Origin of the sequence: Streptomyces sp. NPDC051738, assembly GCF_044453205.1 — a bacterium.
Lineage (GTDB): Bacteria > Actinomycetota > Actinomycetes > Streptomycetales > Streptomycetaceae > Streptomyces.
The window spans coordinates 1-115,343 of the sequence record NZ_JBITCM010000022.1 but is presented as its reverse complement, the minus strand read 5'-3'; the positions used below and the strand labels follow the sequence as shown (position 1 = coordinate 115,343).

Below are 115,343 nucleotides of genomic sequence, written 5' to 3'. Positions count from 1 at the left end.
AGTCCGTCGAGGAACGGGTCCGTCTCCGGGGTGACCGGCCGGGGCAGGAAGTTGGGCTCCCAGGAGCCGGTGCGGCCGATCAGCTCGCGCTGCAGGGCGAGTGCGAGGTCGAGGGTGGTGCTGCGTTTCTGACGGAACTTCACATCGCTCCCCACAGTCCGCCCGTCTCGGTGAGCAGACCCGCTTTCCGCAACTCGGTCGTGATGCGCCGGCACCGCTCGTCGGTCAGTCCGGCGAACGCGGGCGCCTCCTTCGACAGTCGCAGCGAGTGCTCGGTGACGGTCTGCGCGCAGCGCCCGTCACTCAGGCCCCAGACCAGCGCCGCGTCGGGCTGCAGGCGGAAGTGCCGGCCGGCGGGCTGGACCAGCGTCACCATGTCGTCGTAGGCGCGCGGGAGGAACGCCGGGGACCTGCGCAGCGGACCGCTCCCCGCCGGCCAGGCGGGCCAGCGGGAGACGTCGACGCCCTGCCAGCCGAGGGTGGCCGTGGCGATCAGGCAGGTCTGGGCGAACGACGTCAGCGCGGTCAGGCCCGCAGAGGGGTCGACGGCCAGGGGGTCGTCCCGCAAGAGCCGTTGGAACTCCGGGAAGGGGAACCCGTCGGGGCCGCTGCGGGCGAGCTGCCGCCACACCCATTTCTCGCCGAAGTAGAGGTCCCCGCCTGCCGCAGCCAGCGCCTTCCCCGCGCACACGAGGGCGCGCCGACCGGCGAGCGCGGCCGCGTCCAGGTCGGACGGGTCGTCCGACTGGCGCAGTCCGAGGCAGTCCTCGGCCGCGAAGAACGCGGCGAGCATCCAGTGGTTCATGACCAGTCGGGAGAGCCGCAGAGGATGCTCGTCGAGTCGTTTGCGCAGCGCGGCCAGCGTGCCCGAGTCGGTCACGATGTCACCGGTGCGCAGCCGGACGGTCAGCGCGATCTCACGGTCCGACAGCGTCTGCCCCGCCGGGTCCGCGTGCGGTCCCGTGCCAAGGACTCGGTCGACGAGCGACTCCAGGGTGTCCGGGGAGAGATGCTGTACGTCGACACGGATGTCGTCGGCGAACATCTGCTGCCGTTTCTCTCCCGTCGGGGCGCCGACCAGATAGACGTCGATGTCGCTGGTGGCGCTGCCCAGCCCGACTGCCGAACTCCCGGCGAGGAACGCGGCGTCCGCGTGTGTCGACGCGGCCAGGCGGGATGCTATGCGCCTGCCCAGGCGCACCCTGTCCCGGGCCGATTCGACTGCTGTCATGCGCTCATCCCTCCTTGGCACGGGGCCACGACGGCTACCAGCCGGGGTTCTCCGGCAGCGCGAGCCCGAGGAACCTGCCGTCGTCCGACACCATCACGTCGGCGCGACAGCACTGTTCGAGAAAGGCCGTCACCTCGTCCTCGGAGACCGACACGTCCTGTGCCGCCAGCAGGCGGGCGATCGCCGCCGCTGAACGGGGCGCGTCTCCGCAGGCCTCGTAGGCCTCCGCCTTCCAGCCCGCGAGGACGGCCCGCTTGGGCTGGTCGGTCCTGCGGTCGATCAGCGTCAGCTTCCCGGGCAGCCGCTGGTAGACGAGACTGGGCTTCGACTCGGCGAAGCGGGTCCGCCATGTGGAGACGGCGGCGTTCAGCGCGGTGACCGTCTCGTGGGACACGGTGCCGGACGCCTCGTAGTCGAAGAAGTACGCGATCTTCTCGGGGTCCAACGAGGCCGGGTAGACATGGCCGTAGCTGGCCCGGGGCCGGACCTTGTCGATGGGGAAGGACGGGTCGGTGAAATAGGGGCTGAAGCGTTCCAGCCATATCCTTCCGCAGCCCCCGGGCGGCTGCAGATGGTGCAGAAGCGGGAGCAGGCGCAGCTGTTCGGCGTAGTCTTCCTCGGTCTCCCCCGGGAATCCCGCCAGGATGTTCCAGGCCACGTCGATCCCGTAGTAGCCGGCCCATTTCAGGAGCCGGATGTTGATCAGCTTGCTCGCGCCCTTGCGCATCAGTTGCAGCACATGAGTGCTGAGACTCTCGATGCCGGGCTGGATGCGGAGGATCCCGGCGCTTCTCAGGGTCGCAAGCTGCTCCCGGGTGAGATTGGCCTTCACCTCGAAGAAGAGGTTCACGTCCCAGTGCTCTTGGGCCAGCAGCGTGCAGAGCGACGAGAAGTACCTCATGTCCAGGATGTTGTCGACGGTGTCGACATGCACCACCGGGTAGTCGCGCAGCAGCGCGCTGAGCTCGGTGAACGCGCGCTCGCCGGACTTGGAGCGGTACGCCATGCCGAGCGCGTTGAGACCGCAGAAGGTGCAGTGGTGTTTCTGGCCCCACCAGCATCCCCGGGAGAACTCGACCGGCAGTCGTACCGGCGCCCGGCCGAGCAGCCGGGCGCGGTCGAAGCGCTCCAACCAGGCGAAGTAGTCCCGGTAGTCCGGGGTGGGAAGGTCGTCGAGGGCCTGCGGGCGCTGCGCGTCGGCGGCCTGCGGCGCGTGCGTGGTGGCATGCCGCAGGACGCCGGTGATCGGAGTGTCCGTGCCGTCGGCGATGTTCTTCAGCAGGGCGGGGAACACGATGTCGCCCTCGCCGGCCACCACGTAGTCGAGCCAGGGCAGCTTCCTCGCATACTCGGCGCCCATCTCCCCGTCGAAGTTGGCGCCTCCGTAGACCAGGGTCACACCGGGGTGGAATTCCTTGATCTTCCTCCCCAGTGCGAGGGACGCCGTGTTCTGCATGAACGTGGAGGTGAACCCGATGACGTCGTACTCCCCCACACCGGTTCGGCCGCGCATGCGGCGATCCAGTCCGGCAGCGTCTCGCGGCGCATCTCCACGAGGTCCTCGAGGCCTTTTCCGGTGAGCTCGTCCCAGATGGACTTCACTTCCGGATATTCGGCGAAGTAGTCGTCGTCCGGGGTCACTTCACCGAACGCGGCGTAGGAGAAGAGCCACTCCCCCATCAGGTGCAGCCGTTCCGAGGCGACGTTGGCGATGGTGTCGTAGGCCTTGCTGCCGAAGAAGGAGGCGAACTCGAGGTTGAGGTAGTGGCTGTCGCACTCGTGCCCGGCCTCGCGGGTGATCGACTGCAACAGTCCACACTGGATGGAGGGAGCATGGATGCGCGCCCAAGGCATGTTGACCAGGGCGACACGCAGAGCCTTGGCGGGCGGTGAAGCGGACGCCGCGTGGTCCGCCTCGGTCCGCACGGCCAGGGGCAGGCGGATGATGCTCATCGGTTTCCCCTCGGGTCTGGGCACATCAGTCACTCGAAGTCGTCGTGGCCGTGTCTGCTCGCGCGCCGGGCCTGGAGGAGGATCGACAGCGCGGCCAGGACGGTGAACCCGAGACCGGCGGCGACCTCCAGGCCCAGGTCGCCGAGCCACGGCCGGCCCTCCATCCCCGCGCGGACGGCGTCCAGGCCGTGCCGGGCCGGCAGCACCTGGCCGATCGCGTCCACCCATCCCACCCTGCCGGGCGGGACGATCGCGCCGCTGCACAGCATGACCAGGTAGGACAGGACGTTCGGGGCCACCACGTCGGCCCGTTTGCCGACCGTCATCGTCGCGCCGGCGAGCCCGAGCACGCTGAGCGTGAGCGCGATCAGCGCGTACACCCACGCCCAGGGCAGCAGTCGCAAGGCGAAGTCCGTCATTCCGAGCAGGGGCGCCGCGATCGCGCCCTGGACGACGAGGAGGACCCAGCCCATGACGGGGTAGGGCAGCACCCGGGCGATCTGGGTGACGGTGGGCGACAGCGCGCCGGTGCGGACCCGCGCGAAGGTGGCGTACTGCTTGTCCAGGACCGGCACGGCGACCACGCCGTTGACGTTGGTGCTGCTCAGCGCCAGCACCAGCGATCCCGCGAAGGCGTACTCGCGATGTCCGGGACCCGCGAGGACGCCCGCGAGCGTCGTGAAGAACAGGATCTGCAGGACCCCGCGCGGCAGGGTCGCGCCGAGCAGACCGGCGGGCGTCTGGAGCACCCGGTACTCCAGCCAGCCCATGCGGGCCGCCTCGGCCGACCGCCAGGCCAGGGAGGCGCGGGCCGGGGCTGCGGCGTGCGAGGGGGCGATGTCATGCAAGGTCAAGCGTCCCCTCCTTCCGGGACCTCTCGACGGACCGGCGGTAGGCGAAGCCCGCGGCGGAGAAGTAGGCGAGGGTCAACAGCATCGCGACGCCCAGTGGGGCGAGCGTGACGCCCCCGGTGCTCGCGTCGACCAGACAGTCCTTGATCCAGTGCAGGCTGAGCAGTTCGGGCGCCCAGCGCAGCCACTCGGGCAGCGCGTCCGTGGGGATGAGCAGTCCGCCCAGGGCGAAGACCGGGTACATCAGCGCGTGGGACCACACCAGCCCGTTGCGGGTCACCAGGAAGAGGCAGGACACCAGCGCTCCCAGAGCGGTGCCCGAGCACACCAGCACCACGAGCGACACGACGGCCCACGCCGGGTGTGACACGCTCAGCGGCAGTCCCAGCGCCGCCGCGGTGACGCCGGTGCTGAAGAGGATCGCGCCGACGCTGGTGACGGTGGCGCCCAGGCTCTTGCCCAGCAGCACCAGGTAGGGCGACCAGACTCCGGAGACGCAGCGGGCCAGGGTGCCGAAGGTGCGCTCGCGGCGCAGGACTCCTCCGCTCATCCACACCGTGGAGCCCCACAGCGCGGTCAGCATCACGGCCACGATGAGTTCGGCCGCGCCGTCGGAGCCGGGGCGGCCGGTCTCCACGGCGATGACCAGGAACACGGCGGGCAGCATCCCGGAGTTGACCAGCAGCAGGGGATTGCGTTGCATGGCCCGCTGCTCCATGCGGAACGCGGTCAGGAACATCCACGCGGCGCCCCTCACTTCACTCCACCGACCTGGCGGCCGTCGGCCAGGCGCGCGGCCACGTGCGAGTAGACGTCCTCCAGCCGCACCGGGTCGATGCGCACGTCCAGCACGCTGACGTGCGCCAGCGCCTGCTCCAGCAGGCCGAACGAGCCGACACTCCAGTCGCGGACGTGCAGCCGGAGGGTCCACGACTCGTCGGCCACCTCGACGCCGCCGACTGCGATGTCGGGGGACGACAGCGCGCCGCCGTCGGGTGGGCTGCCGGTGCCGCGCACGGTCACCGTGGCGGTGTAGCCGGCCTGCCGGGCGAACTCCTCGACCGGCAGGTCCGCCGCCAGAGTGCCGTCCGCGAGGATGATCACCCGGCTGGCGAGGCGTTCGATGTCGAGCAGATAGTGGCTCGTGAGCAGGACCGAGACTCCGGTGTCGCGCAGTCGGGCGACGGTGCCGCGCAGCCGTTCGGCCTCGACCGGGTCGAGGCCCACGGTCGGTTCGTCGAGCAGCAGGACGCGCGGCTCGGCGATCATGCCGATGGCGATGTGGAGGCGCTGGCGCATGCCCTTGGAGTACGTCTCCACCGCGCGGTCTGCCGCGCCGACCAGGCCGACCTCCTCCAGCGCGGCGTCCAGCTTCGCGCTCAGGCCGCGCCGGCCCACGCCGGCGAGCATGGCGAAGAACCGCAGGTTGTCGCGGCCGTTCAGCTTGGCGTAGAGGCCACGGTCGCCGCCCAGCACGACGCCGGTCATACGGCGTACCTCGCGCAGATCGCGGGTGACGTCGTGGCCGAAGATCCGGGCGGCACCGGCCGTGGGCAGCAGCAGGGTGGCGAGGATCTTGGTGAGGGTGGTCTTGCCCGCGCCGTTGCTGCCCAGCAGGCCCACGATCTCGCCGGCCCCCACCTGGAAACTGACGTCCCGCAAGGCCACGAGTTCGCGTCCGCGGTCGATGAAGGTACGGCCGAGCCGTTCCACGACGATCGCCGGCTCGCTCAACGCCCCGCCCCCGTCGGATGAACGTCCGCCGCTCCTTGTGCGACGGCGGCCCGCGCGGAGGCGAGTCTGGCCAGCGGGATCCGTGGCGGCGCGCACGAGACGTGGTCGAAGCCCGCCTCGGCGAAGAACCGCACGGCCGCCGCATCGGCCGCCTGCTCGCCGCAGACGCCGAGTGTGATGTCGGGGCGTACGGCCCGTGCCTCGGCGGCGACCTGGCGTGCCAGGGTCCCGACCGCCTCGACGTCCAGCCGGGCGAAGGGGGATTCGGCGAGGAGACCCATGTCCTGGTAGGCGGGCAGCAGGTGCTGTTCGGCGTCGTCGCGGGACAGGCCCCAGACAAGTGCGGTGAGGTCGTTGGTGCCCAGGGACAGGGAGTCCGCACGGCCGGCGATCGACCCGGCCAGCAGCGCGGCCCGCGGGGTCTCGATCATGGCGCCCAGCGAGATGCCCGCCTGGGCCCGGGAGGTTCCCAGGTGGGCGCAGACGTCGTCGAGCATGCCCCGGACGAAGTCCAGTTCCGCCGGCGCACTGACCATGGGGACCAGGAGTTCGGGCCGCGGGTCCCGGCCGGCGCGGCGCAACGCGAGGGTCGCTTCCACCAGCGCCTTGATCTGTACGGCCGTCAGCGCAGGGAGCAGGACTCCCAGCCGCACGCCGCGCACTCCCAGCATGGGGTTGTGCTCGTGCAGGCGGCGGGTGATGTCGAGGCGGTCCCGGTCGGCGGGTGCGCCCGTCGCCGCCGTGGTCAGGGAGAGTTCGGTCAGGTCGGGGAGGAACTCGTGGCGCGGGGGGTCGAGCAGACGGATCGTGACAGGCCGTCCGTCCATCGCGGCGAGTACGTCCGTGATCTCCGCCCGCAGGAGGGCGTGCACGGTGGCGAGGTCCTCCGTCATGTCAGGTCCGGGCCGGGCCATCAGGACCCGTTGGAGCATCTGATGGCGCTCGCCGAGGAACATGTGCTCGAGCCGGCACAGTCCCACCCCGTCGGCGCCCAGTGCCCGCCCGGCGGCGGCGTCCGCGCCGGTGTCGGCGTTCACCCGCACGGCGATGCCGGGCAGCCCGGACAGCGCCTCGTCCAGCCAGCCGGGCAGCTCCGGAGCGACCTGCGGTTCGGCGGTGGGCCCCGTGCGGCCGCCGAGGTGGATCACTCCGGCGTGGCCGTCCACCGTGACCAGGTCGCCGGCCCGGACGGTGTCGCCGTGCGTGGTGCGCAGGACCTTGGCGTCGGCGTCCAGGACACCGTCGACGAGGGCGGCGACGGCCGGCAGTCCCAGTCCGCGCGCCACGACCGCGGCGTGCGACGTCTGTCCGCCCCGCTCGGTGACGACGGCCGTCGCGGCCAGCAGGCCCGGAAGATCCTCCGGTCTCGACTCGGTGAGGACCAGCACCGGCTGCCCGCCGTTCGCCTGCGCGGCGACGGCGTCGGTCGCGCTGAAGACGACGGCGCCGGAGGCGATGCCGGGCGACACGCCCAGGCCGCGCGCCGCCACGGGCAGATCGAGGGATTGCGCCGCCCCGGAACGCGCCTGTTCGACGTCCAGCGGCTCCACCAGCGACACCGCCTGCGCGGGGGTCAGCCGGCCGCGTTCGTACCGGGTGGCCACAGCGTGCAGGAGAGCGGCACCGCGCAGGGAGGCTCGGGTGCTTGTGACGATGTGGGGCCTGCCCTCCTCGACCAGGAACTCCACCCTCGCCGGCCAGTCGAGTTCGGCCTCGGCGGCGTGGACCGCCTCCCTTACCTGCGGGCCCCAGGGCTGCGTGTCGATCAGTTCGGCGAGATCCGCGCCGCCCGCTGTCAGCAGCTGGGCTCCTGATCCTCCGGCAATGAAGGAGCCCGTCACGCCGGGCCGGCCGGTCGACGGATCGCAGGAGCAGGCGAGGCCGCTGCCTCCGTCGGGCCCGCACCACAGCGGTTGTCGCCCGAGCCCGAACTGGGCCGGACCGGTCTCGGCCCTCGTCAACACCCGTATCAGGGCGATCACTTGTTCGAGCGGGTCGTCCGGCAACGCGGCGCCGGGGTCCGCGACGGCCAGCGCGGAGGTCAGTTCCGCCCGGCGTGCCGCGGCGAAGCCTTCACCGGCGAGCCCTGCCAGCCACTGGTGGCCGGCAGGGCTCAGGCCTAGAAACGACAGACAGCTTCCCTTCAGGCAGGGAAGCCATGCTGTCAGGAAGACGGGGCGCTTCGCACTCCCGAGGCGACGGTCGGGATCGAGCGCGACGATCGCCTCATGAATGGTGTCGTCAGCGGCGTCGACCGGCAGCCACAGCACTGAATCAGCGGAAAAACCGACCGGTGGACGATCCATGACCACGCCCTGAATCCAATTTACCGGTTCACGAACTCCGGGCGGACACCGAGCAGGTACACACGGTCGTCCAGGTCAGCGGCATCCTCCGGGGTGATCGAAGAGAATTCCAGCTCGGCCAGGTCGGCGAGCTCCTCGACGTTCGAGTTGGTTTTGTCCATGTTCCGAAGCTAACAGCGGGCACTTCTGACCACAAGGTTAACTCCTGGTGTACGGAGGGAAGTTGACGAGATATCGACTCCCTGGAACGCACGGGACGTGTGGTTGTCGCTGCTCACCCGAGAACACCCCAGGATGCGCCGGCCGACATTTTCCGGCCAATTGCCGAAGGAATGCGCAGAGCCTCCGGACTATGCTCACGCGGGTGCGGATTACCAAGTACACCCATTCCTGTGTCCGGTTGGAGCACGACGGCGGTGGCACGCTGGTCATCGATCCCGGCGTCTGGAGCGAGCCCGAGGCACTCGCCGGCGCGGACGCGGTCCTGGTGACCCATGAGCACGACGATCACGTCGACGTGTTGCGGCTGAAGGGGCTGGGCGTGCCCGTCTACGCCCCCAAGTCGGCGCGGATCCCGGGCCTGGACTTCACCGGGGTCGTCCCCGGCGAGGAGTTCACCGCGGCAAGCTTCCGGGTGACCGCCCAGGGCGGGCGGCACGCGCGCATCTACGGCGGCCTCCCGGACTGCGCCAACCTCGGCTACCTCGTCGAGGACCGCGTCTACCACCCCGGGGACTCCCTGTACGGTCCCGACCGACCGGTGGAGACCCTGCTGGTCCCCCTGCAGGGGTCATGGATGAAGACGGACGAGGCCATCGACTTCGTCCGCGCCATCCAGCCGGAACGGGCCTACGGCATCCACGACGGGCAGATCAACGAGCGGGGCCTGGGCAGCCTCAACGGCTGGCTCGCCGACGAGTGCGGCGACTGCTACCGCTGGCTCCCGCCGGGCTCGTCCGCCCGATGACCGAGTCGTCCGCCCCCGTCCTGTTCACCGTCGCCGGTCCGCGGGGAGCGGGGCGTCTGAGCACCATGGTCCGGCCCCGCGGATACGGGCTCCTGGCCGCCGACATGGCGGCACTGCGCGGCGCCGGCGCCGACATCCTCGTCTGCGCCCTCCCCGACGCCGAGCGCGCCGAACTCGGGCTCACCGACGAGCCCCGCCTCGCCGAGGCAGCCGGGCTGCGGTTCGTTGCCCTGCCCATCCCCGACTTCACGGTCCCATCGATCCCCGTCGTGCTGCCGGCGCTGCGGGAGCTCGCCGCGGAGCTGCGGGCCGGCGCCCATGTCGTGGCGCACTGCCGCTGCGCCATCGGACGGTCCTCCCTGATCGCGGTCTCCCTGATGATCCTCCTGGACATCGCGCCGGAGGCCGCCTGGGCGGCCATGGAACGGGCCAGGGGGACGAGGGTGCCGGACACCGATGAGCAGCGCGCGTGGACGCTGGAGTTCTTCCGCCTCGTCGCCGCCGGTCGGCAGCACCCCGGTCGGCCCCGCGCGGCCGGGGTGCTGGAGCGTCCGTCCCCAGCGGACCCTCAGCATCCGTCGGCCCGGTGATCGCCGGTTCGGGCGCCGGTGCGGGCAGGTGGGCGTTCGTCCTGCCGGGCTGCGATGCGGGCCCACCGACGACTGTGCTGTGGAAGCCGCTGAGCGACTCCCCCAGCGCAGCCAACGGCCCACCCGCAGAAGGGCGTTCAGATGTATTCCGTCGCCGCGTCCAGCAGCCAGTCCGTCAGATAGCCGGCGAAGGACGAGCGGACCAGGACCCAGAAACCGGCCCTGGCCTCGTCCCGGGCGACCAGGACGACCTGGGCGCGGCCCAGGGTGGTCTGGGCGCAGCGTCCGGGGCCGAAGGCGCGTGGGTGCAGGTCCAGCGCGCAGCCGTGGGCCAGCAGGTCGCGGGCTCGGGGGCCGGCGACGAGGAGGGTGGTGCGCTGGGCGGAGACGTCGGTCACGGAGACGGGCTCGTCCCCGGCGGCGGTCCGGATCCGGGCCTCCAGCTCCCGCTCGCCGCCGGGCGGGCCCACCAGCAGCCATTCGTCCGGTCCGAGCCACAGCGCGGTCAACTCCCCCGCCCGGACTGCGGTGTTGGGTTCGAGGGGGAGTTGGAGGCCCAGGGCCAGCCCGACGGCGTCCGCCGCCGCGCCTTTGGCGTCGAGCCGTACGTTCACCTGGGTCAGGAAGGGGAGTTCGGCCAGCCGGACCGCGCCCCCGGAGCTGCGGGTGGCGGCGGCCAGGCGGCCGGCGGCGTCCGTCAGGGGGCTGCGGGGCGGGGCGGCAAGGGCGGTGTCAGCCATCGCGACGGGCTCCCTCGGGGTCGTAGAGGACGGGACCGGCGACGGTCACCGGGACCAGTCGCTCGCCCACGGGGGCGTACAGCCGCTCGCCGATGCGCTCCCGGCCGCCCTTGATCAGGGCGAGCGCGAACGTCCGGCCGAGGGCGGCGCTGCGGTAGCTGGAGGTGACATGGCCGAGCATCGGGACGGGCGGGGCCGGGAGCACGCTGTCGGCGACCAGCTGGGTGCCCTCGGGGAGGAGGTCGCCGCGGTCGTCGGGGAGCAGGCCCACCAGATGCTTGCGGTCGGCGCGGGCGGTGTCGGCACGGGCGAAGGAGCGCTTGCCGATGAAGTCGGGCTTCTTCTTCGACACCACCCAGCTCATGCCGAGGTCCTGCGGGGTGACGGTGCCGTCGGTGTCCTGGCCGATGATGGGGTAGCCCTTCTCGGCCCGCAGGACGTGCATGGTCTCGGTGCCGTACGGGGTGATGCCGTACGGGGCGCCGGCCTCGTACAGCGCCTCCCACAGGGTGAGGGCCTCCCACGGTGACACGTTGATCTCGTAGGCGAGTTCACCGGAGAAACTGATCCGGCAGACCCGGGCCTCGATGCCCGCGACGGTCGTCTCACGCCATGCCATGAATGGGAAGTCGTCGTTGGAGACGGCCAGTTGGGGCGCGAGTGAGCCGAGTACGTCGCGGGAGCGGGGGCCGACCAGGGCGACCGTGGCCCACTGCTCGGTCACGGACGTGCAGTGGACCTTCAGCTCGGGCCACTCCGTCTGCAGCCACTCCTCCATCCAGTCCAGTACGGCCGCCGCGTTGCCGGTCGTGGTGGTAACGAGGAAGCGGTCTTGGGCGAGGCGGATGACGGTGCCGTCGTCGAAGACCATGCCGTCCGGGCGGCACATCACGCCGTAGCGGATCATGCCGACCTTCAGGGTGCTCATCATGTTGGTGTAGAGGAGATCGAGGAAGGCGCCGGCGTCCGGGCCCTGGACGTCGATCTTGCCGAGGGTGGAGGCGTCCATGAAGGCGACGCCGTCGCGGGCGGCGGCGCACTCGCGCAGCACGGCGGTCTCCATGTCCTCGCCGCCTCGCGGGTAGTACCAAGGGCGCTTCCACTGGCCGACGTTCTCGAACAGGGCGCCGTGCCCGACGTGCCACTCGTGCAGGGCCGTCCTGCGGACCGGGTCGCTCAGCGCACCCCGGTCCCGGCCTGCGAGCGCGGCGAAGGAGACGGGGGTGTAGGGCGGGCGGAACGTGGTCGTGCCGAGCGCGGAGATGTCCACGCCGAGCAGTTCGGCCACGACGCCGCTGGCCAGGACCCCGGAGGTTTTGCCCTGGTCGTTGGCGGTGCCTGCGGTGGTGTAGCGCTTGGTGTGCTCCACCGAGCGCATGCCGGCGCCGGTCGCGCGGGCCAGGTCGTCGACGGTGACGTCGCGTTGGAGGTCGACGAAGCGGTGGGGGCCGACCGTGCCGGGGACGACGTAGACGTGCTGGGGCGGGGTGTGCGGCTGGGCGGCCACGGCGGGAAGGCGGGGCGCCTCGGAGGTGTAACCCTCGGCCTCGATCGCGCGGGCACCGGCCGCGGCGCCTTGTGCGAGCACTCCGGCCAGGTCGAATACGCCGCTCGCGGCGCCCGCGACCTCGACCGCCTGACGGCAGGTGTCGGGGACGAAGGAGCCCAGCGTCTCGTCGTGGCGCAGTGAGCCGCCCGCCTGGCTGAACAGGTGCGCCACCGGGTTCCAGCCGCCGGAGACCAGGAGCAGATCGGCGGCGAACTCCCGCTGCCCCGCCGACTCCCCGTACGGGGCGACGGTCACGGCGGTGACACGCGCGTCGCCTTCCGTGCCGGTGACGGCGTGCCCGGGCAGCACCTCGATGCCGGCCGCGCGAGCGCGGCGTGCCCACTCCCCCGGTTCGGGGCGGGTGTCGATGATCGCCGTGACGTCCACGCCCGCCGCGGCGAGGTCCAGTGCCGCGGCGTAGGCGCTGTCGTTGGTGGTGAAGACAACCGCGTGGCGGCCGGGCAGGACACCGTGGCGGTTGACGTAGGTGCGGGCGGCGGAGGCCAGCATCACGCCGGGGCGGTCGTTGTCCGCGAAGACCAGGGAGCGTTCGTGGGCGCCGGTGGCGAGGACGACTCGACGTGCGCGGATGCGCCAGACGCGCTCGCGGGAGACGTTGTCCGGGGCGTGTGCGCCGAGGTGGTTGGTGCGGCGTTCCACGGCGAGGAGGTGGTTGTCGTCGTAGTAGCCGAAGACGGTGGTGCGGCGCAGCACGCGTACGCCGGGGGCGGCTTCGAGGCGCGTACCGATCTCGTCCACCCAGTCGGGGAGTTCGCCGGTGCCGAGCAGGCTGCCGCCGGGTTCCGGCCGGTCGTCGGCGAGGATGACGCGGGCGCCGCTGTTGGCCGCCGCCGCTGCGGCCGCGAGGCCGGCCGGGCCGGCACCCACGACCAGGAGGTCGCAGTGGGCGTGTACGGCGTCGTAACGGGCGGGGTCGGGGGTGGTGGCGAGGCGGCCCTGGCCGGGGAGGCTGGTCGCGACCAGGCCGTCGTAGAGCTCGACGGTCGTCGCGGGGAGCATCGGCTCGGGGAAGGGGGCCTCGATCTGGACGACCGCGTTGGGCTCCTCGACGCCGGCGGAGAAGATGCCGCGGGGGCGGCCGAGTTTGATGCTGGTCGCTGCCGCGATGGTGCCGTTGGCGAGGAGGGCGGAGGCGAGGGTGTCGCCTCGGAGGCCCTGGTATTCGGTGCCGTCGAAGACGAAGGTGAGGGTCGTGTCTCGGTCCACTCGGCCTCGGGTGGGGTGGCGGAAGGGCTGGCCCGCGGCGGAGCCGCTGATGGATGCAGCGCCCCCGCCGCCCCTACCCGTCCCATCCTGAAGGGGCTCCGCCCCTTCTACCCCGCCAGGGGGCTCTGCCCCCTGGACCCCCGTCGGCCCCGAAAGGGCCTCGTCCTCAAACGCCGGACGGGCTGGATTCACCGGACGGGGCTCAACAGGTGGCGCCTGCTTCAGCTCCGTAAGAGCCGGGCGCGGCTCCCCCGCCCGGTACACCGCCAGGACCTCGTTCGTCGCCGTGTCCCGCACCGCGTTGAACCACCGGCGGCAACCCGCCGAGTGGTTCCAGCGCTCTGCGAACGGGCCCTTCGGGTTGTCGCGGAAGAACAGGTACCGGGCCCATTCCTCGTCGGTGAGGGCCGAAGGGGCCTCCGGGTACGGCACGTGGGCCTGGCCGCCGTAGTGGAACTCGGCCTCGTCGCGGGGCCCGCACCACGGGCAGGGGATGAGCAGCATGCATCGGCTCCCTAGTGGGCCACCGCGGCCGCGCCGTGCTCGTCGACGAGCGCGCCGGTGGTGAAACGGTCGAGCGAGAAGGGGGCGTTGAGGGGGTGGGGCGTGTCGTGGGCGATGGTGTGGGCGTAGACCCAGCCGACGCCCGGGGTGGCCTTGAACCCGCCGGTGCCCCAGCCGCAGTTGAGGTACAGGTTCTCGACCGGGGTGAGGCCGATGATCGGCGAGGCGTCGGGGCTGACGTCGACGATGCCGCCCCAGGTGCGCAGGACGTGGGCGCGGGCGAAGACGGGGAAGAGCTCCAGGGCCGCCGCCATCTGCTCCTCGATGATGTGGAAGGCACCGCGCTGGGTGTAGGAGTTGTACGCGTCGATGCCCGCGCCCATCACCAGCTCGCCCTTGTGCGCCTGGCTGACGTACACGTGGACCGCGTTGGACATGACCACCGTCGGGTGCACCGGCTCCAGCAGCTCCGACACCAGGGCCTGCAACGGGTGGCTCTGCAGCGGGAGTTCGATGCCGGCCATGGCGGCGAGGACCGAGGTGTGGCCGGCCGAGCAGAGGGCCACCTTGCCCGCCGCTATCGGGCCGAGCGTGGTCTGCACTCCGACCACCCTGCCGCCGACCACGTCCAGGCCCGTGACCTCGCAGTTCTGGATGATGTCGATCCCGGCGGCGTCGGCGGAGCGGGCCAGGCCCCAGGCGACGTGGTCGTGCTTGGCGATGCCCGCCCGGGGCTGGTAGGTGGCGCCCAGGACCGGATAGCGCACGTCCGGTGAGATGTTGACGATCGGGCAGACCTCCCGCACGCCCTCCGCGTCGAGCCATTCCGCGTCCACGCCGTTGAGGCGGTTCGCCTCCACGCGGCGCACGCTGTCGCGGACGTCCTGGAGGCTGTGGGCGAGGTTCAGCACGCCGCGCTGGGAGAAGAGGATCGGATAGTCGAGCTCCTCCGCGAGGCCCTCCCACAGCTTGAGCGCGTGCTCGTAGATGCCGGCGCTCTCGTCCCACAGGTAGTTGGAGCGGATGATCGTGGTGTTGCGGGCCATGTTGCCGCCCGCGAGCCAGCCCTTCTCCAGCACGGCCACGTTGGTGATGCCGTGGTTCTTCGCCAGATAGTGGGCGGTGGCCAGGCCGTGGCCGCCGCCACCGACGACGATCACGTCGTACGACCGCTTCGGCTCGGGCGTGCGCCACAGCCAGTCGGGGTGTTCGGGGAGTTCGGCGCCGGGGGTGCGGGGAGTCATCGGACGGCTCCGTCCTCGGGAAGGGGCAGGTTCATTCGGCGTTCGCGTTCCTCTCGGCGGCCTCGACGACGTTCGCGAGGAGCATCGCCCGTGTCATGGGTCCCACCCCTCCGGGCATCGGCGCGACCCACCCGGCGACCCGCTTCGCGTCCGGGTGCACATCGCCGACCAGCCCTTGGTCGGTGCGGGTGATGCCGACGTCCAGGACCGCCGCGCCGGGACGCAGCATGTCCTTGCCGATCAGACCGGGCGAGCCCGCCGCCGCGACGACGATGTCGGCCTCGCGGACATGCCAGGCCAGGCCCTTGGTCCCGGTGTGGCAGAGGGTGACGGTGGCGTTCTCGGACCTGCGGGTGAGCAGCAGTCCGATGGGCCGTCCGACCGTGATGCCCCGGCCGATCACACACACCCGCGCACCGGCGATCGGCACGTCGTACCGGCGCAGCAGTTCGACGATCCCGCGCGGGGTGCACGGCAGCGGCGCGTCGACACCGAGGACGAGCCGGCCGAGGTTGACGGGGTGCAGCCCGTCGGCGTCCTTGGCGGGGTCCATACGCGCCAGGACGGCGCCTGCGTCCAGGTGACGCGGGAGCGGCAGCTGCACGATGTAGCCGGTGCAGGCCGGATCGGCGTTCAGCTCGTCGACGACGTCCTCGACCTGCTGCTGAGTCGCGTCGGCGGGCAGCTCGCGCCGGAGGGAGGCGATACCCACCTGAGCACAGTCACGGTGCTTGCCGGCGACGTAGGCATGACTGCCGGGGTCGTCGCCGACGAGGACGGTGCCGAGCCCTGGCGGACGTCCATCTCCGGCGGTCAACTTGGCGACGCGCTCGGCGAGTTCACGGCGAATGTCACCGGCGGTCGTCTTGCCATCGAGGAGTTGTGCGGTCACCGACGGTACTCCTTCCTAGAGGCCCGAGCTGCAACACCGCTTTTAGGGGCGCGGGGAACTGCGCAACCAGCCCCCACACACCCGCAGCCGACCGACAACCCATCGCGGCACCCCCTACGAATCCCTCAGCCACGAAGACGCGACATCGTCGGATCGAACAACGGCTCCTCAGCCACCACAGCCGACACCCGCTGATCGAAGTAGCCGATCTCCAGCACCGTTCCAACGCTGGCGACCTCCGCCGGCAGCCACGCGTACGCGATCCCCTTACCGATCGTGTAGCCATACGCCGCACTGGTGACGTAGCCGACCGCCCGGTCACCGTCGTACACCGGCTCCTTGCCCATCACGACCGACCGCGGGTCATCGATCGTGAGGCAGCTCAGCCGACGCCGCACGTCACCCTTACGCCGCTCCAGCGCCGCCTTGCCGATGAAGTCCCCCTTGTCGAGCTTCACGGCGAAGCCCACGCCCGCCTCGTAGGGGTCGTGCTCGTAGGTCATGTCGGTGCCGAAGGAGCGGTACCCCTTCTCCAGGCGGAGGCTGTTGAAGGCGCCGCGGCCGGCGATGACGCCGCCGAGGGGCTTCGCCGCCTGCCACAGGGTGTCCCACAGCTTCTGACCGAGGTCGGCGGTGGTGTACAGCTCCCAGCCGAGTTCGCCGACGTACGACAGACGCATCGCCGTCACCGGGACGCTGCCGATGTGGGCGCGCTTGGCGCGGAAGTACTTCAGGCCGTCGTTGGAGAAGTCCTCGTCCGTCAGCGGCTGCAGGACCTTGCGGGCCAGCGGGCCCCACAGGCCGATGCAGCAGGTGCCGGGGGTGATGTCGCGGACCTGGACCGTGCCGTCGGCGGGGAGGTGGCGGGTGAACCAGTCGAGGTCGAGGTTGCCGTTGGCGCCGACCTGGAAGAGGTCGCGGGCCAACCGGGCCACCGTGATGTCGCTGCGGATGCCGCCGTCGTGGTCCAGCAGCAGGGTGTACGTCACCGAGCCGACGGACTTGGCGACCTTGCCGGTGACCAGCCGCTCCAGGAGGTCCGCGGCACCGGGGCCGGCCACCTCCAGGCGCTTGAGGGCCGTCATGTCGTACATGGCGACGGTCTCGCGGGTGGCCTGCGCCTCGGCGCCGACGATGGGCGACCAGTACTGGGCGGCCCAGTCGCCCGGCGTGGGGATGCTGCGGCCCTCGACCAGGCCCGCGTTGGCCTCGTACCACTGCGGGCGCTCCCAGCCGTTCGCCTCCAGGAAGAACGCGCCGTGCTCCTGTTGGCGGGTGTGGAAGGGGCTGGTGCGGATCGGGCGCGGCTTCCCGGACGGCTGGAGGGGGTGGAGGATGTCGTAGACCTCGACGAAGTTCTGGCAGTCGCGGGCGAGGACGTACTCCGGGGTCAGCTGATGCGGCTCGAAGCGGTTGACGTCGCACTCGTGCAGGTCGAAGGACGAGCAGTGGCCGTCGACCAGCCATTCGGCCATGGCCCGGCCGACGCCCGCGGAGTGGGTGACCCAGACGGCCTCGGCGACCCAGAAGCCCTTGACGTCCGCGGACTCGCCGAGCAGCGGGAAGTTGTCGGTGGTGAAGGAGAACAGGCCGTTGATGCCCTCCTCGACCTTGGCCTCCTGCGTCGCGGGGAGCAGGGACTGGGTCTCGGCCCAGGCGGGCTCGAAGTCCTCCTCGGTGAACTTCAGGACCGACGGCATCTCGGCGGCTTCGTCGAAGGAGCGGATCTCGTCGGCCGTGATGGGCATCGGGCGGTGGCCGTAGTAGCCGATGCCGATGCCGTCGAAGCGGTCGCGGTAGTAGAGGTCGGCGTCCTGGTGGCGCAGGATCGGGCGGACCGCCTCCTCGGTCTGGCCGGCGAGGGCCGGTATCGGGCCGGTCCAGGCGAGCTGGTGGGCCAGCGGGGTCAGCGGGAGGTTCATGCCGACCATGCGGGCGATCTTCGGGCCCCAGATGCCGGCGCAGCAGACGACGATGTCGGCGGGGATCTCGCCCTGGTCGGTGAGGACGCCGGTCACCTCGCCGTCGGCCCGCAGGACGTCGAGCACCTCGTGGCGGGCCAGGAAGCGCACGCCGCGCTCGGTGGCCCGGCGGATCTGCGCCTCGACGGCGAGGACGGCCTTGGCGAGGCCGTCGGTCGGGACGAGGAGGCCGCCGAGGACCCTGTCGCGGTCGACCAGCGGGTGCCGCTCGACGCACTCGTCGGGGGTCAGCAGCCGGGATTCGATGCCCCAGGCGGTGATCCAGCCGTGGCGGCGGTGCAGTTCCGTGAGGCGCTCGGGGGTGGTCGCGACTTCGAGGCCGCCGACCTGGAGGAAGCAGGGCTTGCCGTCGACGTCGAGGGAGCAGAACTTCTCGACGGTGTAGCGCGCCAGCTCGGTCATGGTCTTGGAGGAGTTCGTCTGGAAGACCAGGCCCGGGGCGTGCGACGACGAGCCCCCGGTGGCGGGGAGCGGGCCCTGGTCGACCACGGTCACTTCGGTCCAGCCGCGCGCGGAGATCTCGTCCGCGAGTGCCGCGCCAACGACCCCCGCTCCGATGATGACCACTCGGGGTCCCGCCATCGCCGTACCTCCGATTGAGAACGAGTCCAGCCGGTTCAGTTGCTGTCTACGCAACATGGTTCAGGTTGCGCAACTCAATGTGCCTGCCTCGGGGAGGGGGTGTCAAGGGGTCCGTGACGTCGGAAAACAGCCCCGGGAACACGCCCCCGCACGCCCCCGGACATGGCGACGCCCGGCGGGCGGTACGCACGGTGCGCACCGCCCGTCGGGCGTGTTCGATCCAGGAACCGGGGAGCTACTTGATCCAGGCGTCCACCTTGGCGCGGTTGGCCTCGACCCACTTCTTCGCCGCCGCCTCCGGCGTCATCTTGTCCACCGCGATGTACTTGGCCACGGTGTTCTGGTCCTCGTTCGTCCAGGTGAAGTTCTTGACCAGGTCATAGGCGGGGCTGCCCGACTTGGCGAACTTGGCACTGACGATCTTGTCGAGGTCGTAGACGGGGTAGTCGCAGGCGATCTTCTCCGGGTCGGCGTCACAGCCGGTCTTGTACTCCGGCAGCTTGACCTTGACCAGCGGCACCTCGGACATGAACCACTGCGGCTCGTAGAAGTAGCCGATCACCCATTCCTTGTTCTTCTCCGCCTTCCGGAAGGCCTGGATGAGCGCGGTCTCGCTGCCCGCGTACACCACCTTGTAGTCCAGCTTGAGGTTCTTCACCAGGGCCTCGTCGTTGGTGACGAACGACGGGTCACCGTCCAGGAGCTGGCCCTTGCCGCCCGACTCGGAGGTCTTGAACTCGGCCGCGTACTTGTCGAGGTTGTTCCAGTCGGTGATGTCCGGGTGCTCCTTGGCCAGCCACGGCGGGACGTACCAGCCGATGAGCCCCTTGTTGCCGGTCAGCCCGGCATCGACGGCGGTCTTCTGGTCGGTGATGTACTTCTTCTTCAGGTCGTCGTGGCCCCAGTTCTCGACGACCGCGTCGACCTCGCCCGTGCCGAAGCCCTGCCAGGCGATCTCCTCCTTGAGGTCCTTCTTGGTGACCTTGCAGCCGAGGTCCTGCTCCGCGACGTACGCGATGACCGCCGCGTTGGCCTCGTAGCCCACCCACGGATTGACGGCGATGTTGAAGGTGCCGCACTTGCCGGAGCTGCCCGAGCCGTCCGCGCCCGAGGAGTCGTCACCGACCTTCGCACCGCCGCAGGCGGTGAGGGTGAGAGCGAGAACGGCCAGGCCGGCCGCGCCGACTCTCCACTGTCGTACAGGTGTTGCCATGGTCAGTGCTCCTTCTAAGCGCTTGCGCGTCGCGCCGCTGCCTGAGTGATCCGGTCGAACATGACGCCGAGAAGGACGATGGCGAGCCCGGCCGCCAGTCCCTTCCCGTACAGCTGCCCCTGCGAGAACCCGGCCACGACGTCGTAGCCGAGGGCGCCTGCTCCCACCAGGCCGCCCACCACGACCATCGACAGCACATAGATGAGGCCCTGGTTGGTCGCGAGCGTCAACGCACTGCGTGACATGGGCAGTTGAACCTTGGTGATGATCTGCCAGGTGTTGCACCCGGCGGACGTGGCCGCCTCGACGGTGGTCGCGGGCACGGCCCGGACCCCATCCGCGATGATCTTGATGGCGACGGGCACCGCGTAGACGATCGCGGCGACGATGGCCGTGAAGCGGCTGGCGCCGAACAGCGCGAGGAACGGCACGAGATAGACGAACGGCGGCATGACCTGTGCCGCGTCCAGGGTGGGCCGCAGTACCCGGTCCACGAGCAGGCTGCGCCCCATCCACACGCCGAACGCGATGCCGAGCGCCATGACCAGCACCGTCGCCACGACGGTCGACGCCAGCGTCGTCATGGCGTCCGACCACACCCCCGTGCCGACCAGCAGGCCGACGCACAGGGCCGCCGTGGCTCCGGCGCGCAGACCGCCGAGCACCGCGCCGAGCGCGATCAGGACGGCGCCGACGAGCCACCACGGGGAGTCGGTGAGCAGCGCCTGGAACGGGTTGAGCAGGCCGTTGGTGACGGCGTCGCGGAACGCGTTGGTGAGGCCCGCGAGGTTGTCCTGCGCCCAGGTGGTCGTGGTGTCGGCCGCACTCGCGATGGAGCTGCCGATGTCGCCCTCGCCGGGGAACTCCGCCGCCCAGATGTAGGTGTGCGACAGGTAGACGAGGACCGCGGTGACGACGCCGCCCGCGGCAAGCAGCTGCTTACGCCAGGCGAGCAGGCGGCCACCGGAGCGCCGGGCCTCCTCCTCACGGGTGCTGGCGGCCGTGGTGACCCGGTCCAGCACGATCGCCAGGACGACGATGGCGAGGCCCGCGTTGAAGGCCGTGCCCACGTCGAGGGACTGCAGGGCCTGGACGACGGTCTTGCCGAGGCCGGGCGCGTCGATCAGGGCCGCGATGGTCACCATGGCCAGGGCTGCCATGATCGACTGGTTGACGCCCATCACCACGGTCCGCTTGGACATCGGCAGCAGGACCTTCGTCAGCGCCTGCCGCCTGGTCGCGCCCAGCGAGTCGGCCGCCTCGACGGTGGTCTTGGGTACGGAGCGGATGGCGTGCGCGGTGATGCGGATCGCGGGCGGTGCCGCGTAGATCACGGTGGCGATGGTGGCGGAGGCGCCGCCGATCAGGAAGAACAGGGTCAGCGGGGCGAGGTAGACGAAGGTCGGCATCGTCTGCATGAAGTCCAGGAAGGGCGTCACGATCCGGTTGAACCGGTCGGACAGCCCCGCCCACACGCCCAGCGGGATGGCGAACAGCAGCGCCACGAAGACCGCGCACAGGATGAGGGCCAGGGTGTCCATGCTCTCCTGCCACAGCCCCTGCAGCCCCATGAAGGTGAAGCCGGCCACGGCCAGCAGGGCGACCCGCCAGTTGCCGAACGCCCAGGAGACATAGCCGGCGATGCCGACCACGCCGAGCCAGCCGATCTGCGGGACGGGCCGGCCGGCCGAGGGCTGGGAGATCAGTTCCTGGACGAAGGTCACCAGGGTGTCGATGACCAGGCGGATCTCGTTGAAGAAGTACAGGAAGAGCGGGTTGGTGTTGCGGTTCGCGCCGATCGTGTCGTTGGCGTCGTTGAACCACCGGTGCAGGTCCGTGAGGTCCGCTGCCGCCAGCGCGAGGGTCTGCTTTCCACGCAGCAGGGCGAAGAGCACCAGCCAGCCGACCAGGATCGCGGCCACCACCATGCCGCGGCTCATCTTGCGTTCCCGGGTGGCGGTCGCGGGACTCTCGGGCGGGGCGTCCGCCTTCTGCGGTTGCTCGGGTTTCTCGACGGCGACGGTCATCACGCGCCGCCTTCCTGCCCGGCGACCACCGCGAGGATCTCCTCGTCGCCGACGATGCCGAGCAGTTCGCCGTTCTCGACGACCTTGACCGGCTTGTCGGCCGCCAGGACCGCGCGGGTGGCCTCCTTCACGACGACGTCCGGGCCCAGCTCGGGGCCGTCCAGGGCGTCGGCGGGCGTCGGCGGGCGCATGATCCAGCGCAGGGTGAGCACGTCGCCGCGCGGCACGTCCTTGACGAACTCGCGCACGTAGTCGTCAGCCGGGGCGCCGACGAGTTCGTCGCCGGTGCCGCACTGGACCATCTTGCCGTCGCGCATGATGAGGATGCGGTCGCCCAGCTTGAGCGCCTCGGAGAGGTCGTGGGTGATGAACACCATGGTCTTGCCGACCTCGTTGTGCAGCCGTATGACCTCGTTCTGCATGTCCCGGCGGATCAGCGGGTCGAGCGCCGAGAAGGGCTCGTCGAAGAAGAGCACGTCCGGGTCGCCGGCCAGCGCCCGGGCGAGGCCGACGCGCTGCTGCATACCGCCGGAGAGCTGGTCGGGGTAGGAGTTCTCGTAGCCGGCGAGACCGACCAGTTCGACGACCTCCATGGCCCGCTTGGTGCGTTCGGCCCGGCCCATGCCGCGGATCTCCAGGCCGAAGGAGACGTTGTCGACGACGCGGCGGTGCGGCAGCAGCCCGAAGTGCTGGAAGACCATGGAGAACTTGCTGCGCCTGAGGTCGCGCAGGCGCTTGGCGTCCGCCGCGCGGATGTCCTCGCCCTCGAAGACGAGTTCACCGGCGGTGGGTTCGATCAGCCGGGTCAGACATCGCACCAGCGTGGACTTGCCGGAGCCGGACAGGCCCATGACGACGAAGACCTCGCCCTTGCGGACGTCGAAGTCCACGTCGCGCACCGCGGCGGTACAGCCCGTGCGGTCCATGAGCTCGCGGCGGGTGAGGCCGCACAGCTCCTCGGACTCCGGAACCTGGTCGGCCTTCGGACCGAACACCTTCCACAGCCGGCGCACGGATATGACCGGAGTACCGTCCGAATCCTGGGGCGTGCCGCGCCGCTGCGGCACCTCGGTCTGTGTTGGGGTCACGTTCGACCTCTCTTCGGCGTTCAGCCGCGGAACCAGTGTTGCGGCCGGGGTTGGATGTTCTGCCAGATGTGCTTGGGCTCTCGGTATTCGTCCAGACCGGTCGGTCCCAGCTCCCTGCCCACGCCCGAGTGCCCGAAGCCACCCCATTCCGCTTGCGGCACATAGGGGTGGTAGTCGTTGATCCACACCGTGCCGTGGCGCAGCCGCCGGGCGACCCGCTGGGCCTTGCCCGCGTCCTGTGTCCAGACGGCTCCGGCGAGTCCGTACTCGGTGTCGTTGGCGATGCGTACGGCATCGTCCTCGTCGGTGAAGCGCTCTACCGTGAGCACGGGTCCGAAGGACTCCTCGTGCACGACGCGCATGTCCTGCCGACACTCGTCGAGGACGGTCGGCGGGTAGTAGTAGCCGTCGGCGAGGGCGGTGTCGGTGGGCCGTGCACCGCCGCAGCGCAGTACGGCGCCCTCGGCGAGGCCCGCGGCGACATACGCCTCGACCTTGTCCCGGTGCTGGGCGGAGATCAGCGCGCCGGTCTCGGCGTCGGGATCGAAGGGCCCGCCGAGCCGGATCTGCCGGGCCCGACGGACGACTTCGTCGACGAAGGCATCGTGCAGGGAGTCCTCGACGATCAGCCGTGCCCCGGCCGAGCAGACCTGCCCCGAATGCAGGAAGACGGCCGTGAGGGCGAAGTCCACGGCCGTCTCGAAGTCGGCGTCGGCGAAGACCACGTTGGGGTTCTTGCCGCCGAGCTCCAGCGCGACTTTCTTCACGGTCGCGGCGGCGGTGGCCATGATCCGTTTGCCGGTCTCCAGGCCTCCGGTGAAGGAGACCATGTCGACGGCCGGGTCCTCGGAGAGCGGTGCGCCGACCTCGGGTCCGGTGCCCAGGACGAGGTTGGCGGCGCCGGCCGGGAGCCCCGCCTCCTGAAGAGCCCTCATCAGCAGGATCGAGGTGGAGGGGGTGAGCTCACTGGGCTTCAGGACGATGGTGTTGCCGGCGAGGAGAGCCGGGGCGACCTTCCAACTGGCTTGCAGCAGCGGGTAGTTCCAGGGGGTGATCAGCCCGCACACACCGATCGGCTCGTAGACCACGCGGCTGACGGCGTCGTCCCGGCCGGTGTCGATGACCCGGCCGGCGTCGGTTCCGCCGAGCCCGCCGTAGTAGCGGAAACAGGAGACGACGTCGGCGATGTCGTACTCGCTCTCCACCAGCCGCTTGCCGCTGTCCAGCGACTCGGCGCGGGCGAACTCCTTGGCGTCGCGCTCGATGAGATCGGCGGTACGCAGCAGCAGGGCTCCGCGCTCCCGCTCGGGGGTGTGCGGCCAGGGGCCCTCGTCGAAGGCGCGGCGGGCCGCGGCGATCGCCGCCTCCGCGTCGCAGCGCGTCCCTTCGGAGACGGTCGCGGTGAGCGTGCCGTCAGCGGGACAGCGGATCTCGCGGCGGCCACCGGCCGCCGCGTCACGCCATTCCCCAGCCACATACAGGTCTGCCACGCGCCAAGCCCTTCAGCCGAAATGCGTTGCGCATCGTGCATTCAATTGCTTGTGGTGGAACACCCTTACGAATGCCATAGAGATACGTCAAGAGGTTGACGGATGACGATTTGACCCTACCGGCACTCACCCGTCCACCCTTGACCGCAAGCGGCACCGAGGCCGACCATGTTGCGTATCGCTCACCTTGTTGTGCAATACGCACCGACGGAGGCCGTCATGTCCCTTCGACCGCAACCTGGCCGTGAGTTCGTCCTCACCCTCTCGTGTCCCGACAGCGCCGGACTGGTCCACGCAGTGAGCGGCTTCCTCGTCAGGAACTCGGGCAACATCCTGGAGAGCCAGCAATTCGATGATCGACTCCAGGACCGATTCTTCATGAGGGTCCACTTCGACGTCTCGGATCCGGACGTGGATATGAAAACTCTGCGTTACCGATTCGGTCCGGTCGCCGAGGCGTACCGCATCGACTGGGCCCTGAACGAGGCGTCGACACCGACCCGGACCCTCATCATGGTGTCCAAGTTCGGCCACTGCCTGAACGATCTCCTCTTCCGCCGCCACACCGGCGCCCTCAACATCGAGATCCCCGCGATCGTCTCCAACCACCGCGACTTCGAGGGACTCGCCCAGACCTACGACATCCCCTTCCACCACATCCCGGTCACCAAGGACACCAAGGCGCAGGCCGAGGCGCGGCTGCTGGAGCTGGTGCGTGACCTGGACGTCGACCTGGTGGTGCTGGCCCGCTACATGCAGATCCTCTCCGACGACCTGTGCAAACAGCTCGAGGGCCGCGCCATCAACATCCACCACTCCTTCCTGCCCAGCTTCAAGGGCGCTCGTCCCTACGAGCAGGCCTACACCCGCGGCGTGAAGCTCGTCGGCGCGACGGCGCACTATGTGACGCCGGACCTGGACGAGGGCCAGATCATCGAGCAGGACGTGGTCAGGGTGGACCACTCCCTCGACCCGCGGGACCTGGTCACGGTGGGCCGGGACGTCGAGGCCCAGGTACTCGCCCACGCGGTGAAGTGGCACAGCGAGAGCCGGGTGATGGTGGACGGGAACCGTACGGTGGTCTTCCGCTGACGATATCCATGGCAATGGGCGGGCTGGATCTCCAGCCCGCCCATCGTCGTGTACGGCCTTCTCGTATGCCGCCTTCTCGTATACGACCTTCAGCCGTCCAGCCGGTCCAGCAGCGCGCGGCGCCACTGCTCCGTCTCGGCGATCTGGTTGAACGTGAACAGGTGCAGCCCCGCCACCCCCGCCGAGGGCGCCGTGAGCGTCTGCTCGACGCGGGTCAGCAGTCGCTCGGGCGAGTAGCCCCCGGGCGTCGCGAACCGCAGGAACCAGGAGGGGTGCTTCGTCAGGAAGCGCGTCGACTCCCCCACACCGATCTTCGTCGCCATGGCCAGCAGCTTGGCCCGCTGCACGGGCCCCGCGACACCCATGTACACGGGCAGCGTGACATCACGCCCCCGGATCCGCGCGACCCACTCCCCCAGCACCCGCGGATCGAAGCACAGATTGCTCACGAGGTACGTGGCGTGCTCGCGCTTGTCCCACATCGCCTGGACGGTGATGTCGTCGTGGATGAGGGGGTGGCTCTCGGGATAGCCGGTGATGCCGACGTGGCTGAAGGGCCCACCCAGCTCGCTCAGCCGGCGCAGCACCGGCAGCGCACCGTCGTAGACCCCGGCCGGCGGGTCGGAGTCGCCCGCCGGGACGAAGACGTCGTCCACGCCCCTCTCGCGGAGCCGGTCGACGACCTCCTTCAGATGCGCGTCGTCCCGCAGCAGCCGCGCGGGCACATGCGGGACGACGCGATAGCCGTGCCCCGCGAGCCGGCCGGCGAGGTCGAGGGTCGGCTCCAGGCCCTTGACCGGCGACGCCGTCACGGTGACGGTGACCTCGCGCGGAAGATGGGCGAGGACCTTGTCCTCCGTCGCCTTCGCCGGCAGCACCTCATAGCGGACGCGCTCCAGCAGCGCCCTCAGCCCCGTAGCGCCCAAGGCCTACCCGGCCTGCTTCTCGGCGTCACGGAGGCGGTAGTACGCGGCCTTCGACGGCGCCAGCGGCTCCTTGCCGAGGATCAGGTCGGCGGCCTTCTCGGCGATCATCATCACCGGGGCGTAGATGTTGCCGTTGGTGACGTACGGCATGACGGAGGCGTCGACCACCCGCAGACCCTCCACGCCGTGCACCCGCATGCTGGTGGGGTCGACGACGGACATCTCGTCGGTGCCCATCTTGCAGGTGCAGGACGGGTGCAGGGCGGTCTCGCCGTCCTTGGCGACCCAGGCGAGGATCTCCTCGTCGGTCGCGACGGACGGTCCGGGCGAGACCTCCCCGTCGTTGTAGGGGGCGAGCGCGGGCTGGTTGAGGAGCCCCCGGGCCACCCGGATCGCCTCGACCCACTCTCGGCGGTCCTGCTCGGTGGAGAGGTAGTTGAAGCGCAGGGCCGGGTGCTCGCGCGGGTCCTTGCTCTTGATCTTCACGGAGCCGATGGCGTCGGAGTACATGGGACCCACGTGGACCTGATAGCCGTGTCCGCCCGCGGGCACGGAGCCGTCGTAGCGGACCGCGATCGGCAGGAAGTGGAACATCAGGTTGGGGTAGTCCACGTCCTCGTTGCTGCGGGCGAAGCCGCCGGCCTCGAAGTGGTTCGTCGCGGCCGGGCCCTTCCTGAACAGCCACTGCAGGCCGATGAAGGGGGCGCGCCACTTCGCCAGGTACGGCTGCATGGAGACGGGCTGCTTGCAGGCGTACTGGATGTAGACCTCAAGGTGGTCCTGCATGTTCTCGCCGACGCCCGGCAGGTCGTGCACGACGTCGATGCCAAGGGCGCGCAGCTCCTCAGCGTTGCCGACGCCGGAGAGCTGCAGCAGCTGCGGGGAGTTGATCGCGCCGCCGCAGAGGATGACCTCCTTGGCGCGGACCTGCTGCGGGGCACCCTTGCCGCGCTGGTACTCGACGCCGACGGCCTTCTTGCCCTCGAACAGGACACGGGTGACCAGGGCGCGCGTCTTGACGGTGAGGTTGGGGCGCTTGCGGACGGGCTTGAGGTACGCCTTGGAGGCCGACAGCCGGCGTCCGCGGTGGACGTTGCGGTCGAACTTGGCGAATCCTTCCTGCCGGTAGCCGTTGACATCGTCGGTGGGCGCGTAGCCCGCCTCCTCGGTGGCCTTGAGGAAGGCACCGAAGAGGGGGTTGGTCGCCGGGCCGCGTTCGAGGACGAGGGGGCCGTCGTGGCCGCGGAACTCGTCGTCCGGGTCGGCCGCGAGACAGTTCTCCATGCGCCGGAAGTACGGCAGACAGTGCGCGTAGTCCCAGGTCTCCATGCCGGGGTCGGCCGCCCAGCGCTCGTAGTCCATGGGGTTGCCGCGCTGGAAGATCATGCCGTTGATGCTGCTGGAACCGCCCAGCACCTTGCCGCGCGCGTGGTAGACGCGCCGGCCGCCCATGTGGGGCTCGGGCTCGGACTCGTACTTCCAGTCGTAGAACCGGCTGCCGATGGGATAGGTCAGCGCCGCCGGCATGTGGATGAAGACGTCCCATGGGTAGTCGGGCCGGCCGGCCTCCAACACCAGCACGCGGCTGGCCGGGTCTGCGGAGAGTCTGTTCGCCAGCGCACTGCCGGCCGATCCGCCGCCGACGATGACGAAGTCGTACTGCACAGGTGCCATGGTGCCTCGTCTCGCTCGCGCCGTAGATACGCGACGCATGCTAGCGCCGGTAGCGTCATACGCACCAGGTTGCGAACAACGCAACTTCTAACGGCTTAATTACAGGCTCGTTACTTGCGGTGGTGTTGTTTACTACGCGTATAGTTTCACTGTGAGCAACTACAGCACGGACACAGAAACGTCGAGTTCACAGGCTGGCGGAGTGCAGTCGGTGGACCGCGCCATCAGCGTCCTGGAGATCCTCGCCCAGCGTGGTGAAGCGGGCGTCAGTGAGGTAGCGGCCGAAATCGACGTCCACAAGTCCACCGCCTTCCGCCTGCTGGGCGCCCTTGAGGCGCGCGGCCTGGTGGAACAGGCCGGTGAGCGCGGCAAGTACCGGCTCGGCTTCGGCATCGTCCGCCTGGCCGGCGCGGTGACCGGTCGTATCGACATCACCCAACAGGGCCGCCCGGTCTGCGAACGGCTCGCCGAGGAGCTCGGCGAGACCGTCAACATCGCTGTCATGCAGGAGCACTTCGCGATCAACCTGTACCAGGTGCGTGGTCCGGGTGCCATCACCGCGCACAACTGGGTCGGCCAACTGACTCCCCTGCACGCCACGTCGAGCGGCAAGATCCTGCTGTCCTATCTGCCGACCAAGGACCGCGCCACGCTGCTGGCCGAGGCCGGGATGAAGAAGGTCACGCAGAACACCATCACGGCGAAGAGCAAGCTCGAAAAGAACCTAGCCGAGACCCGGGAGCGCGGCTACTCGATCACCCTGGAGGAGCTGGAGATCGGCCTGCACGCCATGGCCGCGCCGGTCCGCGACCGGGACGGCACGGTGATCGCGGCGTTGAGCGCCTCCGGGCCCGCGTATCGCCTGACCGAGGACCGCATGCACGAGGTCTCCCCGATCCTGCTCAAGGGCGCCGAGGAGATCAGCCACCGCATGGGCTACCTGGGTGGCGCGGTCCTCTCTTAGACCGCCGGTGCCCCCAGGCGCTCGTTGACCCAGTCGTGGAAGGCACCGATGTGGTGCTCACTGGGTACCAGCACACCGCCCTTGGCGTACATCCGTGAGCTCATTCCGGGCTGGGTGCGCTCGCAGGCGTCGAAGTCCTGCTGGTTCACGCGGTGGAACAGCTCCACCGACCGACTGACGTCCTTGCCGCTCTCGACGACATGCGGCAGATAGAGCCAGTCGCACTCGACGATCGTCCGGTCGACCGCCATCGGATACATCCGGTGGAAGATCACGTGGTCGGGGACGAGGTTGATGAACACCTGCGGCCTGACCGTGATCGCGTAGTAGCGCCGGTCCTGATCCTCGGCGACCCCCGGAATGCGGTCCAGTCCCGCGGAGCCGTCGACGGTGAATCCTTGGACCTCCTCACCGAACTCCGCGCCGTGCCCCACGTAGTACTGGGCGGCGTAGCCGTCGGCGAACTCGGGCAGCACCTCCGTCAGTTCGGGGTGGATGGTGGCGCAGTGGTAGCACTCCATGAAGTTCTCGATGATCAGCTTCCAGTTCGCCTTGACGTCGTAGACGATCCGTTTGCCGACCGAGAGGTCGTCGATGCCGTAGCGCTCGATCGATTCGACGTCGCCCAGGCGGTCGACGATCTCGCCCATGACCGTCTCCTCGAAGGAGGGCGGGTTCTCCGCGAGGCAGACCCAGACATAGCCGAGCCATTCGCGCACGGCCACGCCGGCCAGGCCGTACTCGGTGCGCCCGACGTCGGGCATCTTGGTGAGGTTGGGCGCGGCGACGAGCTTGCCGTTGAGGTCGTACGTCCAGGCGTGGTACGGGCACTGGAAGGCCCGCTTGACCTCGCCGGTCTCCTCCGTGCAGAGCTTGGCGCCGCGGTGCCGGCACACGTTGAAGAACGCGCGGATCGAATGGTCACGCGCGCGGGTGACGAGGATGCTCTCGCGGCCCACGTCGACGGTGCGGAAGGCGCCGGGCTTCGCCAGATCGGAGGCGCGCGCGACGCAGAACCACATGGTCTCGAATATGCGCTCCTGCTCCTGGGCGAAGATCGCCGGATCCGTGTAGGAGGAGCCGGGGAGGGTGGCGATCAGACTGTTCGGCAGGCTGGTCGAGGTCACGGTGCACTCCTCGGGAAACGTCGTGGAGGGGTCATTCACGCGCCGGGAAGAGCGACTCCGGACGGCGTTGGGGATGGTGCGCACTTCGTTGCCTATGGCACAACACTGCGCGTCATGTGAGACCGCAGCGCAGGATGCCACATGGGCGGTGTCAAGACGTCGCGGCGGCGAGCTGCTTGCGCCAGCGCGTGAACAGCCGCGGCTGGTTCATTCCGAGCACGGCGACCGGCCGACCGGCACGCCGGTAGACGGCCAGGACGTTGCGGTCGTCCGCGGTGCCCTCCTCGACCGTCACACTGTCCGCGCCGGCGGCGTGCCCCGCGAACTGGATCTTGACGCCGTACTGGTCGGACCAGAAGTACGGCGGCCGGGGCACGCCCGGTTCCACCGCGCCGCCCGCCAGCAGCGTGGCGACGGCCGCGTCCGGGCGCTCGCGCGCGCCCGTCCAGTGCTCGACCCTGCGGTGGGCGCCGGTGCGCGGGTCGTACCAGTTGGCGCAGTCGCCGACCGCGACCACACCGGCCAGGCTGGTGCGTCCGTCGGCGCCGCACTTGACGCCGTTGTCGAGTTCGACGCCGGAGCCATGAAGCCACTCGACGCACGGGCGGGCCCCCACACCGACGACCACGATGTCGGCCGGGACGCTTCGGCCGTCCTCCAACAGGACGGCGTCCACGCGGTGCTCCCCGCTCAGCCCCTTGACGCCCACGCCGCACAACAGCCGTACGCCGTGGTCCGCGTGGAGGCCGGAGACGACGGCGCCCATGGACGCGCCGAGCGGTCCGGCGAGCGGCGTCGGGGCCACCTCGACCACTGTCACGTCGAGGCCGAGGGCGTAGGCGGTGGAGGCGACCTCGGCGCCGATGAAGCCGCCGCCGATCACCACCAGCCGTCCGCCCCGGGCCAGTTCGTCGCGCAGGGCGCGGGCGTCGTCCAGGGTGCGCAGTGCGTGCACCCCGGCGAGGCCCTCGGTGCCCGGCAGCATGCGGGCCGCGGCGCCGGTCGCGATGACGACGCCGTCGGCGCGGACCTCCCGGCCGTCGGCGAGCCGGACGGCGCGCTCGGTGCGGTCGAGGCCGGTGGCGCGGGCACCGAGCAGCCACTCCGCGTCCAGGTCCTCGTCGTCACTCTCCAGCGCGAGGTCCGCCTCGCCGAGCGTGCCGGCCAGGAACTCCTTGGACAGCGGCGGCCGGTCGTACGGGCGGTGGAACTCGTCCCCCATGACGAGGAGCCGCCCGTCGTAGCCCTGCTTGCGCAGCGAGCGCGCCGCCGACAGACCGGCCAGCGAGGCGCCGACCACGGCGACCGTCCTCACGCGGGACCGCCGGCGAGCCGGGCCGCTATACAGGGCGGCAGGTTGGGGGCGTCCAGGGACAGCTGGACGTAGATCATGCCGTCCTGCACCACGACCTCGTGCGTCCGGACCGGGAGCTTGGCCGGCGGGGCGTCGACCGAGCCGGTCCGCAGGTCGAACTTCGAGGCATGCAGCGGGCATTCCACCTCGCAGCCCTCCAGCCAGCCGTCGGCGAGCGAGGCGTCCTGGTGGGTGCAGGTGTCGTCGATGGCGAAGACCTCGCCGTCGTCGGTGTGGAACACCGAGACCGGCGGGTCGATGTCGAGCCGGAAGGCCTCACCTCGCGGGAGATCCGCGAGTCGGCACGCGGGAATCATCATGACACCTCGGTGCGTATAGCGAAACGGATTGCGGTTAGCGCAACGCCAGTTTGGAGGCCGCTCCGAACCGTTGTCAAGGCGTCAAAAGGCCCGGTTCGGGCGCCACGGCGAATCGGCCACGGGGCAGCTCGAAGCGCCCGTTCCACCTGCGACAACAGGCGGAACGGGCGCCGTGCGAGGACCCCCCGGCAGCGGTCAGAAGCCGCGGTCGACCCACTCCTGGAGGTGCGGAGCCTCCGCGGCGATCGTGGTCGTCTCCCCGTGCCCGGTGTGCACGACGGTCTCGCCCGGCAGCGTCAGCAGCCGGTCCCGGATCGAGTCCACGATGGTCGGGAAGTGGCTGTACGACCGCCCCGTCGCCCCCGGCCCGCCCGCGAACAGCGTGTCGCCGCTGAAGAGGGCCGCCAGGGCCGGCACGTACAGACAGACCGCACCCGGCGCGTGACCCGGCGTGTGCAGCACGGTCAGTTCGGTACCGGCCACCGTGAGGACCTGGCCGTCGGTCAGCTCGCCGTCGGGCGTCCGGTCGGGGTGGGTCTGCTTCCACAGTGGCAGGTCGTCGGCGTGGAGCAGGATCGGGGCACCCGTGCGCGCCGCGAGATCGGGCGCGGCGTCGATGTGGTCGTTGTGGGCGTGGGTGCACACGATGGCCCGCAGGGTGCGCCCGCCGAGCGCCTCGGCGATGGCCTGCGCGTCGTGCGCGGCGTCGACGACGATCGCCTCGTGGTCGTCGCCGACGATCCACACGTTGTTGTCGACGTCCCAGGTGCCGCCGTCCAGCGAGAACGTCCCCGAGGTGACGAGGTGTTCGATGCGGGGGGCCATCAGAGCACCACCACCGAGCGCAGGACGTCGCCGCCGTGCATCCGCTCGAAGGCCTTCTCGACCTCGTCCAGCGCGATGGTCTCCGTGACGAAGGCGTCCAGGTCGAGCCGGCCCTGGAGGTAGAGGTCGACGAGCATCGGGAAGTCGCGGGAGGGCAGGCAGTCGCCGTACCAGGAGGACTTCAGGGACCCGCCGCGGCCGAAGACGTCCAGCAGCGGCAGTTCGAGCTTCATCTCCGGGGTGGGCACGCCGACCAGGACGACGGTGCCGGCGAGGTCGCGGGCGTAGAAGGCCTGCTTGTACGTCTCCGGGCGGCCGACCGCCTCGATCACGACGTCGGCGCCGAAGCCGCCGGTCAGCTCGCGGATCGCCTCGACGGCGTCGTTCTCCTTGGAGTTGACGGTGTGGGTCGCGCCCAGCTTCCTGGCCTTGGCCAGTTTCCGGTCGTCGATGTCGACCGCGATGATCTTCGCTGCGCCCGCGAGGTTCGACCCGACGATCGCCGCGTCGCCGACGCCGCCGCAGCCGATGACGGCCACGCTGTCACCGCGTCCGACGTTGCCCGTGTTGATGGCGGCACCGATGCCCGCCATCACGCCACAGCCGAGCAGCCCGACGGCCGCCGCCGACGCGGCCCGGTCGACCTTGGTGCACTGCCCGGCCGCCACCAGCGTCTTCTCCGCGAACGCGCCGATACCCAGCGCCGGGGACAGCTCCTGCCCGGTCGAGGCAAGGGTCATCTTCTGCTTCGCGTTGTGCGTGTTGAAGCAGTACCAGGGGCGCCCGCGCAGACAGGCACGGCACTGACCGCACACCGCACGCCAGTTCAGGACGACGAAGTCACCCGGCGCGACATCGGTGACCCCCTCTCCCACCGACTCCACGACGCCCGCCGCCTCGTGCCCCAGCAGGAAGGGGAAGTCGTCGTTGATGCCGCCCTCCCGATAGTGCAGGTCGGTGTGGCAGACCCCGCAGGCCTCGATCTTCACCAGCGCCTCCCCCGGGCCGGGGTCGGGCACGATGATCGTTTCCAGGCTGACGGGGGCACCCTTGCCCTGCGCGACGACAGCACGGACCTGGTGCGTCATGGCCACTCCTCGGCTGGTACGAGACCTGAGTCTGATGTTGCTCATTACGGCACGCATCTCATGTGCCGCAACACAGCATCCTTGAGCGCGCACCGGGGGTCAAGGAGTCGACGCGCACCGTACTGTGGCCGCATTCAGGCCATGGCCCATCCCCCGTTGCCGGCCGCCGCCGGGTCTGGGTAACTGTGAAAAACTCGCACATACGGTTTCAAAGGAGATTCCTAGTGAGCACTCCTGGCGACAAGCTCCGCTACGAGAGCATGCCGCTCGACCGCACCGGCCAGGCCGAGGCCTTCGACGCCATCGGCGACCGCTACGACGAGGCCTTCCCGCACAAGGAAGGGCAGGTCGCGTCAGCCGAGTGGCTGATCCGGTCCCTGCCGGCCGGCGCCCGTGTGCTGGACCTGGGGTGCGGCACCGGAATCCCGACCGCGCTCCAGTTGGCGAAGGCGGGATTGCAGGTCGTAGGCGTCGACCTGTCGGAGAAGATGGTCGCGCTCGCCGGCGCCAACGTGCCCACCGGAGTGTTCCACCAGGCGGACATCGCGGATCTGCGGCCCGGAGGCCCCCGTGACCTCGGCCGCTTCGACGCGGTGGCTGCCTTCTTCTCGCTGCTCATGCTGCCGCGCGTCGAGATACCCCTCACCCTGCGAACCGTCCACCACCTGCTGCCACCGGGCGGCCTGTTCGCGCTGTCGATGGTGGAGGCGGACGTGGACGACTTCTCGATCCCGTTCATCGGAAGCACCATCCGGGTCTCCGGCTATCTGAGGGACGAACTGCGCGAGGTAGTCGAGGCGGCGGGCTTCGAGATCGTCGAGGAGTCGTCGTACACGTACGCCCCGTCGAGCGTGGATGTCCCGCCCGAGGTACAGATCTTCCTGCGCTGCAGGCGGCGCACCTGACGACACGGGGAAGGACACGGGTGACGAAGGACCTCGGAGCCGATCGAGGCACCGGCGGGCAGGCGGCCGGTGTGCGGGGGCCCGCTGCTCCGCCGCACAGGGCGGAGCGTCCGCCCGCCCCGGGGGCCACCGCCGGACCTCCGAGGGACGGCGGGCCGGACGTCGCCGAACCGCAGACCGACCGGCTCCGGTACCTCGACGCCGCGACCCGCCGGATCGCCCGCGGCATCAACCTCGACGAGACGTTGGACGAGCTGTGCCGGGCGGCCGTCCCGGCCTTCGCCGACACGGCGTTCGTCCATCTGTACGCTCCGCTTCCGGTCGGCGACGAGCCGGATGACGTCGCCCCAGGCATCCTGCGACTGCACACCACCGAACGCGCACGACCGCGTCAGTCCGCCACGCAGGGCTCCGGACCCCCCGCACCGGCCCCCGCCCCCGTCCGGGCAGCGGAGGTCGTACGCCCGTCCGCCACCGGTCCGCTCACCGAACTGCTGCACGCCGGGCGCCCGGTGTTCGCGGACACCCCGGACACCGCGTCCGCCGCGTCAGAGCTGCTGGAGACCGACATCGCGTCCTCGGCGGCACCGCCCGGACGACGCCTGATCGTCGCCCCGCTGCACGGCCGCCACCACGTCATGGGCAGCGTCGCCCTCCTGCGCGAACCCGACCGCCCGGACTTCTCCGGGGACGATCTGCTCGTCGCCTCCCAGCTCGCCACGCACACGGCGCTGGGCGTCGACAAGGCGGCGCTGTACGCGCGCGAGGCGTCCGTCGCCGACGCGCTGCAGCGCACGATGCTCCCGTCGTCGCTGCCCGCGCCGGCCGGAGTCCTGCTGGCCAGCCGCTATCTGCCGGCCTCGCGGACCGCGCAGGTCGGCGGCGACTGGTACGACGCGATCCCGCTGCCCGGCAACCGTGTCGCGCTGATCATCGGCGATGTGATGGGCCACTCCATGACCTCGGCCGCGATCATGGGCCAGCTGCGCACCATCGTGCAGACCCTGGCCGGGCTCGACCTGCCGCCGGACGAGATCCTGCACCACCTCGACGAACAGGCGGAGCGCCTGGGCAGCGAGCACACGGCGACCTGTCTGTACGCCATGTACGACCCCGTGCTGCACCGGTTGCTGGTGTCCAACGCCGGCCATCTGCCGCCGGTGCTCTTGCATCCCGACGGCAGCACGGAGGTCGTGCAGGTGCCGCCCGGGGCTCCGATCGGGGTGGGCGGCGGTGGATTCGAGTCCGTCGAGATGCCCGCGCCGGCCGGCGCGACGCTGCTGCTGTACACCGACGGGCTGGTCGAGTCCCGCGACTCGGACGTCCTGACGGGGGTGGAGCGACTGCGCGCACGGCTGCGGGAAGCCGCCGCGAAATCCACGTCTCCGGCGCTGGAAGTGCTCTGCGACCAGGCGCTCGGCACCTTGGGGCCGGGGGACCGGGACGACGACGTGGCGCTGCTCGCCGCCCGCTTCAAGGGCCTGCTGCCGGAGACCGTCGCGTACTGGTACCTGGCCCCGCGCCCGCAGAACGCGCGCCAGGCCCGCCGCCTGACCCGCAGGACCCTGCGCGACTGGGACCTCGACGACCTCTCGGAGTCCACCGAACTCCTGGTCAGCGAGGTGGTCGCCAACGCCGTGCGGTTCGCCTCCCGACCGATCGTCCTGCGCCTCCTGCGCACGGACGTCCTGCGCTGCGAGGTCGAGGACGACTCCCCGATCGTCCCCAGGATGCGCCATGCCCGGCTGAGCGACGAGGGCGGCCGGGGCCTGTTCCTGGTCGACCAGCTGGCACAGCGCTGGGGGGTGACGAGGGTGAGCACCGGCAAGGTGGTGTGGTTCGAGCAGCCGCTGCCCTCGGACAGGGACGCCGGTTGAGGGGGCGGGACTACTCGGGGGTGATCGTCACGGTCACCGTCCGGTTCTTCGCCGGGCTCGGGTACGGGGCGTCACGCTGATCCGCGCTCTCGGTGGTGAAGGCCGTCAGCGGCCTGCCACTGGCGGCACTCAGTTCGCGGGCGGCGATGAGAGCCCGCCACAGGGAGAGGACCGAGCCGCCGCTCGTCGGAGCGCCGGGGACGGTGGCCGTGTGGCCGCGGATCTCCACGCGCACGTCTCGTCCTGCCAGACGTCCGCCGAGAACCGCGAGGCGATCGGCGCCGGTCCGCGTCAGCTCGGCGCCCTCGGAGAAGAGGCCGTCCGCGAAGGCGACCTCCACGGAAGCCCCGTCCACCACCGGCTCCACGCCCGGTGCCCGCAGCGCGCCGGCCAGATCCACGGCCGCCTCCGCTCGGCGCGCCGCCTCCAGGTCCCGCTCCTGCGCCTGCTCGGCCCTGCGTTCGGCGTCGAGCTGCCGGGCCCGTTGCTCGGCCGACTCGGCCCGCGTGGGGCCCGGCGGCTCCGACCGACCACCCGCGGCGTCCGTGAGGGCGACCGTGCCAGCCGTGATCGCGGCCACCGCACAGACCGCGGCGGCCAAGGCCGTACCGGCGCGGTGCCGGGCGAGCGCCGCCCGGGGGCCACGGCCCCCTAGCTGGTCGATCCTCGCCAGTCCGGCCGACGCGGCCGGATCCTCGGGCCGCTGCTCCTGGACCCTGCGCCAGTACTCCGCCGCCCGGGCCAGGTCTCCGCGCTGGGCGTGCACACGGGCGAGCAGATCGAGGACGTCCGGATGGTCCGCGACGCCGGGATCATCGGCGTCGTGCAGCAGCCGCAGGGCGCCGTCCAGGTCACCGGAGCGGGCCGCCGCCCGGGCGCGCGAGACCAGCAGTCCGACGCGGAGGGAGGCCGTGGCGGACGCCGTACCGCCGGAGTCCACGCCTGCGGACACCGTACGACCTGACTCCGCACCGCCGGATTCCATGGCGCCCGGCCTTGTGCCGTCCGCAACCTTGGATGTGGGCACCTTCAACTCCTCTTCCCCGCCGACTAGTTGATGCCGCCGGACAGCCGCTCGGCCTCATCCACGGCCCCCGGCGGCAGCAGTCGGCGCAGCCGCTCGTTGACGCCGGCGAGGGCCCGGCGGTTCCCCGCGGCGACGGCTCGGCGGCCCTCCAGGATCGCGGCGTCCGCCTGTGCGCGGGAGAACATGTCGTCGCGCATCTCGACCAGCGCGTGGAAGACGACGTACTCCCACTGGTCGGTACGGCGCAGCAGCTCGATGTGAAAGTCCCCGGCCCGCTTGATGAGTCGGCGCAGATCCGCCGGAGAGGCGTCGGCGCCGAGCGAACTGGCCCGGTCGCGCAGGTTCTGCAGCTCACGCCGGTCCGACGAACCACCCCCGACCTGCTCGATGACGTCCTCGCAGGAGCTGAGCAGATCCCACAGCTCGCGCTGCAGACCGGGAATCTCGATCGCCTGCTCGATGTCGTCGAGCTGGGCCTCCACGTCACGGATGCGACGGTCACTGGTGACGGCCGCACCCGTGTCGACGGCCGCCGCGTCCACCTCCTTGCGCAGCTGCGGGAGGGTCTTCTGCTCCGAGAGGTCCTCCAACTGCTCCCGCGCCTGGTCCGAGAACACGTCCTCCGCCTGGTCCTGCAGGAGACGTACCCGCTGTTCCAGATCGTGCAGCCGGTCCACGAGCTCGTCGTGTTCGGGCGCCAGCAGCTCGGAGCGGTTGATCGTCGCCTCGAACTGCTGCTCCAGCAGCGGGATGTCGGCGGTGACGAGGACCTCCCGGTTGCTCGCCTGGATCTCGAACGTCACCTCGACCTCGCTCTGGGCGGGCAGGTCGATCCGGATGTCGCGCGGGCGGATCTCGATCAGCCCGACCCGCGTGTTGCGGTCGGCGCGCCTGCGCTCGCCCTCCAGCAGCGGGATGCGGATGACGGCGTCCGGCTGGGCACGGCGCAGCGGAATGGTCGTCCGGTACGGCTTGGTCACCTGGGCGGGCAGTGTGGTGCCCTTGCGCAGCAACGGGTCGAAGGTGCCGTCGGCCTTGCCGATGCCGAGGGTGCCGGTGAGCACCGCGTCGCCGGGGACGACGGCCGCGTGGCTGATGGAGAAGGTGTCCCCCGCCAGGTTCCGCCGGGTGCCGGCGGTGTCGGTGAGCTCCACGGTGAAGCGGGACCGGGTGTCGGCGTCGATGGCGACCTCGGTGTAGAAGGTGCCGTCCGCGCCGAGTTCGGTGCGCGGCCCGCGGAAGGGCGGGCGGCCGTCGGGGTTGCTCAGGGTGACGGTGTACCGCGTCCAGTCCACCGCGCTGCCGCTGCTGACCTTGCCGGAGACCGGGATGCCGGTGGTGTCGACGGACTGCGCCGGATAGTGGAGTTCGATCGCGAACTCGCCCGGCGCGGCCTGCTGCGGCTTCCTGGGCAGCCGGATCGTCCGGGCGAACACGGCGGCGCCGCGCGCGACCACGGTGGTGGGGTCCTGGCTGTGGTCGAGGGGGATGCCGGGGCCTTCGATCGGGTCGGCGAGCAGTTCGCGCAGACCGGGGCTGAAGGTCGCGCCGCCCACCAGGAGCAGCCGGTCGATGTGGTCGGGGCGCAGGGAGCTCTCGGCCAGCGCGTCACGGCAGAGCCGGATGGCGCGGGTGTAGAACGGCAGCGCCAGGTCGTCCAGGGCGCCCCGGGTCAGAACGTACTCGAAGGGCTCGGTGCCGCCGTTGCCGTCGTCGAGGTCGATGGAGATCTCCACCGAGGGAGTGCGGGACAGCGCGATCTTGGCGTTCTCGGCCTCCAGCTTGAGCTTGGCGAAGTTCTTGCGCCAGCGCGCGTTGCTGCGGGCGAAGTCCGACAGGCCGAGGTCGCGCCGGACGGCCGGCACCAGTAGGTCGTCGACCAGGGCCCAGTCGATGAGCTTGCCGCCGAGATAGGGGTCACCGGCGTGCTGGATGAGCTGCAGCTCGCCGTCGCGCTTGCTCATCAGGGCCGCGTCGAAGGTGCCGCCGCCCAGGTCGAACACCATCCAGTGGGCGGACTCGGAGGCGTCCTGCACGCCGTAGGCGATGGCGGCCGCCGTCGGCTCCTGCACCAGCGGGCAGTGATCGCCCAGCCCGGCGAGGGCGGCGGCCGAGCTGGTGGCGTTGTTCTGGTTCAGGGCGAAGGAGGCCGGGACGGTGATGACGGCCGCCTCCGGCTGGTACCCGTACTCGTGCGCGGCGTCCTGGCGCAGGGACTTGAGCACCTCGGCGGAGAGCTCCTCCGGCGTGAGCGAGACGCCCGCGCGCTCAAAGTGCCGTTGGGCTCCGGCCGCCCCCATCTCCAACTTGAACTCGGCGTAGGCGTTGTCCGGATCGTTCTCGGTGCGCTCCCGTGCCCGCCTGCCCACATGGCTCACCCCCTCTTTGGGCAGCCACACGGCGGACGGCGTGAAGTCCCAGCCGTCGTTGTTCTTGATGACGCGTACGCCGTCGTCCTCGGCCACCGCGATGGCGCTGTTGGTGGTGCCGAGGTCGATTCCGAAGTCGATGGTCTCGCGCATGGTCGTTCTCTCCTTGGTCGTTCACGTGCCGGACGTCTGCTCGGGGGCGGGCCTGCCGACGATGACCTGGCCCATCTGGATGCGTTCGCCGCGGAAGTAGACCGACGGCCGTACGGTCTCCAGCACCGTTTCGCGGTCCAGTCCCGGCTCGTCCTGGAACACCAGGGCCTCCAGGGACTGCCCGGAGTCGAACGGCAGGCCGTCGTGCTCCTGGATCTCCAGCCCGTCGTCCAGGAGCGCCTGACGGCTCGCGTGGACCTGGCGGCGCACCTGCCGCAGATCGGCGGCCGAGAGAGGGCCGGTTCCCTGGTCGAGCTTGCGCAGGGCGCGCCAGATGCCGACGGCGGCCCCGAGCAGCGCATCGGTCCCGGCGCCCTCCGGGGTGCGGGCCCGCTCCGCGAGTGCCTCGGCGGCCTCGACCTCGGCGAGCACGGCCGCGGCCCACTCCGCGTGCGCGGGCTCCAGCGACGGGCGGGGAATGCGGAACTCCGGGGGGTGCCTCAACTGGCGCAGTGTGTCGCGTACTTGGGGAGTCACCGGGCGGTGCATGGTTTAGCTCCTTCTGTGCCGTCCTGATCGGTGCCGTGCTCATCAGTGCCGTCCTTGTGGCACCGGCGACTCAGCTGTTGACCCAGTACGCGATCAGGGCGGGGAGCACCATGACGAGCAGGACGAGGAGACAGCTCAGCCGCAGGCCGCCCCACAGATCGCCGCTGCCCCCGGCCTCGACCGAGCGGGCGTACTCCCCGAACTGCGAGTGGATGGCGTCCCAGTTGGCCTTGATGCCCGCCTCGTCGCGGTCCGGGGCGATCTCGTACGCCGCCTGAGTGAGCTCGACCATCGTCTGCCGCTGCTTGGCGGTCGGCCGCTTGTACAGGTGGTGGTCGGCGAGTGCGACCGCGAGGTTGTTCAGGCCCACGGCGACGATGTGCGCGACCTCCTCGTACCGCCAGTCCGACATGAACGCCTGGAAGTCCCCGAGTCGTTCGAACGTGGGGAGGACCTGTTTCCGCAGGGTCAGGACGGCATCGCCGTACCGGCCGGCCTCCTGTTGCCGCTTCGCGGACAGCAGACCGTCGGTGATCTTCTCGACCGACTCCTCCACGGTCTCCTCGAAGAGTTCGGCGAAGAGCCCCGCGAACGCCTCGTGTTCCGCCCAGCCCGCACAGACCCCGGCGAGCCGCGGCCGGAAGTCCGGGTCGGCGGCGAGTTCCCGGAACGGGGACACGAGGAGGCGGGGCAGCGCGGCGAGGAAGTCGTCCGCCGAGTGCTCACCCAGCCTCGGATCGTCCAACTCCCCGATCCGGTGGGCGATGTGGTGCCGGAACTCGGGGCGCTTCAGCAGCACTCCCCAGCCGCCGGCCGCGCCCCGCCAGAGGGTGTCCCGTCCGTCCGTGGTGGTGTGACCGCGTCCGGCCTCCGCCTCCAGGGCCAGGGCGTGGAAGCGCACCGCGTCGTCGTGCTCCTCGTGCACGGACGGAGGGCAGCCGCATTCGGGGCCTGGCTCGCCCCACCGCCACAGCAGCTCGTCGACCAGCCGTCGCCGTGGATCCTGGAACTCCTCGAAGGCGGCCCGCACCTCGTCCCTGCGGTGCCCGCCCGCCAGGGGCGACTCGGGGTCCGCGGGCAGGGTGTCCTGCACCGCGAGCCGGGCCTCCAGCCGTTGTCTGTGCTGCCGAACGGCTCGTCCCCGCGCGTCCACCGGGAGCCCGGTGACGGCGAAGGCGTTGTCGCGGTACAGCCGCGTCCCGGCCACGTCCGCGAAGCGGGACAGGTTTCCGGTGCCGGGTCGGACGGCGGACGGCTCACCCGTCCGGCCACCCGCAGTCGTGTTGTCCATCCGCTCTCCATACGTCCGCTGCCCGGATGTCGGTTGCTCGTATGTCCGTTGCTCGTATGTCCGTTGCTCATGTGGCCGTCGCCCATGTGGTCCCGGCCCATGTGGTCCCCGCCCATATGTCCGCCGCCCGTGTGCAGGGCCGTTCACATGACCACCCCCCGACGCCACGTCATCAGCCGTGCCAGGTGCCGTTCCCGGAGCCGGGGATGGCGGCTGACGGCCTCTTCCAGCTGGTTGGCCGCGTCGGCCAGTCGGCCCGGCTTGCGGGAGAGTTCGACGGCGGCGCGTATCTGCTCCTCGACCGACCGCTGCTCACCGGACCGCAACTCGGCCGACCGCTGCACGGCCGCAGGGCCGACTCGTGCCGGGCGTGCGCCCGGCGGGGGCCGCAGGGACACGGCCCGTTCGGCGACCTCGCGGGCCGTGGCGGGCCGGTCGGCCGGGTCGGTCCGCAGCATGTCCGTGACCAGGCGGTCCAGTTCCGGTCGCACGTCGTCGTTGAAGGTGCTCGGCGGCGGCAGCGGGCGCTTGAACCGCTCCAGGGAGAAGGACTGCACCGGATCGCCGCCGTCGTACGGGAAGTGGTCGGTGAGCAGGAAGTACGCGATGGTGCCCAGCGCCCACACGTCCCCCGCGCACGAGTAGCCCGTGCCACGGCGCAGCACCTCCGGTGGCATGTAGGCGACCGTCCCCTGGGCGCTCGCCGCCATCGTGCCCGGGTCGGTCTCCTTGGCCAGTCCGAAGTCGCTCACCTTCACCCGCAGCCCGGACTCGTCGTAGGTGATGAGCACGTTGGCCAGCGACAGGTCGCGGTGCACGATGGGGTGCTGCCGCTCGTGGGCGACGGCGAGCCCGTCGGCGGCCTGCCGCAGCACGGCCGCGGCCTCGTCGACCGGTACCGCGCCGGAGTGGGAGGCGACGAGCCGCTCCAGGCTGCCGCCGGCGACGTACTCCATGGTGATGTAGCCGCGCACGCCCTCGGACGTCTGCACGGTGCCCGCGTCGAACACCCGGATGATGTTGGGGTGTCCCAGGGTGGAGAGGATGCGGGCCTCGTCGAACATCCTGGACGTCGCCTCCAGGGAGGCCACGTGCTTGAAGAGCTTCAGCGCCTGCCAGCCGAGGATGTGGTGCCGTACCCGGTACACCTCGGCGAAGGCGCCCTCCCCCAGCCGACGGTCCACGACGAGCGCCGAGTTGATCCGCTGCCCCCTCGTCAGCAGAGTCCCCTCCGCGCTCGTCGTGTCCCCCGTCACCGGCCGCCCCTTCCGTGCCCTCGGTCACCGTCACCGTGACACGCACCTGCCGGGACCCCTCCCGAATCCGTCAGGAGTGGGTGACCTTGATGCGGGAGATGCGGACCTCGCCGTAGTTGTCGTCGTCGCACGGCTCGGAGTTGTCGCAGTTGGCCTGCGTGTAGGCGCCCGCCTTGAAGTAGTTGGTGTCGCCGTCGTGATCGATCGTGGTCTCCAGCCGACCGTTGTAGTACACGTCGATCTCCCCGTCCTCGGCCACGAACTTGGCCTCGAACTGGGTGCCCAACTCGTAGTCGTCGGTGACCAGGTGGTGATGGCGGTCGTCGCCGTCGGTGATGTAGAGGCTGCTGCCTTCGAGGCGGAAGACGGTGACGTCGTCGTCCCCGCCGTGCACCTGCGCGCCGACCACCCACGGCCGCTCCTCGGGCAGCGCTATGAACGCCTCCTTGACCACGAGGGTGTGGGTGCCGTCCGTGGTGGACCACTCGGCCTCGTCCTCGCCGTCGTCGGTCATCTCCCGCAGCTCGGCGCGCGGGTAGCTGGACCCTCCGGTCGTCACACCGCTGACGGCGGCCCGGAATCGCACGGCGGCGCAGTCCGTCTCCACCCGGAACCACGGATCGGCGGAGAAGGTCGCCAGGTCGGGTTGGGTGATCTCCGTGGGGTCCTCGTCGTCGCCGGTGGGCAGGGTGAGCTTCCAGTTCGTCAGATCGAGGGCCTCGGCGGGGTGCGTACACCGGTCGGCCGCCCGCTCGTTCGGGGTCGGAGGGCCGGCGTGGGCGGACAGGGTGAGCGTGACGGTCGAGACGGCCGCGGTGATGCCGGCCAGCACAAGGGTCCGCGTTCTGGGCATGGAGGGTCTCCTCCTGTCGGGGTTTACGATCGCTACCGACGCGTACCGTAGGCGCCCCCGCCGGGAGGGGTCCCGTAGCCCGCCATCTCACTACTTCTGCGTATGAGTGCGACTCATGGAGGCTCTGGGTAGAGACTGCGTACGGTCGGCCGTACGCAGTAGGTTCGACCCATGCGCGCGGCCCAGGGCCGAGTGCGTTCCGGACTCGACCGAGGGGGAAGATTCCGTGCGTTCCGGGGACCAGTTCGCCGACCGTTATGTCCTCAAGGAGGTCATCGGCACAGGGCGAGGCGGCGATGTGTGGCTCGCCCACGACACGGTGGTGGGCCAGGACGTCGCGCTGAAACCGGAGCGGACCGACAGCGAGAGCGAGACCGCCGTGCGGCGGCTGCTCGGCGAACCCCGCGCCATGGCCAAGTTCCGCGACCACCCGCACGTGGTGACCCTGTTCGACGTCGTGACCGTGCCGCAGGACGGGGCCGGGGTGAAGGACGGTGCGGGGGCGAAGGACGGGGCCGAGTCCAAGGACGGGGCGGGGGCGCGGGACGCGGCCGGGCCGAAGGGCGGAGCCGGGTCGCAGACGTACTGGTTCGTCATGGAGTACGTCCTCGGCGGCGGGCTTGACCGCAAGCCGACGGTCTCCCCCGAGCGGGCGGCCCGCATCGGTGCCGAGCTCGCCGACGCACTGGCCGCGCTGCACGAGGCCGGCATCGTCCACTGCGACGTCAAGCCCGCCAACATCGGCGTCACCCGGCACGGGGCCGCGAAGTTACTGGACTTCGGTGCCGCCTATCGCGTCGGCGGCACCGAGACCATCACCGTCAACGGCCCGTACAGCTTCACACCGGACTACGCCGCCCCCGAACTGGCCCGGGGCAACGTCCCCCGGCCGGCCTCCGACGTCTTCTGTCTCGCCGCCACCCTCCACGCACTGGTCACCGGCGCGCCGCCGCGCGGTGACGCACTCGACGACGAGGGCGCCGGTCCCGACGGGGCGGAGACGGACGGCGAGGAAGCCGAGCGGCTGCGGTACTGGAAGGCCGAGCAGGGCGTCGTCGAGCTGGACGCCGCCGCCGTGGGCCCGTTGTACCCCGCCCTCACCGCCATGCTCCAACGCGACCCTCGGCAACGCCCCGACGCCGTCGAGGTCAAGCGGCTCCTGGAGGAAATCGCCGGATCCGCGCCCACGCCCCCCAGGGACACGGCCACCACCGTCATCGGCCGCCGGCGGCGCCGGCCACTGATCGTGGCAGCGCTCGGCATCACCGCAGTACTCGCGCTGGGCCTCGCCGTCATCCCCGACTACGGCGACGACGGGAGGGCCACCCCCGGGCCCGGCCGGAGCACGCTGGACGAGGACGCCTCGGACGGCGAACCGCGCGCCCTGATCGGCGACCCGCACACGGCCGACGTGTGCGAACTGACCGACCCCGCCGCTCTCGAACAGTTCGGCGACGGGAAAAACGACGGGAAGGTCGTAGTCGACGTCGACTACGGGAACTTCGACCGATGCGACGTACTCGTGAGCATCGACGACAAGACCCGGATCGACGTCTCGATCAGCCTGCGCCTGGGCTCACCGCCCGAGGGGTCGACGCCCTCGCGCACCGTCGGGCGGATCGGCATCCGCGAGGAGCAGGCCGAGAGCGACGAGTGCAATCTGCTGCTGACATCCGACGGCGACACCGAGGACACCCTGGTCGGGGTTCGCGTCAACATGGGCAAGGGCTCCGTGTCCGGCGGCAACGCGACCCTGTGCACGGTCGCCGACAAGGCCGCCACGAGCGCGGCCGAGGTCCTCAACCGGGGCGAGCTTCCGCGCCGTTCGTCGCCCTACCCGCACAAGTCGCTGGCCTGGGCGAACGCCTGCGAACTGCTCGACGCCAAGGCGCTCTTGGTCGTACCGGGCCTCAAGGCCGACGTACCGGTCGTCGGCGTCGCGGACTGGAGCTGCGAGTGGTCGAGCGACGTGGACGAGCTGGATGCGGAGGTGGGCTTCTTCCGCGACCAGCCCAAGTCCGCGGAGGACGGCGCCACCGCCGTCGAACTCAGCGGATACCGCACGATCATCGAACCGAACGACGACGGCGACACTTGTACGGCCTTCGTCGAGTACCGCAGGTACAGCGGCCGGGACGCCGAGACCGCCGCCGAGATGGTCCGCCTGGAAGTCGGCGGGCACCGGCCGACGGACGAGCTCTGCACGATGGTCACGGACCTCGCGGCCTCCGCCGCCGCCGAACTCCGCGCGCGATGACAGGGGAGCCGCGACGAACGGGCTGTGAGACAGCGGGCGTTGCCGCCCCGCCGCCTCAGAGCGCGGCGTCCGGCCAGTCCGCCTCGTCCTCCATCAGCTCCAGGTCCGGCGGCACGAGGGTCGTCGACTCCACGAGCCCCCGGATCAGGTTGTGCAGCAGACTGTTGTCGGCCGGGCGGCCCTCGGCCTTGTCGTGCAGCAGCGGGTACTTGAAGCCGGTGCCGTGCAGCCGACGCCGTACGGCCTCGATGCGGAACTCGATCCTGCGCTCGTTCCACTTGGCGTCCGGACGGAGGTAGGCGAGCCGCTCGGCCGTCTGACGGTACGTCAGGGGGCGCGGGTCCTCCTCGTACAGCAGGTATCGCTGACCGAGGACGACCAGCAGCAGCCGCTCGTCGTCGTCCAGCGACCACGTCTCCGGTCGTACGGTCTCGGCGCGCCGGCGCGACACCGGCCCCTGGTCGTCATGGCCCGACACATACAGCTCGACCAGGTGCTCGCGGTAGCCGGATCCCTTCACGAACAGCGGGGTGTAGCCGGTGGCGAGCGGGATCGGCTCGGTGGTGAGGTGCATCATCCGGCCGCGGGGCAGCCGGACGAGCTGCTGCCCGGTGTTGCGCAGCCACCACAGCCCTTGAAGGTACGTCAGTTCACCGTGCCGTCGGCTCACCCTCAGGTCGTCCACGCCGACCCCCAGGTCCACTTCCGGCTTCTCGCCACGCCCGAAGCGGACCGTCAGCCCCTGGTGGGGCGGGGCGCTGAACTCTCCGGTGACCGTGCGGGCGTGCAGGGTCCCGGGCGTGGCGGGCGCGACACCACGCGCAAGGCTGGCGGAGAGGGGCATCGCTGGTCTCCTCGGTTCGTGAACTGATCGGTGGTTCTGTGGACTGATCGGTGGTTCGTGGACTGCTCGGTGGTTCGTGATTTTCTTGGTGGTGCGTAGTGACCAGTCTCCGCCTCCCCTGCGGGACCCCTCCCGTACGGGTTGAGGGGCCGGAGACTCAGTACGCCGACTTCAGCATTCCTCCGGGAAGTTTCCCGCCGTCCTCCCGGCCCACGCTGCACAGCACGTAGCGGAATCCGGCATCCCACTCCTCGTCGGAGGAGCGCCAGCCCCGCATCTCATGCCCTTGACCGCGGGCCCAGTCGACCCCGAACTTCTCCTCGCAGAGCCCATCGGTGTCGACGCTGTCCGCCGAGCCGTCGCCCGAGGCCCAGGCCCAGCCGATGGCCTGCTCGTGGTGCGGCTTCTCGCAGCTCACGAGGGTGTCGGTGATCTCACCGTTCTCGTCCTCCACGGAGGTGACGCAGTCGCCCGGACCCTGCTGCGTGATGTAGACCTCGTCGCCGAACTTGCGGAAGTCGCCGAGCGGGCCGCCGAGGGTGGCGTGCTTGAGGAAGACCAGACAGGCCGAGACCGGAGGGTCGCTCTGCCCCGCCTCCGGTGTCAGGACGTACAGCATCGGGTCGGCCATGGACTTGCGCAGGTCCGCGGTGCGCCGGGTGCACTCCTCCCGTACCGAGTCCGCGCCGGACGCCCGCAGGGCGGCATCGGCCGCGACGGTGGCGATGACCTGGCCCTCGGGATCGTCGTCGTAGCAGCTGACGATTTTCACCCCGGGCGGCCCTTGGTACTCCCCGTCCTTCCAGTCGGCGTTGACGCACTGCCCCGGCATGAGCCCGTCACGCAACCCCACCTGCCTGCCGTACGGGTACGCACTGCGGGTCACGGTCGGGGACGGGGTCGGGGAGGGCGTCGCGGCCACCTTCGTACCGACGGCCTGCGGCCCCTTCGTCTCGGCCCGATCGTCGTGATAGGTGGCGGCGCCCAGCGCGAATCCGCCGCCCCCGGCCAATACGGCGGCGAGCGTCAGCAGCACGGGCGTTCGCCGGACGAGGGAAGGGCCGGCGGCGCCGGCCGTGCTCCGGGCGCGAGGGAGGCGCTTCTTCCAGGACGGCGGGGAATCGGCGGGCTCCGTCGCGGTGCCCGCGTCGCCGGAACCTGTCGCGGCCCCGGAATCGGCCGACTTCCGGGCAGCCGCAGGGCGCGCGGGAAGTGACGTACCAGACGGTCCGGCTCCCATGGCCTCGGCGAGCAGTTCGCGTGCCCGCTCCGGCTGTATGCGCTCCGCCGGATCCTTGGCGAGCAACCCCATGATCACGCTGCTCAGCGGATCGCTCGCCTGTTGCGGTGAGTCGGGTTCGGTGGTCAGGGCCGCCAAGAGGGAGGCGTCGAGGGTGTCCCGCTCGAACGGGGAGGTGCCCTCGACGGCGAAGTAGAGCGTGACGCCGAGCGAGAACAGGTCGGTCGCGGGCGTCGCCTCGCCGCCGGACAGCCGCTCCGGCGCCAGGAAGCCCGGGGTGCCGACCACCATGCCACTCTGGGTGACCCGGGTCTCCCGGGGCCACAGCGAGATGCCGTAGTCCGTGAGCAGGACCCGGCGGTCGGCGGCGCCCGAATGATCCGGTGCCAGCAGGATGTTGGACGGCTTCACGTCGCGGTGGATGATGCCGAGCCGGTGCCCGGCGCACAGGGCGTCGAGGGCGGCCGCCCCGATCCCGGCCACCTCGTCGCTCGGCAGCGCACCGCGTTCCTTCACCACGGCGCGCAGGTCCCGCGTGCCCTGGAGGTACTCCATCACGATCCACGGGCGGTCGTCGTCCTCCACCACGTCGTACACCGTGATCACGTTCGGGTGCTCGCGCAACTGCGCCGCTTTCAGTGCCTCCTTGCGGCCCCGGTCGGCGGAGTCGTCGCCGGATCCGTTCGGCTCGCGCGGTACGTCGATCTCCTTGACCGCGACCCGGACCCGCAGCTCCTCGTCCTCGGCCAGCCAGACGTCTCCGCCACCGCCGGAGCCCAGCCGCTGCCCCAGCCGGTACCGCCCGGCGATGACCCGTACCTCCCGTGCCACCAGCGTCCCCTTCTTCGACCGCGCTTCCGGAGCGGCCGCCGTCAACTCCAGGCGGTCGCCGCCCACATGCTCACCCGCCCCACGCGGGAGCCCTCCCGGACCACCGACTCCGCCGACCCCACCGACCCCGTCGACGTCGCGGTCCGCACCGCCGCTCACCGGACGACCAACGGCCGGAAGGCGGACCGCACATCGGACTTGGTCTCCACGACGTACTCGCTCGTCGAGTCCGCGGAGGTGTAGATGGACCCCGGGCAGCTCGTGCCGTTGATCTGGATCGTGCGGTTGGCGACGAGCTTTCCCGTGCGCAACTCGTACACCTTCACCGGGATCGCGATCTTGTAGAAGGTCACGTTCGAGACGGCGCCGGAGGACCCACTCTTGTAGTAGGAGCAGGTCTCGACGGAGCTTCCGAACGTCGTGTCGCCCATGCAGACCACCAGGACGGCGTCGGTGGGGCCATCGGCCTTCCAGGAGCCGGGGAGTTCTTCCGAGTGGTCGATGGCGTACTCGCCGTCGGGGTAGAACAGCGCGCGGTTCGTGCCCTTGCCGAGGGGCTTGGCGCCGCTGTACTTCGCCGGGCTGGAGCAGTACTCGGGCTGCCCGTCGGTGCGGTCCGCGAGCAGGCTGCGGACGTTGGCCAGCTCGATGCTCAGCGTGGCCTGCCTGGCGCCCTTCCGGGCCCGGTCCGCGAGGTCGTTGTCGGGGTACCGGTCGAGCAGCTGCTGGTAGTGCGTGCGGGCCTGCTCCCAGTCGTCGTCCGCCATGAGGTCGTCACCGCACCCCATCAGCGCGGCGGGCGCGGTCCGTTCGGCCGTGTCGGCGGACCGGTCCAGTACGTCGTCGCTGCCCTTGCGGTCGTGCAGCCAGTCGGTGACGGTGACCGTGTCGCAGGCGTCCTTCGTGGGCAGGCCGCGCAGGAACCCGTCGAGGGTGGTCTCGACCGTCTTCTCGTTGCCGGGCTGCGCGAGAACCGAGGCAAGCGTGCCGAAGCCGTGCTTCAGGGCATCCGTGTCCCCGCTCAGCGCGGTGGCCAACTCGGCCCGGGCCGTTCGCAGCCGCTCACATGCCTGTACGACGTCGTCGCCGCGGGCGCTCAGCGGCGCGTCGGCGATGCGATGCCCGAACCACACCTCGTCCTGGGCGCTCAACACCCCCGCGCAGTCGCCGCGTTCACGGGCATCGGCCACGCTCTGCCCGATCCTGGAGGCGTCGAACCGCAGGAGCCCCACGGCCAGCAGCACCGGAAGCGTGACGCCGAGCGCGACGATACGCCGACCACGCACCGAGGCCCTGCCTCCGCCCCCGCCCGTGCCCCCACCCGCGCCTCTGCGCGCCAGGAACCACCCGTGGCCGACGACGGCCACCCACCACACGAGCACGGCGACTTCGTACGCCGAGTCGGCCCTCGACACGACCTGGGACACCAGCACGACGGTCACGACCGCGGCGGCGAGGGCGAGCCTGCGTCGCCGCAGCATCAGATAACCGACGCCGAGCAGCGAGGCGTTGCCCACGGCGACGGCCAGCGGGTCGTGTGGCCTGGCGTCGTCAGGCGCGAAGTCCGGCATGGCGGGTACGGCGGGCGTCTGGTCGTTCATCCTGGTCTCCCCCGGTCACGGAACGGGTCCGACGCCCGCATGGTGCGCCCCCACGCTCGGGACGGGTCCCGGAGGCCCGGCGGTAGACAACAACCCGAACCGCTCCCGAGGCCCAGGAGTCCCCATGAACGACGACGCCGCGGTGCTGCGGCCGCTGTCCGGCTGACCGGGCGTCCGAGCCGTGATCCCGAAGCTGCCACCCCCGCCGGACGCCTGCGGCGAGCCCCGCCCGCCGCCCGCGCCCCGGGTGGTCGGGCCCTGGCAGGGCAGGTTCCAGGTGAGCAGCGGCCACTACACGCAGGCCGACGGCCGGTGGGTCGCGGGGCGTACCGGGGGCGATCGGCTCCTTGAGTCCGCATGCGCTCGCCGCCCGAATCGGTGGCGGTACACCGCCGCGGGCGTGGCCGGGTCCCTGGTGCCGATGGCCGTGCTCATGTCGGCCCTCCTGATGTTCACCGAGGGCGACCGACGCGCCGGGTTCACGATCACGGGGGCGGCGCTCGCGGGAGGGTGGCTGCTGTTCACCCTGATCTACGGGTTCCAGGACGACGGCATGGCCGTACACGCCGGAGCACGCACGCTCTACGAGCCGGACATCAACAACACCGGCCGCGAGATGCCGCTGTACGACCTGACCGGCGTCACGGTGGTCGACCGGGCACGGCTCGGACCGTGTCTACGACTCGTACGCGGCGATCACCGCATCGTCGTCCCCTGCGGCCTGCTGGAGGGAAACCAGCGGCTGTGGGACCTCGTGTACCACGGCATCCGCCACTCGGTCGTCGCAGGCGCCGAGACCGACGAACGAACCCGCCGGTTACTGTCGCTGACCTTCACGGCGGACGGGCCGGCCTGAAGGTGGCCCCGCCTGGACCCGGACTGGATCCCGCCTCGTCCCCGAACAATCGACGCGGGACACGCTCGTGGCAGCTCCTGATGAGAACAGGGGAGGGTGGGCCACGGCCCGGGGGGACGTCCACCCCGCGGGCCGTGGTCGTGTGTAAGACCGTCACGGCCACAGCGGCCGGGGTCCGTCGGTGAAGGCCGACGCCATCTGCCAGGCGTCGAACCGCTCCAGGGCCACGTCGCCGTCGGCACCGATACCGACGCCGACAGCCGCGTCCGGGCGGGTGGGGTAGATGCGGGCGGTCAGGGGCCGCCCGTTGGCGAAAATCTCCAGTGCGGAGTGGTCGACGAGGACGCGCAGGTCGACCCGCCCGTCGGAGCCCAACGGCAGCTCCCCGTACCGGGGTTCGGTGTCGACCGTCGGGTCGAGGCTGCTGGTCTCGCGGTGCAGTCGGAGGGTACCGCTCGCTCCGTCGTGCGACCGGCTCACCTCCACGACCGTGCGTTCCACGCCGTCCGGTGTCTCGCGGAGCACGAGCCGGGCGGTCGCTCCGGGAGCGAGACGCAGGGTCGTCTCGATGTCCAGCTGGTCCCCGCGCACGGCGGGCAGCTGGGTGTACGGGTCGGCCAGCCGACCCGGAGCCACCTCTAGGCGCTCCCGCCGCAGCTCGGTCAGCTCCGGCACCGGGGCCTGATGCAGGCCGCCGCCCGTGGCGAGCGTGACGACCCTCGGCAGGGACATCACACCGCACCAGCCGGCCTGCGCGTTCGCCTCGTCCGTCCGGCCCTCCTGAAGCCAGCCGAACATGATGCGGCGGCCGCGCTCGTCGCGAGTCGACTGGGGGGCGTAGAAGTAGCGGCCCCCGTAGTCGAGGCGGTTCAGGGCGGTCGGGGTGAAGGTGTCACCCTCGTAGCGGCCGGTCCAGTACAGGGGGTGGTGGGTGGTGCCCTCGTCCCAGGCGGAGAAGACCAGCACGTCGGTGCCGCCGGCCTCCTCGTCCTCGCCGAGCCGGAAGAGGTCTACGCACTCCCACATCGTGCCCGTCCAGTCGAGCTCGCCCTGGTTCTGCGAGGCGTCGCCGGTCAGCAGCGGGCCGACGTAGCGCCAGCTGCGCAGGTCGTCGGATTCGTACAGGAAGGCCGTTCCGCCGACGCCCCGGATTCCCGAGCCCACCAGCTGGCGCCACACCGTGTTCTCGCCGGAGCCCTCCCGCCAGACGCAGTGGTCGCGGAAGGCCGTGATGTCGATGCACTCGGGCGGGGCGGCGATGACCGGGTTGGCCGGGTCCTTGGTCCAGTACCTCAGATCCGCCGATCCCGTGGCCACGCAGGGGAGTTCATGCTCGCCGTGCCTGCCCGAGTAGACGAGCGTGGGCACTCCGCCGTCGTCCACCAGGACACCGGACCAGCAGCCGTCGCGGTCCGGGCCGTCCGAGCCCGGCACCAGGGCGACCGGCTCATCGGCCCAGTGCACGAGGTCGGTGCTGGTGGCGTGGCCCCAGTGGATGCGGTGGTGGGCGGCGGCGAGCGGGTTGTACTGGTAGAAGAGGTGGTAGACGCCGTTCCAGTGACTCAGCCCGTTGGGGTCGTTGAGCCAGCCGCCGGGCGAGGTGAAGTGGAAGCGGGGGCGGTGGGGGTCGCGCAGGGCGCGTTCGGCCAGCCCCTCGGCGGTGTGGCTGCCGGAGGGGAGGGTGAGGTCGTGGGTCATGCGGCGGTGTTCTCCGCTTTCTCAGTGGCGTCGGTGGCGTCCGTGGCCTCGCCGTCCGGCCGGTCGGTGGCCTTCAGGACACGGCGGGCGATGTCGGAGGCGGGTGCGCGCAGGTGGCAGCGCACCCAGTGGAGCTGACCGTCGTCTTCGCCGACGATGTGGCGGACGGGGTCGGTGCGGCTGCACGTGCCGTCGTCGCCGTAGGGGCAGGACGTGGGGTTGAGGATCGCCTCGCGCAGGCGGGCGCGCTCGACGGGGTCGTAGCTGCCGGCCCGTTCGGGGTCGGGTACGGCGGACAGCAGCAGGCGGGTGTAGGGGTGGGCGGGGGCGTCCATCACCGCCAACGCGTCGCCGCCTTCGACGAGTTCGCCGGCGAACATGACCATCGTGGTGTCGGCGAGGTAGCGGGCGGAGCCCAGGTCGTGGGTGATGTAGAGCATGGCGATGTTCCGCTCGTCGCGCAGGCGCCGCATCAGGTTGAGCACGCCGACGCGTACGGAGACGTCCAGCATCGAGGTCGGTTCGTCGGCCAGGATGAGGCGCGGTTCCACCGCCAACGCGCGTGCGATGGAGACGCGTTGGCGCTGGCCGCCGGAGAGTTCGTGCGGGTAGGACTGGAGCATGTCCTCGGTCAGGCCGACCGTCGTCATCAGCTCGCGCAGCGCCTCGGGGGTGGCCTGATGGCCGTGCAGGACGAGGGCCCGGGTGAGGAAGTGCTCGATGCGGTGGACGGGGTTGAGTGAGCCGAAGGGGTCCTGGAACACCATCTGGACCTTGCGGCGGTACTCCCGTGACGCCCGGCGCCGCTCGGTGCGCAGGACGTCCTCGCCGTCGAGCAGTACCTGTCCGGAGGAGGGTTGTTCGAGGCGGGCGAGGCAGCGGGCGATGGTGGACTTGCCGCTGCCGGACTCGCCGACCAGGGCGGTGATCCGGCCGGTCGGCAGGTCGAAGGACACGTCGTTGACGGCACGGACGCGGCGCCGGGAGAAGACGGTGCCGACCTGGAAGTCCTTGGTCAGACCGCGTACGGACAGCAGGGGCTGGGTCATCGCAGGGCTCCCTGGGCACTCTGGGCCACCCACCGGCCGGGGGCGATCTCGCGCAGGTCGGGGATGTTCATGGAGCAGTCCGAGCGGTCCTCGGGACAGCGGACGTGGAAGCCGCAGCTGTCGGCGGTGCGCGGGGCGTCGAAGAGGCCGGTGAGCTCTTGGCGCGGGCCGGTCAGCGGCGGGAAGGCGTTCATCAGCGCCTCGGTGTAGGGGTGGAGCGGATGGGCGAACAGGTCCCTGGCGTCGGCGAGTTCGACGATCCGTCCGCGGTACATCACGCCCATGCGGTCCGACAGCTCGACCATCAGGGACATGTCGTGGGTGATGAAGAGGATGGAGAAGCCCAGCTCCCGCTGTAGGTCGCGGATCTGCGCCATGATCTCCTGCTGCACGACCACGTCGAGCGCGGTGGTCGGCTCGTCCATGATCAGCAGCCGGGGGCGCAGTGCGACGGCCATGGCGATGACCACGCGCTGGCGCATGCCGCCGGAGAGCTGGTGCGGGTACGCCTTCAGCCTTCCCGGGTCGATGCCGACCAGCTCCAGCAGCTCGCCGGCCCGCTCCCGCGCGGCCCGCTTCTTCATCCGCTCGTGGGTGGTGAAGATGTCGACGATCTGCTCGCCGACGGTCAGGACGGGGTTGAGCGAGTTCATCGCCGACTGGAAGACCATGGCGATCTCCCGCCACCGGAAAGCGCGCAGCTCGCGTGCGTCCAGGGCGAGGACGTCCCGGCCCCGGAAGCGGATGCTGCCCGCGGTGATTTCCGCCGGGGGCTTCAGCAGTCGCATCACCGCGTTGGCGATGGTCGACTTGCCGCAGCCGGATTCCCCGGCGAGGCCGAAGATCTCCCCGGCGCCGATGGAGAAGGAGACGTCGTCGGCGCCCACGACGGTGCGTCCGTCACCGCGGTATTCGACGCGCAGGCCGTTCACCTCAAGTACGGGTTCCATGGCTCAGCCCCTCCTCTCACGTCGGGCGCGGCGGCTGCGCAGCCTGGGGTTGGTGATCTCGTCGACCGCGTAGTTGACCAGCGCGAGCGCGAACGCGACGAGCGCGATGCACAGTCCGGAGGGGACGAAGGCCCACCAGGTGCCGGTCATCAGCGCGCCGTCGTTGCCGGCCCAGTACAGGTTGGTGCCCCAGCTGACGACGCTGCTGTCGCCGAGGCCGAGGAACTCCAGGCCGGCCTGGGCACCGATGCCGAAGATCACGCAGCCGAGCAGCGTGGTCATCACCACGGACGCCATGTTGGGCAGGATCTCGCGGAACATGATCCGCAGGGGTCGCTCGCCGGTGACGACGGCGGCGGCCACGAAGTCCTTGCCGCGGATCGACTTGGCCTGCGCGCGCAGGACCCGGGCCGAGCCCGCCCAGCCGGTGACGACGAGGACCAGGATCACGGTGGAGGTCCCGGGCGGCAGGAACGCGGCCAGGATGATGAGCAGCGGGAGGCCGGGCAGCAGCAGGAAGATGTTGGTGACCAGGGTCAGCGCGTCATCGACGACGCGGCCGAAGTATGCGGACGCCAGGCCGACGAGGATGGCGACGCCGGTCGCCACAAGGCCCACGGTGAAGCCGACGAAGAGGGAACTGCGCGCACCCCACAGGGTGAGGGCGAGCACGTCCTGTCCCTTGGCGGTCGTACCGAGCCAGTGTGCGGCCGAGGGTGCCTGGCTGCCCGTGGAGTTGATGAGCGACGGATCGCCCGGTGCCAGGACGGGCGCGAGCAGGGCGAGCAGCGCGAAGAGAGCGAGCAGGATCAGCCCGGCCAGCGCCTTCTTGCTGTCGATGAGCTGGCGCAGCAGTCCGCGTCGGCGGGACGTGCGTGCGGGGGCGGTCGGCGTGGTGGCCGTCGCGATTTCGATGGCGGTCATGTCGGCAACCTCCTCAGCGGACGCGGACGCGCGGGTCGAGGCGGACGTAGACGAGGTCGACGAGGAAGTTCGCGAGCAGCACCGCCGCCGTGATCGTCAGGAAGATGCCCTGCATCAGCGGGTAGTCCAGGCCCTGGACGGCCATCAGCAGCTGGTAGCCGATGCCGGGGTAGGCGAACACGACCTCGGTGAGCAGCGCTCCGCCGACGACGAAGCCGAGGGCCATGCCGAAGTTGGTGACGGAGGGCAGCAGCGCGTTGCGGGCGGCGTAGCGGAACATGATCCGCGAGGGGCTGAGCCCCTTGGCCTCGGCCATGGTGATGTAGTCCTCGGCCGCCGTGGCGATCATGGTGTTGCGCATGCCGAGCATCCAGCCGCCGATGGAGACCAGCACGATGGTCAGCGCGGGCAGCACCAGGTGGGTGCCGACGTTGGAGAGGAACTCGGCGTTGAAGCCGGGGGTCAGTCCGACGTCGTAGGCGTGCCGCATGGGGAACCAGCCCAGGCTCACCCCGAACAGGTACAGCGCGCCCATCGCCAGCCAGAAGTACGGGAACGAGCCGACGAAGATCAGCAGGGGCGGGAAGGCGGAGTCGAGGACGCCGCCGCGCCGCCAGGCGGCGACGATGCCGAGCAGGTTGCCGAGCACGGCCGCGATGACGAGCGCGACGCCGCCGAGGAGCAGGGTCCAGCCGATCTGCGAGCCGATCACGTCGGAGACCGGGGTGGGGAAGCGGGAGATGGAGATGCCGAGGTCGCCGGTGAAGACGCTCTTGACGTAGGAGACGTACTGCTCCCAGAGGGGCCGGTTGTCGAGGCCGAAGAGTTTCCGCAGCTGGGCTATCTGGTCGGGCTGCATGGTGCCCTGGGCCTGCGCGAACATCCGGGAGACCGGGTCGCCCGGCATGAAGCGCGGGAGAACGAAGTTCAGGGTGATGGAGGCCCAGAAGGCGAGCAGATAGAACCCCAGGTTGCGCAGGATCAGACGCACGGGTCGTGCTCCCTGTCGGTGGGGGTGAACGTGTGTGGCGGTGCGCGGGGGCGGCCGTCCGGGGAGGAGGGCGGCCGCCGGTCCGCGGGCGGCGTCAGCCCTTGACGGGCTTCAACGACGTGAGCACGAGGACCGTGCTGCCGTTGCGGTTGCCGAGGGTGGCGTACGGGTTCTCTTCAGTGGGCCAGCCGGTGAAGCGGGCGTCCGTGTACGCGCCCCACTCGGGGCCGGTGAACAGCGGGACGACGGGCGCGTCCCTGTCGTAGAGCTTCTGCAGACCGTTCATCTGCTCGCGCTGCGCGCTCTCGTCCGTGGCGGCGGCGAAGGCGTCGATGAGCTTGTCGGCCTTCTTGTCGCCGAAGCGGTGGTAGTTCTCCGTGGCCTGCTTGCCGACCGGCTGCACCATCTTGGTCGACATCACGCCGCGGAAGTACTCGTACGGGGTGGCGCCGTTGTTGCTCCACACGATGCCGGTGTCGAAGGTGCCGGTGTTGTACGAGGACGAGACCGCCGACCAGTCGGGTGTCTTCACGGTGGCGGTGATGCCGACCTTCGCGAGGTTCTGCTTGATGATGTTGGCGACCGAGATCCAGTCGGAGGAGGCGGAGCCGACGGAGATGTCGAGCGCGAAGTCCTTGCCGTTCTTCAGCTTGCGCTTGCCGCCGCTCTCCTCGTAGCCGGCCGCGTCGAGGGCCTTGGCCGCCGCGTCGGTGTCGTACTTCGTCCAGGTGCAGGACGCGGCGAGCGAGGTGTCGCGCCACGTGTCGTATGTGCGAGCCAGGCCCGTGCAGTCGGCGGGTTCGGCGTAGCCGTTCATCGCGACCTTGGTGATCTGGTCGCGGTCGACGGCCATGCTGAGCGCCTTGCGCACGGCCGGGTCGTCGAAGGGGGCCTTGGTGGTGTTCAACTGCCAGTTGATCATGGCGCCGGTGGCCGGGAACCAGTAGTGGTTGTGCTTCTTGTCCTTGGCGACGAAGGACTTCTCGATGTCCGGAATGAAGGACTGCGTCCAGTCCACCTCGCCGCTGGTGAAGGCGATGTTGGCGCTGTCGTTGCCGGAGAAGGCGAGCATCTGGATTCCGGCGATCTGCTGCTTGTCCGGCTGCCAGTAGTCGGGGTTCTTGCGCAGCTCGTACGACTGGCTCTGGAACTTCTCGATCTTGGTGTACGGGCCGGTGCCGACCGGGTTCGGGTTGGTGAACTTCGCCGGGTCCTTCACCTTGGACCAGATGTGCTTCGGCAGGATGTAGTGGGCGCCGATCTCGTAGAAGGCGGTCGAGAAGGGCTTGTTGAAGGAGAACTTCACCGTGCGGGCGTCGACCGCGGTGACCTTGTCCAGGTAGTCGAAGCCGCCCAGCACCTTCTTCTGGAGCTCGAAGGTGTAGACGACGTCGTCGGCGGTGAGCGCCTGGCCGTCCGACCACTTGACGCCGTCGCGCAGCGTGAAGGTGAGGGACTTGCCGTCCTTGGCCTGCTCCCACTTGGTGGCCAGCCACGGCGTGTCCTTGGCGTCCGCCATGCTGTGCACGACCAGCGGCTCGTAGACCGCCTGCAGAGTCATGGGGGCGGCCTGCGGGGAGAGCGGGTTGAAGTTGCGCGTGAACGTCGCCAGATCCTCGCGCGGGATGGTGAGCAGCTGGTTGCCGGAGGTGTCACCGGCGCCGGAGGTGCCCGAGCCACCCGTACAGGCGGACAGGACCAGGGCTGCGGCGGCGGTCGCGGTGACCGCTCTCAGGACGGCTCGGGGCCGCCGTGAGGGTATGCGGGAGGGTGCCATAATGGAGACTCTTTTCCTCTCTTCAACACACAGGGCGAAGACGGGATGGGATTCCTCGGCGGACTGATTAGCGGTCAGACCGACGAGCGTTCGAGCAGCGGGCAGTCGATCGTCACCTGACGGGTGTCGAGCGGCTGCCCCGCTGCGAGAGCGGCGAGCATGTCGATGCCCTTGGTGCCCATGGCCTCGAAGGGCAGGGCGAGCGTCGTCAGCTTCGGCCGCAGATAGGCGGCGATGAGTTCCTGGTTGTCGAACCCCACCACGGCCACGTCGTGCGGGATGCGCAGCCCACGTTCCTTGATCGCGTCGTACGCGCCCATCGCCATCCGGTCGTTTCCGCAGAACAGCGCGGTCGGCCGGTCGCCGGCCGGGCGGTCCAGCAGTTCGCAGGCGGCGTCATAGGCGCTGTCGGCGGTCGCCCAGCCGGGGACGACGAGGGAGGGTTCGGGGGTGATCCCGGCCTCGCGCAGAGCACGTTCGTACCCATCGCGCCTGCCGATGGCGGCCGGGATCGCCGGGTCGAGATTGATGAACCCGATGCGGGTGTGACCGGCGTCCAGGAGCCGGCGGGTCGCTTTGTAACCGCCCGACACCTCGTCGGGCAGGATGCACGGCAGCTCACCTTCCGCGTCGTAGCAGTTGACGAGTACCGTCGGCACCTCCCGGGCGGCCTTGGGGAGCGTGACGGCGCGGTGCCAGGTCGTGGCATACAGCAGCCCTTCCACGCGGTGCTCCAGCATCTGGTCGAGCGCGGCGGCCTCCTGGGCGGGGTCGCCCTCGCTCGCGGCGATCAGCAGGAACCGCCGGTCACCCCAGGCGCGGCTCTGCGCGCCCGTGATCACCTCGCCCGCGAAGGGACCGGTCACGATCTCGGTGATCAGCCCGAACCACCCGCTGCGGTTCGCGGCCAGCGCCCGCGCCCCGGCGTTGGGCCGGTAGCCGAGCTCGTCGATCGCCTCCAGGATCCGCCGACGGGTCTCCTCGGGGATGGCGGCGCCGGGCTTGTCATTGAGGACGAAGGAGACGGTGGTCCGCGAGACACCCGCATGGCGCGCCACATCGCTCATGGTCACGCGATGCGTCTTGTTCGTGGCCACTTCCAGTCCCTCTCGGCCGGCCGGAGGCGAGACACCGTCTCCGGTTTCGCGCTTTAATAACGCGCGTTACTTCCTTGTGGCAGGGAAGTTACGTCCGTCTTGAGCGGCATGTCAATACCTGCGCAATGGGCTGCATCAGGCCACCGTCCCGGTGCCCTTCCCCACCCGCGCTCTTCCTGAGAGAGGCAGACAGTCACCATGGCCCGACCCCAGGCCCCCGTCAGTGTCACCGTCCTCGGCGAGTGCGTCGCCGACGCCTTCACCGACCCCGCCCGGTCCAGCTCCGATGAACTGATCCTGCTGATGACCTGCCGCCTGGCCCGGAAACGCCCGCAGCGAGCGTGAACCGGCCCGGCGTCGGCGCGGCCAGCCGCGCGCGACCAGGCGTTTCGCCTTCGACCGCAGTGCCTCGACCCTGGCCGGCACCACGTCCATGCCGAACAGGACGGCCATCTCCTGGCAGGTCAGCGGCCCTTGACCGAGCCGGACACGGTCCGCGACGGCGTGCAGGATGCGCTGGTAGTCCACCGACAGCACCGGCCAGGAAAGGCCCGCACGCCACGTAGGCACCTGCGACTTCGGCTTCGCTGAATCCGGGGGCGCCCGACGGCACGTCCGCATCCCGCGGATCTGGGACGACCTCCGCGTCGGCGGTGCTGCGGCCGACCGAAGCCAGGACCGTATCAACCCGCCTGCGCGCGATCGCCCACTTCTGCCATTCCTGCTCGGCCGCGGCCAGCTCGGCCTGGATGCGGTCGGCCTCCTCGCGCAGTCCGTCGACTCGACGGCGAGCTCCGAGCTCGTGCTGTTCCAGCAGTCCGACAACCGACGGCATCCGCGGCCTCCCGGGGAACGACGACACGACAGGCCACCGCCAACCTCTACAGCCACCTCACCCAACAGGCCGCACACCAGGCCGTCGACACCATCGACCACACCCTCACCACAGCAGGACAGACCACCGTCCACCCACCATGCCGGCCTGCACGGCTGCGACCACCACACCCCCGGGACGCACGAAAGGCCGCCCTCTCGTGGATGAGAGAACGGCCTCCGACCTGCATCAAAGCTGGTCGGGACGACAGGATTTGAACCTGCGACCCCTTGACCCCCAGTCAAGTGCGCTACCAAGCTGCGCCACGTCCCGATGCCGTCTGACCTGGGGTTTCCCCCGGCCGAACGTGCATGGAAACAATACCGCACTCCGGTCGGTGGTCGCGCACTCCTTTATGTGCGGCGGGTGACCCCGCTGGCCGGATGATCACCCCCCGGCCGGCAGGCCCAACTCGGGGTAGGCGTCCAGCAGGCGCGCCGGCGCCGCCTGGCGCCAAGAGTCGGCCAGGATGTCGCGCAGTTCGCCCTCGTCCTCCAGGGCGCCGAGCCGGACCCGCACCCAGGCGAACTGCGCCTCGTGGTCGGCGATCCAGAACTTCGTCGGCTCGGCCAAAACCAGTTCGTCGCGCTCCTCCTTGGGGCAGCGCACCGCGATGGAGGTCTCCTCCTCGGGCAGCGTGGCGAACATCTTGCCCGCGACCCGGAACGTGGGCATGCTCCAGGCGATCTTCTCCGTCGTATCCGGCAGGGACAGGGCGATACGGCGTACGTCTTCGGCATCCGGCATGCAAGGCACCGTAGCGGCTGCCACTGACAGTCACCTGGTGAGAGCGGTTGCACCCAGGTACTTGTAGTAGATGGTCGTCGGCCGCAGCACCCCGGCCGGGCTCGCCGCGAAGTCGGGGATCACCCCGGCCCGGGTCCACCCGGCCGAGCCGTACAGCCCCTCGGCGGGGCTGTCGGTCTCGGTGTCCAGGTGGAGAAGGGTGACGCCCGCGCCGATCGCGGCCTCCTCCGCGGTCGCGAGCAGCCTGCGACCGAGACCCCGTCCCCGGGCGTCCCGGTGCACCATCAGCTTGGTCAGCTCGGCCCGGTGGCGGCTGTTGGGCTTGTCGGGAAAGGCCAGGCCGACCGTACCGACCGTCCGCTCATCCTCGCGTGCCGCCCACACCGCCAGCCGCCCGGCGGCGACGGCTGCCACGCGCTCCTGCCACCAGGCCAGGGCGGCCGTACGGTCGAGCGGGGAGAGGAATCCGACGGAGGCACCGCCCTCCACGGTGTCCACCAACAGATCGGCCAACTCCCCCACTCGGTCTCGGAGTTGACCGTCGTCCACTCGCGTCACGATCACGGCAGCACCACCGCCAGTACGTAGCGCACCGCCTCGGACCCCGTGCACCGGAACCGCGTCGGCCCCCACACCCGCATCCGCAGACAGTCACCGGCACCGAGACGGTGCTCGACCTCCTGAACCGTCACCTCCAGCGCCCCTTCCAGCACCCAGATGTGCTGCTCAAGACCGGGCACGGGCGGCCGGTCGTACGCGATGTCGGCGCCCACCGCGAGCCGCCCCTCGACGATCTCGCCGCGCAGCCCGGTGTGCGGCGGCGACACGGATCGCCGTACGAAGCCGGAGGAACGGTCCTCCCACACCGGCTGCTCGGCCGCCCGCACCAGCAGTGCAGGCTCGGACTCGATCTCGCTGAGCAGCTGGGACATGGTCCGGCCGTAGACGTGGCACAGGCGGTTCAGCAGCGAGGCGGTGGGGCTGATCTCCGCCCGCTCGGCCCGGGACAGGGTCGAGCGGCTCACACCGCTGCGTTCCGCCAACTCCCCCAGGGACCAGCCGCGTTCGGCCCGCAGCTCGGCCAGGCGGGCCCCGAGGCGGGTGTCGACCGTGTCCGGGGCTTCGCCACCCTCTGCCGTCTGTTTCATATTCGGGAGGCTATCCCAGATGTGAGACAGCGAGGTTACGCGCGGCTCACTCCCCCGCCGCCTGCCCCAGCGCCTCCAGCACCGGCCGGATCAGCGGATGCTGCTCGGCTCCCCGGCGTACGGCCGCGAAGACCCGGCGGGTGGGCGCCACCCCGTCCACGGGCCGTACGACCACGCCCGTGAGGTCCATGCCGCGCAGCGCCGAGCGCGGCACCAGCGCCACCCCCGCGTCGGCCGAGGCGAGAGCGACGACCGCGCGGAAGTCGTCCGAGGAGTGTTCGAGCCGGGGCTGGAAGCCGGCGTTCTCGCAGGCCAGGACGACCACGTCATGGCAGGGATTGCCGGGGTACGGGCCGATCCACGGGTCCTTGGCCAGGTCGGCGAGGGGGATCTCGGCGGTGCCGGCCAGGCGGTGGGTGAGCGGGACGACCGCGTCGAACGGTTCGGCGTACAGCGGTACGTGGGTCAGGCGCGGGTCGTCGGCGGGAGGCGCCCCGCGGTACTCGACGGCGACCGCCACGTCCACCTGCCGGTCCAGCACCATCGGCAGGCTCGCGTCGCCCTCCGCGTCCTGGACCCGGATGCGGATGCCGGGCGCGGACTCGGCGAGGCGGGCCACCGCGGGGGCGACGACCTGGGCGATGCCGGTCGCGAAGGCGGCGACGGTGACCGTGCCGGCCGCACCGGAGCTGTACGCCGCGAGCTCGGCCTCGGCCCGCTCCAGCTGGGCCAGGACCGCGTTGGTGTGGCTGAGCAGGATCTCGCCGGCCGGGGTCAGCCGTACGCCCTTGGCGCTGCGCTCGACCAGACGGTGGCCCGTCTCCTGCTCCAGCGCTGCCAGCTGCTGGGAGACCGCGGACGGGGTCAGATACAGCGCGGCGGCAGCCGCCGTCACCGTACGGTGGTCGGCCACCGCACGGAGGATGTGGAGCCGCCGCGCTTCGATCATGCGATCGATTGTCTCAAATGCCCCGTGCGCTCCGGCTCAGCCCTCCAGCTCCGCCCGCGCCGCCACGAAGGCGTCCACGGCACGGTTGACGTCGTCCGTGGAGTGCGCGGCGGACAGCTGGACGCGGATCCGGGCCTGGTCCTGCGGCACCACCGGGTACGAGAAGCCGATCACGTACACGCCCCGCTCCAGCAGCAGCTCCGCCAGCCGGGCGGCCTTCGCCGCGTCGCCGATCATCACGGGCGCGATGGCGTGGTCGCCGGGGAGGATCTCGAAGCCCTCCTCGGTCATACGGCGGCGGAACAGCGCCGTGTTCTCGGCCAGCCGGACCCGCAGGTCGTCCGCCGACTCCAGCAGGTCGAGGACCTTGAGGGAGGCCGCCGCGATCACCGGGGCCAGGGTGTTGGAGAAGAGGTACGGCCGCGAGCGCTGGCGCAGCAGGGCGACGATCTCGGCGCGGGCGGCGACGTAGCCGCCGGAGGCACCGCCGAGTGCCTTGCCGAGGGTGCCGGTGATGATGTCGACGCGGTCCATGACGCCGTGCAGCTCGGGGGTGCCTCGGCCGCCGGGGCCGACGAAGCCGACTGCATGGGAGTCGTCGACCATGACCATGGCGTCGTAGCGATCGGCGAGGTCGCAGATCTCGCGCAGCGGGGCCACATAGCCGTCCATGGAGAAAACGCCGTCAGTGACGATCAGCCGGCGCCGGGCGTCCGAGGCGTCCTTCAACTGCCGCTCCAGGTCCGCCAGATCGCGGTTGGCGTACCGGAAGCGGCGGGCCTTGGACAGGCGGATGCCGTCGATGATCGACGCGTGGTTGAGGGCGTCGGAGATCACCGCGTCCTCCGGGCCGAGCAGCGTCTCGAACACGCCGCCGTTGGCGTCGAAGCAGGAGGAGTACAGGATCGTGTCCTCCTGGCCGAGGAACGCCGAGAGCCTGGCCTCCAGTTCCTTGTGCACCTCCTGCGTGCCGCAGATGAAGCGCACCGACGCCATGCCGTAGCCCCAGCGGTCCAGCGCCTCGTGGGCTGCGGCGATCACCTCGGGGTGGTCGGCGAGGCCGAGGTAGTTGTTGGCGCAGAAGTTGAGGACCTCGCCGGGACGGCCGCCGGCCGCGACATTGACGGTCGCGGACTGCGGGGTGTCGATGACGCGCTCGGGCTTGTGCAGGCCGGCGGCACGGATCTCGTCGAGGGTGGCGCGCAGGTCGTCGCGCACGGAGTCGAACATGGGGGAAGCTCCTAAAAGTGCTTGCGCGGAAAGGGAGTTACGGCGGCCTGTGGCCTACGTGGTCCAGTCGAGGATGACCTTGCCCCCACGGCCGCTCGCCGCGTCGGCGAACGCCGCCTCGTAGTCGCGGTAGCCGTACCGGCCGGTGATCACGGGTGCGAGGTCGAGGCCGCCTTCGAGCAGCACGGACATCGCGTACCAGGTCTCGAACATCTCACGGCCGTAGATGCCCTTGATGGTGATCATCGAGGTGACGATGCGGGCCCAGTCGACCGCGAACTCCTGCGCCGGCAGGCCGAGCATGGCGATCCGGCCGCCGTGCGTCATGTTGGCGATCATGTCGCGCATGGCCTCGGGACGGCCGGACATCTCCAGGCCGATGTCGAAGCCCTCGCGCAGGCCGAGTTCGCGCTGCCCGTCGGCGATGCCGGACTGCGACACGTTCAGCGCGAGGCTCACGCCCACCTTGCGGGCCAGCTCCAGCCGCTCCTCGCTCACGTCGGTGATCACGACGTTGCGCGCACCCGCGTGCCGGGCCACGGCCGCCGCCATCAGGCCGATCGGGCCGGCGCCGGTGATCAGGACGTCCTCACCGACCAGCGGGAACGACAGCGCGGTGTGCACGGCGTTGCCGAACGGGTCGAAGATCGCGGCGACGTCGAGGTCGACGGGCACACGGTGTACCCACACATTGGCGGCGGGCAGGGCGACGTACTCGGCGAAGGCTCCGTCGCGTCCGACGCCGAGGCCGATGGTGGCCCGGCACAGGTGCCGCCGCCCGGCGAGGCAGTTGCGGCACTTCCCGCACACCAGGTGGCCCTCGCCGCTGACCCGGTCACCGATGGCGATGTCGGTGACATCCCGGCCGGTCTCCACGACCTCGCCGACGAACTCGTGCCCGACCACGAGCGGGGTGCGGATCGCCTGCTGCGCCCAGCCGTCCCAGGACCGGATGTGCAGGTCGGTACCGCAGATGCCGGTGCGCAGCACCTTGATCAGTACGTCACCCGGTCCGACGGACGGATCCGGGACGTCCGCGAGCCAGAGCCCGGGCTCCGCCTTCTCCTTGACCAGCGCCTTCAACGCTACGGCTCCTGAGGGTGAGTCCCGGCCCTGGGCATGCCGAAGCAGCCCGCTGCCGGGGAGAGGAGTGGAATCGCGTAGCAATCTGCCGTACGGCGGCGTCCTGGTCCATCGAGGTTTTCTTAAGCGGCGCCACAGCTTTCCTTCACGCGCTCGGCTCGGGCGCCCTCTGCCCGCCTTCGAAGTACGCGATCAGGTCCGGATCCAGCGGTGGAATCTCGCGTACGACACCTCCCGCGCGCAGCGACTCGGTCGCCCCGAACCCGGCCGCGACCGCCATCCGCGCGGCCACCGGCGAGGTGTCGGTGCGGCCGCCCTCCCGTACGAACCGCAGGAACTCGTCGATGATCAGCGGATCCGCGCCGCCGTGCTCGCCGTCGTCCGCCGCCTCCGGCACCGGGTACTCCGCGTCGGCCCACTCGCGGTGGACGGAACGCCGTGAGTTCCACACCCGCACCACCGCCCCGGGCCCGTCCCCGAAGTTCTCCAGGCGGCCCGCGTCGCCGATGACGGTGTAGTTGCGCCAGTAGTCGGGGGTGAAATGGCACTGCTGGTAGGCGGCCAACACCCCGTTGTCCAGGCACATGTTGACCAGCGACACATCTTCGACGTCGATCATGGGATTGAGCGCCCGCTGGGTGTGCGGCGGCCAGTGGCCGTCCTCCGTGTACCAGTCGGCGGCCTTGGCTTCGCCGGGCGCCCGGCGGTGCGGGATGTCGCCGTACACCATGAGATCGCCGAACGCCTGCACCCGGCGCGTGTACCCGCCCGCCAACCAGTGCACCACGTCGATGTCGTGGGCGCCCTTCTGCAGCAACAGGCCGGTGGTGTAGCGGCGTTCGGCGTGCCAGTCCTTGAAGTACCAGTCGCCGCCGTACCCGACGAAGTGACGCACCCAGACCGTCCTGACCTCGCCGACCTCACCGCGGGCGACGATGTCGCGCATCAGCCGGACCACCGGCATGTGCCGCATGTTGTGCCCGACGTAGAGGCGGGTGCCGCTCTCGCGGGCGGTGCGCAGGATGCGGTCGCAGGCTTCCACGGTGATGTCCAGGGGCTTTTCGACGAAGACGGGCTTGCCCGCCCGGAGTGCCTCGCAGGCCAGGTCGGCGTGGGTGTGGTCCGGGGTGAGGACAAGCACGGCGTCCACATCCGGGGCTTCGATCACCTTGCGGTGGTCGTCGACCGTGCGCACGCCGGGGATGCGGTCGGCGGCCCGTTCCCGCTGCCCCGCGTCGGGATCGGCGACCACGGTCACGCGCGCGCCCTCGCCGGGTCGGTGGGCGACCCGGGCGAGGGAGCCGCGCAGCCCGTGGCCGAGAACGCCGAGACGCAGGTCGGTCATGGTCGGCCCTTCCATAGAGGTGAGGTGGTGCTGCCAAGTGCGGTATGCCCGTCTGGCATCGCGCTGCCCGCCGTGATAGGCGGAACGGCGGCCGCTCTGGTCTCAGCGGTCCGAGGTTCCCCCGCTCGGTCACCCTTCTGACCACCGGTTACTCCGTCGGCCAGATCCTGGGCCCGCTGGTCGTCGCCCCATTGCGCCGGCACGGCCACCGACAGGCACTGCTCCTGGCCGCCCTCGTGGTCCTCGCCGCTGCCGCGGTCGCCGCCGTCCTGCGGATCGGCTTCCCGCACCACATGGTCGTAGTAGGACACAAAGCCCCCGTACGGCAGCGAGAATCGTCCAAGGCCACCCGGCCCGCAACGGCCGGCCCCCCGACGTGCTCGCCCCGCACTCGTCCGACTGACGTGGAGCCGCTCATGACCACCGCACAGGACCTCGCCATCGTCGCCCTCATCGTGGCGCCGGACAAGCCGGTCGCGCAGGGCGAACTGTCCCTCGCACTCGCCGGAGCCGAGCTGTTCGACCTCATCGAGGCCCGGGCCCTCGACCTCGACGACGACCGCATCGTGCCCACCGCCCAGGCACCGACCGACGACCGCCTCCTGGACGAGGCCACCACGGCGCTCGTACGACAGGAGCCGTACGAGTCGGTCGAGGACTGGCTGTGGCGCAGGGGCCGAGGACTGTCCTCGACCTACGCCGACGACCTGGAGCGCATCGGGCTGACGACCCGGCTGCGGGACCGCCGGAATCCGCTGCGGACCGGGCGGACGGAACCGGCCGACTCGGAGGCCCGGCGCCGGGCCGAGGAGCGGTGGGCGGCGGGCGAGCCCGTCCTCGCCACCCTGGCCACCGCCGCGGGGATCGGCGACGAACCGGCCGAGGGCACCGAAACGATCACCGATGACACGGTCGCGACCGTGCTGGCCGCGGTCGGCGATGCGGTGATGGAGCTGGAGGCCGTACGGCAGCGAAGGGCGATCGAGGACGCCGCGTTCGACAACGTCTGGCGCGGCTTCTAGGAGCAGGTGGCGGTCAGCGGGCGCCCAGCAGGGCGGCCCGGTCGGCCGACGATCGGGGCGGTACCCGCGCGCGGTCACAGCAGCGGGAGCCCGTCCACCGCCCGCCGCTCCAGCCGCACCACCAGTTCCGCAGCCGACGCCTTGATGGTCTCCAGGCCGGCCCTGCCCCACGGCCGCGGCTCCATGTCGACGACACACACCGTGCCCAGCGCCATCCCCGTGGAGTCGATGAGCGGAGCGCCCAGATAGGAGCGGATACCGAACTCGTCGACGATCGGGTTCCCCGCGAACCGCGGATAGTCGCGGACATCCTCCAGGACCAGCGCCTTGTGTCGGACGACCACATGGGGGCAGAACCCATGGTCGCGTTCCATATGGCGGCCCAGCTCCGGCTTGGAATCCTCGGCCCGCTGAAGGCTGACGGCCTGCCGCACATGCAGCCCGGCGAAGAACTGCCGGTTCTCGCCGATGAAGTTGACCATGGCGTACGGCGCACCCGTGAGCTCGGCGAGATGGTCCGCGAAGACATCGAGGGCCGGGTCCGGTTGTTCTCCCAGACCCAGTCGGAGCAGCCGCCGTGCACGGGCGGGGGCCTCCTTGTCCTCGGGGGTGAGCAGCAGGCGGGCGACTGGGCGAGGTGGGCCATAGCTCATGCGTGGATTCCGTCGCCGTGGGCGTAGGTCATATGCGGCTCCGTCCTGGGGTGTGCGGGTGTCACATGTGGGCGCCGTGGCTGGGCGCGGGTGCCGGGGTGTGGGCGATGAGATGCCGTACGAGGGTCAGCAGGGTCTGCACACCGGAGCTGGAGATCCGGGCGTCGCAGCGGACGACGGGGATCTCCGGGTCGAGGTCGATGGCGGCCCGGACCTCCTCGGGGTCGTACCGGTAGGCGCCGTCGAAGTCGTTGATCGCGACGATGAAACCGAGGCCGCGCTGTTCGAAGAAGTCGACGGCCGCGAAGCATTCCTCCAGGCGCCGGGTGTCGGCGAGGATGACCGCTCCGAGGGCGCCCTCGGAGAGCTCGTCCCACATGAACCAGAACCGTTCCTGTCCGGGCGTGCCGAACAGGTACAGGACGTGTTCCGGATCGAGCGTGATGCGGCCGAAGTCCATGGCCACCGTCGTCTCGACCTTGTTCTCGATCCCTTCGAGGCTGTCGGTCGCGGCGCTGACCGTGGTGAGCAGTTCCTCCGTGCTGAGCGGCGCGATCTCGCTGACCGCGCCCACGAAGGTCGTCTTGCCGACCCCGAACCCTCCCGCCACCAAGATCTTCAGCGCGGTGGGGAAAGGGTCAGAGCTGTCGTCGTAGTCCATCGAGCACTGCCTCCAGAAGAGCCCGGTCTGTCGGGTTGTGGTGGAACTCGGGGGGCTTGGTGGTGAGCGCCCCGCCGTCGACGAGGTCCGACAGCAGCACCTTGGTGACCGCCGCCGGCAGCTTCAGGTGGGCGGCGACCTCGGCGACCGAGACGGGGGCGCGGCACAGGTCGAGCGCCAGCTCGTGCTCGGGCCCCAGATAGCCGAGGGGGGTCGCCCCGGTGGCCATCACCTGCGACATGAGGTCGAGCGCGACGGTGGGCCGGGTACGGCCGTTGCTGACCGTGAAGGGGCGCACCAGCCGTCCGGCCGCGTCGTCGAGCCAGGGCCCGTCGCCGGCCGCCGTCACGTTCAAGGCCTCATCGCCGAGGGTTCGACGGAGTGCTGCCGGGGTGCGGTGACCAGGTACGGGCGGACGCTCTTGACGAGCATCGCCATCTCGTAGCCGAGCACGGCCGCGTCGGCCTCCCGGCCGGCCAGCACGGCGAGACAGGTACCGGAGCCGGCCGTCGTCACGAACAGCAGGGTCGAGTCGAGCTCGACGACGACCTGGCGGACGTCTCCGCCGTCGCCGAAGCGGACTCCGGCACTGCGGCCGAGGGAGTACAGGCCGGAGGCCAGGGCGGCCATGTGGTCGGCGCTGTCCGGGTCGAGGCCGTGAACCGACTTCACGAGCCCGTCGCAGGACAGGAGTACCGCGCTGGTGGTGTGCGGTACGCGCTGCACGAGGCCACTCATCAGCCAGTCGAGATCGGACACATGAGCGGTCGGCGCTTCGCTCGCCATGATGGATCGACTCCTTGAGGTACGAAGGTCTGCGGGAGCGCTGGGGGTGGGGGTGGCCTCCCAGGCGGACTTCGAGCTGGTCAGGGGCGTGGTCATCCGGCTGGTGCGCTCCCGTCGTGCCGGGTGGTGTGGTCGCTGCCGGGCGCGGACCCGGGGTGCGTCTCGGTCATGTGGGCCGGGTCCATGGGCGATACGTCCAGGTGGGGCCTGGTGGGCATGGGCGTCACGTCTGTGTGGAGTCCATCCAGGGAGGTGGGGCGCAGCCGTGGGGATGGTGGAAGACCCATGTCGAAGCTCGTCGGCTCCCGCCGGATCGGCGCCGGGCGCGCTGACTCCAGGCGGGTGGGCTCGGGGGGCGTGAGGTCCGGGCGGGTCGGTTCCGGGGGGAGCGACGTGGTGTCGGAGGTCGTGCGTGGTGGGGGCGTGTAGGAGGGGGTGGACGGGCGCGTGGTGGGGGTCGAAGTGGTGGCGGTGTGGGCAGAGTCCATGTGGCCTGCATCCCAGGGGCGCGCGTCCGTGTGGCCTGCATCCCAGGGGCGTGCGTCCATGTGGCCTGCGTCCCGGTGGCGCGCGTCCATGTGGCCCGGCCCTCCACGTCCGGGATCGCTGCGCCCCAACTCCGTGGGTCCATCGGCCATATGGCCGTCACCCATGTGCCGGGAATCCGTTGGCCCGACGTCTCCGTGCCCGACACCCATGTGCCCGACACCCATGTGCCCGACATCCACGTGTCCGACATCCACGTGCCCGGCATCCATGCGTCCGGCCTCCAGGTCCCCGACCTCCACATGTCCAGCGTCCACGCCGGTCGCATCCGTGTGCGCAGCCTCCATGTGCGCAGCCTCCATACGCTGCTGCGTCTCCATGTGCTGCTGCGTCTCCGCCAGCCCGATGCCCCGCTGGAACGCCGCCATCAACCCCGGGTCATGTCCGGCGAGGTGGTCGGATTCCTGGCGTGGTGCGGGGGCGTCCCGGAGTTGGGGTGCGATGTGTTCCTGGGCGCGGCGTCGTGGCAGCTGGGGCTTGCCCATGGTGCCGCGGACGGTGCCGGTGCGCGGGGTCGGCGGTGCGACCGTGTTCTCCGCGACGATCCGACGCTCGCCGGGCCTGATGCCGGGCACGGCGTCCGCCGGGTTGGCCCGCCCGTCGCCGGCACCGCGCACCGGTAGCGGCGCCGGTCCGCTGCCGTTGGGCATCGGGGCCGCACCCCTGACGCCGGGCTGCGCCTGTGGCTGCGGTTGCGGCTGCGATCGCCGAGGCGTCCCCGGCGACGCCTCGCCGGCACCCCGCTGCCCGCCCGCCGGTGCTGCTGATGCAGCCGATGCAGCCGACATGGGCTGCCGATGCTGCTGGGGCGGCACCGTTGCCTGCGACGAGGTGTGCGGCGGTACGGCCGTACCGGTCGCCGCCCGCGGCTCCTGCGGATCCGGCGCCTGTCCCGAGCCTCCACGGGTCCCAGCCCCCGGTTCCGTCCCCAACAACCCCTGCGGCACGACGAGTACGGCCTGGACGCCGCCGTAGATGTTGGTCTGGAGCCGCACATGGATGCCGTGCCGCTTGGCGAGCTGCGACACGACGAACAGCCCGATGCGGCCGTCCGCCAACAGGCTGGCGACGTTGACCTGGTCCGGGTCGGTGAGCAAGGCGTTCATGCGGTTCTGCTCGGCGACGGGCATGCCGAGGCCGCGGTCCTCGACCTCGACGGCGAGCCCCGAGGTCACGAGGTTGGCGCGGAGGAGGACTTGGGTGTGCGGGGCGGAGAACACCGTGGCGTTCTCGACGAGTTCGGCCAGCAGGTGGATGACGTCGGCGACGGCGTGCCCGCGCAGGGTGCCGTCGATCGGCGGTACGAGCTTCACCCGCGAGTACTGCTCGACTTCCGCGATGGCCGAGCGCAGCACCTCGGTCATGGAGACCGGATTGCTCCACTGCCGGCGGGAGACGGCGCCGCCGAGCACGGCGAGGTTCTCGGCGTGACGGCGGATGCGGGTGGCCAGGTGGTCCACGTGGAAGAGGCCCTTGAGCAGATCGGGGTCCTCGATCTCGTTCTCCAGCTCGTCGAGGATCGAGATCTCGCGGTGCACGAGCGACTGAAGGCGCCGGGCGAGATTGACGAAGACCTCGAGCTTCTGCTCGCTGCCGGCCTGGCTGGAGAGCTGGGAGGCCTGGACGACGGCGGAGACGGCGCCGTCATGGGCGCGGGCCAGGTCGGCGGCGAGCAGTTCGAAGTCGTCGGCGCCGTCGGGCGGACCGCTGCGCGACTTGCGCTTCGGCGGGCCGTCGCCGCGCCGCAACGTCTCGACGAGGGCACGCAGATCGGCCTCGCCGCGCGCGCTGCTGCGGCGCAGGGCGCCGATGCGCTCGCTCACGGACCTGGCGGTGCGGTTGGCGGCCACTGCCGCGATCACGATGCCGGCGAGGGTCACCGAGACCGCCCCGGTGAGCACGGCCCACAGGGTGAGGCTCGGCCGTGCTCCGGTGGTGCGCACGACGAACAGCACGGCCGCGCAGGCGCTCAGGGCCACCGCGATGGGCGGCAGCACGGCCAGACGCAGCAGTTGGGGCCGTATATGGGTCTCGGGCAGCGCGGGTGCGGTGCGGGCAGCCGGGCGCCCGTGCCGCCCGCCCTCACGGCGGTCTGCGCGTGCGGCCGGGGCGCGGAGTTGAGACATCGGGGTCCTCGTACTGGTCCGTCGGTCGGGGCCCGGGGGGTGCGCGCGGTCTGCGCGGCCCGGGGCATGCGCCATCGCGATGTCGGTCGACAGAGCCGAAGAAAATTCGGCTCCGCGTCGCCCGACGGACACTGACAGTAGTCGTCTCCGCATCATGTGCGGTGGGCAGTTGACAAAGTCCGGCAGGCAGCGTCCCGCTCTGGTATGAGGCCTCGTACGACAGACCGATAACCAGCTCCACCGTTCGCCCGCATGGAGCACTGGAACGATCGGACCTGGTCAGAATTGGTCACGAAGAAAAGTCCAGGGCGGGGCACTTCCCGTGCCCCGCCCCTGTCCCGCCCCCACCTACGCCTCGCGTCCACACCCCCGGCCGCCCCGGCCGCGACGTTTCTGCACCGCGCGCCCGGTGCACCGACCCCCAGAGCGTCACCGGCCGTAACGGCGCACATTTCCGTGCGGGCGCCCCCACGCGTTCCCGTGCGCCCCGCGCCCACCGCCGTGCGGGGGCGCGAGCGGTAGCCGTCGCGCGCCCGTGGGCCGCCCCTCGGCGGCCTGCAGACAACAGAGCACTGGAGGACGGAGCAGCGGACGGAACAGCGGACGCAAGACTCGACGGCCGCCGAAGGCACTGCGCTCTAGACGACCGCCGTGCCGTCCGTCCCCGACGCGACCGGCGGCCAAGCCGGCCACCCCTCGGCGGGCGTCTCGGCCACCTCACGCCACCACGGCGTCACAGGCGCCACCGTGGCCGGCTCGAAGGGCTCACCGCAGAGCGGCGCCGCCATCGTGACCCCGGCCTTGTGCGTGGCCCGCATCATCCGCTCGCCCGGCTCCGCCCACGGATGCGGTGCGAGGTTGAAGGTTCCCCAGTGGATCGGGAGCATGACGCCCGCGGCCGGGTCGCCACCCTGGAGGTCGAGGTGGGCCCGCACGCCCTCGTCCGGCGTCATGTGGATGTCGGGCCAGAAGTCCGAGTAGGCGCCGACCTGGATCATCGTGGCGTCGAACGGGCCGTGGTCGGCGCCGATGTCCTTGAAGCCCTCGAAATAGCCGGTGTCACCGCTGTGGTAGATCCGGTGCTCGTCCGAGGCGACGGCCCAGGACGCCCAGAGCGTGTGCTGTGTGTTGCGCAGACCGCGGCCGCAGAAGTGGCGGGCAGGTGTCGCGGTCAGGGTGAGCCCGCCGACCTTCGTGGCCTCGTGCCAGTCCAGCTCGCGCAGCCGGTCGGCGGACACGCCCCAGTGCTCAAGGTGGGCGCCGACACCGAGCGGCACGGCGAACAGGGTGTCCGTGCCGGCCAGTGCCTTGATCGTGGGCAGGTCGAGGTGGTCGTAATGGTCATGCGAAATGACGACCACGTCGACCGGGCCGAGTGCCGCCAGCGGGAGGGGCACGGGGTGCAGCCGCTTAGGTCCGGCGAAGGGGAACGGGGAGCAGCGCTCGCCCCACACCGGGTCGAACAGCACGCGCCGGCCGTCGATCTCCGCGAGGACGCTCGAATGCCCCAACCAGGTCAGGCGCAGTCCACCGACGGGCGGCTTGGCGAGGTCGGCATACGTGGTGGGGTACATCGGCACGGTGCCCTGCGGGACGCGGCGGGGCCGGGTTTCCCGGTCGAAGAAGACCTTGGCGAACTCCAGCATCGCCCCGGAGGGACGGGTCCGGGCGGCGCCTCCGGGGTTCTGGAAGACGCCGTTCCTGAAGTTCGGCGATCTGCGGATACGCGCCATGCGCTCACCGCTCGGATCCACGCCGAAGGCCTCGGGCCGCAGGGCGCGGAGCCCGGAGCTCGGGAAACGGAAACCGGCCACGGTACCTCCAGATGGAGTCGGTGAGGCTTCCATTATGGTCGGCCCCTCCGACAGCCCCGACGCCCCCCGGGACAGCCCGCCACTGAAGATCCAATCAGTACGTTGACATGTCCCCGCCTCCCCTCCGATACTGACCCATCGTTCAGTAGCCGTAGGGCGGCACGCGGCCCCCACCCCCACCGGAGACCCCATGACCACCCCACTCCTGTCGCTCACCTGGACCGACCACGTCACCGGCCGCCAGGGCTTCCTGGTCGTCGACCGGCTGGTGCGCGGCGTGTCCAGCGGTGGGCTGCGGATGCGGCCGGGCTGCACGCTGGACGAGGTCACCGGGCTGGCCCGCGGCATGAGCATGAAGGAGGCCCTGCACTACGACCCCGAGTCCCGGTACGTCCCCCTGGGCGGTGCCAAGGGAGGCATCGACTGCGATCCCCGAGATCCGGAGGCGTACGGGCTCCTGGTGCGCTACCTGCAGACCATGCGGCCGTACATCGAGACCTTCTGGACCACGGGCGAGGACCTCGGTCTCGCCCAGGACGTGGTCGACCGGGCGGCGGCCGAGGCGGGGCTCGTTTCGTCGATCCAGGCGGTGTATCCGCTGCTGGACGACGAGGCCGGCGCCCGGCGGCGGCTCGCGGACGCGTTCGCGGTCGAAGTGGACGGCATCGGGCTGGATGAACTGGTCGGCGGCTGTGGGGTCGCCGAGTCCGTGCTCACGGCCCTGGACCGGGCCGGTGTGCCGTTCTGGAGGACCCGCGTCGCCGTGCAGGGCCTCGGGACCATGGGCGGCGCGACGGCACGCTTCCTCACGCGCGCGGGGCTCACGGTCGTGGCGGTCGCCGACATCAAGGGCACGATCACCAACCCGGCGGGCCTCGACATCGAGGCCCTGCTGGCGGCACGGGACGCCCACGGCACGGTCGACCGTGCCGCGCTGCGCCCCGGTGACCGCGAACTTCCGGGCGAGGCCTGGCTGGCGGCAGAGGCGGAGGTGCTGGTTCCGGCGGCCGTCTCGTACGCGATCGACGCCACGAACCAGGAACGGATCACCGCCCGCTGGATCGCCGAGGCCGCCAACATGCCGGTACGGCCCGAGGCCGAGGAACTGCTGGCCGCGCGGGGCGTCACCGTACTGCCCGACGTCGTGGTCAACTCGGCCACGAACGCGTGGTGGTGGTGGACGCTCTTCGGCGACATCGGGGCCGACGCGGACGAGGCCTTCACTCACACACGCCGCTCGATGCGCGCCCTGACCGACCTCACGCTGTCCCGCGCCGAGGCCGACGGGACGACGCCCCGCGCCGCCGCGCACGCCCTCGCGGCGGACCGGCTGCTGATGATCGCCGAGCGGTTCGGCCAACACCGGTGACGGCTTGCGGACGGAGGCTCCGCCCTGCTGCGGCCAGGGAAGGGTCCACGGTCAGGCCTTAGGGTGACGGAGTGACAAGAGTGCGGTTGAGCGTGGCGGAGCGGCGTGAGGAGTTGCTGCGGGCCGCCGTCCAGCAGATAGAGGCGCGAGGCGTGGCGGCCGTCAGGATCGCCGACGTGGCCTCGGCGCTCGGGGTGAGCAACGCGCTGGTGCTCTATCACTTCGCCACGAAGGAGAAGCTGGTCGCCGCCGCGTTCACCCATGCGGCCGAGGGCGACCTGGACCGTCTGCGCAGGATTCTCGGCCGCCGTACCACGGCGCTACGACGACTGCGGGCGGCCGTGCGCTGGTACGCGCCGACCGGCCAGGCCAAGGGCTGGCGGCTGTGGATCGAGGGCTGGGCGGCGGCACTGCGTGAGCCCGCCCTGCAGGAGGTCACGCGGAACCTCGACCGGCGGTGGAAGGCCGCCATCGCCGAGGTCATCGCGGAGGGCGTGGCCGCGGACGAGTTCCGGTGCCCGGACCCCACCGGCACGGCCCTGCACCTCACGGCACTCCTCGACGGGCTCGCCGTACAGCTGACGTCGTACCCGGGCGCGGTGTCACGCGCGCGTGCCCAGGAGTGGGTGGACGAGACGCTCGCCCGGGAACTCGGGCTGGAGCGGGAGGCGTTCACCGCGTCCGTGCGGTGAGGTTGCCGTGCGCCGAGCGGACGCGGTCTGCCGCCCATGACAGTCGCATCCCGCTCATGACAGCCGTGTGGGCCGCGCCCCTCGAACAGGGCACGACCCACACCGCCGACGCGCAGGAGCCTCAAGCCACCGATTCGATCCGCATCTTGATGTCGTCCGGCGACAGCGCGCCCTTGGCCGTCACGTGGTCCCCCGACGACTCGCCGCGCAGGCGCCGCCCGATCCACGGCACCAGGTACTCACGCGCCCAGTGGACGTCGTCCCGGCGGATCTCGAGGGTGCCGCGGGGCGGGAGCGGCGGCCAGGGCTGGTCCGGGTCTGCCGGGATGTCCAGGCCGAGGACCTGGCCCGCGCGCAGCGCCACGCGCGTGTGCCCCTCGGGAGACAGGTGGAGTCGGTCGCCGTCCCAGGCCCGTCGGTCCTGGACGGTCTTCAGGGACCACAGGTCGAGCACCGGGCAGCCGTACCGGTCGGCGATGGCCCGCACATGACCGTTGTAGGTGGCGATCTTGCCGCGCAGATGCTTCAGCACGGGCACGCCACGGGTGTCGAAGCCGGTCGTCACCATGACGGTGCCGACCGCTGAGGTGAGCCGGATGATCGCCCGCTCGAAGCGCTCGGCGACCTCGTCGGGGTCGGTGCCGGGCCGGATGATGTCGTTGCCGCCCGCGCAGAAGGAGACCAGGTCCGGGGCCAGTTCGACGGCCTGCGGAAGTTGGTCCTCCACGATCTGGTCGAGCAGTTTGCCGCGCACGGCGAGGTTGGTGTAGTCGAAGTCGCCCTCGGGCCGCCGGTCCGCGAGCAGTACCGCGAACCGGTCGGCCCAGCCGACGAACGCCCCGTCGGGGCCGGGGTCGCCGACGCCCTCGGTGAAGCTGTCCCCCACCGCAACGTACGACCCGATCTCTGATCTGCTGTCACTCTTCGAATCGTCTGCCACACGGGCATGATTCACCTTCGAATGTGACCTACGCGACCGTAAGGAGGGGTTGACGGGCGGTGAGATAAGCCACTTCTAAAGTGTTGACCAAACTTGGAATAAGCCTCTGATCAGGGGTGTTGTGGGCTCAACCGCCACACCCGGAAGCCGCTGAACCGGAAGTGGCTCCATGTGGTCCGGAAGGCGAAGTGTCCACCGGTGTACGGCTCCGGGTCGGTGTAGTCGAAGACGAGCCGCCCGTTGTTCCACCACCGCGCGGTGGGACCGTCGGAGACGATCCGGACCCTGTTGGGCTCGTTCGCCACGAGCAGCGGCTCGGTGTAGTCGAAGACCAGCGGACGGACCCCGGCCTCACCGACGTAGCGGCGCAGCCGGGTCGTGGTGTTCGTGTTGGCGCCGTAGCCGGCGTAGTACGTCCTGAGGTAGTCGTACTCCGCCAGCGCCCCGCCCCGCTGGGTGGCGAAGAGGTCGTCCGGGGAGCGGACGTCGGTGGCGTTCCAGAAGTTGTTGAGGTCGGAGACGCGGTCGTTGACGCCGCCTGCCGATATGGGCGTGGCCGTGTACTCGATGACGTACGGGCCTTCCAGCCGCTTCTTGAACCAGATCGTCGCCCCCGCGGGCACGTCGACATCCAGCACCCCGCGCGCGGCGGTGACGGTGCCGCCCTTCTCCAGTTCCACGGCCCACTGGCCGAGCCCGTGCCGGAAGTCGTCGTGGGCGATCAGCCGGCGCGGGCGGGGCGTCGCGCTCGCGGTGGTCGCGGGGGCGAGGGCGGCCAGAGCGGCGCCGGCGGCGAGGGCTCCGAAGGCTCTACGCGTGGTCGTCACGGGAGACGGCTCCTTCCGGGAGGGTGATCGAGGGCTTCGGCACGCGGCGGGTCTCGGTGCCGAGGTAGTAGTCGGTGTACGTCGACTGCAGATAGCCGCGCACGGTCCAGCCGAGGCGGTACTCGGGGTTCTGGGCGAGCGTGTAGATGCGTGTCCTCGTCGGCTCGGTGGTGGTGTAGAGGCGCAGGGCGGTGTGGTCGGCGGTCTCGGCGAGGATCTCCTCGCGCCAGTCGCCGACGAGGTCGCCGTAGAACGGGGTGGCGTTGCGGGCGCCCGACACGACACCGGGCGGGTCGAAGAGCTTCGCGCTGGTCTGGCTCGCCGGGTTCCACTTCTCGACGTGCGTGGAGTCGAGGAGTTCTGACGCCTTGTCACCGTCCCACCAGATACGGAAGTTGACGCTGGGCGTGGTCGTGGAGACCTTGCCGCCCTGGACGTTGTAGACGCCCGCACCGGGAGCGGTGACGTCGGCGGTGGAGGTCCAGTACTCGTAGCCGGGGTGGTCGGGGTCGATGTCGCCGGTGCTGCCGCGGCCGACGTCGATGTCGGTGTCGTTCTCCCAGTCCGCCGGATGCCGCCCGGTCACCAGGCGCTCTCCGGTGTCGGCGTCGTAGTAGTACCAGGGGAACTGCGGGATGACACCCAGCTCGGCCTGCTGGATGGCGAAGCCCTCCAGGCCGGGGCGGTCGGGGTCGAGGTCGGCGATGTGGAAGCGGTCGCCGTGTCCGGCGCCGTCGACGACGTAGCGCAGGGCGCCGTCGCTGCCCACGACGTAGTTGCCGTCGGCGATCTCGTCCGTGCCGTCCTGGTCGACGTCGACGGTGCGGATCTGGTAGAAACTGGTGGCGCCGCTGTCGGACGGGACGACGTACTTCCAACGGCGGGTCAGGTCCGTGCCGTTGAAGTCCCAGGTCTGGAAGAGGATCCGGAAGACACCGCGCTTGGCACCGACCCGCGTGACCAACTTGGTGACCAGGCTCGGGTGTTGGCCGTCGAGGTAGGCGATGCCGAAGTGGCCGCCGGAGGGGCCGTCCGAGACTAAGTCGTCGGGGACGGGCTGCCGGGTGCGCTCGGTGCCGGTCGTGCCGTCGATCACCGAGACGAACTGGTTCGCGGGTGAGGAGGCGGTGACCCTGGCCCCGTCCGCGAAGGTCGTCCCGTCGGCCGTGTGCACCAGCACCTCGGCCTTCCCGTCGCTGTCGAGGTCGTACACGGTGACGTTGTCGTCGTTGCGGTATCCGCCGATCGCCGTCGAACCGCTGATCGCGGCGGGCGCGGGGTCGTTGGCGCCGTTCCCGCCCACCTGTGTGTACGAGCCGGGACCGAGGTCCACGCGCCACAGCCGCTCACCGGTGAGGGTGTACGCCTCCAGCAGGTCGGGCTTGTCGCGGGTCTGGGAGAGGCGGCTCACGACGAGTTCGTAGCGTCCGTCGCCGTCGAGGTCGCCGGGCCAGGCGTGCTGCACTACGTAGCCGTCGGCGGTGGCGAGCGGGATCTCGGCGTAGCCCCGCGAGAAGTCGAGGGCGGCCGAACTGACCTTCCTCTCGTGCCCGTTGATCACGGCTCGCACGGTGTACGTGCCCACGCCGCGGGTGTTGTCCTTGTACGTCGTGGAGTTGATGACCGGCGCTCGGTTCAGTCGGCGCCCGTTCTTGTACACGTGGAAGGCGACGGCGTTGCCGTACCGCGCGTACTCGGTGCCGAGCAGGCGCCAGCTGAGGAAGGTGCCCTCACCGGAAGGTACGGCGACCAGCCCCCGGTCGAGGTTCTCCACGGTCCGGAGCGGCTCGGCGGCGTGACCGGCGGGCGCGGAGAACAGCCCGGCGAGCAGGGCCGCCGCGGCGACGGCGCCGATTCTTCGGCGTCGATTGGCGTGCACTGGAGCTCCTTTGCGAGAGGGGCGATCAGCCTGTCGGCGAGTTCCTCGACCACGGCGGCGGTGTCGTCGGCGTGCGCGCCGTTGCGGCAGAAAGCGCTTGCAGCACTACGGACACCACTCTGTCCTCGCTCTCCCCTCACTGTCGACGCCCTGGACGCGCCTGCCACAAGATCGCAATGCCGCGATCATGAACAGGCGCACCCGGACGCCGCGCCCATCGCCGACACCGCGCGCCAACACCGAAGGCCGGACCCGGGGATCGGGGTCCGGCCTTCGGTTGCGTGTCAGGCGAGGCAGTCGGCGGCGGGGTCAGCCGATGGCGACGCCCTTGGAGCGGAGGTAGGCGACCGGGTCCACGTCCGAGCCGTAGTCCGGCGTGGTGCGGATCTCGAAGTGCAGGTGCGGGCCGGTCACATTGCCGGTCGCACCGGAGAGGCCGACCTGCTGCCCCGCGGTCACGGTCTGACCGGCCGAGACGGAGAGCGAGGAAAGGTGGGCGTACTGGGCGTAGTAGCCGTCGGCGAGCTGGATGACGACCTGGTTGCCGTACGCGCCGCCCCAACCGGCGGAGACGACGGTGCCCGCGCCGACCGCCTTCAGCGGGGTGCCGGTCACCGCGGAGAAGTCGACGCCGGTGTGGTAGCCGCTGGACCACATGCTGCCCGCCACCTTGTACGCGGTGCCGACGGCGGCCGTGGAGAGGGGGGCGCTGAAGCCGCTGGCGGTGCCGACGGTGTCGGCGCTCTGGTCGGCCTTGGTCGTCGTCGAGGCGGAGGACTTCGAGGCGGACGCATCCGTGGACGACTTCGAGGGCGAAGACGAGGAGGACGAAGGCGAGGAAGCGGACGGCGACTTGGGGGCGCTCGTCGCGGCCTTCTTGCCGCCGATGCTGAGCTTCAGACCGGGGTGGATCAGCGACGGGTCCTCGCCGACGGCCTCACGGTTGTCGGCGTAGAGCTTCTTCCAGCCACCGCTGACGTTCTGCTCGTTCGCGATCTTCGAAAGGTAGTCGCCGACCTTCACGGAATACGTCCGCGTACCCGTCTTCCGGTCCGCGCCCTTCTTCTCGGCGGCCTTCTTCTCGGCCACCTCCTTGCCGGTGGTCGGCAGAGTCTGAACGGCCTTTTCCGAAACGGACTGCAAAGGAGCGGCGTGGGCACCGGTGGCCCCGATGAGCGGGAGAGCGAGAGCGGCTCCGCCGGTTCCGGCGACGGCGATGGAGCGGGTGAAGCGCAGGGACTTCGGGCGGCGGTGCTTACCCTTCGCGGGCATGGCGAATTCCTCTCCGGCGCCTGCGAGGTGAGCTGTCGGGTGCGGGCTGGAGATGCCCGGTCGCGTGGGGACGCGACTTGACCCCAAGCCGTTCCGGAGACCGGAACAGGCGGTTGTACCTGTGGGTCCCCCGCTCCTGCCGTACACGGGTGAGTTTTCGCGGGATCCGGTCGGCGGCAGGATTAGGCGTCCGTCCGGATTGGTGGCGAACGTAAGCGAGGAAGACGCATGGGAACAAGTGAGAGGTTCCGCCCGAATGCGTTCCTGTTGATCCCTTGTGGGAATTACCGGTGACCCTGCGTGAATTATGGGTACGTCGCCCGACTCAAAACCCCTTGAAAAGCATGTGGATTACGTGAACATGACGGGCGACGCACGGTCACGAATATGACGCTCCTCACGTGACTCCGCTCCAGCTTCCTTTACTCCAGAGCGAGTTGGAATGAATGTGCCAATTCGGACAGAAACCCTAGATGCGACGCAGGCGGATAACCGTCGCATCGAGGTCGCCGCGCACATCGGCGTGAAGCCCGTGATGCAGCAATACGGCACCTCGGTGAACTTTGCCCGTTTCACGGCATTCGTACGATGCCGTCGGGTCGAGCCCACGCAGCCGCAGCGCCGGCACGGCCTCGCCGTAGCTCTGCGCCTGGAGCCAGGCGAGCACGACCGTCTCGTCGCCGAGCACGTACTGCACCGCGCTCAGCCCGCCCCGCGGGGGCCTCAGCCGATAGAGGTCCCCACGCTGCACCAGATGCCGGATCTCCTTGTAGAGCTCCACCCATTCCCGCGCCTCGGCGAGCTCGTCCTCGGTCCACTGTGTGAGGTCACCGCCGACGCCGAGCACCCCGGCCATGGCGCTCACGAACCGGAACCGGAGGGAGCTGACCCGGCCGTTGAGCTGGTTGTTCGGGCTGTCGGTGACCCACGCCGCCATGACCCTCGCCGGATGGATCTGGCTGAAGCCGTGCTGGATGGCGAGCCGGTCGAGCGGGTCGGTGTTGTCGGAAGTCCACACCTGGTCCGTGCGGCTCAGCACGCCCAGGTCGATCCGGCCGCCACCACCCGAGCAGGACTCGAAGGCCACGCCCGGGTGGGCGGCCCGCAGCCGGTCCAACAGGGCGTAGAAGGCGCGCACATGGTCGACCCAGAGCCGCTGCGGATACGGCTCACCGGGCCAGCCCGCGTCGCTGAAACAACGGTTGAAATCCCACTTCACGTAGTCGATCGGGGCGCTGGACAGGAGCCCGTCCAGCCGCTGCCAGAGATAGTCCTGGACGTCGTCGCGGGCGAGGTTCAGTACGAGTTGATTGCGGAATTCCGTACGCCTTCGTCCCGCTTGGTACTGCACCCAGTCCGGGTGGGCCCGGTACAGCTCGCTGTCCGGATTGACCATTTCCGGCTCGACCCAGATACCGAACTGCATGCCGAGAGCGTGCACGTAGTCGGCGAGGGGCTTGAGGCCGGACGGGAAGCGGTCCGGGTTGGGCGTCCAGTCGCCGAGCCCGGCGCGGTCACTGGTGCGCGCTCCGAACCAGCCGTCGTCGACGACGAACAGCTCGACGCCGATCGCCGCGGCCCGCCGGGCGAGGGTGCCCTGCTGCTCCTCGGAGATGTCGAACTCCGTCGCCTCCCAGGAGTTGAAGAGCACGGGCCGGTCCTGATCGGCGTCCGGGATCACATAGGCGCGCTGGTAGGCGTGCCAGGCTCGGCTCGCGCCCCCGAAACCGCCGTCGCTCCACAGCCCGGCGAAGACCGGCGTCACGAACGACTCCCCCGCCGCAAGCCGCAACAGCCCCGAGTCGTCGTACCCGACCCCGCCGGTGATCTGCACGCGCGCGTCCGGCAGCTGGGCCACCGCGATCCGCCACGACCCCGACCAGGCGAGGGCGCAGCCGTACACCTCACCGCGCTCCTCGGTGGCGTCGGTGTCGAGCGCGACCCACGGCAGGAGCGGGTGCCCGGTGTGGCCGCGGCGGCTACCGATGATCTTCTCACCGTAGGTGAGGGGCGACTGCGTCAGGCGGGACTCCGCGGCCCAGCGTCCGTGCAGCTGGGACAGCCGCCAGTCCTCGCGGTCGGGCAGGGTCCAGGTGGCGGAGTCGGCGCGCAGCAGCTCCAGGTCGGGCCCCTGGTTGTCCAGGGTCACCCAGCGCTCCACGACGTCGTCGCGCATCAGGTAGTGCAGCGTGATGGCCAGCGCGCCGTCCCGGAACCGGAGCTTCAACTCCTCGCCCGCAGCACCCTCCGCACCCTCGGTGCCCCCGGTCTCGTACGCCTCGAAGGTCCACTCGGTGCCGCGCCCCTCGTCGGTGCGCAGGGACAGGGCCGGCCGGACGAAGCGGGGGCCGCCCTCGACCGGGTACTCCTCGTGTCCGTCGAGCTGCGACTCGAAGCCCCGGTACGCCGGGAGGGGGCGTGCGGCCAGCTCCTCGGCGTCGGCGAGCGCGATCCGCGGGCCCCAGTGGAGGTGCAGCAGCTCGTCGGCCTCCGTCAAGTGGAGGGCGTAACTGCTGGTCGGCCCGGAAAGAACCCAGGTGCGTCCGCGGTCGGAAGTCTCCAGCATCAAGCCCTCACATATTCGAACAGGTCCACTCAAGCACCAACATCATCAAGGGCTGCGGGCGTCCGATGCAACGCCTGTGGATAACTCATTGCCCCAGGAATCCATGTCGTATGGTCGAGAGCGCACCCCGTCGGCGGCACCGCCGAGCCGCGCCGGCGGGGCCGACTGGGAGGAGCCCCCGTGACGCAGCAGATCCCGTCGACCGAGCCCGAGCTGGCCGGAGTCCGCAATTTCCGCGACGTCGGCGGCCTGCCGACCGTGGACGGACGGCGGGTGCGGTACGGAGTGCTGTTCCGCAGCGGCCACCTCGCGCACGCGACCGAGCAGGACGCCGCCTTCCTCGACTCCCTCGGCCTGCACACGATCTTCGACTTCCGCAACGCGGCGGACCAGAAGCTCGAAGGGCCTGACGTCGAGCTGACGGGCGTGCGCAATGTGAACCTGCCGCTGAGCGACCCCGCGGACGGCGCGGAGTTCTGGAAGATGGTCCGCGACGGCGACATCGACCAGCTGCGGGAGATCCTCTCCGACGGCAAGGCCGCGAACCGGATGATCACCTCGTACCGCACGATCGTCAAGCAGCGCACCGCCGAGCACTCCCAGGTACTGCACTCCCTCGCGGAGGACAGCGTCCCCGCCCTCATGCACTGCGCGGCCGGCAAGGACCGCGCCGGCCTGTCCATCGCCGTGACGCTGCTCGCCCTCGGTGTCGAGCGCGAGGCGATCATCGCGGACTACCTGGAGTCCAACGCCAAGCACCGCCGCTACAAGGTGCACCGCAGCAGCAGCGACGCCTCGGCCTACTCCCCCGAGGTCATGGAGCTGCTCAGCCCTCTGTTCGACGCGCGCGCCGAGTATCTGACGGCGGCCTTCGAGACGATCGAGGAGACCTGGGGCGACGTCGACACCTACCTGGAACAGGGGCTGGGGATCACCCCGGAGGCCCGGGAGCTGCTGCGGGAGCGGCTGCTCGACTGACGCAGACCGCCGCCGCGGCCTCCCACGGCTACTTCGCGCCCACCTCGAACAGCAGGTAGATGAAGGCGGCGAAGACATGCCCCACCGCGATGTAGATGATGAGCCGCACCCACAGGGCGCGCGGGAACTTCTCCTCCATGTCGCTCAAGGCATCTCTCCAGGGGTGGGGCCCAGGCACAGGGTGGCCGTGGGGCTCTGCAGCAGGGTGTGAACGAAGAGGAGCTCGACCCCGCCCCGGTCCTGGGCGGCGATGCGGTGCGGGGTGAGCGAGTCGAAGTGCGCGCTGTCGCCGGGCACGAGCCGGTGCGTGGTGTCCCCGAGACGCAGCCGTAGCCGCCCCTCGAGCACATAGAGCCACTCCTCACCGGGGTGCACGCGCACGATGTCGCCCTGCGAGCCGTACGGCACATGGACGCGCAGGGCCTGCATCCCCCGTCCGAACGCGCCCGCCTGCCAGTACGTCCAACCGCCCGCCGCGGTCGGCTCCATGTCGGCGGCCCGCACGACGGCGTCCCGGTCGGCGACCGTCTCGCCGAGCAGCTCGGATACGGTCGTACCGTAGATACGCGCGAGCGCGAGCAGCATCGGCAGTGAGGGCTGGCGCTGCCCGGTCTCCAGTCGGGAGAGGTGGGCGGGCGACAGCCCGGCGGCACGCGCCGCGGCCTCCAGAGTGAGGGAGGCACGACGGCGCAGTGCACGGAGCTGGGGCGCGACGACGGGCAGGGCGTCGGCCGGCCGGTCCGCCCGTTCGACGCCGGGCGTCGGCTCGGCATCGGGCGCCGGCTCGGCACCCTGCATCGGCTCGACGCCAGGCTCCAGTCCAGCCCTGGGCGGCCGTTCGGAAGCCGGCTGCGGCTCGGTCTCGGGAGAGCTCATGCTCCCCATTCAGCCGGAGGCTTGCCTCTGCGGCAAATTTCTTGCCTCAGAGGCAAAACGGATCGACGAGCACGGCCCCGCGTCCCCCGCGGCCCCGGAAGTCAGCGGTTGGCGACCGCCTGCTTGATCAGCGTCTTCCCGAAGTCCCACATCAGTCCGCCGCCACTGTGCGCGTCGTCCATCACATCCGTGAAGGCGTCCACGAACCGGTCCACCTCCCGCTCCCCGATGATCAGCGGCGGGATCAGCTTGATCACCTCCAGGTGATCGCCGGAGACCTGGGTGAGGATCCGGTGCCGCCGCAGCAGCGGTACGACGACCATCTGCGCGAAGAGGCCCTTGCGTGCGGCCTGCAGCATGGCCCAACGGCTGCGCAGCTTCAGCGAGTCGGGACGGCCGAACTCGATGCCGATCATCAGGCCCCGGCCGCGGACGTCGGCGAGCAGCTCGTACTTGTCGGTCAGTGCCGCGAGCCGGGACCTCAGCTGCTCCCCGGTCGCCCGCGCGTTCGCGACGATCTGCTCGTTCTCGATGACGGACAGCACGGCGAGCCCGGCCGCCATGGCCTGCGCGTTGGACCCGAAGCTCGCCGAGTGGACGAGCACCCGGTCCATCGACGAGTAGACCTTCTTGAAGATCCAGTCCTTGCCGAGGGTCGCGCCCACCGGCACATACCCCCCGGACAGCGCCTTGGCCACGCACACCAGGTCCGGCTCGACACCGTCCTCGTGCTGGTAGGCGTAGAAGTCGCCGGTCCGGCCAAGACCCGTCTGCACCTCGTCGGCGATGAGCAGCGCCTTGTGCTGGTGCAGCAGTTCCTGGGCGGCTCGCAGATATCCGGGCGGGGCCTCGTGCACGCCCTTGCCCTGGATCGGCTCGACGATGAGCGCCGCCACATCCCCCTTCTTCAACTCCCTTGCCAGGGCGTCGAGATCACCGATCGGGACGGCCGTGTCCGGCAGCAGCGGGGCGAAGCCGTCCCGGAAACCGGACTCGCCGTTCACGGACAGGGAGCCCGTGGTCAGCCCGTGGAAGGCGTGGTCGCAGTACAGGATCCGCGGCTTCCCGGTGACGAACCGCGCGAACTTCAGCGCGGTCTCCACCGCCTCCGTCCCGCTGTTGCCGAAGAACACCCGGTCCAGGTGGGGGCTGTGCGCGAGGAGCTTCTCCGCCAGCAGCCCGGGCAGCGGCTGGCAGTCGAAGCGGGTGAGGTCGGCGAGGGAGGCGTCGAGGACGTCGTGCAGCGCCTTGCGGACGACGGGGTGGTGGCGCCCCAGCCCCATCACCCCGAAGCCGGCGAGCATGTCCAGGTAGTCGTCGCCGTCGACGTCCCAGAAGTAGGCGCCCTCGGCCCGCTCGTAGACCTTGTCGAAGCCGATGGTGTGCAGCATGCGCGGGAGCTGGTGGTTGAGGTACCTGCTGTGCAGCTCGTAGCGCTCGGCTCCGCGCTCGGCGAGGAGTCTGCCGAGGTCGAACTCCGTGGTCATTCGGCTTTCTCCTTGACTGACACGACGGTACGGCCGTCCCGGCGGTCCTCGGCCTGCTCCCGACCGCCCTGGCGGTCCCGGGTCTGCTCCCGACCGCCCCGGCCCTCCTCAGCCTGCCCCGGACCGGGCAGGCTCTCCTCGGCCTCCTTGAGAGCGAGGCTCGCGCTGATCCGGCCGGCGACCTCCACCGGCGTGAGCCCGATGTCGGCCAGCACCTCGCCCCGCTTGGCGTGCGCGAGGAACTGCTCCGGGATGCCGAACCGCCGTACGGGCACGTCGACTTCGGCGTCGCTCAGCGCCAGCGCCACGGCGGCGCCGACTCCGGAGGCGCGGCTGTTGTCCTCGACGACGGCCACCAGCCGGTGCTGTGCGGCGAGGGGTGCGAGAGCGGGGTCGACCGGTTTGACCCAACGGGGGTCGACGACGGTGCAGTTGATGCCGCGTGCCTGCAGCAGCTCGGCCGCCTGGAGGCACACCGGAGCCATCACGCCGACGGCGACGAACAGGACGTCCGGCTCGCCCGCGTCCCGGTGCAGTACGTCCAGGCCGCCCACCCGGTCGACCGCCGGGATCGACGGCCCGACCGACTCCTTCGGGAACCGCACGAGCGTCGGCGCGTCGTCGACGGCCACGGCCTCCCGCAACTGCGCCCGCAGCTGGTCGGCGTCGCGCGGCGCGGCGATCCTGAGGCCGGGCACGACCTGGAGGATCGACATGTCCCACATGCCGTTGTGGGAGGCCCCGTCGGCGCCCGTGACGCCGGCCCGGTCCAGCACGAACGTCACTCCGCAGCGGTGCAGCGCGACGTCCATCAGCAACTGGTCGAAGGCGCGGTTCAGGAACGTGGCGTAGATGGCGACGACCGGATGCACCCCGCCCGTCGCGAGCCCGGCAGCCGACACGGCCGCGTGCTGCTCGGCGATCCCGACGTCCCAGACCCGGTCCGGAAACCGCTCCGCGAACTTGCCGAGACCGACGGGATGCAGCATGGCCGCCGTGATCGCCACGACGTCCTCCCGTTCCTCCCCGATCCGCACGATCTCGTCGCCGAACACCGACGTCCAGGACGGCCCGTTGGAGGGGGCGAGCGGCTCGCAGGTCAGCGGGTCCATCACGCCGACGGTGTGGAAGTGGTCCTCCTCATGGGCGAGGGCGGGTTCATAGCCTCGCCCCTTCTCCGTGAGGCAGTGGATCAGCACCGGCCCGTGGAAGCGCTTGGCCCTGCGCAGGGCGGACTCGACGGCCCCGATGTCGTGCCCGTCGATCGGGCCGACGTACTTGAGCCCGAGATCCTCGAACATGCCCTGCGGTGCGAAGGCATCCTTGAAGCCTTTCTTCGCGCCGTGCAGGGACTCGTAGATCGTGCTGCCCACGAGCGGGGTCCGCAGCAGTACGTCCTTCCCCCAGGCCAGGACCTTCTCGTAACTGTCGGTCGTGCGCAGGGTGGCCAGATGGTTGGCGAGGCCCCCGATGGTGGGCGCGTACGACCGCTCGTTGTCGTTGACGACGATGATCAACGGCCGGTCCTTGGCCGCCGCGATGTTGTTCAGCGCCTCCCAGGCCATACCGCCGGTCAGCGCCCCGTCGCCGATCACCGCGACGACATGCCCCTTGTCCCCCTGCACCTGACGGGCCTTGGCGAGCCCGTCGGCCCAGCCGAGCGCGGTGGACGCATGGCTGTTCTCGACGATGTCGTGCTCGGACTCCTCACGCGAGGGGTAGCCGGACAGGCCGCCCTTGCCGCGCAGCTTCGAGAAGTCCTGACGTCCCGTCAAAAGCTTGTGTACGTAGCTCTGGTGACCGGTGTCCCAGACGATGCGGTCGACCGGTGACTCGAAGACCCGGTGGAGCGCGATGGAGAGTTCCACCACCCCCAGGTTGGGCCCGAGATGGCCACCGGTCCTGGCGACCGCGTGGACCAGGAACTCCCGGATCTCGTCGGACAGTTCACCGAGTTCCGCCTCGGACAGCGCCTTCAGGTCGCGTGGTCCCCGGATGCTCTCCAGAATCGTCACGCTCGGGCCCCCTCTCGGTCCGTGCCTTGGTTCAACTCACCGTCACTGACGGTTTCCCCGTGACGGTGGGGGCGCCCGATGCGGCCCCGTTCTGCTCCATCTGCTCCATCTGCTCCATCTGCTCGGCGATCTTCATCGCCTCTTCGATGAGCGTCTCGACGATCTTGGACTCGGGGACCGTCTTGATGACCTCGCCCTTGACGAAGATCTGCCCCTTGCCGTTGCCCGAGGCCACCCCGAGGTCCGCCTCCCGCGCCTCGCCTGGGCCGTTGACCACACACCCCATGACGGCCACGCGCAACGGCACTTCCATGCCTTCCAGGCCGGCCGTGACCTCGTCGGCCAGCTTGTACACGTCGACCTGGGCGCGACCGCACGACGGGCAGGAGACGATCTCCAGCCGCCGCTGCCTGAGGTTCAGCGACTCCAGGATCTGGATGCCGACCTTGACCTCCTCGGCGGGCGGGGCGCTCAGCGAGACCCTGATCGTGTCGCCGATGCCCTGCGCCAGCAGCGCCCCGAAGGCGACCGCCGACTTGATCGTGCCCTGGAAGGCCGGGCCCGCCTCCGTCACGCCGAGGTGGAGGGGGTAGTCGCACTGCGCGGCCAGCTGCATGTACGCCTCGATCATCACGACCGGGTCGTTGTGCTTCACCGAGATCTTGATGTCCCGGAAGTCGTGCTCCTCGAAGAGCGACGCCTCCCACAGAGCCGACTCCACCAGCGCCTCGGGCGTCGCCTTGCCGTACTTCTGCAGCAGCCGCCGGTCCAGCGAACCGGCGTTGACGCCGATCCGGATCGGCGTGCCGTGCTCCTTGGCGGCCCGCGCGATCTCCTTGACCTTGTCGTCGAACTGCTTGATGTTCCCGGGGTTCACCCGCACCGCGGCACAGCCCGCCTCGATCGCCGCGAACACGTACTTCGGCTGGAAGTGGATGTCCGCGATCACCGGGATCTGCGACTTACGGGCGATCGTCGACAGCGCGTCCGCGTCGTCCTGCGTCGGACAGGCCACCCGCACGATCTGGCAACCGGACGCCGTCAGCTCCGCGATCTGCTGCAGCGTGGCGCCGATGTCCGACGTACGCGTCGTCGTCATCGACTGGACCGACACCGGGGCCCCGCCCCCGACCGCCACCGGACCGACCTGGATCTGCCGCGACACACGCCGCTCGGCGATCGGCCGGACCGGTACCTCGGGGACGCCCAAGGAGATGGCGGTCATGCCGTCACTCCCGGTTCCCGGAGACCGTCTCACGCATGGCGCGCAGCGACTCCTTGAGCGAGCCCATGGTTGCGAGGACGGCGGTCGGCTCGTAGCCGCAGTGCGCCATGCAGTTGGCGCAGCGCGGGTCCTTGCCGCGGCCGTACTTGTCCCAGTCGGTGTCCTCGATCAGCTCCCGGTATGTGGGGACGTACCCGTCGCTCATCAGGTAGCAGGGGCGCTGCCAGCCGAACAGGGAGTAGTTCGGGATCGCCCACGCGGTGCATGGGAAGTCGACCTTGCCCTCCAGGAAGTCCAGGAAGAGCGGGGAGTGGTTGAGCCGCCACTTGCGCCGGTTGCCGCCCGCGAAGGCCTTCTTGAACAGTTCGCGGGTCTGCTCGACGCCCAGGAAGTGCTCCTGGTCCGGGGCCTTCTCGTAGGCGTAGGCGGGCGAGATCATCATCTCGTCGACCTTGAGGTCGTCGTTGAGGTAGTTGAGGACCTCGATGATCGTCTGCGGGGTGTCGGTGTTGAAGAAGGTGGAGTTGGTGGTGACCCGGAAGCCGCGACTCTTGGCCTCCTTGATGGCCTCCACCGCCTCGTCGAACACGCCCTCCTTCGCCACGGACTCGTCGTGCCGCTCGCGCAGGCCGTCGATGTGCACGGCGAACGCGAAGTACGGAGAGGGCGTGAACTTGTCCATCTTCTTGCGCAGCAGCATGGCGTTGGTGCACAGGAAGACGTATTTCCGCTTGGCCACCAGCTGCCGGACGATCTCGTCGATCTGAGGGTGCATCAGGGGCTCGCCGCCGGCGATGGACACCATCGGCGCGCCGGACTCCAGCACCGCCCCCACGGCCTGCGCGACGGGCATGCGCTGCTTCAGCACTCCGGCCGGGTGCTGGATCTTGCCGCAGCCCTCACACTTCAGGTTGCAGGCGAAGAGCGGTTCCAGCTCGACGATGAGCGGAAACTTGTCCCTCCTGCGGAGCTTCTGTTCGGCCAAGTAAGTAGCGACCTTGATGGACTGACGCAGCGGCATGGCCATCTGGCTCACCTCCTGGGGAGCAGCAAAGAACGGTGCCATTCGAAGAAAGCGGGCAGGACGGAACGAAGGACGCGGAAAGCAGATATTCCTCCGCGCAACGTGCCGATCCGGACGAGTTCATGTTCTGGAGCGTCCACGACCACCCGGACGGCCGCAACCGGGCGCTCGCCCGTGTGGACGGCGCTCAGGAGCGTGGCCGCCGACTCCATGTCGACCGCGATTGCGCCGGTCGCGAGCAGGTCGGACCGTTCCTGACCTCGGATGACGTGATCGGAGCCGGTGAGTGGTCCGGTGTGGACGGTGCGGCCAGGGACGGCGCGCACGAGTTCTTTGACGAGTAGGTCGGTCCCGACACACGGAATGGTTCCCGCCGGATCCCGGGTCTCCTCGGCGACGACCAGATCGCCGGGGTGCATGCCGGGGGCGAGCCCCGCGCAGAAGCCCGTGGCGAGTACGGCGGCCCGGCTGAGGGCCGGGTCGGCCAGCATTCTGGTGACGGAGCGTTCGGCCGCCCGGGGTCCCATGCCCGTACGGAGCACGGTGACCGGCCCGCCGGCCCCGCCGCGGTCGCCCGCGCGCAGGGCGAGCTGCTCGATGCCGAGCGCGCAGGCGATCAGCAGCGGGGCCGACGGGGCCGGGGCGGGCTGTGGGCTCATCAGCCCCCCTTGGCCTCGGCGAGCGGTTTCCCGGCCGCGGTGGGCTTGGGCTGGTCGGCGAAGGGCTCTCCGTGGACGTACCGGCCGAGCGCGGTCAGCGGGAAGACCTGCCGGTAGAGGTGGTAGTTGATCGAGAAGTCCCAGGGGAACCCGGTGCCGGTGAAGTACGGCTCGTCCCAGGAGCCGTCCTCCAGCTGGGTGGCCGCAAGCCACTCGATGCCGCGCTCGACGGCCTTGGCGTCCTTCTCCCCCGCTGCCAGCAGGGCCATCAGCGCCCACGCGGTCTGCGAGGCGGTCGAGGCGCCCTTGCCGCTCCACTGCCTGACGTACTTGTAGGAGCGCAGGTCCTCGCCCCAGCCGCCGTCGTCGTTCTGGACGGACTCCAGCCAGGTCACGGCGCGGCGGATCGCCGGGTGCGAGCCGGGGAAGCCTGCGGCCACCAGGGCGGGTACGACCGATCCGGTGCCGTAGACGTAGTTCACTCCCCAGCGCCCGAACCATGAGCCGTCCGGCTCCTGCTCGGCGAGCAGCCACTGGATGCCGCGCCGGGTGCGCGGGTCGTGGGCGAGGCCCTCGACGGCGAGCATCTCGACGACGTGCGCGGTGACGTCCGCGGACGGCGGGTCGATGACCTCGCCGAAGTCGCAGAAGGGCAGCCGGTTGGGGAACGGGCTGGTGTTGTCGACGTCGAAGGCCCCCCAGGCCCCGTTTCTCGACTGCATCCCGAGGTTCCAGCGCACCCCGCGGCCGATCGCCCGCTCCATCCGCTCCGGGTCGTGGTGCCTGACCCGGCGCAGCGCGAGGACCACCTCGGCGGTGTCGTCGATGTCGGGGTAGTTGTCGTTGTGGAACTCGAACGCCCAGCCGCCCGGGGGCAGTTGGGGACGTTTGACGGACCAGTCCCCGGGGCGGACGATTTCCTCGCCCAGCATCCAGTCCGCGGCCTTGACGAGCTGCGGATGGTCGGCGGGTACGCCCGCGTCGACGAGCGCGATGGTCGCCAGGCAGGTGTCCCAGACCGGCGACTGGCAGGCCTCGATCATCCGGGCCCCGTCCGCACGCCAGACGGCGAAGCGGTCCAGCGACGCCAACCCCTCACGCATCACGGGGTGTTCGAGGTCGTAACCGAGCAGGCGCAGGGCGATGATCGAGTACACCGCCGGCGGCTGGATGCCGCCCCAGCAGCCGTCGTTCTCCTGCCGCTCGATGATCCAGCGGGCGGCGCTGTTCATGGCGGCCCGGCGCAGCCTGCGCGGTGCGACCTTGCGCAGCTGGTGCAGCGCCTTGTCGAGCCGCTGGAAGGCGCCGTCCCAACTGGCCGCCGGAGCAAGGGGCTTGGTCGGGTTGGGGTTCGCCGGGTCCGTGTGCAGTTCGTCGAGCGGGAAGGGCGCGGGGCGTACCGGGCGCTTCGCGGAGACGATCGTCAGCGGGACGATGGTCTGCCGGGCCCAGCAGCCGAAGTCGTAGATGTTGAGCGGGAACCACTTGGGGAAGTAGATGAGCTCCGGCGGGAGTTCGGGCAGGTCCTCCCACTTCCACCAGCCGAACAGGGCCAGCCAGATCCGGGTGAAGACCCGGGAGGCGGCGATGCCGCCCTGCTCACGGATCCAGGCGGAGGCCTGCGCCATGTGCGGGGCGTCCGGTGCGTCGCCGGCCAGGCGCAGGGCGACGTACGCCTCGATGGTGGTGGAGAGTTCGCCGGGCGCGCCGTAGAAGGTGCCCCAGGTGCCGTCCTCGCGCTGCTCGCCGCGGATGAAGAGCGCGGCGGCCTGCGTGGTCTTCTCGTCGCGGATGCCCAGGAACTGACGGAGCAGCAGGTCCTCGGCGTCCATCGTGACGTTCGTCTCCAGGTCGCCCTTCCACCAGCCCTGGGCGTCCTGCTTCGCCAGCAGGAAGTCGGTGGCGCGCTGAACGGCGTGCACGGCGGCTTGGTGCACCCCTGCCGCCACGGGGTTCTCGGTGTCGGTGTCGCTGGCCGCGGCTGCCCGGGGTGGCAGTGCCCCGGTGCTTCCGTCGGTCGTCGCTGTCATGGCTTCCCCTTCGTGCAGTGCTCCTGGTAGTGCGTCTGCTGTGGGTCCGCCGTCGGCCGGTGCGCTTGTTCCAGCGACACCGGCCGGCGACTACGCGAGGGCTATTCGACCGATACTGATCATCTCTTTTCGCCCGGTGGTGATCATCTCTTTCGTACGACGACGAAGTCGGCGAGTGCCGTGAACCGTGCCCGCACCTGCTCGGGCATGTCGACTGCGTCGAGGGCCTCGACGGCGATGGTGTGCTGACGGCGTGCCTCGTCGGCGGTCCACTCGCGGCCGCCGGCCTCCTCGATGAGGGCGGCGCGGGCGGCGAACTCCTCCTCGGAGAAGTTCTCGAAGTCGCTGCTCTTGGCGTCGGCGGCGAGGATCTCGCCGAGCCGCTCGGAGGCGGGCCCGCCCGCGGCGAGCGCGGCCACCACCGGCAGGGACTTCTTGCGCTGGCGCAGGTCGCTCCAGGTCTGCTTGCCGGTGGAGACCGGGTCGCCCCAGATGCCGAGGAGGTCGTCGACGGCCTGGAAGGCGAGGCCCAGGTGGTAGCCGTACTTCTCCAGGGTGTCGGCGGTGCGGTCGTCGGCGCCGCCGAGCACCGCGCCGATGGAGCTGGCGCAGGCGAGCAGGGCGCCGGTCTTGTTGCCCTCCATCTCCAGGCACTCCTCGACGCTGACGCGGTCGCGGTGCTCGTAGGAGATGTCCTGCGCCTGACCGTCGATCAGGGCACGGGTGGCGGTGGTCAGACGGCGGGTCGCGCGGCCGGCCTCGACGGTGCCGAGTTCCAGCAGGACCTCGTTGGCCAGGGCGAACAGGGCGTCGCCGACGAGGATGGCCTGGGCGGGGCCGTGCACCTTCCAGACGGTGTCGCGGTGGCGGCGCTGTTCGTCGCCGTCCATCAGGTCGTCGTGCAGCAGCGAGAAGTTGTGGACCAGCTCGACGGCGACCGCGCCGGGGATGCCGACCTCGGGCGCGGCGCCGGTGACCTCGGCGGAGAGCACCGCGAGGGCGGGGCGCACGGCTTTGCCGCCGTCACCGGCCGTGGGGTTGCCGTCGGCGTCGATCCAGCCGAAGTGGTAAGCGGAAACGGTGTCCATGGGAGCGGCCAGGCGGTCGATCGCCGCCCGCAGTACCGGTGTGGCCAGGGTCCGACCGCGCTCCAGGAGCGCGGCCACGTCCACCGCGGTCTCTGAAACGGCCTTCGAGGCCGGGGGCACAGTGGGCACAGTCTCTCCTCTTGTTGCGGTACCGGGGGTGCGGGGGCCTGCCGCCGTGTGCTGGTTCAGCATCACGCCGCCTCCTCAACGTCGAAGAGGTGGCTGGGGCGGGGCCGGCCCAGGGCGCTCAGCGCGGCATCGGCCGCACTCACGCCACTGCGGACCGCACTCTCCATGGTCGCGGGCCACCCTGTGGCGGTCCACGCACCGGCCAAGTAGAGGCCGGGGACTTTGGTACGGGCGCCGGGCCGCAGCCGTCCGACGCCGGGGGTGGGAGCGAACGTCGCGGTGCGCTCCCTGGTCACGAAGAAGTCCTTCACTTGCGCGCCGCGCGCCCTGGGCAACAGTCGCTCCAGCTCGGGCAGATACCGCTCACGCAGCTCGGCGACGGGTTCGTCGATCTCGTCCCGCGCGGCCGACTGGGACAGGGCGAGATACTGGCCGTCCCGGAGACCGGAGGCGTCGGTGCGGTCGAACACCCACTGCACGGGGGTGCCGAGGGCCGCGAAGAACGGCGTGCTCAGCACCTTGCGGTCGTAGACGACATGGACGTTGAGGATCGGCGCGGTACCGATCTCCAGGAGCTGTTCCGGGGCGTCGAGGGCGCCGTCGGGCAGCAGGTCGTACGCCTCGCGCTGGGCGACGGCCAGCACGACCGTGTCCGCAGGGAGCGTCTCGCCGGGAACCTGAACGCGTAGGCGTCCGTTCTCGTCAGTAGAGATGGAGGTGACGCGTGTACGGACCTCGATACGAACGCCCACCGAGTCGAGCGCCTTGCGGGCCAGCCGGTCATGCAGATCGCCCAGCGGGACGTGCGCCCAGCCGATGTCGGCCGCGCCCGGGTCGGACAGCAGACCGGTCTTGAACACCATCGCGGCGAGCCCCAGCGAGGCGTCGCCCGCGACCGCGTTGAGGGTGGCGACCCCGACCAGGTCCCACAGGGCCTCGACGGCACGCGCCGACTGACCGTGCGCGGCCAGCCAGCTGCCGAAGTCCTGCGTGTCCAGGGTCGGATCGGCGAGGTCGAGCCCCTTGAGCGCGAGCGCGGCACGCCCGACGTTCGCTCGTTCGGCGAGGGACAGATGCGGATACGTCGCCAGGCTCCGGCCCAGGTGCAGGGGCACGGGCAGGGCGTCGCGCCGCAGCCTGCCGAGCCGCCGCCCCTCGGGCCGCGCGACATCGAGCACGGGCACGTCGAGACGCTCCTGCAGCGGCGCCAGCGCCGTCCCCTCGATACGGTCGAGGAACCAGCGGTAGGCGGTGCAGCAGCGCAGGTACACGTGCTGTCCGTTGTCGATGGTGAGGTCGCCGCGCTGGAAGGAGAAGGCCAGGCCTCCGAGCCTCGGCCTGCCCTCGATCAGGGTGACGCGCACTCCGGCGTCGGCGAGCGCGAGCGCGGCGGTGATGCCGGCGAGCCCGCCGCCGATCACGACGGCGTCCCTCCCGGAGCGTCCGGGGGTGTCCGCGAGCGCCCCTTCGGGCCGCGTGCCGTCGGTCATCGTGCACCCTCCCCTGCGCGACCGTCGTGCTGGTGCTTGAACGGTGCACGGCCGGTCGTCTCAGTCAGGGACGCGGCACGGCAGCGGAGGGTTGCCCGCCACTTTTCGCCGGTGGCATCACCTTGGACCGGAATGTCCATCAGGCGCGCCTCCTGACGGTACGACGGCTCACATGCCGGGTGTCCAGACCGCTCAGACCGCGCACGGCGACGTACGCCTTCTCGCGTCCGGGCAGGGAGACCCGGCCGCGCAGCACGGCCTCCGGATGGCGCTCGATGCGGTCCAGGAGGCGTCGGTAGATGCCGGCCATGGCGGCGACACAGGCCCCGCTGCGCCGGTCGAGCATGGGGAGCAGCCGGTAGCCCTCGGCGAAAAGGGCGCGGGCCCTACGCACTTCGAAGTGCACGAGGCCCGCGAAGTCGGAACCCTGCGGTGGTGTCGGCCCGCTGAAGCCGGCCGAGCAGCCGAACTTGGCGAGGTCGTCGGAGGGCAGATAGGTGCGCCCGCCCTCGGCGTCCTCACGGACGTCCCGCAGGATGTTGGTGAGTTGCAGCGCGAGCCCGAGCGTGTCGGCATACTCGGGCGCGCGCTCGACGCCGCGCGCCCCCGGTTCGGTGCCGAACACACCGAGCGAGAGGCGCCCGATGGCGCCCGCGACACAGCGGCAGTAGACCTTCAGGTCGTCCCAGGTCTCGTAGGTCTCGCCGCGCACGTCCATCAGGACACCGTCGATGAGCTCGTCCAGTCCGCCGAGCGGGATCGGGAAGGTGTCGGCGGCGTGCGCGAGGGCCACGGCCACGGGGTCGATGTCGTCCTCGTCGACCGCCCGGTCGCGGACCCGGGTCAGCAGCTCCCGGGTGTCCTCGAGTCTGGCGGCCTTGACCTCGCCGGTCAGCGCGCCGTCGCCGATGTCGTCGACGCGGCGCGAGAACGCGTACAGCGCCGACATCGCGCGGCGCTTGGACGTGGGCAGCAGTCGGATGCCGTAGGCGAAGTTACGGGCCTGCTGTCCGGTGACGGCCTCGCAGTAGCTGTAGGCGGCGAGTACCGGTGCGGACACGTGTGGTGCAGACTCCACGGTCCGGATCACCCCTCTCCTCGCAGAGTCACGCCCACCTCACGCAGCAACTGGAGCTTGCTGGCCTTGGGCGGGCCGGGAAGTACGTCGTATTCGGCGGCGGCGATCGAACGGATCGCCGCCCTTCCCCCCGCCACGAAACCCGCGAGCAGCAGCTTGAGCCTGCCGTGGACGCTACCCACCAGGGGGGTGCCTTCATTCAGGAGATTCCGGGCACGTTCGGCTTCGTATGCAACCAGTGCGCGCACCGATGCGCCCGCGGAATTCACCGCCAGGTCGGTTTCCTGGACGTGAAAGTGCTTCATGTCCGCGGCGGGCAGATAGATCCGGTCACGTCCGAGGTCCTCGGCGACGTCCTGGAGGTGCTCGATGATCTGCAGCGCCGTGCACACCGCGTCGGAGCGGCGGATCCGCTCGGGCGTCTCGGTGCCCGTGACGGCGAGGACGAGACGGCCGACGGGGTTGGCGGACAGTTCGCAGTAGGCAAGGAGATCGTCGTAGGTCTCGTACCGCCCCACGAGCTGGTCCTGGCGGTTGGCGGCGATCAGGCCGAGGAAGGGCTCGGGGGTCAGCGAGCGACGGCGTACGGTCGGCTGGAGGCGACGGAGGAGCGGGTGACGCGGGGTGCCGTCGAAGACCCGGCGCAGATCGGCCTCGAAGGCGTCGAGGAGGACCAGGCGGTCCTCGGCGTCCGCGGCCGACACGCCGAGCAGTCGGGCGTCGGCGCCGCCGGGGGCGAGATCGCCGTCGCCGATGTCGTCGACGAGGCGGGCGAAACCGTAGACGGCCATGAGGTCGGCGCGCCAGGCCCTCGGCAGGAAGAACGGCGCCACGGGGAAGTTCTCCGCGGCGGCCTTGTCGAGCGTGCCGCGCTCCGGATCACCCGCGCGCCCACCTGGTCCCGTCACCGTTGACTGCCCGGGGCGGGGACGGCACAGACAGCTGCGTTGACCTGGGGGGTTTCCGTAGCCATTGCCGTCACATCTCCCGTTCTACACCGCTGACCCAATGCATACTATTTCGGACACGCCGCCCGGCCGTCCGCACCGTGGCCCTGCGGGAGGGTGTCGTTCCTTATCGCCCCACTTGCCGCGTTTCGGTACCGGTACAGCTTACGTTGTACAACGGGGCCGGGCCTGTGAGGGTGTCCTGCACATCACAACAACGCACCGATTGGCGCCAAGATTCCTAAGGCCAGCCGGAGTTGACGTTTCCTTTGCAGACGCGGGGCCCCGCCGGGGCAGTTCCGGCGGGGCCCGGTCAAGCCTGCTGGGCCGCACGGCCCATGTCCGGGTGGACTACTTGCCCGTGAACTTCTCGTACTCCTTGAGGACCTCGTCCGTCGGTCCGTCCATCCGCAGCTCGCCGCGTTCCAGCCACAGGACGCGGTTGCAGGTGTCGCGGATCGACTTGTTGTTGTGACTGACGAGAAACACGGTGCCGGCTTCTTTGCGCAGCTCGCGGATGCGTTCCTCGGAGCGCTTCTGGAACTTGCGGTCGCCGGTGGCCAGCGCCTCGTCGATCATGAGGACGTCGTGGTCCTTGGCCGCGGCGATGGAGAAGCGCAACCGGGCCGCCATGCCGGACGAGTAGGTGCGCATCGGCAGGGTGATGAAGTCGCCCTTCTCGTTGATGCCGGAGAAGTCGACGATCTGCTGGTACCGCTCCTTGATCTCCTCGCGGGACATGCCCATGGCGAGCCCGCCCAATATGACGTTGCGCTCACCGGTGAGGTCGTTCATCAGGGCCGCGTTCACGCCGAGCAGCGAGGGCTGGCCGTCGGTGTAGACCTTGCCGCTCTCGGCCGGGAGCAGGCCGGCGATGGCGCGCAGCAAGGTGGACTTGCCGGAGCCGTTGGAGCCGATCAGGCCGATGGCCTCGCCTCGGTAGGCGACGAAGGAGACCCCGCGGACGGCGTGCACCTTGCGTACGCCCCGCGCCGTGTCGTCGGAGCCGCGCTTGAGGATCCGGCTGAGGGCGGCGGTGGCGCTGCCCTTGCCGGCCTTGGCGCCGTTGACGCGGTAGACGATGTGCAGCTCGTCCGCGATGACGGTGGGGATGTGCGCGTCGTTGTTCTGGTCAGCCACGGCCGTACCTCTCCTCCGCCTTCCAGAAGTACACGAAGCCGCCCACGGCGAACAGCACGGCCCAGCCGAGCGCGGCCGCCCAGACGTGGTCGGGCAGGTTCGAGGAGCCGTAGCCGTCGATGAGGGCGAAGCGCATCAGGTCCATGTAGATCGCGGCCGGGTTCCACTGCAGGACGGTGGAGATCCACTCCGGCTTGCTCTCCAGCATGATCGGGATGGAGAACATCACGCCGGACGCGTACATCCACGTACGCATCACGAACGGCATCAGCTGCGCCAGGTCCGGGGTCGCCGCGCCGGCGCGGGCCATGATCAGCGCCAGGCCGGTGTTGAACAGGAACTGGAGCGCCAGTACCGGCAGGATCAGCAACCAGCTCAGCTTCGGGAAGCTGCCGAAGCCGATCGCCACGGCGAACAGCACGATCATCGAGTACAGCAGCTGCTGGAGCTGCTGGAGCGCGAAGGAGATGGGCAGCGAGGCGCGCGGGAAGTGCAGGGCCCGCACCAGGCCGAGGTTGCCGGAGACCGCGCGTACGCCCGCCATCACCGAGCTCTGGGTGAAGGTGAACACGAAGACGCCCGTGACCAGGAACGGGATGTACACCTCGCGGGGCATGCCGCGGTCGGCCTGGAGGATCAGGCCGAAGATGAAGAAGTACACGGCCGCGTTGAGCAGCGGGGTGGCCACCTGCCAGAGCTGGCCGAGCTTCGCCTGGCTGTACTGGGCGGTCAGCTTCGCCCGCGAGAACGCGAGGATGAAGTGCCGCCGGGCCCGAAGCTGGCGGACGTACTCGAACAGCGAGGGGCGGGCGCCGCTCACGGACAGCCCGTACTTGGCGGCGAGCTGGGCCGCCGTGAGTCCCTCGTCGGGCGACGGAGGTGCGCTCACCGCAACACCGCCGTCGTGCGTTGTCTCACTCACCAGTTGAAACTTTCGTCTTCGAGATGCGCAGCCTGTGCGGGCATGGCATGAACCTGGGGCCGGGTGGGCCCGGTCGCTCTCAGGGTCGAGCTTGTCAGATGACGGGAGGTCGGCCCAGTCGAGTCAGCCGCCACACCGTACGCCACTTCATGGGAGTGCGGGGACCGCACGGAGTGGTCCAGCCTTCCCGGAATCCGCCGAACCATGCCCGCAGGGCGGGGCGGGAGGGGCGGCGCAGCAGGGTGAGCAGCAGCCAGACGCCCAGATAGACCGGGACGAGGGGGGCGGGGAGGTTGCGGCGGGCCAGCCAGACGCGGTTGCGGGCGACCATGCGGTGGTAGACCGCGTGCCGCGAGGGCGCGGTCGTGGGGTGGAACAGCACCATGTCGGACCGGTAGTCGATCATCCAGCCCGCGTCGAGGGCCCGCCATGCCAGGTCGGTTTCCTCATGGGCGTAGAAGAACTCGTCCGGCAGCCCGCCGACTTCGGCGAAGACCTGGGTGCGGACGGCGTTGGCGCCGCCGAGGAAGGTGGTGACCCGGGAGGAGCGCATCGGGTCGGAGGCCCGCAGCCGCGGGACGTGCCGGCGCTGGGTGACGCCGGTGTCCGGGTCGGCGATGCGGAAGCTGACGATGCCGAGCTTCTGGTCGGCCGCGAAGGCCTCGCGGCACAGCTCGGCGGTGTCCTGCTGGGCGAGGAGGCCGTCGTCGTCGAGGAAAAGCATTATGTCGACCTCGCGGCCGCTGGGGCCGAAGGCCTCGATGCCGACGTTGCGGCCACCGGGGATGCCGAGGTTCTCGGGCAGCTCGATCGTGCGGACGCCTTCGGGGACGTCCGGGACCGGGGAGCCGTTGCCGACCACGACGACCTCGACCGGGTCGCCGTCCTGCTTGGCGACCGAGTCGAGGAGGGCGCGCAGCTCGTCGGGGCGGTTGCCCATGGTGATGATGACCGCGCCGACCCTCATGCCGCTCACTTCAGCCTGTTCGAAGCGAGGATGGACACGAGGTGCAGCACGGTCTGGAGCAGCGCGATGCCGGCCAGCACCGCGACGCCGAGCCGGGAGAGGAACAGGTCGCCGCGGACCTGGTCGGCGATGGCCAGCACGAGGATCAGCAGGGACGCCTCGATGCCGAGGATCAGCCGGTGGAACTTGAACGCGGCAGCGGCACGGCGGGCCAGCGCCATCCCGGAGGAGCGCATCTCGGACGCGGCCTCCTTGACCGGCGCCAGGCCCTGCTGGTGGCGGGCCACGCCGACCAGGTCGGTCTCGGCCTTGACCAGGATGGCGCCGAGCGCGGCCAGGGTGCCGAGGAAGGCCCACAGCCAGTCGATACGGCCGCTGCCCCACAGGTCGGCGGCGCGCAGGCCGAAGCCGACGAGCACGGCGGCGTCGGTGAGGTAGGCGCCGACGCGGTCCAGGTAGACGCCGCCCAGCGAGTACTGCTTCCGCCAGCGCGCGATCTCGCCGTCGACGCAGTCCAGCAGCAGGTACAGCTGGACCATGACCACGCCGAGCACCGCCCCCCAGATCCCCGGCACCAGGAGTGCCGGGGCCGCGAGGACACCACAGACGGTCATCAGGTACGTGAGCTGGTTGGGCGTGACCCTGGTGTTCACCAGGTAGCGGTCGACCCGCAGGGACACCTCTCGCATGTAGAGGCGTCCCATCCAGTGCTCACCGCTGCGCCGGTCCTTCACCCCCGCGGGGTGAACGACGGGGCGGAGTTCAGCTACCGATGGCCTTGACATAGTCGGCGTAGATGTCCTTGATCTGGTCGGTGGTCAGGTCGAGGTGTTCGAGGATCGTGTAACGGCCGGGCCGGGTCTGGGGAGCGAATTCGACGACGCGGACGAACTCGTCGTCCGTGAAGCCGATCTCCTCCGGCAGCACCGGCAGCCCGTGCCGACGCAGCACCTCGGCCATGTAGGCCGACTCCTCGTGGGCCCCGCGCAGGTACATGGCGAAGGCCGCGCCCAGTCCGCACTGCTCGCCGTGGGCGGCGGCGCGCCTGGGGTAGAGCAGGTCGAAGGCGTGGTTGATCTCGTGGCACGCGCCGGAGGAGGGGCGGGAGTCGCCCGACACCGACATGGCGATACCGCTGAGCACCAGGGCCTCGGCCAGTACCTGGAGGAAGTCGGTGTCGCCGATGCCGCCCGGGTGGCGCAGCACCGCCTCGCCGGCCTGCCTGGCGATGGCCGCGGCGAGGCCGTCGATCTTCTCGCCCTTGACGCGGTTGGCCAGCTCCCAGTCGGCGATGGCGGAGATGTTGGAGACGGCGTCGCCGATGCCCGCGCGCACGAACCGCACCGGGGCGTCACGGATGACGTCCAGGTCGATGACGACCGCGATCGGGTTCGGCACACCGTACGAGCCGCGCCCCGCGTCGTTGTCGAGCGTGGCGACCGGCGAGCACAGTCCGTCGTGCGCGAGGTTCGTCGGTACGGCGACCAAGGGCAGGCCGACGCGCGCCGCGGCGAACTTGGCGCAGTCGATGATCTTGCCGCCGCCGAGCCCGACGACGGCGTCGTAGTGGCCGGACTTTATGTCACTGGCCAGCCGGACCGCGTCGTCGAGGGTGCCGCCGCCGACCTCGTACCAGGTCGCGCCGGGCAGCGCGGGAGCGAGCCGCTCCTTCAGCCGGGCACCGGAGCCGTTGCTGACGGCGACGGCCAGCTTGCCGGAGTGCGAGATGCGCTCGTCGGCGAGCACACAGCCCAGGTCGTCGAGGGCACCCGGGCGGATGTCGACGACGAGCGGCGAGGGGATCAGTCGGGTCAGTACTGGCACGCGATCTCCCGTCCACGGGCGAGATCGTCGTGGTTGTCGATCTCCACCCACTTGACGTCGCCGATCGGCGCCACGTCGATGCGGAAGCCGCGGTTCACGAGCTCCTGGTAGCCGTGCTCGTAGAACTGCTGCGGGTCGGTCTCCCACACCGTCTTGAGTGCGTCGGCCAGCTCGGGGGCGGCGTCGCCCTCGATGAGGGTCACGCCGATGTACTCACCGGTCGACTCGGCCGGGTCCATCAGCTTGGTGATCTTCGTCATGCCCTTCTCGGGGTCGACGACGACCTTCATCTCCTCGTCGGCCAGGCTCTTCACCGTGTCCAGGGCGAGGATGATCTTCTTGCCGTCGCCGCGGGCGGCGAGCAGCGTCTTCTCGACGGAGACCGGGTGCACGGTGTCGCCGTTGGCGAGGATCACACCGTCCTTGAGGGCGTCACGCCCGCACCACAGGGAGTAGGCGTTGTTCCACTCCTCGGCCTTGTCGTTGTCGATGAGGGTGAGCTTGAGGCCGTACTTCTGCTCCAGGGCTTCCTTGCGCGCGTACACGGCTTCCTTGCGGTAGCCGACGATGATCGCGACCTCGGTCAGGCCGATCTCGGCGAAGTTGCCGAGGGTCAGGTCGAGAACCGTGGGTTCGCCCTCTATACCCGCGGGCCCCACCGGCACCAGAGCCTTGGGAAGGCTGTCGGTGTAGGGGCGCAGACGCCGTCCGGCGCCGGCCGCCAGCACGAGGCCGATCATGCGGGTTCTCCTTCATCGTGTACGGCGGGTGCCCCTGCGGACACCCAGAAGCGGATGCTCTCGACGAGCACCACCAGGGCCACGGCCACGGCGAGGACCGTGAGCGCGACCGTGAACTGCGAGACGGTGAGCGCGGCGGCCAGGACGGTGACGAGCAGCGTCCGCCCTTCGTGCCCCCCGATGGCCCGCACCAGCCAGGCCGGAGACGCGCCGGCGTTGCCGCGGATGCGGTACACCGTGTCGTAGTGATGGTAGGCGACCGCGGCCACCAGCCCGAAAGCCGCAGGAAGGGCTCCGTTCACGTCGGCTTTGGCTGCCAGGACCAGAACGGTGCAGTACTCGGCGGCGCGGAAGACCGGGGGGACGAGCCAGTCGAGGGCGCCCTTGAGGGGGCGGTACAGCGCCTGACCGGCGGTGATCGTGTAGACGACGGCGCCCGCGACGGGCGCCCAGGTCACTCCGGAGAAGAGGGACACGGCGAGGACGGCCGTTCCGGCCAGGGCCACCAGCAGCGGGGCTCCGACGCGGGCGCGTGTGGCACGCGCCACGAGCGAGGCCAGCGGCCCGTTGTCCGCGAGATCCGCCAGAGCCTGCGCCGCCCGGTCCGTGCGCTGCGCCTTGCGCGTCAGCGATCGCAGCACCCGGCCCGCCGTGGTGTACGTCGCTGCGAAGGCGCAGCCGATGAGAAGGACGTAGAAGGTGATCCGGGGAGTCGTGGCCGCCGTGAGGACGGCGATCATCGCCCAGCGCTCACCGATCGGGAGCACGATCATGCGCCGCACCCACACCGTCCAGCCGACGCTGTCGAGCTTGCCGGAGAGGGCGGCGGTGGGGCTGGTGTTGGCGGTGGCGTCGTGGTTCGCCTCGTTGAAGGAGAAGTCGACGACGTGCCGACAGGTCTGCAGGATCATCGCACCCAGCGCCAGCGCCCAAACGTCGTCACCGCCACGGGCGGCTCCCAGGGCGAGGCCGGCGTAGTAGGCGTACTCCTTGGCCCGGTCGAAGGTGGCGTCGAGCCAGGCGCCGAGCGTGGAGTACTGCAGGGAGTAGCGGGCGATCTGGCCGTCGACGCAGTCCAGGACGAAGGACGCGATCAGCAGGACGCCCGCCGCGACGAAGCCGCCACGGGTGCCGGTGGCCGCGCAGCCCGCCGCGATCAGGGCGGTGAGTAGCGAGGCGGTGGTGACCTGGTTCGGGGTCAGACCCCGGCGTGCGCACCAGCGGGCGATGTAGCGGGAGTAGGGGCTGATGAAGTGCGTCGTGAAGAAGCCGTCGCGGGACTTCACGGCCGACTTCAGGCGTACGGCCTCGTCGTCGACGGCGGCCACGGCCTGCCGTGCCTCGTTGCGGGCCTGCGGGTCGGCCGGGACGGCGGCGACCAGGCTGCCGAGCTCGACGCGGTGGACGTCGGTGCCGTCGTCGGCGAGGGCGGTGACGATACGGTCGGCGAGGCTGTCGACCGCGAGCGCCGTACCGCCGCCCGCGGAAGTCTCGCGCGCCATCGCACGGGTCAGGGCCTGGCGACCGGCCGACTGGGCCGTCACAGCGCCCGGGATCGCGGCGAGCGGGAAGCGGGGGTCGGTGAGGCCGAGGCGCAGCGCGTGCAGGTGGCCGACGAAGCGGGCGTCGACGAGGGCGACGCGCTGGTCACCGGGAACCTGGGCGAGGAGCGTCTCGGCGTCGGCCGGGTCGGCGGCGACCCGCACGTCGTAGCCGAGGGACCGCAGATCGCCCTCGATCGACGATCCGGGGACCGGCTGACCGGTGAGGATGGCGGTCGACAACCGAACTCACTCCCTGGGTGCCGGCGTGTCCGCGCCGGTCGTGTACGTGGGTGGCGGCGCCCGTTGGCGGTGGCCGGGCGGCGTGTCGGCGAAGGCTATCGGATGATTGGAAGCCAACGTTCACCGGCCGTTTGGCGGAGCGATCAACGTGGTTTGCCCAGAGCTTTGCCGCGATCATCATCGGGGATTCCCGGTCCCGCCCACAAACTCGCGCCGACAGACCGGGGCATCGGCGACATTGCATACGCCGCACATGCCTCGGCATAGGGTGGGCGACCATGACATGGCTGATCACAGGCGGAGCCGGCTACATCGGGGCACATGTGGCGCGGGCCATGACCGACGCCGGGGAACGGGTCCTCGTACTGGACGACCTCTCGGCCGGGTTTCCCGCGCGGCTGCCGGCGGACATCCCCCTCGTCGAGGGCTCGGCGCTCGACGGTGACCTGCTGAAGCGGGTGTTCGCCGAGCACGCGGTGACCGGTGTGGTGCATCTCGCCGCACGCAAGCAGGTGGGTGAGTCGGTGGCGCAGCCGACGCGCTACTACCGGGAGAACGTGGGCGGGCTCGCCACACTCCTGGAGGCGGTCGCCGAGGCCGGGATCAAGCGGTTCCTGTTCTCCTCGTCCGCCGCCGTCTACGGCAACCCGGATGTGGATCTCATCACGGAGGACACTCCGTGCGCGCCGGTGAACCCGTACGGCGAGACCAAGCTCACCGGGGAGTGGCTGGTGCGGGCGGCGGGCCGGGCGCACGGCATCTCGACCGTGTGCCTGCGCTACTTCAACGTGGCGGGCGCCGCCGCGCCCGAGCTGGCGGACACGGGCGTCTTCAACATCGTCCCCATGGTCTTCGACCGGCTCACCCGCGACGAGGCCCCGCGGATCTTCGGCGACGACTATCCGACGCCGGACGGCACCTGTATCCGCGACTACATCCATGTCGCGGACCTCGCCGAGGCACACCTGGCGGCGGCGCAGCGGCTCACCGAAGCGAACGCGGACGGCGATCTGACGGTCAACATCGGTCGCGGCGAGGGCGTCTCCGTCCGGGAGCTGATCACGGTCATCGGTGAGATCACCGGCGACCGGCGCCCCGCCGTCGTGGAGGCCCGGCGCCCCGGGGACGCCCCGCGCGCGGTCGCCTCGGCCGCGCTTGCCGCCGAGGCGCTCGGCTGGACGGCTCGGCGCGGGGTGCGCGAGATGGTCGAGTCGGCGTGGCGAGGGTGGCTGCTGCACCACGGCGGCCGGTCGAGCGGCTGATCACGCTACCGGCGTCCGCTCCGGCGCAACGCCCTGACCTGCGTATCGTTTCCGCAGGTCAGGGCACATGACAACGGTGTTCAGTGCCGCGTTGCCCGATACCCCCCACCCGTAGTTCACTGTGATCCCGGACGGAAATTCCGATCGTCGGACGACCGCGGAAGGGTGGCTTTTCTCATGGGGGCTGGGCACGATCACGGGCACGGGCATGCGCACGCGCCGACGAGTGGTACGGCGGCGGCCGCGTACCGCGGAAGACTGCGCGTCGCGCTGTCGATCACCCTCGGCGTCATGGTGGTCCAGATCGTCGGCGGCGTGGCCGCGGACTCGCTCGCCCTGATCGCGGACGCGGCCCACATGGCGACGGACGCGGTGGGTCTGGCCATGGCCCTGCTCGCCATCCACTTCGCGAACCGCCCGCCGAGCGAGAAGCGCACCTTCGGTCTCGCCCGCGCGGAGATCCTCGCGGCCCTCGCCAACTGTCTGCTCCTGCTGGGCGTCGGCGGCTATGTCCTGTACGAGGCGATCGAGCGGTTCCTCACACCGGCGGACACCAACGGCGGGCTGATGATCGTGTTCGGCGCGATCGGCCTGGTGGCGAACACGATCTCTCTCACGCTGCTGATGAAGGGCCAGAAGGAGAGCCTGAACGTGCGCGGCGCCTTCCTGGAGGTGGCCGCAGACGCGCTGGGGTCGCTCGCGGTGCTGATCTCGGCGGCGGTGATCCTGGCCACCGGCTGGCAGGCCGCCGACCCGATCGCCTCGCTGGTCATCGGCCTGATGATCGTGCCGCGCACCCTCAAGCTGCTGCGCGAGACCCTCGACGTGCTGCTGGAGTCGGCTCCCAAGGATGTCGACATGGCGGAGGTGCGGGCCCACATACTCGCCCTGGACGGTGTCGAGGACGTCCACGACCTGCACGCCTGGACGATCACGTCCGGTATGCCGGTGCTGTCGGCCCATGTGGTGGTGCGCTCCGACGTCCTGAACGCGATCGGCCACGAGAAGATGCTGCACGAGCTCCAGGGATGCCTGGGCGACCACTTCGACGTGGAGCACTGCACCTTCCAGCTGGAGCCGGTCGGGCACGCCCAGCACGAGGCCCGGCTCTGCCACTGAGGCAGCCGTACGGTTCCCACTGAAACAACCGTACGGTCCGATAAAACGCCAGTACGGGTGGAATGCAGCGATCCGGTGGTCGGTTGCGTCCTCATGCTCACAGCACCCCCGCCGACGGTTCCGTGCCCGCCGCGCCGGGCACGATCAACTGCCGGGAGTGCCGGATTCGTACGGCACACTTGGGGCGCTAAGACCGATGCGAAGGATGGGTATGCCGATCACACCTGCGACCGCGACGCACAGTCCGTCGAACGGCGCCGCAGACGCGATTTTGCTGGAACTGGTCGACGAGAACGGTGTGACGATCGGCACCGCGGAGAAGCTCGCCGCCCATCAACCGCCGGGGCAACTGCACCGCGCCTTCTCCGTCTTCCTCTTCGACGAGCACGGCAGGCTGCTGCTCCAGCAGCGGGCGCTCGGCAAGTACCACTCCCCCGGTGTGTGGTCCAACACCTGCTGCGGTCACCCCTACCCCGGCGAGGCACCCTTCGCGGCGGCGGCCCGGCGGACGTACGAGGAGCTCGGTGTCTCCCCGTCACTGCTCGCCGAGGCGGGCACGGTCCGCTACAACCACCCGGACCCGGAGTCGGGCCTGGTGGAGCAGGAGTACAACCACCTCTTCGTCGGCATGGTGCAGTCCCCGCTGCGGCCGGACCCGGAGGAGGTCGGCGAGACGGCCCTCGTGACCTCGGCCGAGCTGACGGAACGCCATGCGAAGGACACCTTCTCGTCCTGGTTCATGACCGTGCTCGACGCCGCCCGCCCCGCGATCAGGGAACTGACGGGTCCGTCGGCCGGCTGGTGACGCGCCGGGGCCCGGTCCGCCGGACCGGCGCTAGGGCACCTGCACGGGTTTAAGCGGCACGGCGGCCCAGATCACCTTGCCACCGGTCGCCGTGTGCTCGACGTCGCACACACCGCCCGCCTCCCGTGTGACCTCGCGCACCAGAAGCAGGCCACGGCCTCCGGTCTGGCCGTGGTCCGCCTCCAGGGCGGTCGGCCGGTAGGGGTGGTTGTCCTCCACGGACACCCGCAGCCACTCCGCGCCGACGGCGACCTCCACGGCGAGCATCGGCGACAGCAGCGCCGCGTGCCGGACGGCGTTCGTGACCAGTTCCGACACGATCAGCAGCAGCCCCTGGACCAGGTCGTCGGAGACCGGAACGCCCTGGCGGTACAGCAGGTCCCGTACGGCGTGCCGCGCCTGCGGGACCGAGGCCTCGACGGCGGGGGCGGTGAACCGCCAGACGCCTTCGTACGGCAGTGGATTCGGCGGCTGCTGACCGAGGGACTCGTCCGCGCCGCCTGCTGGGCGTGGGCCGGACCCCCGCCCGAGGTTCTCCATCGTCCGGTCGCCACCCTCGCGCTCGATTGTCACCACACGTCGAGTGTTGGTAACGCGCAGGTCCGGACCGTAGAACTGAACACAAGTCAGCAGGTATCGAGCGATTCTGATCGTTGGCGTATGACACGGTCAGTTGTGGGACCGCTCCTGTCGCGCTCGTGCCGACTTGGCGAACTATTCGGGTTGTACGGGTTTGACGGCGTCCTTCTCCGCGACCATGCCGACGACCCGGCGACCGCCGTAGCCGGTGGCGATCAGGCCGAGCCCGTCGAAGAGGAGGGCGAGGGAGATGAGGGTACCGATCACGTACCTGCTGCTGGGCCAGGAGCTGAGCACCAGGATGCCGAGGAACAGGTCGAACGCGCCCTGCAGCAGGGTCAAGCCGAACTGCGGACCGCGCACCACCAGGCTGCCGACCAGCCGGAACAACCCGCCCGCGAGGAACAGCAGCGCGGCGAACATGGCCAGCGCCTCGGCCGCCGCCTCCGGTCTGCGGATCACCACCACGCCCGCCGCGATGTTCAGCGCGGCGACGACCACACCGAGCCAGAAGAAGTGGGTGCCGCGCGCCTGGACCGCGTGCAGCAGGCCGACGAAGCCGCCGATCAGCAGCAGCCAGCCGAACAGCAGCATCGCGGTCAGCGTGGCGAAGGCGGTGTAGAGCAGTCCGATCACTCCCCCGACGACCAGCAGCACACCGAGGACGGCGAGCCAGCTGAAGCCGCGCTGGAGTTTCGCCGCCTCGCCCGTGGGTTTGGTGGACCTGGCCATCAGCGCCTCCTAGACCGACAGTCCCCCTTTACTTCACTTTGCACCCTTCTGCCGTATTCAGCGGCCGGGCCCTTCTTGATCGGCCGTTCGGCGCAAGCGGATAGCATCCGCCGCATGGAGCCCCAGCTGCTGCACAGCGTCACCGACTCGGTCGCCACCGTCGTCATCCACCATCCGGCCAAGCGCAACGCGATGACGGCCGCGATGTGGCGGGCGCTGCCCCCGCTGCTCGGCACGCTGGCCGCCGATCCGGCCGTACGGACGCTGGTGCTGACCGGTGAGGGCGAGACGTTCTGCGCGGGCGCCGACATCTCCACGCTCCAGGGGTCGGCCAAGGAGGCGCAGGAGCTGGCCGTGGCGGCGGAGGAGGCGCTGGCCGCCTTCCCGAAGCCGACGCTGGCGGCGGTCCGGGGGCACTGCGTGGGCGGTGGGTCGCAGCTCGCGGCGGCGTGTGATCTGCGGTTCGCCGAGGAGGGGTCGCTGTTCGGGGTGACGCCGGCGAAGCTCGGGATCGTGTATCCGGCGTCCTCCACCCGGCGGTTGGTGTCGGTGGTGGGACCGGCCACGGCCAAATACCTGTTGTTCTCGGGCGAGTTGATCGACGCCGAGCGGGCGTTGCGCACGGGCCTGGTGGACGAGGTACTGCCCGAGGGCGAACTCGGCAAGCGGGTCGCGGAGTTCACCCGGATCCTGGTGTCACGCTCCCAGCTGACCCAGGCCGCGGCGAAGGAGTTCGCGAACGGGCACACCGACCGCGACGAGCACTGGGCCGAGCAGGCACGCGGAAGCGGCGACACCGCGGAGGGCGTCGCCGCGTTCCTGGAGCGCAGGCGGCCGAGCTTCACGTGGAACGTGCCTACGTCAGGCTGAAGCGACTGCCACGATGTCGAGGGCGGCTTCGGCAAGCGTGCGGGAAGGTCAGGCCCCCTCGGACGGGCCGATTCCCGGCGAGCCGGACGGCAGCGCCTTGTGCACGGCGTCCGGGGTCGCGATGCCGGGGAGGATCTGTTGCCACCAGCGGGTCAGGCGCTCGGGAGGTCACGGCGGTTGCACATGACATGGGAGAGCATCTGGATGCCGGTGAAGGAACCCACCACGCTCTCCGGCGCCCTGAGCTCGCGCCAGTTCCCGGCTGAACGTCCGCAGCCACCACTGGTACAGGTCGGAGTCGTTCGTCTGGAACGTCCCGTGCTCCACCGTGAGCCGTATGCTCGCGCGGAACAGGACGTCGGTGCGCAGCCGGCGGGCCAGCTCATGGGTGAGGTCGATGACCTGCTGCATCGGTGACGCCGAGCGGCTGGGGGTCTCGACCGGGATCTCGGTCTGCGCGGCCATCACCCCCCGTGCGATCTCCGTCTTGGACGCGAAGTGGAAGTACATGGCTCCTTTGGTGACGCCGCTGCGCTCCTGGAACGGGCTGGCCGCCGCCCGGGCGCGGGAGGCCGGACCGGCACTGACGGCCGTGGTGGAGACGACCCGCGAACTGGCCGGCCTGCTGAGCCGCGACGTGGTCGTGCGGGCCGGGTTCCAGGTCAGCTGCGACCGTGCCGAAGGAGGCGTTCCCGTCCTGCGCCGCCGGCTGGCCGCCCTCCTGCTGCGCCTGTTGGCGGACGCCCGGCGCGACGGAAGCCTCGCACCGGGCGTCGCGGTCGAGGACATCGTCGCCACCGTCCTCGCGATGACCGTCGGCGTGCAGATCCTCTCCCGCCAGCCGGGCGCCGCCCAGGAGGCATCCCGGGTCCTGGAGCGCTTCTGGCAAGCCACACTGCCGGGACTGCCGGCCGCGATGCCCCGCAGCCACGAGGCGTCCAGCGGCTCAGCGGGCGGCTCAGCGGGCTGAAGGGCGGTGGCTGGTGCCTCGCCGTGCGGTACGCGGGACAAGGGGCCGTCGGCGGCCCGGGCGCGCGCCCTTGCACTCAGGCCGTACGGCCACGTGCACGACGCGGCCGTACGGGCACGGGGGCACCGGGTCGCCCAGCTACGGCAGGCAGGCGTCCGCGTCGCGGCGGCCGACCCGGCGGAGCACCTGCCCGATGTGGCGGGCCAGGCCCTCGGGGGCGTACGCGTGCGCGAGGTGACCCTGATCCGGCATGACGACGACATGGGCACCGGGCAGGGCCGACGCGATCGCGGCGAACACGTCGCCGTAGGGCGGGACGCCTTCGTTCTCGGCGCCGGGCAGCAGAGTCACGGGCAGGTCGAGGGCGCCGAACGCCCGCAGATCGGCGGGGTGGTCGTTGAGGGCCGTCAGCTCCCGGGCCAGCGGGGCGGCCAGCGGCCTGAGGACCTCCCAAGCGGGGCTCCGGCGCAGTCCCGCCACGTGCTCCGCGGAGAACCCCGACACGTCCCGGTTCACGATCTCCACGGCGCGGTCCACGTCGTCGGCCTCGATGGCCTCCCCCAGGGCGTCGAGCGCCCCGCGCCCGAAGGGCCGTACGACCGGTTCGTAGAGGGTGAGCGAGTGGACGGTCCCGGTGCGCCGCGCCGCCGCCTCCAGCGCGACGAGCCCGCCGAAGCTCCAGCCGAACAGGTCCACGCCCCGCTCCGCGCCCTCGGCAGCGACGACCTCATCGAGAACGCGGTCCAGGTCATCGATCTCGGTGCGCATCGAGTAGTCCGGGCCGAGCGCACCGCTGGGCCTGCGCCCGCGCCGGTTCAGCACGTAGACCGGTCCGGCCACGTCCAGCGCGTCCACGACCGGCTGCCACGCGGCGGCGTCAGCCATGACCCCCGGCACGATCAGCAACGGCCTGCCCGAGCCGCCACGCCGGGTGAGAGCGAGTTGGGACACCCGCGCGTTCCACGTGCTTCAGCACCGTGTGGTACCTCCTGAGCGAGTCTCATGCCCGTGAACGGGCGTACATGGCATGCGCAACGACCCGACTCGGCGGGCGGAAACGGCGCGTTCCGGCCGCCCGCAGCCGCCCGGTGACTCTCGGCGGCCACCTGCGGTCCCGAGCCCGAATCCCGACGTACCAAGCGGTTGGTAATCTCCGGGCCATGACTACTGCCACCCTCGAACCCCGCGCCGGCCGACGCTGCCACGCCATGCTCAACACCCTGCACGCGACGTCCTACTTCGCCCCGGAGCTGGGCACGGAACTCGCCGCTCTCGGCATCACGCACCCCAGGGCCGTCAACTTCGCGGTGCGGGCGGCCGCGCTGGGGCCGGTCGGGGCGGGTGCGGTGACGGCGACGTTCTACAACTACAAGCACGACCTGGTGGCCCGGCACATCCCCGCGGTCTGGGCGATCGCCTCGCCCGAGGACGTGCTGGCGGCACGCGCGCGTGCGGTCGACGCGGCGCTGCGGCGGCTGCTCGGCGAGGAGGCGGTGACGTCCCCGGAGATGGCGGAGGCCGCGCGGCTCGCACTCCGTGCCACCGAGGCCTGTTCCCGCAGCGCCCGGCCCCTGTACTCGGCACACGCGGACCTGTCGGTCCCCGAGGCGGCGCACCTGGCCTACTTCCACGCGACCACGCTGCTGCGTGAGCACCGGGGTGACGGCCATCTCGCCGTACTGATGTCGGCGGGGCTCGACGGCCTGGAGGCGGTGGTGACCCACACCGCGACCGGTAAGGGCATGACGCCGAAGTGGGTGTGCGGCACCCGTGGCTGGACGCGGGAGGACTGGGACGCGGCGTGCGGGCGGCTGCGCGAGCGGGGGATTCTGGACGGCGCGGGCGAGCTGACGCCGGAGGGTGTCGCCCTGCGCGAGGAGATCGAGTCCGAGACGGATCGCTTGGACCGGGCGCCGTATGAGCACCTCGGAGCGGAGGGGACCGCGCGGCTGACGGAGCTCGGTGCGGGGTTCGCGCGGGCGGCGGCGGGGGCGGGGGCGTTCCCGGGGGATCTGATCGGCAAGGGCTGAGGCCCCGCGCTGAGCTAGGCCCTGTCGTTTGGATCAGCTCGGCTGTGAGGATCGGTTCCTCTTGGCCGACCCGAGCGGGGCGATGGGGGTGCCCCCGCGCGAGCCGAGC

General features: G+C 70.6%; 99 protein-coding genes, 1 tRNA gene, 2 pseudogenes and 1 riboswitch. Of the genes and pseudogenes, 18 read left to right on the top strand and 84 right to left on the bottom strand.

Annotated features, from left to right (window positions below; translation table 11 throughout):
• Positions 1–139: 139 nt before the first annotated feature.
• The 8 genes from ACIA8X_RS38050 to ACIA8X_RS38015 are packed head-to-tail and all read right to left on the bottom strand — an operon-like array spanning position 140 to position 8,236.
• Complete coding sequence (locus ACIA8X_RS38050) at positions 140–1,231, bottom strand: hypothetical protein (protein ID WP_393459000.1); 1,092 nt, start codon at positions 1,229–1,231, stop codon at positions 140–142.
• A gap of 34 nt (positions 1,232–1,265) precedes the next feature.
• Positions 1,266–2,744, bottom strand: coding sequence for a RiPP maturation radical SAM C-methyltransferase (locus tag ACIA8X_RS38045; RefSeq protein WP_393459003.1), 1,479 nt, complete (start codon positions 2,742–2,744; stop codon positions 1,266–1,268).
• Complete coding sequence (locus ACIA8X_RS38040) at positions 2,627–3,184, bottom strand: hypothetical protein (protein ID WP_393459006.1); 558 nt, start codon at positions 3,182–3,184, stop codon at positions 2,627–2,629. Before ACIA8X_RS38040 ends, ACIA8X_RS38045 begins: the two co-directional genes overlap by 118 nt.
• Positions 3,185–3,213: 29 nt before the next feature.
• Positions 3,214–4,038 carry an ABC transporter permease gene (locus ACIA8X_RS38035; RefSeq protein ID WP_393459009.1) on the bottom strand — a complete coding sequence of 275 codons (825 nt, stop codon included), beginning with the start codon at positions 4,036–4,038 and terminating at the stop codon, positions 3,214–3,216.
• The gene (locus tag ACIA8X_RS38030; RefSeq protein WP_393459012.1) at positions 4,025–4,738 is read right to left on the bottom strand and encodes an ABC transporter permease; all 714 of its coding nucleotides are present in this window, start codon (positions 4,736–4,738) and stop codon (positions 4,025–4,027) included. Before ACIA8X_RS38030 ends, ACIA8X_RS38035 begins: the two co-directional genes overlap by 14 nt.
• Positions 4,739–4,788: 50 nt before the next feature.
• Positions 4,789–5,769 (bottom strand): ABC transporter ATP-binding protein, encoded by a 981-nt coding sequence (locus ACIA8X_RS38025; RefSeq protein WP_399460223.1) that lies wholly within the window; start codon positions 5,767–5,769, stop codon positions 4,789–4,791.
• Positions 5,766–8,039 (bottom strand): putative PEP-binding protein, encoded by a 2,274-nt coding sequence (locus tag ACIA8X_RS38020; protein ID WP_399460222.1) that lies wholly within the window; start codon positions 8,037–8,039, stop codon positions 5,766–5,768. Before ACIA8X_RS38020 ends, ACIA8X_RS38025 begins: the two co-directional genes overlap by 4 nt.
• 56 nt (positions 8,040–8,095) lie before the next feature.
• The gene (locus tag ACIA8X_RS38015; RefSeq protein ID WP_399460221.1) at positions 8,096–8,236 is read right to left on the bottom strand and encodes a hypothetical protein; all 141 of its coding nucleotides are present in this window, start codon (positions 8,234–8,236) and stop codon (positions 8,096–8,098) included.
• Positions 8,237–8,427: 191 nt separating this feature from the next.
• On the opposite strand from ACIA8X_RS38015, the gene ACIA8X_RS38010 reads away from it, so the two are divergent.
• Positions 8,428–9,042, top strand: coding sequence for an MBL fold metallo-hydrolase (locus ACIA8X_RS38010; RefSeq protein WP_393459024.1), 615 nt, complete (start codon positions 8,428–8,430; stop codon positions 9,040–9,042).
• Positions 9,039–9,632 carry a tyrosine protein phosphatase gene (locus tag ACIA8X_RS38005; RefSeq protein WP_399460220.1) on the top strand — a complete coding sequence of 198 codons (594 nt, stop codon included), beginning with the start codon at positions 9,039–9,041 and terminating at the stop codon, positions 9,630–9,632. The genes ACIA8X_RS38010 and ACIA8X_RS38005 overlap by 4 nt, the downstream gene beginning before the upstream one ends.
• Before the next feature lie 137 nt (positions 9,633–9,769).
• Here the strand turns inward: ACIA8X_RS38005 and ACIA8X_RS38000 are convergent, their stop codons facing one another.
• From ACIA8X_RS38000 to ACIA8X_RS37960, 9 genes are all read right to left on the bottom strand, one after another.
• Positions 9,770–10,372 (bottom strand): sarcosine oxidase subunit gamma, encoded by a 603-nt coding sequence (locus ACIA8X_RS38000; RefSeq protein WP_399460219.1) that lies wholly within the window; start codon positions 10,370–10,372, stop codon positions 9,770–9,772.
• Positions 10,365–13,652, bottom strand: coding sequence for a sarcosine oxidase subunit alpha family protein (locus ACIA8X_RS37995; RefSeq protein WP_393459033.1), 3,288 nt, complete (start codon positions 13,650–13,652; stop codon positions 10,365–10,367). The genes ACIA8X_RS38000 and ACIA8X_RS37995 overlap by 8 nt, the downstream gene beginning before the upstream one ends.
• 11 nt (positions 13,653–13,663) lie before the next feature.
• The gene (locus ACIA8X_RS37990; RefSeq protein WP_393459036.1) at positions 13,664–14,896 is read right to left on the bottom strand and encodes a sarcosine oxidase subunit beta family protein; all 1,233 of its coding nucleotides are present in this window, start codon (positions 14,894–14,896) and stop codon (positions 13,664–13,666) included.
• Positions 14,897–14,927: 31 nt separating this feature from the next.
• The gene (locus tag ACIA8X_RS37985) at positions 14,928–15,788 is read right to left on the bottom strand and encodes a bifunctional methylenetetrahydrofolate dehydrogenase/methenyltetrahydrofolate cyclohydrolase (RefSeq protein ID WP_393459039.1); all 861 of its coding nucleotides are present in this window, start codon (positions 15,786–15,788) and stop codon (positions 14,928–14,930) included.
• 125 nt (positions 15,789–15,913) lie between these two features.
• Positions 15,914–18,352: an FAD-dependent oxidoreductase gene (locus ACIA8X_RS37980; RefSeq protein WP_393459042.1), complete on the bottom strand. Its 2,439-nt coding sequence runs from the start codon at positions 18,350–18,352 to the stop codon at positions 15,914–15,916.
• A 235-nt stretch (positions 18,353–18,587) separates the two neighbouring features.
• Positions 18,588–19,565, bottom strand: a complete 978-nt coding sequence (locus ACIA8X_RS37975) for an ABC transporter substrate-binding protein (protein WP_399460218.1) — start codon at positions 19,563–19,565, stop codon at positions 18,588–18,590.
• Positions 19,566–19,579: 14 nt separating this feature from the next.
• Positions 19,580–21,592 carry an ABC transporter permease gene (locus ACIA8X_RS37970; RefSeq protein ID WP_393459048.1) on the bottom strand — a complete coding sequence of 671 codons (2,013 nt, stop codon included), beginning with the start codon at positions 21,590–21,592 and terminating at the stop codon, positions 19,580–19,582.
• Positions 21,592–22,680, bottom strand: coding sequence for a glycine betaine/L-proline ABC transporter ATP-binding protein (locus ACIA8X_RS37965; RefSeq protein ID WP_393459051.1), 1,089 nt, complete (start codon positions 22,678–22,680; stop codon positions 21,592–21,594). The genes ACIA8X_RS37970 and ACIA8X_RS37965 overlap by 1 nt, the downstream gene beginning before the upstream one ends.
• A 20-nt stretch (positions 22,681–22,700) precedes the next feature.
• Positions 22,701–24,170, bottom strand: a complete 1,470-nt coding sequence (locus ACIA8X_RS37960; protein WP_393459054.1) for an aldehyde dehydrogenase family protein — start codon at positions 24,168–24,170, stop codon at positions 22,701–22,703.
• A 219-nt stretch (positions 24,171–24,389) separates the two neighbouring features.
• On the opposite strand from ACIA8X_RS37960, the gene purU reads away from it, so the two are divergent.
• Positions 24,390–25,262 carry a formyltetrahydrofolate deformylase gene (gene purU / locus ACIA8X_RS37955; protein ID WP_393459057.1) on the top strand — a complete coding sequence of 291 codons (873 nt, stop codon included), beginning with the start codon at positions 24,390–24,392 and terminating at the stop codon, positions 25,260–25,262.
• Positions 25,263–25,351: 89 nt separating this feature from the next.
• Here the strand turns inward: purU and ACIA8X_RS37950 are convergent, their stop codons facing one another.
• Both ACIA8X_RS37950 and betA read right to left on the bottom strand, forming a co-directional pair.
• A complete protein-coding gene (locus tag ACIA8X_RS37950; protein ID WP_399460217.1) occupies positions 25,352–26,188 on the bottom strand; it encodes a 5,10-methylenetetrahydrofolate reductase in 837 nt (278 codons plus the stop codon).
• A 3-nt stretch (positions 26,189–26,191) separates the two neighbouring features.
• Positions 26,192–27,862, bottom strand: coding sequence for a choline dehydrogenase (betA, locus tag ACIA8X_RS37945; protein WP_393459064.1), 1,671 nt, complete (start codon positions 27,860–27,862; stop codon positions 26,192–26,194).
• Positions 27,863–28,064: 202 nt separating this feature from the next.
• Between betA and ACIA8X_RS37940 the strand changes: the two genes are divergently transcribed.
• Positions 28,065–28,826, top strand: coding sequence for an IclR family transcriptional regulator (locus ACIA8X_RS37940; RefSeq protein WP_393459283.1), 762 nt, complete (start codon positions 28,065–28,067; stop codon positions 28,824–28,826).
• Here ACIA8X_RS37940 and ACIA8X_RS37935 read toward each other — a convergent pair.
• The 5 genes from ACIA8X_RS37935 to ACIA8X_RS37915 form a co-directional block, all read right to left on the bottom strand.
• The gene (locus ACIA8X_RS37935; RefSeq protein WP_399460216.1) at positions 28,823–29,953 is read right to left on the bottom strand and encodes an aromatic ring-hydroxylating dioxygenase subunit alpha; all 1,131 of its coding nucleotides are present in this window, start codon (positions 29,951–29,953) and stop codon (positions 28,823–28,825) included. The genes ACIA8X_RS37940 and ACIA8X_RS37935 overlap by 4 nt on opposite strands.
• A gap of 151 nt (positions 29,954–30,104) precedes the next feature.
• On the bottom strand, positions 30,105–31,268 hold the full coding sequence (locus ACIA8X_RS37930) for an NAD(P)/FAD-dependent oxidoreductase (RefSeq protein WP_393459069.1): 1,164 nt from the start codon (positions 31,266–31,268) through the stop codon (positions 30,105–30,107).
• A complete protein-coding gene (locus tag ACIA8X_RS37925; protein ID WP_393459072.1) occupies positions 31,265–31,627 on the bottom strand; it encodes a bifunctional 3-phenylpropionate/cinnamic acid dioxygenase ferredoxin subunit in 363 nt (120 codons plus the stop codon). Before ACIA8X_RS37925 ends, ACIA8X_RS37930 begins: the two co-directional genes overlap by 4 nt.
• 195 nt (positions 31,628–31,822) lie before the next feature.
• Positions 31,823–32,452: an MBL fold metallo-hydrolase gene (locus ACIA8X_RS37920; protein WP_399460215.1), complete on the bottom strand. Its 630-nt coding sequence runs from the start codon at positions 32,450–32,452 to the stop codon at positions 31,823–31,825.
• Positions 32,452–33,540, bottom strand: a complete 1,089-nt coding sequence (locus tag ACIA8X_RS37915; RefSeq protein ID WP_393459077.1) for an S-(hydroxymethyl)mycothiol dehydrogenase — start codon at positions 33,538–33,540, stop codon at positions 32,452–32,454. The genes ACIA8X_RS37920 and ACIA8X_RS37915 overlap by 1 nt, the downstream gene beginning before the upstream one ends.
• 260 nt (positions 33,541–33,800) lie before the next feature.
• Between ACIA8X_RS37915 and ACIA8X_RS37910 the strand changes: the two genes are divergently transcribed.
• Both ACIA8X_RS37910 and ACIA8X_RS37905 read left to right on the top strand, forming a co-directional pair.
• Positions 33,801–34,445, top strand: a complete 645-nt coding sequence (locus ACIA8X_RS37910) for a class I SAM-dependent DNA methyltransferase (protein ID WP_393459286.1) — start codon at positions 33,801–33,803, stop codon at positions 34,443–34,445.
• 20 nt (positions 34,446–34,465) lie between these two features.
• The gene (locus ACIA8X_RS37905) at positions 34,466–36,322 is read left to right on the top strand and encodes a SpoIIE family protein phosphatase (protein ID WP_399460214.1); all 1,857 of its coding nucleotides are present in this window, start codon (positions 34,466–34,468) and stop codon (positions 36,320–36,322) included.
• Between the two features lie 10 nt (positions 36,323–36,332).
• On the opposite strand, the gene ACIA8X_RS37900 is transcribed toward ACIA8X_RS37905, so the two are convergent.
• The 6 genes from ACIA8X_RS37900 to ACIA8X_RS37875 form a co-directional block, all read right to left on the bottom strand.
• Positions 36,333–37,349, bottom strand: coding sequence for a tetratricopeptide repeat protein (locus ACIA8X_RS37900; RefSeq protein ID WP_399460213.1), 1,017 nt, complete (start codon positions 37,347–37,349; stop codon positions 36,333–36,335).
• A gap of 23 nt (positions 37,350–37,372) precedes the next feature.
• Positions 37,373–39,871, bottom strand: a complete 2,499-nt coding sequence (locus tag ACIA8X_RS37895) for an Hsp70 family protein (protein ID WP_399460212.1) — start codon at positions 39,869–39,871, stop codon at positions 37,373–37,375.
• 21 nt (positions 39,872–39,892) lie between these two features.
• Complete coding sequence (locus tag ACIA8X_RS37890) at positions 39,893–40,420, bottom strand: hypothetical protein (RefSeq protein WP_399460211.1); 528 nt, start codon at positions 40,418–40,420, stop codon at positions 39,893–39,895.
• A gap of 70 nt (positions 40,421–40,490) precedes the next feature.
• Positions 40,491–41,711 carry a hypothetical protein gene (locus ACIA8X_RS37885; RefSeq protein ID WP_399460210.1) on the bottom strand — a complete coding sequence of 407 codons (1,221 nt, stop codon included), beginning with the start codon at positions 41,709–41,711 and terminating at the stop codon, positions 40,491–40,493.
• A 143-nt stretch (positions 41,712–41,854) separates the two neighbouring features.
• Positions 41,855–42,967, bottom strand: a complete 1,113-nt coding sequence (locus ACIA8X_RS37880; protein WP_399460209.1) for a protein kinase — start codon at positions 42,965–42,967, stop codon at positions 41,855–41,857.
• A gap of 70 nt (positions 42,968–43,037) precedes the next feature.
• On the bottom strand, positions 43,038–43,820 hold the full coding sequence (locus ACIA8X_RS37875; protein ID WP_399460208.1) for a polysaccharide lyase family 7 protein: 783 nt from the start codon (positions 43,818–43,820) through the stop codon (positions 43,038–43,040).
• A gap of 226 nt (positions 43,821–44,046) precedes the next feature.
• Here ACIA8X_RS37875 and ACIA8X_RS37870 point away from each other — a divergent pair, with 226 nt between their 5' ends.
• Positions 44,047–46,077 carry a serine/threonine-protein kinase gene (locus tag ACIA8X_RS37870; RefSeq protein WP_399460207.1) on the top strand — a complete coding sequence of 677 codons (2,031 nt, stop codon included), beginning with the start codon at positions 44,047–44,049 and terminating at the stop codon, positions 46,075–46,077.
• 55 nt (positions 46,078–46,132) lie between these two features.
• On the opposite strand, the gene ACIA8X_RS37865 is transcribed toward ACIA8X_RS37870, so the two are convergent.
• The 3 genes from ACIA8X_RS37865 to ACIA8X_RS37855 all read right to left on the bottom strand — a co-directional run bounded on the left by ACIA8X_RS37865 (position 46,133) and on the right by ACIA8X_RS37855 (position 50,593).
• On the bottom strand, positions 46,133–46,921 hold the full coding sequence (locus tag ACIA8X_RS37865) for an FHA domain-containing protein (protein ID WP_393459104.1): 789 nt from the start codon (positions 46,919–46,921) through the stop codon (positions 46,133–46,135).
• A gap of 157 nt (positions 46,922–47,078) precedes the next feature.
• Complete coding sequence (locus tag ACIA8X_RS37860; protein ID WP_393459107.1) at positions 47,079–49,151, bottom strand: protein kinase; 2,073 nt, start codon at positions 49,149–49,151, stop codon at positions 47,079–47,081.
• Entirely contained in the window at positions 49,148–50,593 is a 1,446-nt protein-coding gene (locus ACIA8X_RS37855) for a tol-pal system YbgF family protein (RefSeq protein ID WP_399460206.1), read from the bottom strand. The genes ACIA8X_RS37860 and ACIA8X_RS37855 overlap by 4 nt, the downstream gene beginning before the upstream one ends.
• A 181-nt stretch (positions 50,594–50,774) precedes the next feature.
• On the opposite strand from ACIA8X_RS37855, the gene ACIA8X_RS37850 reads away from it, so the two are divergent.
• Positions 50,775–51,449, top strand: coding sequence for a hypothetical protein (locus tag ACIA8X_RS37850; protein ID WP_393459113.1), 675 nt, complete (start codon positions 50,775–50,777; stop codon positions 51,447–51,449).
• Between the two features lie 153 nt (positions 51,450–51,602).
• On the opposite strand, the gene ACIA8X_RS37845 is transcribed toward ACIA8X_RS37850, so the two are convergent.
• The 16 genes and pseudogenes from ACIA8X_RS37845 to ACIA8X_RS37770 all read right to left on the bottom strand — a co-directional run bounded on the left by ACIA8X_RS37845 (position 51,603) and on the right by ACIA8X_RS37770 (position 67,311).
• On the bottom strand, positions 51,603–53,147 hold the full coding sequence (locus ACIA8X_RS37845; RefSeq protein WP_399460205.1) for a glycoside hydrolase family 32 protein: 1,545 nt from the start codon (positions 53,145–53,147) through the stop codon (positions 51,603–51,605).
• A complete protein-coding gene (locus ACIA8X_RS37840; RefSeq protein WP_399460204.1) occupies positions 53,144–54,196 on the bottom strand; it encodes an ATP-binding cassette domain-containing protein in 1,053 nt (350 codons plus the stop codon). The genes ACIA8X_RS37845 and ACIA8X_RS37840 overlap by 4 nt, the downstream gene beginning before the upstream one ends.
• On the bottom strand, positions 54,193–55,146 hold the full coding sequence (locus ACIA8X_RS37835) for an ABC transporter ATP-binding protein (RefSeq protein WP_399460203.1): 954 nt from the start codon (positions 55,144–55,146) through the stop codon (positions 54,193–54,195). The genes ACIA8X_RS37840 and ACIA8X_RS37835 overlap by 4 nt, the downstream gene beginning before the upstream one ends.
• Before the next feature lie 3 nt (positions 55,147–55,149).
• Entirely contained in the window at positions 55,150–56,070 is a 921-nt protein-coding gene (locus ACIA8X_RS37830) for an ABC transporter permease (protein ID WP_393459125.1), read from the bottom strand.
• 13 nt (positions 56,071–56,083) lie between these two features.
• A complete protein-coding gene (locus ACIA8X_RS37825; RefSeq protein ID WP_393459128.1) occupies positions 56,084–57,061 on the bottom strand; it encodes an ABC transporter permease in 978 nt (325 codons plus the stop codon).
• A gap of 94 nt (positions 57,062–57,155) precedes the next feature.
• Positions 57,156–58,838: an ABC transporter substrate-binding protein gene (locus ACIA8X_RS37820; protein ID WP_399460202.1), complete on the bottom strand. Its 1,683-nt coding sequence runs from the start codon at positions 58,836–58,838 to the stop codon at positions 57,156–57,158.
• A 74-nt stretch (positions 58,839–58,912) separates the two neighbouring features.
• Entirely contained in the window at positions 58,913–59,935 is a 1,023-nt protein-coding gene (locus tag ACIA8X_RS37815) for a LacI family DNA-binding transcriptional regulator (protein ID WP_399460201.1), read from the bottom strand.
• A 259-nt stretch (positions 59,936–60,194) separates the two neighbouring features.
• Positions 60,195–60,770, bottom strand: a pseudogene (locus ACIA8X_RS37810) (hypothetical protein).
• A 235-nt stretch (positions 60,771–61,005) separates the two neighbouring features.
• A tRNA-Pro gene (locus ACIA8X_RS37805) sits at positions 61,006–61,082 on the bottom strand.
• 114 nt (positions 61,083–61,196) lie between these two features.
• Entirely contained in the window at positions 61,197–61,556 is a 360-nt protein-coding gene (locus ACIA8X_RS37800; RefSeq protein ID WP_393459136.1) for an MmcQ/YjbR family DNA-binding protein, read from the bottom strand.
• A 30-nt stretch (positions 61,557–61,586) separates the two neighbouring features.
• A complete protein-coding gene (locus tag ACIA8X_RS37795) occupies positions 61,587–62,120 on the bottom strand; it encodes a GNAT family N-acetyltransferase (protein ID WP_393459139.1) in 534 nt (177 codons plus the stop codon).
• Positions 62,117–62,704 (bottom strand): helix-turn-helix domain-containing protein, encoded by a 588-nt coding sequence (locus ACIA8X_RS37790; RefSeq protein WP_393459142.1) that lies wholly within the window; start codon positions 62,702–62,704, stop codon positions 62,117–62,119. Before ACIA8X_RS37790 ends, ACIA8X_RS37795 begins: the two co-directional genes overlap by 4 nt.
• Before the next feature lie 46 nt (positions 62,705–62,750).
• Positions 62,751–63,653 carry a LysR family transcriptional regulator gene (locus ACIA8X_RS37785; protein WP_393459145.1) on the bottom strand — a complete coding sequence of 301 codons (903 nt, stop codon included), beginning with the start codon at positions 63,651–63,653 and terminating at the stop codon, positions 62,751–62,753.
• A 36-nt stretch (positions 63,654–63,689) separates the two neighbouring features.
• A complete protein-coding gene (locus ACIA8X_RS37780) occupies positions 63,690–64,883 on the bottom strand; it encodes a glycine C-acetyltransferase (RefSeq protein ID WP_393459148.1) in 1,194 nt (397 codons plus the stop codon).
• 54 nt (positions 64,884–64,937) lie between these two features.
• Positions 64,938–65,966: an L-threonine 3-dehydrogenase gene (tdh, locus tag ACIA8X_RS37775; protein ID WP_393459151.1), complete on the bottom strand. Its 1,029-nt coding sequence runs from the start codon at positions 65,964–65,966 to the stop codon at positions 64,938–64,940.
• Between the two features lie 145 nt (positions 65,967–66,111).
• Positions 66,112–67,311 carry a Gfo/Idh/MocA family protein gene (locus tag ACIA8X_RS37770; RefSeq protein WP_393459154.1) on the bottom strand — a complete coding sequence of 400 codons (1,200 nt, stop codon included), beginning with the start codon at positions 67,309–67,311 and terminating at the stop codon, positions 66,112–66,114.
• Between the two features lie 416 nt (positions 67,312–67,727).
• On the opposite strand from ACIA8X_RS37770, the gene ACIA8X_RS37765 reads away from it, so the two are divergent.
• Positions 67,728–68,333 (top strand): GPP34 family phosphoprotein, encoded by a 606-nt coding sequence (locus ACIA8X_RS37765; protein WP_393459156.1) that lies wholly within the window; start codon positions 67,728–67,730, stop codon positions 68,331–68,333.
• Between the two features lie 74 nt (positions 68,334–68,407).
• Here the strand turns inward: ACIA8X_RS37765 and ACIA8X_RS37760 are convergent, their stop codons facing one another.
• The 6 genes and pseudogenes from ACIA8X_RS37760 to ACIA8X_RS37735 form a co-directional block, all read right to left on the bottom strand.
• Positions 68,408–68,986, bottom strand: coding sequence for a GAF domain-containing protein (locus tag ACIA8X_RS37760; RefSeq protein ID WP_393459159.1), 579 nt, complete (start codon positions 68,984–68,986; stop codon positions 68,408–68,410).
• Between the two features lie 61 nt (positions 68,987–69,047).
• Positions 69,048–69,647 (bottom strand): ATP/GTP-binding protein, encoded by a 600-nt coding sequence (locus tag ACIA8X_RS37755; RefSeq protein WP_393459162.1) that lies wholly within the window; start codon positions 69,645–69,647, stop codon positions 69,048–69,050.
• Complete coding sequence (locus tag ACIA8X_RS37750) at positions 69,625–69,996, bottom strand: DUF742 domain-containing protein (protein ID WP_393459165.1); 372 nt, start codon at positions 69,994–69,996, stop codon at positions 69,625–69,627. Before ACIA8X_RS37750 ends, ACIA8X_RS37755 begins: the two co-directional genes overlap by 23 nt.
• A gap of 2 nt (positions 69,997–69,998) precedes the next feature.
• A complete protein-coding gene (locus ACIA8X_RS37745; RefSeq protein ID WP_003996239.1) occupies positions 69,999–70,433 on the bottom strand; it encodes a roadblock/LC7 domain-containing protein in 435 nt (144 codons plus the stop codon).
• A gap of 986 nt (positions 70,434–71,419) precedes the next feature.
• Positions 71,420–73,105: pseudogene (locus tag ACIA8X_RS37740) on the bottom strand (ATP-binding protein); the annotation flags it as partial.
• Between the two features lie 638 nt (positions 73,106–73,743).
• A complete protein-coding gene (locus ACIA8X_RS37735; protein WP_393459169.1) occupies positions 73,744–74,919 on the bottom strand; it encodes an MBL fold metallo-hydrolase in 1,176 nt (391 codons plus the stop codon).
• A 190-nt stretch (positions 74,920–75,109) separates the two neighbouring features.
• Here ACIA8X_RS37735 and ACIA8X_RS37730 point away from each other — a divergent pair, with 190 nt between their 5' ends.
• Positions 75,110–76,288, top strand: coding sequence for a Glu/Leu/Phe/Val dehydrogenase dimerization domain-containing protein (locus ACIA8X_RS37730; RefSeq protein ID WP_393459172.1), 1,179 nt, complete (start codon positions 75,110–75,112; stop codon positions 76,286–76,288).
• A 71-nt stretch (positions 76,289–76,359) separates the two neighbouring features.
• Complete coding sequence (locus ACIA8X_RS37725; RefSeq protein WP_393459175.1) at positions 76,360–76,980, top strand: TetR/AcrR family transcriptional regulator; 621 nt, start codon at positions 76,360–76,362, stop codon at positions 76,978–76,980.
• 121 nt (positions 76,981–77,101) lie between these two features.
• On the opposite strand, the gene ACIA8X_RS37720 is transcribed toward ACIA8X_RS37725, so the two are convergent.
• The 5 genes from ACIA8X_RS37720 to ACIA8X_RS37700 form a co-directional block, all read right to left on the bottom strand.
• Positions 77,102–77,920: an SGNH/GDSL hydrolase family protein gene (locus tag ACIA8X_RS37720; protein ID WP_393459178.1), complete on the bottom strand. Its 819-nt coding sequence runs from the start codon at positions 77,918–77,920 to the stop codon at positions 77,102–77,104.
• Between the two features lie 110 nt (positions 77,921–78,030).
• Complete coding sequence (locus ACIA8X_RS37715) at positions 78,031–78,747, bottom strand: DUF6250 domain-containing protein (protein WP_393459181.1); 717 nt, start codon at positions 78,745–78,747, stop codon at positions 78,031–78,033.
• A complete protein-coding gene (locus ACIA8X_RS37710) occupies positions 78,731–80,626 on the bottom strand; it encodes a hypothetical protein (RefSeq protein WP_399460200.1) in 1,896 nt (631 codons plus the stop codon). The genes ACIA8X_RS37715 and ACIA8X_RS37710 overlap by 17 nt, the downstream gene beginning before the upstream one ends.
• A 309-nt stretch (positions 80,627–80,935) precedes the next feature.
• Entirely contained in the window at positions 80,936–81,898 is a 963-nt protein-coding gene (locus ACIA8X_RS37705; RefSeq protein ID WP_393459187.1) for a LysM peptidoglycan-binding domain-containing M23 family metallopeptidase, read from the bottom strand.
• Between the two features lie 4 nt (positions 81,899–81,902).
• Positions 81,903–82,060, bottom strand: a riboswitch (cyclic di-AMP (ydaO/yuaA leader).
• Positions 82,061–82,367: 307 nt separating this feature from the next.
• Positions 82,368–84,464: an alpha-galactosidase gene (locus ACIA8X_RS37700; protein ID WP_393459190.1), complete on the bottom strand. Its 2,097-nt coding sequence runs from the start codon at positions 84,462–84,464 to the stop codon at positions 82,368–82,370.
• Between the two features lie 180 nt (positions 84,465–84,644).
• Between ACIA8X_RS37700 and ACIA8X_RS37695 the strand changes: the two genes are divergently transcribed.
• Positions 84,645–85,442 carry a tyrosine-protein phosphatase gene (locus tag ACIA8X_RS37695; protein WP_393459193.1) on the top strand — a complete coding sequence of 266 codons (798 nt, stop codon included), beginning with the start codon at positions 84,645–84,647 and terminating at the stop codon, positions 85,440–85,442.
• A gap of 28 nt (positions 85,443–85,470) precedes the next feature.
• Here ACIA8X_RS37695 and ACIA8X_RS37690 read toward each other — a convergent pair whose 3' ends face one another.
• The 20 genes from ACIA8X_RS37690 to ACIA8X_RS37595 form a co-directional block, all read right to left on the bottom strand.
• Positions 85,471–85,590, bottom strand: a complete 120-nt coding sequence (locus ACIA8X_RS37690; RefSeq protein WP_128436791.1) for a DUF6126 family protein — start codon at positions 85,588–85,590, stop codon at positions 85,471–85,473.
• A complete protein-coding gene (locus ACIA8X_RS37685; RefSeq protein ID WP_399460249.1) occupies positions 85,587–86,240 on the bottom strand; it encodes a helix-turn-helix domain-containing protein in 654 nt (217 codons plus the stop codon). Before ACIA8X_RS37685 ends, ACIA8X_RS37690 begins: the two co-directional genes overlap by 4 nt.
• A 179-nt stretch (positions 86,241–86,419) precedes the next feature.
• Positions 86,420–87,805: an aspartate aminotransferase family protein gene (locus ACIA8X_RS37680; protein ID WP_393459197.1), complete on the bottom strand. Its 1,386-nt coding sequence runs from the start codon at positions 87,803–87,805 to the stop codon at positions 86,420–86,422.
• Positions 87,802–89,820, bottom strand: a complete 2,019-nt coding sequence (gene dxs, locus ACIA8X_RS37675; RefSeq protein ID WP_393459200.1) for a 1-deoxy-D-xylulose-5-phosphate synthase — start codon at positions 89,818–89,820, stop codon at positions 87,802–87,804. The genes ACIA8X_RS37680 and dxs overlap by 4 nt, the downstream gene beginning before the upstream one ends.
• 31 nt (positions 89,821–89,851) lie before the next feature.
• Positions 89,852–91,045: a flavodoxin-dependent (E)-4-hydroxy-3-methylbut-2-enyl-diphosphate synthase gene (gene ispG / locus ACIA8X_RS37670; protein ID WP_393459203.1), complete on the bottom strand. Its 1,194-nt coding sequence runs from the start codon at positions 91,043–91,045 to the stop codon at positions 89,852–89,854.
• A 4-nt stretch (positions 91,046–91,049) separates the two neighbouring features.
• Positions 91,050–92,072 carry an adenosyl-hopene transferase HpnH gene (hpnH, locus tag ACIA8X_RS37665; RefSeq protein WP_393459206.1) on the bottom strand — a complete coding sequence of 341 codons (1,023 nt, stop codon included), beginning with the start codon at positions 92,070–92,072 and terminating at the stop codon, positions 91,050–91,052.
• Between the two features lie 5 nt (positions 92,073–92,077).
• Entirely contained in the window at positions 92,078–92,728 is a 651-nt protein-coding gene (locus ACIA8X_RS37660) for a 1-hydroxy-2-methyl-2-butenyl 4-diphosphate reductase (protein WP_393459209.1), read from the bottom strand.
• The gene (gene shc, locus ACIA8X_RS37655; RefSeq protein ID WP_393459212.1) at positions 92,728–94,758 is read right to left on the bottom strand and encodes a squalene--hopene cyclase; all 2,031 of its coding nucleotides are present in this window, start codon (positions 94,756–94,758) and stop codon (positions 92,728–92,730) included. Before shc ends, ACIA8X_RS37660 begins: the two co-directional genes overlap by 1 nt.
• 143 nt (positions 94,759–94,901) lie before the next feature.
• Entirely contained in the window at positions 94,902–95,975 is a 1,074-nt protein-coding gene (locus tag ACIA8X_RS37650) for a polyprenyl synthetase family protein (protein ID WP_393459215.1), read from the bottom strand.
• A 62-nt stretch (positions 95,976–96,037) separates the two neighbouring features.
• Positions 96,038–97,465, bottom strand: a complete 1,428-nt coding sequence (gene hpnE / locus ACIA8X_RS37645) for a hydroxysqualene dehydroxylase HpnE (RefSeq protein WP_393459218.1) — start codon at positions 97,463–97,465, stop codon at positions 96,038–96,040.
• Positions 97,462–97,605 (bottom strand): DUF6380 family protein, encoded by a 144-nt coding sequence (locus tag ACIA8X_RS37640; protein ID WP_393459221.1) that lies wholly within the window; start codon positions 97,603–97,605, stop codon positions 97,462–97,464. Before ACIA8X_RS37640 ends, hpnE begins: the two co-directional genes overlap by 4 nt.
• A complete protein-coding gene (hpnD, locus tag ACIA8X_RS37635) occupies positions 97,605–98,555 on the bottom strand; it encodes a presqualene diphosphate synthase HpnD (RefSeq protein WP_393459224.1) in 951 nt (316 codons plus the stop codon). Before hpnD ends, ACIA8X_RS37640 begins: the two co-directional genes overlap by 1 nt.
• Positions 98,552–99,451, bottom strand: coding sequence for a squalene synthase HpnC (gene hpnC / locus ACIA8X_RS37630; RefSeq protein WP_393459227.1), 900 nt, complete (start codon positions 99,449–99,451; stop codon positions 98,552–98,554). Before hpnC ends, hpnD begins: the two co-directional genes overlap by 4 nt.
• 390 nt (positions 99,452–99,841) lie before the next feature.
• Entirely contained in the window at positions 99,842–100,630 is a 789-nt protein-coding gene (locus tag ACIA8X_RS37625) for an ABC transporter ATP-binding protein (protein ID WP_393459230.1), read from the bottom strand.
• On the bottom strand, positions 100,623–101,552 hold the full coding sequence (locus ACIA8X_RS37620) for an ABC transporter permease (RefSeq protein ID WP_393459233.1): 930 nt from the start codon (positions 101,550–101,552) through the stop codon (positions 100,623–100,625). Before ACIA8X_RS37620 ends, ACIA8X_RS37625 begins: the two co-directional genes overlap by 8 nt.
• Before the next feature lie 94 nt (positions 101,553–101,646).
• A complete protein-coding gene (locus tag ACIA8X_RS37615; protein WP_393459235.1) occupies positions 101,647–102,519 on the bottom strand; it encodes a glycosyltransferase family 2 protein in 873 nt (290 codons plus the stop codon).
• A 5-nt stretch (positions 102,520–102,524) separates the two neighbouring features.
• Entirely contained in the window at positions 102,525–103,304 is a 780-nt protein-coding gene (locus ACIA8X_RS37610; RefSeq protein ID WP_393459238.1) for a CDP-alcohol phosphatidyltransferase family protein, read from the bottom strand.
• Entirely contained in the window at positions 103,282–104,343 is a 1,062-nt protein-coding gene (locus tag ACIA8X_RS37605) for an iron-containing alcohol dehydrogenase family protein (RefSeq protein WP_393459241.1), read from the bottom strand. Before ACIA8X_RS37605 ends, ACIA8X_RS37610 begins: the two co-directional genes overlap by 23 nt.
• On the bottom strand, positions 104,331–105,083 hold the full coding sequence (locus tag ACIA8X_RS37600) for a sugar phosphate nucleotidyltransferase (protein WP_393459244.1): 753 nt from the start codon (positions 105,081–105,083) through the stop codon (positions 104,331–104,333). Before ACIA8X_RS37600 ends, ACIA8X_RS37605 begins: the two co-directional genes overlap by 13 nt.
• Complete coding sequence (locus ACIA8X_RS37595) at positions 105,080–106,867, bottom strand: DUF5941 domain-containing protein (RefSeq protein ID WP_393459247.1); 1,788 nt, start codon at positions 106,865–106,867, stop codon at positions 105,080–105,082. The genes ACIA8X_RS37600 and ACIA8X_RS37595 overlap by 4 nt, the downstream gene beginning before the upstream one ends.
• Positions 106,868–107,145: 278 nt before the next feature.
• On the opposite strand from ACIA8X_RS37595, the gene galE reads away from it, so the two are divergent.
• The 3 genes from galE (at position 107,146) to idi (ending at position 110,053) form a co-directional block, all read left to right on the top strand.
• The gene (gene galE / locus ACIA8X_RS37590) at positions 107,146–108,129 is read left to right on the top strand and encodes a UDP-glucose 4-epimerase GalE (RefSeq protein ID WP_393459250.1); all 984 of its coding nucleotides are present in this window, start codon (positions 107,146–107,148) and stop codon (positions 108,127–108,129) included.
• Between the two features lie 177 nt (positions 108,130–108,306).
• Positions 108,307–109,248, top strand: coding sequence for a cation diffusion facilitator family transporter (locus tag ACIA8X_RS37585; protein ID WP_393459253.1), 942 nt, complete (start codon positions 108,307–108,309; stop codon positions 109,246–109,248).
• Between the two features lie 211 nt (positions 109,249–109,459).
• Entirely contained in the window at positions 109,460–110,053 is a 594-nt protein-coding gene (idi, locus tag ACIA8X_RS37580) for an isopentenyl-diphosphate Delta-isomerase (protein WP_393459256.1), read from the top strand.
• 30 nt (positions 110,054–110,083) lie between these two features.
• On the opposite strand, the gene ACIA8X_RS37575 is transcribed toward idi, so the two are convergent.
• The gene (locus ACIA8X_RS37575) at positions 110,084–110,593 is read right to left on the bottom strand and encodes an ATP-binding protein (RefSeq protein WP_399460248.1); all 510 of its coding nucleotides are present in this window, start codon (positions 110,591–110,593) and stop codon (positions 110,084–110,086) included.
• 174 nt (positions 110,594–110,767) lie between these two features.
• Entirely contained in the window at positions 110,768–111,364 is a 597-nt protein-coding gene (locus ACIA8X_RS37570) for an HdeD family acid-resistance protein (protein WP_393459259.1), read from the bottom strand.
• A gap of 114 nt (positions 111,365–111,478) precedes the next feature.
• On the opposite strand from ACIA8X_RS37570, the gene ACIA8X_RS37565 reads away from it, so the two are divergent.
• On the top strand, positions 111,479–112,234 hold the full coding sequence (locus ACIA8X_RS37565) for an enoyl-CoA hydratase/isomerase family protein (RefSeq protein ID WP_393459262.1): 756 nt from the start codon (positions 111,479–111,481) through the stop codon (positions 112,232–112,234).
• Positions 112,235–112,402: 168 nt separating this feature from the next.
• Here ACIA8X_RS37565 and ACIA8X_RS37560 read toward each other — a convergent pair whose 3' ends face one another.
• On the bottom strand, positions 112,403–112,744 hold the full coding sequence (locus ACIA8X_RS37560) for a hypothetical protein (RefSeq protein WP_393459268.1): 342 nt from the start codon (positions 112,742–112,744) through the stop codon (positions 112,403–112,405).
• Between ACIA8X_RS37560 and ACIA8X_RS37555 the strand changes: the two genes are divergently transcribed.
• Positions 112,722–113,204, top strand: a complete 483-nt coding sequence (locus ACIA8X_RS37555; protein WP_399460198.1) for a hypothetical protein — start codon at positions 112,722–112,724, stop codon at positions 113,202–113,204. The genes ACIA8X_RS37560 and ACIA8X_RS37555 overlap by 23 nt on opposite strands.
• 138 nt (positions 113,205–113,342) lie before the next feature.
• On the opposite strand, the gene ACIA8X_RS37550 is transcribed toward ACIA8X_RS37555, so the two are convergent.
• Positions 113,343–114,155, bottom strand: a complete 813-nt coding sequence (locus ACIA8X_RS37550; RefSeq protein ID WP_393459274.1) for an alpha/beta fold hydrolase — start codon at positions 114,153–114,155, stop codon at positions 113,343–113,345.
• Between the two features lie 209 nt (positions 114,156–114,364).
• Between ACIA8X_RS37550 and ACIA8X_RS37545 the strand changes: the two genes are divergently transcribed.
• Positions 114,365–115,234: a hypothetical protein gene (locus ACIA8X_RS37545; RefSeq protein WP_393459277.1), complete on the top strand. Its 870-nt coding sequence runs from the start codon at positions 114,365–114,367 to the stop codon at positions 115,232–115,234.
• The last annotated feature ends 109 nt before the right edge of the window (positions 115,235–115,343 follow it).

Excerpts from the sequence above, each read along its gene's own strand:
- ACIA8X_RS37830 (WP_393459125.1), bottom strand. The coding sequence starts at position 56,070 with ATGACCGCCATCGAAATCGCGACGGCCACCACGCCGACCGCCCCCGCA.
- ACIA8X_RS37855 (WP_399460206.1), bottom strand. The coding sequence starts at position 50,593 with ATGAACGACCAGACGCCCGCCGTACCCGCCATGCCGGACTTCGCGCCT.
- ACIA8X_RS37600 (WP_393459244.1), bottom strand. The coding sequence starts at position 105,083 with ATGATCGGCCTCGTGCTGGCGGCCGGCGCCGGACGGCGTCTGCGCCCC.
- ACIA8X_RS38005 (WP_399460220.1), top strand. The coding sequence starts at position 9,039 with ATGACCGAGTCGTCCGCCCCCGTCCTGTTCACCGTCGCCGGTCCGCGG.
- ACIA8X_RS37890 (WP_399460211.1), bottom strand. The coding sequence starts at position 40,420 with ATGCACCGCCCGGTGACTCCCCAAGTACGCGACACACTGCGCCAGTTG.
- betA (WP_393459064.1), bottom strand. The coding sequence starts at position 27,862 with ATGGCACCTGTGCAGTACGACTTCGTCATCGTCGGCGGCGGATCGGCC.
- ACIA8X_RS37820 (WP_399460202.1), bottom strand. The coding sequence starts at position 58,838 with ATGGCACCCTCCCGCATACCCTCACGGCGGCCCCGAGCCGTCCTGAGA.
- ACIA8X_RS37845 (WP_399460205.1), bottom strand. The coding sequence starts at position 53,147 with ATGACCCACGACCTCACCCTCCCCTCCGGCAGCCACACCGCCGAGGGG.
- ACIA8X_RS37785 (WP_393459145.1), bottom strand. The coding sequence starts at position 63,653 with ATGATCGAAGCGCGGCGGCTCCACATCCTCCGTGCGGTGGCCGACCAC.
- ACIA8X_RS37730 (WP_393459172.1), top strand. The coding sequence starts at position 75,110 with ATGACCACCCCACTCCTGTCGCTCACCTGGACCGACCACGTCACCGGC.
- ACIA8X_RS38000 (WP_399460219.1), bottom strand. The coding sequence starts at position 10,372 with ATGGCTGACACCGCCCTTGCCGCCCCGCCCCGCAGCCCCCTGACGGAC.
- ACIA8X_RS37840 (WP_399460204.1), bottom strand. The coding sequence starts at position 54,196 with ATGACCCAGCCCCTGCTGTCCGTACGCGGTCTGACCAAGGACTTCCAG.
- ACIA8X_RS38010 (WP_393459024.1), top strand. The coding sequence starts at position 8,428 with ATGCTCACGCGGGTGCGGATTACCAAGTACACCCATTCCTGTGTCCGG.
- shc (WP_393459212.1), bottom strand. The coding sequence starts at position 94,758 with ATGACAGCGACGACCGACGGAAGCACCGGGGCACTGCCACCCCGGGCA.
- ACIA8X_RS37925 (WP_393459072.1), bottom strand. The coding sequence starts at position 31,627 with ATGATGATTCCCGCGTGCCGACTCGCGGATCTCCCGCGAGGTGAGGCC.
- hpnH (WP_393459206.1), bottom strand. The coding sequence starts at position 92,072 with ATGGCCATGCCGCTGCGTCAGTCCATCAAGGTCGCTACTTACTTGGCC.
- ACIA8X_RS38050 (WP_393459000.1), bottom strand. The coding sequence starts at position 1,231 with ATGACAGCAGTCGAATCGGCCCGGGACAGGGTGCGCCTGGGCAGGCGC.
- ACIA8X_RS37570 (WP_393459259.1), bottom strand. The coding sequence starts at position 111,364 with ATGGCCAGGTCCACCAAACCCACGGGCGAGGCGGCGAAACTCCAGCGC.
- ACIA8X_RS37915 (WP_393459077.1), bottom strand. The coding sequence starts at position 33,540 with ATGACGCACCAGGTCCGTGCTGTCGTCGCGCAGGGCAAGGGTGCCCCC.
- ACIA8X_RS37895 (WP_399460212.1), bottom strand. The coding sequence starts at position 39,871 with ATGCGCGAGACCATCGACTTCGGAATCGACCTCGGCACCACCAACAGC.
- ACIA8X_RS37990 (WP_393459036.1), bottom strand. The coding sequence starts at position 14,896 with ATGACTCCCCGCACCCCCGGCGCCGAACTCCCCGAACACCCCGACTGG.
- ACIA8X_RS38030 (WP_393459012.1), bottom strand. The coding sequence starts at position 4,738 with ATGCAACGCAATCCCCTGCTGCTGGTCAACTCCGGGATGCTGCCCGCC.
- ACIA8X_RS37560 (WP_393459268.1), bottom strand. The coding sequence starts at position 112,744 with ATGTACTTCCACTTCGCGTCCAAGACGGAGATCGCACGGGGGGTGATG.
- ACIA8X_RS38015 (WP_399460221.1), bottom strand. The coding sequence starts at position 8,236 with ATGGACAAAACCAACTCGAACGTCGAGGAGCTCGCCGACCTGGCCGAG.
- ACIA8X_RS37640 (WP_393459221.1), bottom strand. The coding sequence starts at position 97,605 with ATGGACATTCCGGTCCAAGGTGATGCCACCGGCGAAAAGTGGCGGGCA.
- ACIA8X_RS37680 (WP_393459197.1), bottom strand. The coding sequence starts at position 87,805 with ATGACCACGGAGTTCGACCTCGGCAGACTCCTCGCCGAGCGCGGAGCC.
- ACIA8X_RS37760 (WP_393459159.1), bottom strand. The coding sequence starts at position 68,986 with ATGAGCTATGGCCCACCTCGCCCAGTCGCCCGCCTGCTGCTCACCCCC.
- ACIA8X_RS37920 (WP_399460215.1), bottom strand. The coding sequence starts at position 32,452 with ATGGCCCCCCGCATCGAACACCTCGTCACCTCGGGGACGTTCTCGCTG.
- ACIA8X_RS38045 (WP_393459003.1), bottom strand. The coding sequence starts at position 2,744 with ATGCGCGGCCGAACCGGTGTGGGGGAGTACGACGTCATCGGGTTCACC.
- ACIA8X_RS37705 (WP_393459187.1), bottom strand. The coding sequence starts at position 81,898 with ATGCCCGCGAAGGGTAAGCACCGCCGCCCGAAGTCCCTGCGCTTCACC.
- ACIA8X_RS37585 (WP_393459253.1), top strand. The coding sequence starts at position 108,307 with ATGGGGGCTGGGCACGATCACGGGCACGGGCATGCGCACGCGCCGACG.
- ACIA8X_RS37745 (WP_003996239.1), bottom strand. The coding sequence starts at position 70,433 with ATGGCGAGCGAAGCGCCGACCGCTCATGTGTCCGATCTCGACTGGCTG.
- ispG (WP_393459203.1), bottom strand. The coding sequence starts at position 91,045 with ATGACCGCCATCTCCTTGGGCGTCCCCGAGGTACCGGTCCGGCCGATC.
- ACIA8X_RS37685 (WP_399460249.1), bottom strand. The coding sequence starts at position 86,240 with ATGCAGGGTGCCGAGCCGGCGCCCGATGCCGAGCCGACGCCCGGCGTC.
- ACIA8X_RS38040 (WP_393459006.1), bottom strand. The coding sequence starts at position 3,184 with ATGAGCATCATCCGCCTGCCCCTGGCCGTGCGGACCGAGGCGGACCAC.
- ACIA8X_RS37610 (WP_393459238.1), bottom strand. The coding sequence starts at position 103,304 with ATGTCAAGGCCATCGGTAGCTGAACTCCGCCCCGTCGTTCACCCCGCG.
- ACIA8X_RS37755 (WP_393459162.1), bottom strand. The coding sequence starts at position 69,647 with ATGGACTACGACGACAGCTCTGACCCTTTCCCCACCGCGCTGAAGATC.
- ACIA8X_RS37700 (WP_393459190.1), bottom strand. The coding sequence starts at position 84,464 with ATGCTGGAGACTTCCGACCGCGGACGCACCTGGGTTCTTTCCGGGCCG.
- ACIA8X_RS37770 (WP_393459154.1), bottom strand. The coding sequence starts at position 67,311 with ATGACCGACCTGCGTCTCGGCGTTCTCGGCCACGGGCTGCGCGGCTCC.
- ACIA8X_RS37995 (WP_393459033.1), bottom strand. The coding sequence starts at position 13,652 with ATGCTGCTCATCCCCTGCCCGTGGTGCGGGCCCCGCGACGAGGCCGAG.
- ACIA8X_RS37790 (WP_393459142.1), bottom strand. The coding sequence starts at position 62,704 with ATGAAACAGACGGCAGAGGGTGGCGAAGCCCCGGACACGGTCGACACC.
- ACIA8X_RS37970 (WP_393459048.1), bottom strand. The coding sequence starts at position 21,592 with ATGACCGTCGCCGTCGAGAAACCCGAGCAACCGCAGAAGGCGGACGCC.
- ACIA8X_RS37575 (WP_399460248.1), bottom strand. The coding sequence starts at position 110,593 with ATGGAGAACCTCGGGCGGGGGTCCGGCCCACGCCCAGCAGGCGGCGCG.
- ACIA8X_RS37565 (WP_393459262.1), top strand. The coding sequence starts at position 111,479 with ATGGAGCCCCAGCTGCTGCACAGCGTCACCGACTCGGTCGCCACCGTC.
- galE (WP_393459250.1), top strand. The coding sequence starts at position 107,146 with ATGACATGGCTGATCACAGGCGGAGCCGGCTACATCGGGGCACATGTG.
- ACIA8X_RS37660 (WP_393459209.1), bottom strand. The coding sequence starts at position 92,728 with ATGAGCCCACAGCCCGCCCCGGCCCCGTCGGCCCCGCTGCTGATCGCC.
- ACIA8X_RS37975 (WP_399460218.1), bottom strand. The coding sequence starts at position 19,565 with ATGGCAACACCTGTACGACAGTGGAGAGTCGGCGCGGCCGGCCTGGCC.
- ACIA8X_RS37615 (WP_393459235.1), bottom strand. The coding sequence starts at position 102,519 with ATGAGGGTCGGCGCGGTCATCATCACCATGGGCAACCGCCCCGACGAG.
- ACIA8X_RS37545 (WP_393459277.1), top strand. The coding sequence starts at position 114,365 with ATGACTACTGCCACCCTCGAACCCCGCGCCGGCCGACGCTGCCACGCC.
- idi (WP_393459256.1), top strand. The coding sequence starts at position 109,460 with ATGCCGATCACACCTGCGACCGCGACGCACAGTCCGTCGAACGGCGCC.
- ACIA8X_RS37910 (WP_393459286.1), top strand. The coding sequence starts at position 33,801 with ATGCCGCTCGACCGCACCGGCCAGGCCGAGGCCTTCGACGCCATCGGC.
- ACIA8X_RS37980 (WP_393459042.1), bottom strand. The coding sequence starts at position 18,352 with ATGGCGGGACCCCGAGTGGTCATCATCGGAGCGGGGGTCGTTGGCGCG.
- ACIA8X_RS37800 (WP_393459136.1), bottom strand. The coding sequence starts at position 61,556 with ATGCCGGATGCCGAAGACGTACGCCGTATCGCCCTGTCCCTGCCGGAT.
- ACIA8X_RS37865 (WP_393459104.1), bottom strand. The coding sequence starts at position 46,921 with ATGCCCCTCTCCGCCAGCCTTGCGCGTGGTGTCGCGCCCGCCACGCCC.
- hpnE (WP_393459218.1), bottom strand. The coding sequence starts at position 97,465 with ATGACCGACGGCACGCGGCCCGAAGGGGCGCTCGCGGACACCCCCGGA.
- ACIA8X_RS37765 (WP_393459156.1), top strand. The coding sequence starts at position 67,728 with ATGACCACCGCACAGGACCTCGCCATCGTCGCCCTCATCGTGGCGCCG.
- ACIA8X_RS37835 (WP_399460203.1), bottom strand. The coding sequence starts at position 55,146 with ATGGAACCCGTACTTGAGGTGAACGGCCTGCGCGTCGAATACCGCGGT.
- ACIA8X_RS37885 (WP_399460210.1), bottom strand. The coding sequence starts at position 41,711 with ATGGACAACACGACTGCGGGTGGCCGGACGGGTGAGCCGTCCGCCGTC.
- purU (WP_393459057.1), top strand. The coding sequence starts at position 24,390 with ATGTCCCTTCGACCGCAACCTGGCCGTGAGTTCGTCCTCACCCTCTCG.
- ACIA8X_RS37875 (WP_399460208.1), bottom strand. The coding sequence starts at position 43,820 with ATGCCCAGAACGCGGACCCTTGTGCTGGCCGGCATCACCGCGGCCGTC.
- ACIA8X_RS37780 (WP_393459148.1), bottom strand. The coding sequence starts at position 64,883 with ATGTTCGACTCCGTGCGCGACGACCTGCGCGCCACCCTCGACGAGATC.